Origin of the sequence: Leclercia sp. LSNIH1, from assembly GCF_002902985.1 — a bacterium.
In the GTDB taxonomy this organism is placed as follows: domain Bacteria; phylum Pseudomonadota; class Gammaproteobacteria; order Enterobacterales; family Enterobacteriaceae; genus Enterobacter.
Map to the genome: position 1 here is coordinate 508943 of NZ_CP026167.1, position 114332 is coordinate 623274.

Sequence of the window (114332 nt, forward strand, 5' to 3'; positions counted from 1 at the left end):
GAGCATCGCTAACCCGTCCACTACCGCTTCGTAGGATTTCAGAATATCGAAATCGGTCTGATCGAAAGGACGTTGATCCAGCAAATCAAGTTCGCTGGTTTCGTTGGTTAAAAGCGACCTGGTCATGAAAAAAACACTCCTTTTCAGGAGCCTGTCGGTAGGTTTTCAGGGCAGGCTCATTATTTACACGGGCAATTAAGTTAATACAGCGTAGATAGCGCTTCCAGTGTTAATTATATCTATACCCCAATAAAAAAACCGCCGCTTCTGAGGCGGCGGTTTTAACCGGTTTACTTCTTGGTGGCTTCTGCCGGCGCTTCTGGCTTCGCGTCAGGCTTAGCATCCGCTTTCGGCGCTGGCTTGATGTCCAGCAACTCTACGTCGAATACCAGGGTGGAGTTAGCCGGGATACCCGGGACGCCCGTTTTGCCATAAGCCAGATCCGGTGGGATGACCAGCTTGATTTTACCGCCTTTCTTGATGTTCTTCAGGCCTTCAGTCCAGCCAGGGATAACACCATCAAGACGGAATGAGAGTGGCTCACCGCGGGTGTAAGAGTTATCGAACTCTTTACCGTCGGTCAGGGTACCTTTGTAGTTCACAACGACGGTATCGCTGTCTTTCGGTGCCTCGCCAGTCCCTTCTTTCTCTACTTTGTAGACCAGGCCAGTAGGAGAAGTTTTTGCGCCTTTCTCTTTAGCGAAAGCGTCACGGAAGGTTTTGCCTTTCGCTTCGTTCTCAGCCGCGTCTTTCTCCATCTTCTCCTGCGCTGCGCCTTTCACGCGCGCTTCGAAAGCCTGCAGAGTTTGCTCGATTTCCTGGTCAGACAGTTTGCTCTTGTCTGCAAAAGCATCCTGTACGCCCGCGATCAGCTGCGCCTGATCCAGCTTGATGCCCAGTTTTTCTTGCTCTTTCAGAGAGTTTTCCATGTAACGGCCCAGAGATGCGCCCAGTGCGTAGGCTGATTTCTGGTCGTCATTTTTGAACGCCGCATTGCTGTCAGCAGTCGCAGCAGGTTTCGCCGCGGTATCGGCAGCGAAAGTCAGCGGCGCATGCAAAGCGACAGCCATCGTGGTCGCCAGCAGCGTTACTTTAAACAGTGATTTCATCCATTTCTCCAGGGCCGGGGACTCTCACCCCGTGTTAAGCGTAAATGAGTAGCGTACTATAAAACGTTGAGGAACAAATCTACAGGTAGACACCCCTGATTAGCACCACATTTCAGACTATTTTTGTTTAAATTAGTTTCGCAGCAAGGGGATGTTTACTGCGCGCAAGGATAATCTCAGGTAAAATTCGCCGCCGCCAGCCCCGGACGGGTTTAACGAAACAAACGAGGTGAATCATGCAGAATAGAGAGATGGAAGCACGTCTGGCTGAGCTTGAAAGCCGCCTGGCTTTTCAGGAGATCACCATCGATGAGCTGAATCAGACCGTCACCGCCCACGAGCTGGAGATGGCAAAGCTGCGGGATCTGATGCGTCTGTTAACGGAAAAAGTAAAAGCCTCCCAGGCATCGCACATCGCGTCGCAGTCGGAAGAGACGCCGCCACCCCATTATTGAGACGTAAAAAAAGCGGGAATATCCCGCTTTTTTGTGCCTTAAGGCGTAACGCTTAGTGGCAACCGCAGCCGCCGTTACCGCCGCAGCCGCCTTTACCGTGCTCGTGGCCATGGTCGTGATCGTGGCCGTGACCACCGCAGCAGCCATCGTGACCGTGATCGTGGTCATGACCGTGCGCACCATGAACGTGGCCGTGAGCCAGCTCTTCTTCAGTGGCTTCGCGGATCGCAACCACTTCAACGTTGAACTTCAGGTTCTGGCCAGCCAGCATGTGGTTGCCGTCAACCACAACGTGGTCGTCTTCAACTTCGGTAATTTCTACTGGAACCGGACCCTGGTCAGTTTCAGCCAGGAAACGCATGCCAACCTGCAGCTCATCAACGCCCATGAAGACGTCTTTAGGAACACGCTGAACCAGGTTTTCATCGTACTGACCGTAAGCGTCGTTTGCGCCTACAGCAACGTCAAATTTGTCACCAACTTCATGACCGTCCAGCGCGTTTTCCAGGCCGGAGATCAGGGAACCGTGACCGTGCAGGTAGTCCAGCGGCGCACTCACCGGAGACTCATCAACCAACACACCGTCTTCTGTACGTACCTGATAGGCCAGGCTGACCACCAGGTCTTTTGCTACTTTCATGATATCTCCTGAGCGTGGGAAAATTGCTGGCGCAGATTGTAGCCGAATTCTGCACCCGTGTACCCTTTAGCTTAAAAAAACTCGGGGCATATCGCTAGTCCGGATGAAAAATGCCGATCACTTGTTCTTCTTTGCGAACGTGATCGCGCACTTCTTTATCGGCTTCACGCATCTGGTGACCGCACTTAACACACTCAACAATATCGATATTGTTCTCTCGCCACATGGCCAGTGAATCCTGAGCCTGGCAGGCCGGGCATTTCGCGCCGGCGATAAAACGTTTACGTACCGCCATTCTTTACCTCGTTATTCATATTCATCCCAGCCGTCCGGCTGCCGACGCTCCTGCTGCATCTCACGCTGGAAAATCTCTTCCAGCTCGCGACGCGCCTCCCGTACGCGGGAAATCTGCACCGTATCGGTGTGGACCGGCATCAACTCGCGCAGCATGCGCATATCAAGACGACGGAAATGTAACTGCGCGCGCTGGGCCTGATGAGGATGCATACCCAACGTCACTAATGCTTTACGCCCCAGCTCCAGCGCACTGGAGAAGGTCTCGCGGGTAAAATACTTTACCCCTGCCTGAAGCAGCTCATGTGCCTCAACACGCCCTCGCGCCCGGGCCAGGATATGCAGATGGGGAAAGTGCTGCTGGCAGATCTCCACCAGCTTCAGGGTGTCTTCCGGATCATTACAGGTGATAACAATCGACTCCGCCGCCTCTGCGCCTGCGGAGCGCAGCAGTTCGACCTGTGTAGCATCGCCGTAATAGACCTTATAACCGTACTTGCGCATCAGGTTTACCGCGCTGATGTCGCGCTCAAGCACCGTCACGCGCATTTTATTCGCCATCAGCAGACGCCCGATTACCTGCCCAAACCGCCCGAAGCCCACCACGATCACCTGCGGTTTATCGTCCTCCACAAAGGGCGCTTCATGCTCATCTTCCGGGGCATTCATCCGGCGAGACAGCTGCTTATCGATAAGCTTCATGAGCAGCGGCGTGGTCATCATCGACAGCGTCACGGTCACTAACAGCAGCGCCATCTGGTCATCCTGAAACAATCTCTGGGACGATGCTGTGGAGAAGAGCACAAAAGCGAATTCGCCCCCCTGGCTCAGCACCCCGGCAAGCTGCGCCTTTTCCGCCTGCCGCAGGCCGTAAACCCGCGCCAGCCCATACAGCACCGCCATTTTAACCGTGACCAGCACGGCAACGCTCATCACCACCCACAGGATATGGGTGTAGAGCACGCCGAGATTGAGCGCCATACCGACAGAGATAAAGAACAGCCCTAACAGCAGCCCTTTAAAGGGATCGATGGCAATTTCCAGTTCATGCCGGTACTCACTCTCCGCCAGCAGCACACCCGCGATAAAAGTACCGAGCGCCATCGACAGGCCCAGCGCATCCATAAACAGGGCCGATCCCAGCACCAGCAGCAGCGTCGCGGCGGTAAATACCTCGCGTACGCCGGAGGCGGCAATAAACCGGAACACCGGGCGGAGCAGATAGCGCCCTCCCACCAGCATGCCGGCAAAGGCCAACACCTTCATGCCGATCTTCATCCAGTCGAAATGCTCCTCTCCCGATCCTGCCAGCAGTGGAACCAGGGCCAGCGCGGGGATCACCGCCAGATCCTGAAACAGCAGGATCGAGAAGCCCAGCTGCCCCGCTTCGTTGCGGTTCATGCCCTTATCGCGCATCAGCTGTAACGCCATTGCCGTAGAGGACATCGCCAGACCAATCCCGCCAACCACCGCGGCCTGCCATGAGAACTGGGTCAGCATCAGGAGTCCACCGAGGATCACCGCGCTGCACAGCACCTGCGCGGCACCCACACCAAAGATCGAGCGCCGTAGTTGCCAGAGCTTCGTCGGGTTCAGCTCAAGGCCGATAATAAACATCAGAAAGACGACGCCCAGCTCCGAGAAGTGCAGGATTTCGTCCACATCGCTGATGAACCCCAGCCCCCACGGACCGATGGCGATGCCCGCCAGCAGATAGCCGAGCACCGCGCCAATCCCCAGACGCGATGCCAACGGCACCGCCACCACGGCGGCAAACAGGAACAACACGCCTGCCAGTAAAAGATCTGAGCCTTCCATCAGTGACCTCCCGTCAGATTTGGCCCCGCCAGCCACTCACCGTACGCGCGGGCATGGCTGGCCAGCTCATCCTGATGCTGCCGACGAGCCCAGTAGATAATGATCGGACTCAGCCAGTGCATGCGGCACATGGCCGCAGTCAGCTCGAACGGGCGTAAGATCTCGTTCATCGAGTAGCGGTTAAGCCCATCGTGGCGATACGCACTCTCCGGCTCGCCAGTGGTAATGACGCTCCGCCAGGACTTTCCCGCCAGCTGGTTTCCTCCCACCCCACTGGCAAATCCACGGCTCAGGACGCGATCCAGCCACTCTTTCAGCAGCGCGGGGCAGCTGTAGGTGTAGAGAGGATGCTGAAATACGATGACGTCGTGCTGACGCAGCAGCTCCTGCTCATAGGGAATATCGATAAAAAAATCGGGGTAGTGCGCGTAAAGATCGTGCACTGTCACATTACTTAGCTGTAATGCCGGTTGTAGCAAAACCCGGTTGGCGACCGAGTCCTGAGACTCCGGATGGGCATACAGCAGCAGCACTTTGGCTGTCTGGGACATCATTCCTCTCCCGGGTCGTCATCACTGTTGTTTTGGGCTACCATGGCACACCCACGCGGCGCGTGGCGGCACATTTAACCTGATTATAATGACAACTTAACATAGTCGGAACATACGGCGCTCTATGATTGTTTTCTCCTCATTACAAATTCGTCGCGGCGTACGTGTCCTGCTGGACAACGCTACAGCCACCATTAACCCGGGCCAGAAAGTCGGCCTGGTGGGCAAAAACGGCTGCGGTAAATCCACGTTACTGTCATTGCTGAAAAACGAAATCAGTGCCGACGGCGGTAATTTTACCTACCCCGGCAACTGGCAGCTGGCCTGGGTAAACCAGGAGACGCCAGCCCTGAGCGTACCGGCGATGGATTATGTTATCGACGGCGATCGGGAATACCGCAAGCTGGAAGCGGAGCTGCATGCCGCCAACGAACGCAACGACGGCCATGCGATTGCCACCGTGCATGGCAAACTCGACGCTATTGATGCCTGGACTATTCGCTCCCGCGCCGCCAGCCTGTTGCACGGCCTGGGATTCAGTAACGAGCAGCTGGAACGCCCGGTCAGCGATTTCTCCGGTGGCTGGCGCATGCGCCTTAACCTGGCCCAGGCGCTGATCTGCCGCTCTGACCTGCTACTGCTCGATGAACCGACTAACCACCTCGATCTGGATGCGGTGATCTGGCTGGAGAAGTGGCTGAAGAGCTATCAGGGCACGCTGATCCTGATCTCCCACGACCGTGACTTCCTTGACCCGGTGGTGGATAAAATTATTCATATCGAACAGGAAACGATGTTCGAGTACACCGGCAACTACAGTTCGTTTGAGCGCCAGCGCGCGGTACGCCTCTCCCAGCAGCAGGCGATGTACGAAAGCCAGCAGCAGCGCGTGGCGCACCTGCAGAGCTTTGTCGATCGCTTCAAGGCGAAAGCATCAAAAGCCAAACAGGCCCAGAGCCGCATTAAGATGCTGGAACGCATGGAGATGATCGCCCCGGCGCACGTCGACAACCCGTTCCACTTTAGCTTCCGCGCGCCGGAAAGCCTGCCCAACCCGCTGCTGAAAATGGAAAAGGTCAGCGCGGGCTATGGCGAGCGCATCATCCTGGACTCCATCAAACTCAACCTGGTGCCGGGTTCCCGCATCGGTCTGCTCGGGCGCAATGGCGCCGGTAAATCGACGCTGATTAAGCTGCTGGCGGGCGAGCTTACGCCGGTACGTGGCGATATTGGTCTGGCGAAGGGCATCAAGCTTGGCTACTTCGCTCAGCATCAGCTGGAATTTTTGCGCGCGGACGAATCGCCACTACAGCACCTGGCGCGTCTGGCCCCGCAGGAGATGGAGCAGAAGCTGCGGGATTATCTGGGCGGCTTCGGCTTCCAGGGCGATAAAGTGACCGAGAATACTGAGCGCTTCTCCGGCGGCGAAAAAGCGCGTCTGGTGCTGGCCCTCATCGTCTGGCAGCGCCCTAACCTGCTGCTGCTCGATGAACCGACTAACCACCTGGATCTGGACATGCGCCAGGCGCTGACCGAGGCGCTGATTGAGTTCGAAGGCGCGCTGGTGGTCGTTTCGCACGATCGTCACCTGATCCGCTCCACCACCGACGATCTCTACCTGGTGCACGACAGTAAAGTAGAGCCTTTCGACGGCGATCTGGAAGATTATCAGCAATGGCTGACGGACGTACAGAAGCAGGAAAACCAGCCGGAAGAAGCTGCGAAAGAGAACGCCAACAGCGCCCAGGCCCGTAAGGATCAGAAGCGTCGCGAAGCTGAACTGCGCACCCAAACCCAGCCGCTGCGTAAAGAGATCACCCGTCTGGAAAAAGAGATGGAGAAGCTCAACGCCACGCTGGCCACCGTGGAAGAGAAGCTGGGCGACAGCGGCCTGTATGACCAGACTCGTAAAACCGAGCTAACCGAGTGCCTGCAGGTGCAGGCTAAAACCAAATCCAGCCTTGAGGAGTGCGAAATGGCCTGGCTGGAGGCGCAGGAGCAGCTCGAAGAGATGCTGCAGGCGGACTAATCCTTCCTGGCTTAGCAGGCGGCAACTCAACCGCCTGATAAGCCGCGATTAAACAAATGTAAAAAGTATCAGGCTGTATAGTAAAAGCAGACCACACAAATACTTCACAACCCTATGACACAAACAATCCCATCTGAGTTTAACTTTACGCCTGACGAGAGTGCGACGTTTGTCCCCATGCGGGGCCTGTCGAATCGACACCTGCAGACCATGCTGCCGCGTCTTATCCGTCGTAAAGTGCGTTTTACCCCTTTCTGGCAGCGCCTTGACCTGCCGGATGATGACTTCGTTGACTTAGCCTGGAGCGAAGATCCGCTTCAGGCACAGCACAAACCCCGGCTGGTGGTCTTTCACGGTCTGGAGGGCAGCCTGCACAGCCCCTATGCTCATGGTCTGATTGAGGCGGCGAAAGCGCGCGGTTGGCTGGGCGTGGTAATGCATTTCAGAGGCTGTAGCGGCGAACCCAATCGCCAGAAACGCATCTATCACTCTGGCGAAACAGAAGATGGCACCTGGTTCCTGCGCTGGCTGGCAGAGACTCACGGCCCTGCCCCCACCGCTGCGGTAGGCTATTCGCTGGGGGGAAACATGCTGGCCTGCCTGCTGGCAAAAGAGGGGGACGCTATTCCGCTGGACGCCGCCGTTATCGTTTCTGCTCCGTTTATGCTGGAACAGTGCAGCTATCATATGGATAAGGGCTTTTCGCGCGTGTATCAGCACTACCTGCTTAACCTGCTGAAAGGCAACGCCTCACGTAAACTGAAAGCCTATCCGGGCTCGCTGCCGGTCAACCTGGAGCAGCTCAAGCGCATGCGACGCATTCGTGAATTTGACGATCTGATCACCGCGAAAATCCATGGCTTTGCCGATGCGATTGACTACTATCGCCAGTGCAGCGCCATGCCGTTGCTGAATCAAATCACCCGGCCTACGCTGATTATTCACGCGAAAGACGATCCGTTTATGGATCATCACTCGATTCCGGCGCCGGAACATTTACCGGCAAACGTAGAGTATCAACTGACCGAACATGGTGGGCACGTGGGCTTTATCAGCGGAACGCTGCGTCGACCGCAGATGTGGCTGGAGACACGTATCCCGGACTGGCTAACCCCCTATCTGGAAAAATAGACATGATCATTCCCTGGCAGGATCTGGCTCCCGAAACGCTGGATAATCTGATTGAAAGCTTTGTGTTACGCGAAGGCACCGATTATGGTGAAGAGGAACGTTCGCTTGAGCAGAAGGTCGCTGATATCAGGCGCCAGCTGCAAAGCGGTGAGGTGCTGGTCGTATGGTCCGAGTTGCACGAAACTGTCAACATCATGCCTCGCAATCAATTTCGCGGTTAACCGCGACATCTTTCCACTCAGGGAGTTGCTATGTCCGCCAGACATCCGGTTATCGCCGTCACAGGGTCGAGTGGTGCAGGTACCACCACCACCAGCCTCGCCTTTCGTAAGATCTTCTCGCAACTGCATCTGCGTGCCGCGGAGGTCGAAGGCGACAGCTTTCACCGCTACACCCGCCCTGAGATGGATATGGCCATCCGCAAGGCCCGTGATTTAGGCAAACATATCAGCTACTTTGGCCCCGATGCTAACGACTTTGGCCTGCTGGAGCAGACCTTCGCAGAGTACGGGCGAAGCGGCACGGGCCAGTCGCGCAAATACCTGCATACCTATGACGAAGCGGTACCGTGGAACCAGGTTCCGGGCACCTTTACGCCCTGGCAGCCGCTGCCAGAACCCACCGACGTGCTGTTTTATGAAGGTCTGCACGGCGGGGTCGTCACGCCGCACCATGACGTGGCGCGCCATGTCGATCTGCTGGTGGGCGTCGTACCCATTGTAAACCTGGAGTGGATCCAGAAGCTGACGCGGGATACCAGCGAACGCGGCCATTCACGAGAAGCGGTGATGGATTCGGTGGTTCGCTCCATGGAAGATTACATTAACTTCCTCACGCCGCAGTTTTCCCGCACCCATATTAACTTCCAGCGCGTCCCGACCGTGGACACCTCTAACCCCTTTGCCGCAAAAGCGATCCCGTCGCTGGATGAGAGCTTTGTGGTGATCCATTTCCGCAATCTGGACAATATCGATTACCCCTGGCTGCTGGCGATGCTGCAGGGCTCGTTTATCTCGCACATGAATACGCTGGTGGTCCCGGGCGGGAAGATGGGACTGGCGATGGAGTTGATCATGACGCCGCTGGTGCAGCGGTTAATGGAAGGGAAGAAGATCGATTGAGGCTTGTAGGCCGGGGAAACGAAGTGCCGCCCGGCGTTTGATCCAGGACTTACGCCTCGATCACTTCATACGAATGGGTAATATTGACCGCTTTTTCCAGCATCAGCGCCACGGAGCAGTACTTCTCCGCAGAGAGATCCACCGCGCGGGAGACCGCAGCCTCTTTTAGCGCTTTGCCGGTTACCACGAAATGAAGGTTGATATGGGTAAAGAGACGCGGCGCTTCATCCCGGCGCTCTGAGGTCAGTTTCACTTCGCAATCGGTCACATCGTGACGCCCTTTTTGCAGAATCGAGACCACGTCGATAGCGCTGCATCCCCCTGCCGCCATCAGAACCACTTCCATCGGGCTGGGTGCTTTATCACCGGAGTTGCCATCCATCAGAATCTGGTGCCCCGAGGCGGACTCACCGAGGAACGTTAACCCTTCAACCCATTTCACACGTGCTTGCATTTTAACTCACTCCAGGCTTGCATTTTTTCTGTCAGATTACGCGCCAGTAACAATTCTGGCAAAGGAAGTCGACCTGCATCAAGCTGAAGCGAGACACCAGGAGACACGCGGCAAAACCTATGCTAAAACAGTCGTGATGCTACAGTAATACATTGACGTTGCACATGTATGCAGAGGACATCACACATTACAGGCTGCTAATTATTGTGACAGCCAGATCCCCAGGTAAGGGGAAGAATTCGATTGCAACCCCAGAGCGAAGGTAGAAAGCCTGACTCTGGAGACAGCTTATAACAGAGGATAACAGCGCATGGTGCTTGGCAAACCGCAAACAGACCCGACTCTCGAATGGTTCTTGTCTCATTGCCACATTCATAAGTACCCATCGAAGAGCACGCTGATTCACCAGGGTGAAAAAGCGGAAACGTTGTATTACATCGTCAAAGGCTCAGTGGCAGTGCTGATCAAAGATGAAGAAGGCAAAGAGATGATCCTCTCTTACCTGAATCAGGGAGACTTTATCGGTGAACTGGGCCTGTTTGAAGAAGGTCAGGAGCGTAGCGCCTGGGTCCGGGCAAAAACTGCGTGTGAAGTGGCTGAGATCTCTTATAAGAAATTCCGCCAGCTGATCCAGGTTAACCCGGATATCCTGATGCGCCTCTCTTCGCAGATGGCTCGCCGTCTGCAGGTCACCTCTGAGAAAGTGGGTAACCTCGCCTTCCTGGACGTGACGGGCCGTATCGCTCAGACGCTGCTGAACCTGGCGAAACAGCCAGACGCCATGACCCACCCGGACGGTATGCAAATTAAAATTACCCGTCAGGAGATCGGTCAGATCGTCGGTTGTTCCCGTGAGACAGTGGGTCGTATTCTGAAAATGCTGGAAGATCAGAACCTGATTTCCGCCCACGGTAAAACCATCGTGGTTTACGGAACACGTTAATTCCGCTCAGACGGCGTGGCATCGCATGATGACACGCCGTTTTTGTCTCTCTCACCCATGTGGCGCAGGCTCATTTATCACCCGGAAGTTAACTACGCACTACGGCAAACCCTGGTGTTGTGTCTCCCTGTGGCTGTGGGGTTAGTACTCGGTTATCTGCAATACGGCCTTCTGTTTTCTCTTGTTCCCGCCTGCTGCAACATTGCGGGTCTCGACACGCCCCATAAACGCTTTTTTAAACGCCTGATAATTGGCGGCTGCCTGTTTGCTGGCTGTAGTCTGGCGGTACAATTGCTGCTGGCGCGTGATATTCCGCTGCCCCTCATTCTGACCGCACTGGCGATGACGTTAGGGGTCACGGCGGAGATCAGCGCCCTCCACGCCCGCCTGCTGCCCGCCTCGCTGATTGCGGCCATCTTTACCCTGAGCCTGGCGGGGAATTTACCGATCTGGGCGCCGCTGCTGATCTACGCCCTGGGGACACTCTGGTACGGGCTGTTTAACTGGTTCTGGTTCTGGCTGTGGCGGGAGCAGCCGCTGCGTGAATCCCTGAGCGTACTCTACCGCCAGCTGGCTGATTACTGTGAAGCCAAATATACCCTGCTGACCCAGCACACCGACCCGGAAAAATCGCTGCCGCCGCTGCTGGCGCGCCAGCAGAAGGTGGTGGACCTGATTAGTCAGTGTTACCAGCAACTGCATATGCTGGCGGCGAACAGGAATCATGAATACAAGCGGCTGCTGCGTATCTTCCAGGTGGGGCTGGATCTGCAGGAGCATATCTCCGTTAGCCTGCATCATCCGCAAGAGGTGCAAAAGTTGGTCGAGCGCAGCCACGCTGAAGCGGTGATCCGCTGGAACGCGCAGACCGTCGCCGCCCGGCTGCGGGTACTGGCCGACGATATTCTCTATCACCGCTATCCCACCCGCTTTAACATGGACAAACAGCTCGGCGCGCTGGAGAAAATTGCCCGCCAGCATGCGGATAACCCGGTCGGCCAGTTCGCCGCCTGGCACTTCAGCCGTATTGCCCGCGTGCTTCGCACCCAACGCCCGCTCTACCCGCGTGACCTGATGGCGGATAAGCAGAAGCGCCTGCCGCTGATCCCCGCCCTGAGAAGCTATCTGTCGCTAAAGTCTGCCGCCCTGCGTAATGCGGCACGTATCAGCGTCATGCTGAGTATCGCCAGCCTGATGGGTATGGCGCTGCACCTGCCTAAGCCTTACTGGATCTTAATGACCGTTCTGCTGGTGACGCAAAACGGCTACAGCGCCACGCGGGTGCGCATCCTCCACCGGGCAGGCGGCACGATGGCGGGGCTGATTATTGCGGGGATCACCCTGCACCTTCACGTCCCGGAAGGCTATACCCTGACGGGTATGCTGCTGGTAACGCTGGTGAGTTACCTCATCATCCGTAAGAACTACGGCTGGGCGACGGTGGGCTTTACGCTGACCGCGGTCTACACCCTGCAACTGATTACGCTCAATGGTGAGCAGTTTATTATCGCCCGGCTGGCAGATACGCTGATTGGCTGCCTGATTGCCTTTGGCGGCATGGTGTGGCTGTGGCCGCAGTGGCAGAGCGGATTGCTGCGACAGAACGCCCACGACGCGCTGGAGGCCGACCAGGAGGCCATCCGCCTGATCCTCAGCGACGATCCGCAACCCACGCCGCTGGCCTGGCAGCGCATGAAGGTCAACCAGGCGCACAATGCCCTGTTCAACTCCCTCAACCAGGCGATGCAGGAGCCGGGCTTCAATTCGGCCTATCTGGCGGATATGAAACTGTGGGTGACGCACAGCCAGTTTATCGTCGAGCATATCAACGCGATGACAACCCTGGCGCGGGAGCATACGATGCTGACGCCAGACCTGGCGCAGCGTTATTTGCAGTCGTGTGAAATCGGCCTTCAGCGCTGCCAGCAGCGCCTGGAGTATGACGCGCCGGGTGAGAGCGGAGACAGCAATATTCTGGAAGCGCCAGAGACCCTGACGCAAGGCCCCATGAGTACGCTGGAACAACATCTGCAGCGCATTCTGGGGCATCTGAATACTATGCACACCATTTCGTCGGTGGCCTGGCGCCAGCGTCCACATCATGGCATCTGGTTGATCCGGCGTTTGAAACGCACACCGTATTAAACGCCGGGTGGCGCTGCGCTTACCCGGCCTACGGTCTTGTAGGCCCGTGCAAGCGTAGCGCCGCCGGGCTACACAGCTACTGCTGAACCACCCGCTTCACCGCCTGCGCAAAGCGGGTCATCCCCTCTTCGATATCCTGGCTTTCCACCAGCAGCGACGGCGCAAAGCGCATCACGTCCGGCCCGGCGTTGAGCACCATCGCCCCTTCGCTGGCGGCGGCGTAGAGAAAATCGCGCGCCCGGCCTTTGTACTGCGGCTTCAGTTCGGCACCAATCAACAGTCCCATGCCGCGGATATCACTGAAGACATCGTACTGCGCATCGATCTGCTGAAGATGCTTCACAAACTGCTCGCGCTTTGTATTGACGCCGCTCAGCACTTCCGGGGTATTGATGATATCGAACGCCGCTCCGGCAACCGCGCACGCCAGCGGGTTGCCGCCATAGGTCGAGCCGTGAGAGCCCACGTGGAATGCCGATGCGATATCCTGCGTGGTGAGCACGGCGCTCACCGGGAAGCCACCCCCGAGCGCTTTGGCGCTGGTCAGGATGTCCGGCGTCACGCCGTAGTGCATATAAGCAAAGAGATCCCCGGTACGGCCCATGCCGCTCTGCACTTCGTCAAAGACCAGCAGGGCCTGGTGCTGATCGCACAGATCGCGTAGCCCCTGCAGGAATTCTGGCGTTGCCGCCATCACGCCGCCTTCACCCTGGATCGGCTCAACCACCACCGCGCAGGTGTGATCGTCCATCACCGCTTTTACCGCATGCAGATCGTTAAACGGCACGTGGATGATGTCGGCCGGTTTCGGGCCAAAACCATCGGAATATTTTGGCTGACCGCCCACGGTCACGGTAAACAGCGAACGGCCATGAAACGCATTGTGGAAGGCGATGATTTTGGTTTTAAACGGGCTGTGGCGGGTGGAGGCGTAATAACGGGCCAGCTTGAAAGCGGTTTCGTTGGCTTCGGTGCCGGAGTTCATAAACAGCACACGCTCGGCAAAGGTAGCCTCGATGATTTTGCGCCCGAGACGTAGCGCAGGTTCGTTGGTAAAGACGTTGCTGGTGTGCCACAGGGTTTCGCCCTGGGTTTTCAGCGCCTCGACCAGCGCCGGGTGGCAGTGACCTAACGCCGTCACCGCAATGCCGCCCGCAAAATCAATGTACTCTTTGCCCTGCTGATCCCAGACGCGGCTGCCTTTCCCCTTCACCGGGATAAACTCAGCCGGTGCATAAACTGGCAGTATCACTTCATCGAATGTTGCGCGCGTAATTGCAGATTGTTCAGTTGCCATGTAATCCCACCCTTTTTTAAGCACAAAGCAGAAGTGAAAATATAATCACGAAATATGCTTAAAAAATCACTTTATGGCAACTAAAAATCAACGATTGAGGAAATTAGCCAGCAGCTGGTGGCCCTGTTCGCTGAGAATGCTTTCGGGGTGGAACTGCACCCCCTCCAGATCCCATTCACGGTGACGGATACCCATGATCTCCTGCGTTTCGCTCCAGGCGGTGACCTCAAAGCAGTCGGGTAAGGTGGGCGGATCGATAATCAGTGAGTGATAGCGGGTAACGGTAAGGGGGTTATTCAGGCCGCAGAAGACCCCGACGCCGTTGTGCGTCACCGGGGAGGTTTTGCCATGCATCACTTTCGCGGCCCGCACAATGGTGGCGCCAAAGACCTGGGCGATGGCCTGATGCCCGAGGCAGACGCCCAGAATCGGCACTTTACCGGCATAGCGCTGGATCACCGCCAGCGAGATGCCAGACTCATCCGGCGTGCAGGGGCCGGGGGAGATAACGATTTTTTGCGGATTGAGCGTGGCGACATCCTCCAGCGAGAGTGCGTCGTTGCGCCGGACCACCACCTCCGCCCCCAGCTCGCAAAAATACTGGTACAGGTTCCAGGTGAAGGAATCGTAGTTATCAATCAGCAGAATCATGGCGGCTCCTGAAAAAATGGCCGCCCTATTCTACTCAGTTTCCCCGGCTTCGCTTACCACTTTACTGAAGATTGCGTTCAACGCGCTCAGATCCCCCATCGCACCGCTCTGGTTGGCCTGCGCCCACTCTTCCGGATCGATATCGCGCCAGTCAAGCTGGTAGCCCGCATGGATCGCCAGCTGCTCAAAGAAGATGCGCTGAACAATACCGTTGCCGATGCGGAACGGATGCAGAACGTTGATCTCGCAATAGTAGTGGCTGAGGCGGTTAATGAACTCCTCTCTCTCCAGCCCAACGAGATAGCCCTCCTCCTCCAGATCCTGCATCAGGGCGTTGCCCTCTTTTTCGATGTAGGCGAAGTGGCAGAAGCGGGTATCGCCCTGGTAAATATCCATCTCACGAATATCACCCGCCCAGTCAAAGATATCCTGATAGATATGCTGATGAATGGCGCACAGATGTGGGAGGCCGCGCAGCAGCGGCCCCAGCCCCAGGGTTGCCGCTCGCAGTGCGGTAAATTGATACGCCGCCTGCGCCAGACGCTCCGCCTGGCGGATGCCCAGCCGGTTACGCATGACATTCAGGCCGGGATAGAGATAGGGATCGCGATCGTTGCCGTATTTATCGCTCATACTGCCTCCTGAGCTCCTCAAGACGCAGTTCTGCCTCGTCGGCATTGAGCGTGACTAAGGGACTATCGACGCCTTCAAGACGGCGACTGGCCTGAAAATTCGCGTTTCGCTGTTGTTCCCAAAGACGGGATTTTTGCTTATCAGTGAGTTTTTTCACCCTTTTCCTCCCTGCTTGTGCCCGTGTTGCCACAAGTATAAGCAGCAAACTGCGGTTTCGCAGGGAGGTAAAGGCAACGCGGGCAAAACCTGCCCGCGCCATTACGGATTAAGGCAGGACTTTCGCAGAGAGGATAACTATCGGTTTTGACGGCACATTCTGGTAAGGGCCGACGTCGTGCGTCTGTACCTGAGAGATTTTATCGGCCACGTCCATGCCTTTCACAACTTTACCAAATACCGCATAGCCAAAGTCACGCTGGCCGTGGTCAAGGAAGGCGTTGTCCGCCACGTTGAGGAAGAACTGGCTGGTTGCGCTGTCTTTATCGGCGGTACGCGCCATAGAGATGGTGCCGCGGGTGTTACGCAGGCCGTTATCCGCTTCGTTCTTGATTGGCGGGTTTGGCTGCTTCTGCTGCATCTGATCGTTGAAGCCGCCGCCCTGCACCATAAAGCCCGGGATCACACGGTGGAACGTAGTGCCGTTATAAAAACCGCTGTTGACATAATCGAGGAAGTTTTTCACAGAAACGGGAGCTTTCTGACTGTTCAGTTCCAGCTCAATGTTGCCGGCAGAGGTGGTCAACAGAACGTGCGGGTCTCCTTTCGCTGCCAGCGCAGCAGGAGAGAGGGCTGAAAGAGCGAATACAGCCGCGACAGCCGCCAGAGTTGATTTGAGCATGAGAATTCCTTAACAAAGCGCAGTAAAGAAAGCGAATGGCTTGATTCTAAAGAGCAGTATGAATCCAGGCCAGCCCTTTACCTAATTTTACCTATTTGAAACAGATGTAACCGCCCGGCAAAGTCGTGCCAGCACCATTAACGTGATTAATATCACTATTTATCATGCAATGAATGATTAATTTGACCTAAAAGATTTAATTAGATCACATTCACGATTAAAATCTGGCCGCTCGCAGCGCAGCCAATGCGCTTTACACTTCTCTTCACAGGCCAGTCATGACTAACAGCAATCGTATCAAGCTCACATGGATCAGCTTCTTCTCCTACGCCCTCACCGGTGCGTTGGTAATTGTCACCGGGATGGTGATGGGAAATATCGCAGACTATTTCAACCTGCCCGTTTCCAGCATGAGTAACACCTTCACCTTTCTTAACGCCGGGATCCTGATCTCCATTTTTCTCAATGCCTGGCTGATGGAAATCGTCCCACTGAAAACCCAGCTGCGTTTTGGCTTTGTGCTGATGGTGCTTGCCGTGGCGGGTCTGATGCTCAGCCATAGCATCGCATTGTTCTCCGCCGCCATGTTTGTGCTGGGTCTGGTCAGCGGCATCACCATGTCGATTGGTACCTTCCTCATTACCCACATGTATGAAGGCCGTCAGCGCGGCGCGCGACTGCTCTTCACCGACTCCTTCTTCAGCATGGCAGGGATGATCTTCCCGATTGTGGCCGCCGCGCTGCTGGCCCGCAGCATTGAGTGGTACTGGGTTTACGCCTGCATTGGTCTGGTCTACGTGGCGATCTTTATTCTGACCTTCGGCTGTGACTTCCCGGTCCTGGGCAAAAAAGCGCAGACCACCAGCGAGCCGGTGGTGAAAGAAAAATGGGGGATTGGTGTCCTGTTCCTCTCCATCGCCGCCCTCTGCTACATCCTGGGTCAACTGGGCTTTATCTCCTGGGTGCCGGAGTATGCCAAAGGTCTGGGGATGAGCCTGAACGATGCCGGTAAGCTGGTGAGTGACTTCTGGATGTCCTACATGTTCGGCATGTGGGCGTTCAGCTTTATCCTGCGCTTCTTCGATCTGCAGCGGATCCTCACCGTGCTGGCGGGCGCCGCCACCGTGCTGATGTACCTGTTTATCAACGGCTCTCCGGAGCAGATGCCGTGGTTTATCCTGACGCTCGGCTTCTTCTCCAGCGCCATTTACACCTCGATCATCACTCTGGGCTCCCTGCAGACCAAAGTGGCTTCGCCGAAGCTGGTTAACTTCGTGCTGACCTGCGGCACCATCGGCACCATGCTGACCTTCGTGGTAACCGGCCCGATTGTGGCGCACAGCGGCCCGCTGGCAGCGTTACACACCGCCAATGGTCTTTATGCCGTGGTATTTGTAATGTGCCTGGTGCTGGGCTTCGTCACCCGCCACCGCCAGCATAACGCGGCGGCAGCGACGCACTAATCCTTATGCCCCTTTGCGCTCAGTAAAGGGGCTGTTTTTGGTAAAGCATACCTCTTCCCCACCGCTGTCCATCTGAACCCATGTCTGGGCTAACTGCGTGGCGGCAATGACCCTGCCCTGACGAATCGACCAGCGCACAGGCACCTGACAACGCACCGCCTCAAAGCCACTTTCCGCGGGCAGAATCACCAGATTCGCCGGATTCCCCGTCTCAATACCGTAATCGCTCAGCCCAAACGTTCTGGCGCTGTTATGGGTGATCAAGTTAAGTCCGCTATCAATTTGCTGATACCCCATCATCTGACAGACATGCAGCCCCATATGCAGCACCTGCAACATATTGCCGGTGCCCAGCGGATACCACGGATCAAACACGTCGTCATGGCCGAAGCAGACGTTGACGCCCGCCTCAAGCAGCTCCTTCACGCGGGTAATGCCGCGCCGCTTCGGATAATCATCAAAGCGCCCCTGCAGATGGATATTCACCAGCGGATTGGCCACAAAGTTAATCCCGGAGAGCTTCAGCAGACGAAACAGCCGCGAAGTGTAAGCCCCGTTATAAGAGTGCATGGCGGTGGTATGGCTGGCAGTGACGCGCGGGCCGATCCCGGCCTCATACGCCAGCGTCGCCACCGTTTCGACAAACCGTGACTGTTCATCGTCGATCTCATCGCAGTGAATATCCAGCGGCCGGTCGTACTTCTTCGCCAGTTCAAAGGCGATATGCAGGGACTGAACGCCATACTCCCGGGTGAATTCGAAGTGCGGGATGGCGCCCACCACATCCGCCCCCAGCTTTAAGGCCTCTTCCAGCAGCGCCGCGCCATTCGGGTAAGAGAGAATCCCTTCCTGCGGGAAGGCCACAATCTGCAGCGTCACCCACGGGGCGACCTCCTGCTTCACCTCCAGCATCGCTTTCAGGGCGGTCAGCGTCGGGTCGGAGACATCCACATGGGTGCGTACAAACTGGATGCCGTTGGCGATCTGCCACTTCAGGGTTTTCCAGGCACGGGCTTTAACATCCTCATGGCTGAGCAGCGCTTTGCGCTCTGCCCAACGCTCTATGCCTTCAAACAGCGTCCCGGACTGGTTCCAGTTCGGCTCACCTGCGGTCTGGGTGGTATCCAGGTGGATATGCGGTTCGATAAAAGGCGGGATGGCTAACCCTCCGCGGGCATTCAACACTTCATAGCTCTCAACCTGCTTTTCGCCCGTCGGGGTGATTTCGCCAAAACGACCGTTCTCAATAGTCAGTTGCCAAAAGCCGTCACGGCCCGGTAAACGGACGTTCTGAATAAGCCAAAGCGGTGCTGTAGACATCATATTCTCCCTAAGATGGGGGCTGAAATTCAGGAGTAGCTGAAATTAAAAATTAGCCTCCTGATTTGTACACATAATCATCGATTATGAAAAGCCTGCGATTTCCACGACTTATAAAAAACCTGACAAATCAGGCATCTACCCACTAAGGAGTAGTTGAAGGCGTATTTGATTTGCATCAATAAGCGCCGTTGCTGAATCGTTAAGGTAGGCAGTAATAGAAAAGAAATCGAGGCAAAAATGAGCAAAGTCAGACTCGCTATTATCGGTAACGGCATGGTCGGTCACCGCTTTATTGAGGATCTACTCGATAAAGCCGATGCCGCCCAGTTCGACATTACCGTGTTCTGTGAAGAACCCCGTAAGGCGTACGACCGCGTGCACCTCTCCTCCTATTTCTCTCACCACACCGCCGAGGAGCTCTCTCTGGTGCGCGAAGGTTTTTACGAGAAACATGGCGTGAAGGTGCTGGTGGGCGAGCGCGCTATCACCATCAACCGTCAGGAAAAAGTGATTCATTCCAGTGCGGGACGCACGGTTTTTTACGACAAGCTGATCATGGCGACTGGCTCCTATCCGTGGATCCCGCCGATCAAAGGCTCGGAAACCCAGGACTGCTTCGTCTATCGCACCATTGAAGATCTCAACGCCATCGAATCCTGCGCCCGTCGCAGTAAACGCGGCGCGGTGGTCGGCGGCGGCCTGCTCGGCCTCGAAGCCGCTGGTGCACTGAAGAACTTAGGCGTTGAAACCCACGTCATCGAATTTGCCCCGATGCTGATGGCAGAGCAGCTTGACCACATGGGTGGCGAGCAGCTCAAACGCAAAATTGAGAGCATGGGTGTGAAGGTTCACACCAGCAAAAATACCAAAGAGATCGTGCAGGAAGGCACCGAGGCGCGTAAAACCATGCGCTTCGCCGACGGCAGCGAGCTGGAAGTCGACTTTATCGTCTTCTCCACCGGTATTCGCCCGCGCGACAAGCTGGCCACCCAGTGCGGCCTGGCGGTTGCCCAGCGTGGCGGCATCATGATCAACTCAACCTGCCAGACCTCCGATCCGGATATCTACGCCATCGGCGAGTGCGCCAGCTGGGAAAACCACGTCTACGGTCTGGTCGCCCCTGGCTACAAAATGGCGCAGGTCGCCGTTGACCATATCCTCGGCAATGAAAACGCCTTCGAAGGCGCGGACATGAGCGCCAAGCTGAAACTGCTGGGCGTGGACGTAGGCGGTATCGGCGATGCGCATGGCCGTACGCCAAACTCCCGCAGCTACGTCTATCTCGACGAAAGCAAAGAGGTCTATAAACGTCTTATCGTCAGCGAAGATAACAAAACCCTGCTCGGCGCGGTGCTGGTGGGCGACACCAGCGATTTCGGCAACCTGCTGCAGCTGGTGCTGAACGCTATCGAACTGCCGGAGAACCCGGATGCGCTGATCCTGCCTGCTCATGCGGCCAGCGGTAAACCCTCTATCGGTGTCGATAAGCTGCCCGACAGCGCGCAAATTTGCTCCTGCTTCGATGTCACCAAAGGCATGCTGATTTCTGCCATCAACAAAGGCTGCCACACCGTGGCGGCGCTGAAAGCGGAAACCAAAGCCGGTACCGGCTGCGGCGGCTGTATCCCACTGGTGACCCAGGTGCTCAACGCCGAGCTGGCGAAACAGGGTATCGAAGTGAACAACAACCTGTGCGAGCACTTCGCTTACTCTCGCCAGGAGCTGTACCACCTGATCCGCGTGGAAGGCATCAAATCCTTCGACGAGCTGCTGCAAAAACATGGCCAGGGTTATGGCTGTGAAGTGTGTAAACCGACCGTCGGTTCTCTGCTGGCCTCCTGCTGGAATGAGTATGTGCTCAAACCACAGCACACGCCGCTGCAGGACACCAACGACAACTTCCTGGCGAACATCCAGAAAGATGGCACCTACTCGGTGATCCCACGCTCTGCCGGCGGCGAAATCACCCCGGAAGGGCTGGTGGCGGTCGGCCGCATCGCCCGCGAATTTAACCTCTACACCAAAATCACCGGCTCCCAGCGTATCGGCCTGTTCGGTGCGCAGAAAGATGACCTGCCGGAAATCTGGCGTCAGCTGATTGAAGCGGGCTTCGAAACCGGTCACGCCTATGCCAAAGCGCTGCGTATGGCGAAAACCTGCGTCGGCAGCACCTGGTGCCGTTACGGCGTGGGCGACAGCGTCGGCTTCGGCGTCGAGCTGGAAAACCGCTACAAAGGTATTCGTACCCCGCACAAAATGAAGTTCGGCGTCTCCGGCTGTACCCGTGAATGTGCCGAAGCGCAGGGTAAAGATGTGGGTATCATCGCCACTGAGAAAGGCTGGAACCTGTACGTCTGCGGTAACGGCGGGATGAAACCACGCCATGCAGATCTGCTGGCGGCGGATATCGACCGTGAAACGCTGATCAAATACCTCGACCGTTTCATGATGTTCTACATCCGTACCGCGGACAAACTGACCCGTACCGCGCCGTGGCTGGATAACCTGGAAGGCGGCATCGACTACCTGAAGTCCGTCATCATCGACGACAAGCTCGGCCTGAACGCGACGCTGGAAGAAGAGATGGCTCGCCTTCGCGACGCCGTGATTTGCGAATGGACAGAAACCGTCAACACCCCGTCGGCGCAGGTTCGCTTCAAGCACTTTATCAACAGCAACCAGCGCGATCCGAGCGTGCAGGTCGTGCCTGAGCGCGAACAACATCGCCCGGCAACGCCGTATGAACGTATTCCGGTGATGCTGGTGGAGGAAAACGTATGAGCCAGTGGGTAAACATCTGCAACATCGACGAGATCCTGCCTGCCACCGGCGTATGCGCGCTGTTAGGTCATGAGCAGGTTGCCATTTTCCGTCCGCGCCACGACGAACAGGTTTTTGCCATCAGCAATATCGACCCGTTCTTTGAGGCCAGCGTGCTTTCCCGTGGGATTATCGCTGAGCATCAGGGGGAGCTGTGGGTTGCCAGCCCGCTGAAAAAGCAGCGCTTCCGCCTGAGCGACGGCCACTGTATGGAAGACGAAACCCGCTCCGTTAAACACTATGACGTTCGCGTGAAGGACGGCAAGGTGCAGCTGAGAGGCTGATTGAAACGGGGGCGCAATGCCCCCGCTATTTGTTTTGATTTTGATGTTGTAGGCCCGGCAAGCGCTGCGCCGCCGGGCAGTTGCCGGGTGGCGGAGCAGGCTCCTTATCCGGCCTACAACGTATTTATTCTTTCTTTCATTACTATTCTGGATAATCAAATGTTTACAGACACCATCAATAAGTGTGCGGCTAACGCTGCCCGGATTGCACGCCTCAGTAAAAACAGTCCTCTCGGCTTCTGGATCAGCTCCGCCATGGCGGGCGCCTATGTCGGCCTGGGGATCATTTTAATTTTCACTCTTGGTAACCTCGTCGACCCGTCTGTGCGTCCGCTGGTGATGGGCGCCACCTTCGGGATCGCTTTAACCCTGGTCATCATCGCCGGTTCTGAACTGTTCACCGGTCACACCATGTTCCTGACGCTGGGTGTCAAAGCGGGCACCATCACTCAGGGCCAGATGTGGGGCATTCTGCCGCAGACCTGGCTCGGTAACCTGGTGGGCTCGGTGTTTGTCGCGCTGCTGTATAGCTGGGGCGGCGGAAGCCTGTTGCCGGTCGATACCAGCCTCGTGCACACCGTCGCGCTGGCAAAAACTACCGCCCCGGCGATGGTGCTCTTCTTTAAAGGCGCGCTCTGTAACTGGCTGGTTTGCCTGGCTATCTGGATGGCAATCCGTACTGACGGCGCCGCGAAGTTCATCGCTATCTGGTGGTGTCTGCTGGCCTTTATCGCCTCTGGCTACGAACACTCCATCGCCAACATGACGCTGTTTGCCCTCTCCTGGTTCGGTCACCACAGCGAAGCGTATACCCTGTCAGGTATCGGCCATAACCTGTTGTGGGTAACGCTTGGCAATACCCTTTCCGGGGTTGTATTTATGGGTTGGGGTTACTGGTATGCTACCCCTAAAGCGGAGCGTCCGACTCCTGCAACCATCGCAACCGTTCAGGCGAAAGCCAACCAGTAAGAGGTAATGTCGTGGATCACCTGCCAATATTCTGTCAATTACGCAATCGTGACTGCCTGCTCGTAGGTGGTGGCGATGTGGCTGAACGCAAAGCCCGCCTGCTGTTAGACGCAGGTGCCCGACTTACCGTCAACGCTCTCGACTTCGCCCCGCAATTCACCGTGTGGGCGCAGGAAGGGATGCTCACCCTCGTTGAGGGTGAGTTCAACGAAACGCTGCTCGATACCTGCTGGCTGACCATCGCCGCCACCGACGACGATGCGGTTAACCAGCGCGTCAGCGACGCCTGTGAAGCGCGGCGGATCTTCTGCAACGTGGTGGATGCGCCGAAAGAGGCGAGCTTTATCATGCCGTCGATTATCGACCGCTCGCCGTTGATGGTCGCTGTCTCCTCCGGTGGCACCTCGCCGGTACTGGCGCGCCTGCTGCGTGAAAAGCTGGAAGCCATTCTGCCGCAGCATTTAGGCCAGGTGGCCCAGTATGCGGGGCAGCTGCGAAGCCGTGTGAAAAAGCAGTTTGCCACCGTGGGCGAACGCCGTCGTTTCTGGGAAAAATTCTTTGTGAACGACCGGCTGGCGCAGTCGCTGGCGAATCAGGATCAAAAGGCCGTGGATGAAACCACCGAGCAACTGATCAATGCCCCGCTCGATCACCGGGGCGAAGTGGTGCTGGTGGGTGCCGGTCCGGGTGATGCCGGCCTGTTAACCCTGAAAGGGCTACAGCAGATCCAGCAGGCGGATATCGTGGTCTATGACCGCCTGGTCTCTGACGACATTATGAACCTGGTGCGCCGGGATGCCGACCGGGTGTTTGTCGGCAAGCGCGCAGGTTATCACTGCGTTCCGCAGGAAGAGATTAACCAGATCCTGCTGCGTGAAGCCCAGAAGGGTAAACGCGTGGTGCGGCTGAAAGGCGGCGATCCGTTTATCTTCGGGCGCGGCGGCGAGGAGCTGGAGACGCTATGCGAAGCGGGCATTCCCTTCTCGGTGGTGCCGGGCATTACCGCAGCCTCCGGTTGCTCCGCCTATTCCGGCATTCCGCTGACCCATCGCGATTACGCCCAGAGCGTACGTCTGGTTACCGGCCATCTGAAAACCGGCAGCGAGCTGGACTGGCATAACCTGGCCGCAGAAAAACAGACTCTGGTCTTCTATATGGGGCTGAACCAGGCGGCGACGATACAGGCGAAACTGCTTGAACATGGCATGGATGCAGAAATGCCGGTTGCGCTGGTAGAGAACGGCACATCGATTAAACAGCGCGTGGTCAGCGGCGTGTTAACCCAGTTGGGCGAGCTGGCGCAGCAGGTTGAAAGCCCGGCGCTGATCGTGGTGGGTCGCGTGGTGGCGCTGCGTGACAAACTCAACTGGTTTTCAAACCACTAGGTCAGGCTGAACATATTCCCCGCCAAATGAGTAGTCCTGTTATGGACTACTCCTGTCTTAGCGCTGTCGATAACATACCTTCCGCGAAAGCACATTTTCTATATATTCCCTCACGTTACAGACAAGGAAGCGTTATGTTCAAACTGGCAAAGATTGCCCTGGTTGCAGGCATCTTAACAACCCTGACGGCGTGCACTGGCCATGTGCAAAACACCAAAAATAACTGCAGCTACGATTACCTGCTCCACCCGGCGATCTCCATCTCTAAGATCATCGGTGGCTGCGGCCCGGCAGCAAATCAGTAATCGTTTCACAGGCAATAAAAAAACCGGGAAATTCCCGGTTTTTTTATATCCCGTAGGCCGGGTAAGGCGAAGCCGCCACCCGGCAAACAAGCTTAAGGCTTCGCCACAAACCCAATCGCTTCGTAGACCGCTTTCAGGGTTTCTGAGGCGCGTGCGCTGGCCTTCTCGGCGCCCTCTTTCATCACCTTCTGCAGGTAAGCTTCGTCATTGCGGAACTGGTGATAGCGCGCCTGCAGCTCGGTGAGCATGCCGGAAACCGCTTCAGCCACTTCACCTTTCAGATGGCCATACATCTTACCTTCGAAGTGCTGCTCCAGCTCCGGAATGGTACGGCCCGTCACGCCAGAGAGAATATCCAGCAGGTTAGAGACGCCCGCTTTGTTCTGCACGTCGTAACGCACCACAGGCGGCTCGTCCGAATCGGTCACCGCACGCTTGAGCTTTTTCACCACCGCTTTCGGATCTTCCAGCAGGCCGATAACGTTGTTGCGGTTATCGTCCGACTTGGACATCTTTTTGGTCGGCTCCAGCAGGGACATCACGCGGGCGCCGGACTTCGGAATAAACGGCTCCGGCACTTTGAAGACATCACCATACAGCGCGTTAAAGCGCTGGGCGATATCGCGGCTCAGCTCCAGATGCTGCTTCTGATCTTCACCCACCGGCACCTGGTTGGTCTGGTAGAGCAGAATGTCAGCGGCCATCAGCACCGGGTAATCAAACAGACCGGCGTTGATGTTTTCCGAATAGCGGGCCGATTTGTCCTTGAACTGGGTCATGCGGCTCAGTTCGCCAAAGTAGGTGTAGCAGTTCAGCGCCCAGCCCAGCTGCGCATGCTCCGGCACGTGAGACTGAACGAAAATGGTGCTTTTCTCCGGGTCGATACCACAGGCCAGATAGAGCGCAAGCGTATCCAGCGTGGCCTTACGCAGTTTCTCAGGATCCTGACGCGCGGTGATAGCGTGCAAATCCACGATGCAATAAATGCAGTGGTAATCATCCTGCATGCCAACCCACTGACGCAGCGCACCCATATAGTTGCCAATGGTCAGTTCACCTGAGGGCTGTGCGCCACTAAATACGATGGGCTTAGTCATTTTTCAATTCCTGATTTTCACTGTGCGAAAGCCCGAGAACGGGCAACAAATCTTTGAAGTGGTCGAAGACAAAATCCGGCTCACTCAGCGTAATGGATTCACCGTAGTTATAGCCATAAGTCAGGCCAACGGACGGGCAGCCTGCGGCCCTGGCAGCCAGAATATCATTGCGCGAATCACCCACAAAGAGCAGCGCTTCAGGCGGTAAGGATAATTTTCCTGCCACCAGCAGTAGCGGTTCGGGATGCGGCTTCTTGTTCTGCACATCGTCGCCGCCGACAATAACCGAGAAATAGTGAGCGATATCGAGCGCTTCCAGCAGCGGGGCGACGAACGCCGTCGGCTTGTTGGTCACCAGCCCTAGCGGCAGACCCTGAGCATGCAGCGCGCTCAGCGTAGCGGCCACATCCGGGAACAGGAAGCTACCCTCTTCCACCGTCTCTTCATAAAAACGGTTAAACAGCTTACGCAGGATACGCACCTGCTCTTCCTGAGGGATGTCTGCATGATCGACACCCGGCTTGCCCTGCGCCGCACGTTGAACAGCACGCTCCTGGCGCGCCCAGGTCAGCGCGCGCTCCATCAGCACGTCAGCCCCGTTACCGATCCACGTCACCACACGTTCTTCGCCCGCCACCGGCAGCTCCAGCGCGTACAGCGCCTGATCGACCGCCGCGGTTAAACCCGGTGCGCTGTCCACCAGCGTACCGTCGAGGTCAAATGCAACACCCCGAATTGCCTGCAAATTATCCATGACTTACCTTCGCCAGTTCACTGCGCATTTCATCAATGACTTTTTTGTAGTCCGGCTGATCGAAAATAGCCGAACCCGCGACAAACATATCTGCCCCCGCCGCCGCGATTTCGCCGATGTTGCTGACCTTCACGCCGCCATCCACTTCGAGGCGGATATCAAAGCCAGACTCGTCGATACGGCGACGTACTTCCCGCAGTTTATCCAGCGTATGCGGAATGAAAGACTGCCCGCCAAAGCCCGGGTTAACGGACATCAGCAGGATCACGTCCAGCTTGTTCATGACGTAATCCAGGTAGCTCAGCGGCGTGGCCGGATTGAAGACCAGGCCCGCCTTACAGCCGTGCTCTTTGATCAGCTGTAGCGTACGGTCAACGTGTTCGGAGGCTTCAGGATGGAAGGTGATGATGCTGGCACCCGCGGCGGCAAAATCTGGCACGATGCGATCGACCGGTTTTACCATCAGGTGCACGTCAATCGGTGCGGTCACGCCATAATTGCGCAGCGCCTTCAGGACCATCGGGCCGATGGTCAGGTTAGGCACGTAGTGGTTATCCATAACGTCGAAATGAACGACATCCGCACCGGCAGCCAGTGCTTTCGCGGTATCTTCGCCCAGCCGGGCAAAATCAGCCGAAAGAATTGAGGGTGCAATCAAATACTGTTTCATCCGCATCTCCTTGAACTTTGTTTAACGGCGGGCGAAACGGCTCAGGGCAGATAGAGTGCCAGCAGTTCGTCCACCTTTTTACGTGTGCCGCCGTTGCTGCTGATGCTGCGCCGGACTTTGACCTGAAAATGCTCCGCGGCCTTGTACCATTCGCGCGTATCGGGCGTATCGTGATTCGAAATTAACACCGGGATACTTTTGCTGACCAGCTTTTCCGCCATCCCCGCCAGATGCGCCTGCTCGGCAGGGCTAAAGCTGTTGGTGTGATAAGCGGTAAAGTTCGCCGTAGCAGACAGCGGTGCGTACGGGGGGTCACAGTAAACCACCGAATTGACGTCAGCAAGGTTCATACACTCTTCATACGAGAGGCAATAAAACTCTGCATTCTGCGCTTTTTCAGCAAAGTGATACAGCTCGGCCTGAGGGAAATAGGGACGCTTGTAGCGGCCAAACGGCACGTTGAATTCACCACGCAGATTATACCGGCACAGGCCGTTGTAACCGTGGCGATTAAGATAGAGGAACAGCAGCGCACGGCGGAACTTATCCTGGCACTGATTAAACTCAGCGCGGTGCTGATAGTAAACGTCCGGGGTGTTGTTCTCTGGCGTAAACAGCTTGCGCGCCTCATCGACGTACTCATCGGTACGCTCTTTTACGATGTTGTAAAGACTGATCAGGTCGCTGTTGATATCCGCAAGGATATAGCGGGAGTAGTTGGTATTGAGAAATACCGAGCCCGCACCAACAAAGGGTTCGACAAGACACTCGCCGTCTGGCAGGTGTTTTTGAATATCATCGAGCAGGGGGTATTTCCCCCCTGCCCATTTCAAAAAAGCGCGATTTTTTTTCATGCTGACTAACTGATTACACCTTCTCCGGCTGTGGAGAAAGCTCCGACAGCATCCTGCGCTTCACAGATTACTTCAAATCGGACTGAACCTGACGGATCGGCTTCGCCCACGGATTTTTCGCCTGAACGTCGGCTGGCAGTGTGGCAACCGCGCGTTTTGCTTCGTCTTTCGATGAGTACACACCGCTTACCAGCACATACCATGGCTGACCGTTACGGGTGGTCTCATAGACAACAAAGTTTTTCAGGTTCGATTTTTTCGCCCAGCCGTTGAGGTTGTCATAGCTGGAAGAGCTGCTCAGCTGCAACGTGTAGTTGGTGGACGGCGCAGACTTCAGTGAACTCACGTTCCCTGTCGATTTACCGGTGCTGGCAGAAGCCGCCGGGGCGCTCGCCGCTGGCGTCGATGCTGTTGCGGTCGGCGCTGGCGTTGCTTTCGGTGCCGTCGCGGTTGTCGCAGGCGCTTTCGCCGGGGCGCTGGTTGCCGTCTCAGTGTGCTTCGGCTGCGCGGCTGCTTTAGGCGCTTCTGCTTTCGCAACAGGCTGCGGCTTCGCTTCACGCTTCGGCTCAATTACCGCCTGCTTACGCTCCTGATGCTGCGCAGGTTTAGTCTGACGTGGCGCAGATTCTGCCGCCGCCGTCTGCTGTTGCCCGGTAGCACCACGGATTGGCGCTACGGTCGCAGGCTCGGTCGGCAGGGTGGAGTTCACCACTACATTGTTAACCTGCTGCTCGCTCTGCGGCTGCGTCAGGGCGTTATTCAGATTGCCCTGAACCTCAACGCGCTGCTGGCCTTCAGGAGTAGCCGGAGACTGGCCCTGAGTCGGCGTGGAGGCAACAGGCGGCAGAGAGATCTCCTGCTGCGTATTCTCTGCGGAGGTAGCGCCTGGCGCTGGCTGCGAGCCATTTGCCTGGTCGGCAGCGCTGCCGGAAAGATCGATACTCTTCTCGCCGGAAGCAGTTTGTTCAGCAGGCGAGGTGGACGGGGCTTTCAGTGCGGAGCCGACGCCGATAATCAGCAGCAGCAGGACCAGCACCCCCAGGCCCATCATAATATACTGGCGGGAAGCGGGTTTCGCCGCAGCGGCCTTACGCTTGCGCGGGCGACGCTGTACGGGCGCTTCGTCCATTGAATCATCTTCGGACTCATAATCCTCTTCTTCACGCTCCTCGCGGGCGGCGCGGCCACGCGAAGGACGAGGATCGTCATTGTCCAGATCGACCTCATCAAAGTTGATTTGCGGCTCGTTATCGCGTTCTGAAGATTGGCGAGTACGACCAGTACGACGATCGCTGGGATCGGGTTTCAGCTCGTCTTCTGGTTTGAATTCATCCATTTAACACCCCACTAAAAGGCTTATGCCTACGACTTTGCACATCACCTGAAGCAAAATGGCTACGTATTACCGCAGCCGGACCTTTCTAATAGTTACGCTTGCTGGCAATCAGCAATAGCGCCAAGAACGACATCGTGCGGCACACCGCCACGAACTTCACTCTTTCCGATTGCAAGCGGGAGTACCAGACGCATCTCGCCTGCTAATACTTTTTTATCACGCATCATGTGCGGCAAGTAGGCCTGCGCTGACATTTCGCGCGGTCCCGTCACCGGTAACCCGGCACGCTCAAGCAACGTGATAATGCGTTGTGTATCCGCCTTGCTGAACTGACCCAGACGCTCTGAGGTGCGAGCGGCCATCACCATCCCTGCCGCCACGGCCTCGCCATGCAGCCAGTTACCGTAGCCCATTTCGGCTTCGATAGCATGGCCATAGGTGTGCCCCAGATTCAGTAAAGCACGTAAGCCTGTTTCGCGCTCGTCTGCGGCAACCACTTCTGCTTTCAGCTCACAACAACGGCGAATACAGTACGCCATCGCCTGACCATCCAGGCGCAATAAGGCGTCCATATTCTCTTCAAGCCAGCTAAAGAACTCGCCATCCAGAATAATGCCGTACTTGATCACTTCCGCCAGGCCAGATGCCAGCTCGCGCTTCGGCAGCGTTTGCAGGCAGTCGAGATCCACCACCACCGACGCGGGCTGATAGAACGCGCCAATCATGTTTTTGCCAAGCGGATGGTTTACGGCGGTTTTGCCGCCAACAGAAGAGTCAACCTGCGACAACAGCGTGGTCGGGATCTGAATAAAACGAACGCCACGCTGATAGCTTGCTGCCGCAAACCCGGTCAGATCGCCAACAACACCGCCGCCTAATGCCAGCAGTGTTGTGTCGCGACCGTGCGGTTTTTGCAGTAATGCGGTGAAGACGGTATCAAGTACCGTCAGGCTTTTATACTGTTCGCCATCAGGCAGAATCACACTGTCGACCTTCACGCCAGCCTGTTCAAGCAGCTGACGTACGCGGTCGAGATAAAGCGGAGCCAGTGTCTCATTGGTGACCAGCATTGCCTGATCACCCGCTTTCAGTGGTAAGAAGGAAGCTGGGTCGTTAAACAAACCAGCCGCGATAGTGATAGGGTAACTCCGTTCACCGAGCGTGACTGTAATCCTCTCCATAGCGCGACATCCACCTTAAATACTTTTTACCCGCAGGCGAGTATATATAAAGCCAGAATCAGTTGCTTTCCAGCATATGAATAATCTGGTTTGCGACCACTTTAGCGCTCTGATCGTCTGTGCGAATGGTGACGTCAGCAATCTCTTCGTACAGGGGATTGCGTTCATCTGCCAGCGCTTCCAGAACTTCACGTGGAGGCGTCTCAACCTGCAGCAACGGGCGTTTTTTATCACGCTGCGTACGCGCCAGTTGTTTTTCGATGGTCGTTTCGAGATAGACCACGACACCGCGGGCGGAGAGACGGTTGCGAGTTTCGCGAGATTTTACAGAGCCGCCGCCAGTAGCCAGCACAATGCCCTGTTTTTCCGTAAGTTCATTGATGACTTTTTCTTCTCGGTCACGGAAACCCTCTTCGCCTTCTACATCGAAGACCCAGCCCACATCAGCTCCGGTTCGTTTCTCAATCTCTTGATCAGAATCGTAAAATTCCATATTGAGTTGTTGAGCTAACTGGCGCCCAATAGTGCTTTTGCCGGCACCCATAGGCCCAACCAGAAAGATATTGCGTTTCTCTGCCATTTTTTCGGTACTACTAAGACTATTCGTTAATGGTAAACCCGCTTCGCCGATACCTGGCGTAACAGGACATGAACTGAAACCTCATATGCGATAGAGCGAGAGTCAGACTAAAAATTATCTCAATACTCCAGCTTGTTTGGCAACAGAATAAATCACCCTGCCTGCCGCTTAAGTTGTTAAGGTGTGAGATTGAGTAGGCTGATTCTCAAATCGGTACTCCTTGTATGCTAATTAATGCCCCACGTCAAACATCTGCAACAAACAGAATGCAAAATCAGGTGGGGCGTTACCGCTTATCAGGGTGTCGCAACCAGACGAGGGGTAATAAAAACCACTAATTCCCGGCGCTCGTTGTCTTTACCCTGATGGCGAAAAAACTGCCCCAGGATGGGGATACGGCTCAAGCCTGGCACATTTTCACTCCCGCTTTTATGTCTCTGAGAAAAAATTCCACCTAAGGCCAGCGTTTCACCACTTTTGACCTCTACCTGGGTTTCGATCTCCTGCTTGTCTATCGTCATGGTTTCACTGTCGGCCTGCTTCAGCACCTGGCCCGGGCTGTTCTCGCTGATGCGCAGCTTCAGGCGTACACGTCCATTGGCCAGCACCACCGGGGTCACCTCCATGCCCAGTACCGCCTCTTTAAATTCCACCGACGTCGCGCCGCTCTCTCCGCTGGAGACCTGATAGGGAATTTCACTCCCCTGTTTAATGCTGGCAGGCTGCATGTGCGACGCCAGCAGACGCGGGCTGGCGATAATATCCACCTGCTGTTTTTGTTCCAGGGCGGAGAGCTCAATGTCCAGCAACCGGCCATTAATCCGGCCGATAGTGAAACCCACCTGCGTCGTGGCGTTGGTCACCGCAAGATCGCTGTTGAGTATCGTCAGCTCTCCGGGCTTACCGGGCTGCTGCGCCTGCGCCAGACTCCACTTTACGCCCAGCTCCCGCAGGCTTTTTTCACTCATGCTGACAATGTGTGCCGCCAACTCGACCTGGGCTACCGGCAGATCCATCTGCCCCACCCAGTGCTGTAACGCATCCAGCGCAGCCCGGCTGTCGCGCACCAGCAGACGGTTGGTGCGTTTGTCCACCGCAAGGCTGCCTTTTGGGCTGAGGAGCTTTTCGGCAGCCTGCCTGAGATCGCCCGCATCCGCATAGGAGAGAGAAAAACTGCGCGCCTCCAGCGGCACACTGAGCTGACGCTTAGCGCGCTCCGCCTCTTTTCTGGCCTGCTGCTGTTGTTGCCAGGCGGCGCTGTGGATATAAAAGATGCCCTCCTGCTGGCGCATCACCAGCCCGGCGCTGGTCACCACCGTCTGTATCGCCTGTAACCAGGGAACCTTTTGCAGACGCAGAGAGACATTGCCGCTCACGTCCGGTGCGATAATCATATTGCGGTTCTCCTGCTCCGCCAGGGCCTGCAGAAGCTGGGCGACCGGCACATCATCCACGACCAGATTCACGGCCAACGGTTCCGCTGCCAGCGTCTGGCCGCCGATCAGCAGCAATGCCACCATCCCTCTTTTCATCCTGTTTCGTTCCTTGTCGTTGCCATCGCCATAACGGCGGTTCACACGCCTCAGACGTGTCGATGACCAACTCCTTTTCATCCAGCACCCTTACCCGCCAGCCCTGAGGCAACGTGTCGCCGCGACGCACCCGCAACCAGCGGGACTTTTCATCCCTGACGATGCCCACCGGCACCGCGCCGGATACCAGCCCGGCATAATGCCACTGGCTCAGGGCTGCATCGGGGCAGCGTGACACCGGAGCCTGAAACGGATCGCGCATGCCGAGAAGAAGCGGCAGCAGAAGCAGTACGCCACCGCTAACCCGCATTCTGGCGCTCCAGGTGCAGGGTGAGGCGCAGCTTTTGCTGTTCTGGCTGGAGCGTAAAACGCGCCACCGCCACGTCGCGTTGGGCGAGAGTGGCAAACAGCCCGGGGATCTGCCCCCAGACCGCCTCGACCACCAGTTCGCCTCCAGCACTGACGGGTTGCCAGCGCACCATGCGTAGCTCACCGGTATCGAACTCCAGCGGCGAAAAGGGCCGTGACGCCACGGACGATGGCGCCTCCTCAACGGGCGAGAGCTTACGCACCGCGGTCCATAAGCGGCCGTTGATCGCCGCGTCACGCGCGTGCTGAGCCTGATGCGTGGCAAGCTGTTGCTGCTGCATGCCTAGCTGCCCCCCGATCACGCAGAGCAGCATCAACCCTGAGCTGAGGCCCCAGCACAGCCAGCGCCAGCGCGGGGACAACGCGTACCAGATGTCAGGAGGGATCCGCATCAGCCTGCTCCTTGCGGGTCAGCGCCCAGCTAAATTGCCAGCGCCCCTGCGCGTCCTGGCGCATCTCGCCGGGCGCGGCGGGGGTAAACCCCGGCAGCTGGCGTAGCGCTCTCTCCAGCGCCGCAAGCGCCGGTAACGTGGCGGCGTAGCCACTCAGGGAGAGGGTAGAGTGCTGGAAACGGAGCTGCGCCAGCCATGCCTGCTCCGGCAGGGCGCGGGCCAGGGCGATGAGGATCGTCTGCCATGCCTCCGTCTGCGCTTTTTTTTGCGCCCAGCGCTGCTGTTGCTGGCGCTGAACAATACGCGCCGTCCACTGCGTTTGCCGCTGCGCCAGCGCCTGCCTCAGCGCCACATCGCTGGCCTGTCGCTGCGCGAAAACCTGCGCTTGCAGCGGGGCGTCGGCCCGCCGGGCGGTCCAGAGCCCCAGCGTTACCAGCAGCGAGCCGGTGAACAGCAAGCCCCAGAAGCGCAGGCAGTGGCGTTTTTGTTGCTGACGCCACGGCAGCAGATTGGCCGCGCTCATCGCGCATAGCCTCCCGTCGCCAGCGCTAACGCCAGTGCGACGCTAAAATCCGCGCCATTTTCAGGCAGCGGCGGTTGCCGGTGGGACAACACGTTCCAGGGGTCGAAACTGCGCATATCGCAGCAGGCGATCTCCTCAACCCTTAGCGCCAGCAGGGCTGCAAGGCTTTCAACATCGGGCGCCTCCGCCAGCCCACGCCTGCCCCACTGGTGACGCATCGCCCATAGCCATTGATCCCGATCGCGCCAGGCAACGCACTGGGCAGGCGCGTCTACAAAAGGCAGAAAATGGGCCAGCGCCCCGGCATCGGGTGTGATCGCGGCCAGCCGCAGACGCAACACCCGGGCCAGCTCCAGCAGCGTGGCGATCTCTTTATTTTGTGCCGCGGTAACCTGATACCCCTGGCTGAACGTATCTTCCGCATAATCAAAACGCAGGGCATCGGGTGCCATCTCCAGCTCGCGGCTCAAGGCCGCGCCAATCCAGGCCGTCTCTTCGCTGTCGCGCAGGGTTATCGCCGGGCGCGGAAAGGTGCGTTGCAGGGTGCGGGCGGCCGGAAAGGCGAGAAGTACCTGATGCTGGTAAGGCAGCCACTGTCGCCACTCGCGCAGCGCTGCAGCCAGTTGTTCGGGCTGAAGAATTTGCCCGTCGCGGATAACACCCTCCGCGAGGGGGAGCTGCCACCAGCGGCGCAGCCCCCAGCCCGACTTTCTGCGTACCAGCGCGACGGCCAGCACCTTATCCTGTTGAATATGAACGCCTGTTCGCCATGTTTTAAATACCATGTTTCACGATCTCCTTATCGTCCGGGGGGATAACGGCTATATCAATGCTACAGGCTTGCCTTTATACTACCGCGCGATTGTTTAGAAACTGCCCAGTTCAAACTAAATGGGAAATCTCCAGTGAAGTTCGTAAAGTATTTATTGATCCTTGCAGTCTGTTGCATTCTGCTTGGAGCAGGCTCGATTTTTGGTTTGTACAAATATATTGAGCCGCAACTGCCTGATGTCGCTACGCTTCGTGACGTACGCCTTCAGATCCCGATGCAGGTTTATAGCGCCGATGGCGAGCTGATTGCCCAGTACGGCGAAAAGCGGCGTATCCCGCTGACGCTGAATCAAATTCCGCCAGAAATGGTGAAAGCCTTTATTGCCACAGAAGATAGCCGCTTTTATGAGCACCACGGCGTCGACCCGGTGGGGATTTTCCGTGCCGCAAGCGTGGCGCTCTTCTCCGGCCATGCTTCGCAGGGGGCGAGTACCATCACCCAGCAGCTGGCGCGTAACTTCTTCCTGAGTCCTGAAAAAACGCTGATGCGTAAGATTAAGGAAGTCTTCCTGGCGATCCGCATTGAGCAGCTGCTGAATAAAGATGAGATCCTTGAGCTTTACCTCAACAAGATCTATCTCGGCTACCGTGCCTATGGCGTGGGCGCGGCGGCGCAGGTCTATTTCGGTAAATCCATCGAACAGCTGACCCTGAGTGAAATGGCGACCATCGCCGGTTTGCCGAAGGCGCCTTCTACCTTCAACCCGCTCTACTCGCTGGATCGCGCGACAGCACGTCGCAATGTGGTGCTGTCGCGTATGCTGAGCGAGGGCTATATCAGCCAGACGCAGTACGATCAGGCGCGCAGTGAGGTGATTGATGCCAACTATCACGCGCCGGAAATTGCCTTCTCCGCTCCCTATCTGAGTGAAATGGTTCGTCAGGAGATGGTCTCCCGCTACGGCGAACAAGCCTACGAGGATGGCTACCGCGTCTACACCACCATCAGCCGCAACATCCAGCAGGGCGCGCAGCAGGCGGTGCGTAACAACGTCATTGATTACGATATGCGCCACGGCTACCGCGGCCCGTCAAACGTGCTGTGGAAGGTGGGTGAATCCGCCTGGAGCAGTAAAAAAATTACCGACACCCTGAAGCCGCTGCCGGGCTATGGGCCCTTCGTGGCGGCGGTAGTGACCCAGGCCAATCCGCAGGAAGCCACGGCGATGCTCGCCGACGGCACCTCCGTGTCGCTGCGGATGGAAGGGGTACGCTGGGCACGTCCGTATCGCTCTGATACACAGCAGGGCGCGACGCCACGCAAAGTGACCGACGTAGTACAGGTGGGCCAGCAAATCTGGGTCCGCCAGGTTAATGACGCCTGGTGGCTGGGACAGATCCCGGACGTTAACTCGGCGCTGGTCTCTATCGACCCGCATAACGGCGCGGTCCTGGCGCTGGTGGGCGGCTTCGACTTCAATCAGAGCAAGTTTAACCGTGCCACTCAGGCGCTGCGTCAGGTCGGTTCCAATATCAAGCCGTTCCTCTACACCGCGGCAATGGACAAGGGTCTAACCCTCGCCAGTATTCTCAATGACGTGCCGATCTCCCGCTGGGATGCCGGGGCCGGTTCCGACTGGCGGCCAAAAAACTCACCGGCAGAGTACGCGGGTCCGATTCGCCTGCGTCAGGGACTGGGGCAGTCGAAAAACGTAGTGATGGTGCGCGCCATGCGTGCCATGGGCGTCGATTATGCGGCGGAGTACCTGCAGCGCTTCGGCTTCCCGGCGCAGAATATTGTGCATACCGAGTCGCTGGCGCTGGGCTCCGCGTCGTTTACCCCGCTACAGGTCGCCCGCGGTTATGCGGTGATGGCCAACGGCGGCTTCCTGGTCGATCCGTTCTTCATCAGCAAAATCGAGAACGACCAGGGCGGCGTGCTGTTCGAGGCCAAGCCGAAGATCGCCTGCGCCGAGTGTGACATTCCCGTCATCTATGGCGATACGCCTAAGTCAGACGCACTGAACAACCAGGACATGGAGGATGTGGCGATTTCACAGGAGCGGCAAAATGCGGCGGTGCCGATGCCGCAGCTCCAGCAGGCGAACCAGGCGCTGGTCGCCCAGACCGGTGCTCAGGAGTACGCCCCGCACGTGATTAACACTCCGCTGGCGTTCCTGATCAAGAGCGCGCTGAACAGCAACATCTTTGGTGAACCGGGCTGGCAGGGTACAGGCTGGCGTGCCGGTCGTGATTTGCAGCGCAAGGATATCGGCGGCAAAACCGGCACCACCAACAGCTCCAAAGATGCCTGGTTCTCAGGTTATGGCCCGGGCGCGGTCACTTCGGTGTGGATCGGCTTTGACGATCACCGTCGCGATTTAGGTCGTACCACGGCTTCCGGGGCGATTAAAGATCAGATCTCCGGTTACGAGGGCGGAGCCAAAAGCGCGCAGCCCGCGTGGGATGCCTTTATGAAGATCGTTCTTGATGGCGTACCGGAAGAGCCGCTCACGCCACCGCCGGGCATCGTAACGGTCAATATCGATCGCAGCAGCGGTCAGCTGGCTAACGGGGGTAACAGTCGTGAGGAGTATTTCATCGAAGGTACGCAGCCAACGCATCAGGTGGTGCATGAGGTGGGTACAACGTTGATAGATAACGGCGAAACGCAAGAACTCTTCTGATCTATCTCCCCCTTCCCTGTGGAGGGGGGACTTTCCGCTACAGCCTTCCCTGCCCTTTCAGCCACTCCCGCACCAGAAACAGTGCGCTCACGTTTCGGGCTTCGTTAAAATCGGGCTCTTCAAGCAGATCCATCAGATGCGCCAGCGGCCAGCGTACCTGCGGCAGCGGTTCAGGTTCATCGCCTTCCAGCGATTCAGGATAGAGATCTTCCGCCAGCACGATATTCATCTTGCTGGAGAAATAGGAGGGCGCCATGCTGAGTTTTTTCAGGAAGGTAAGCTCCTTTGCGCCAAAACCTACCTCTTCTTTCAGTTCACGGTTCGCAGCTTCATAAACCGACTCGCCGGGATCGATAAGTCCTTTGGAGAAGCCCAGCTCATAAGATTCCGTTCCCACCGCGTATTCGCGGATCAGGATCAGATGCTCGTCGACAATAGGCACAATCATGACGGCTTCGCGCGTGGAGGGACGCATACGCTCGTAGACGCGGCGCACGCCGTTACTGAACTCCAGGTCCACGCTCTCAACGTTAAACAGCCGCGATTTGGCGACGGTCTCCACATTCAGGATAGTGGGCTTTTGTAAGGGTTTGCTCATTTTGACGGGTCTTTGCTGGGTGAACTGGCCTCATTGTGCGATACGCCGCACGGTTTCGGCAATGTCATTCGCGCTTTATTTACATTTGTGCAACCTAATCAGATTCATTACGCATTTCAACACAAAAGTCAATAGGTTGAAATTATTCCAGGAATTTGCTGATATTCCGCCACGGTTGCCTTTGCTATCATCAGCGAACACTGGGATGCGCTTCAAATTGCTCAAGTTCAACGCCTTACATGCCGATAGCCAACCACAGACACGCATTCACTGTTATAAGGTGCTACTGACTACACCTGTAAGAAAAGTAAGATGGGGAAAGCATGAGCACCATTTTAATAATTATCGCTGCTATGCTGGCCTGCGCATTGATTGCAGGGTGGTTGTTCAGACGTCGTTCGCAGCGTCGATATCGCCTGCCTTATCTCAACGCCTTTACCGGGGCGAGCACACGTAAACTCGCCGCCGAAGAGCGCAGCGCGATTGAGCAATATCTCGAGTCGTTTAACCGCATTCAGCAGATGCCTGCGACAGGTGCCAGCGCGGCCCCGGTCTCGTTAAGCCTGAACGCTGAGAGCAATACCGTGCTCTGCCTGACGCGCTCCATTACCCGCTATGGCATTACCACAGACGATCCCAATAAATGGCGCTACTACCTCGACTCCATCGAAGTGCACCTGCCGCCGTTCTGGGAGCAGTACATCAATGATGAAAACAGCGTTGAGCTGATCCACACCGACACTATCCCGCTGGTGATTGTCCTGAACGGCCACTCCATCGCCGAGTATGTCCAGGAAGCGCCGCATCTGGCGCTGGAACATGTCAGCTCAACCCAGGCGTCGATTCGTGGCGAAGAGACAGAGCAGATCGAGCTGCTGAACATTCGTCAGGAGACTCACGAAGAGTATGCCCTCAGCCGCCCGGATGGCATTCGTGAAGCGCTGCTGATTGTCGCCGCCTTCCTGCTGTTCTTCTTCTGCCTGCTGAGCCCGGATGTGTTTGCTCCGTGGCTTGCCGGCGGCGGCATGCTGCTGCTGGCGGCGGGCTTATGGGGATTATTTGCCCCGCCAGCGAAAAACGCGCTGCGTGAGATCCACTGCCTGCGCGGAACGCCAAAGCGCTGGGGTCTGTTTGGCGAAAACGATCAGGATCACGTCAACAACATCTCGATGGGCATTATTGACCTGATCTACCCGCGCCACTGGCAGCCGTGGCTGGCCCAGGATTTAGGGCAAAAGACCGATGTTGATATCTATCTGGACAGGCATGTGGTGCGCCAGGGACGTTACTTATCCCTGCATGACGAAGTGAAAAACTTCCCGCTGCAGCACTGGTTGCGCAGCACGGTGATTGCCTGTGGCGCAGCGCTGGTGCTGGCGATGCTGATTTTCCTCGTGCCGCTGGATATGCCGATTAAATTTACCCTGTCGTGGATCAAAGGCGCCCAGACCATCGAGGCCACCAGCGTCGAGCAGCTTGAAAACGCCGGCGTGCGTGTCGGCGATACGCTGAATCTGAAGGGAACGGGAATGTGTAATATCCACGCGCCGGGCAACTGGAACGCCCGCCAGAGTTCGCCTTTTGCGCCTTTTGACTGCTCGCAGCTGATCTGGAATGACGCGGCCCCGCTGCCGCTGCCGGAATCGGACACGGTTAACAAAGCCACGGCGCTGACCCAGGCCCTGAGCCGACAGCTCCATCCAAAACCGGAAGATATAACGCGAGTCAGCCCGGCGTTGCGCTCCGCCATTCAGAAATCGGGCATGATCCTGCTGGATGATTTTGGCGATATCGTACTGAAGACCCAGGATCTGTGCGCAGAGGCGGATGAGTGCATCCGGCTGAAGAACGCGCTGGTAAACCTCGGCAACAGCAAAGACTGGGAAGCGCTGGTGAAACGTGCCACGAATGGCCGTCTTGATGGTGTTAACGTCCTGCTGCGTCCGGTGAGCGCCGAGTCGCTGGAAAACCTGGTCGCCACCTCTACCGCGCCATTCGTTATGCGCGAAACTTCACGTGCCGCGCAGGCGCTTAACAGCCCGGCACCCGGCGGCTTTGTGATTGTCAGCGATGAAGGCAGCGATCTGGTCGATCAGCCCTACCCGCCGGTAGCGCTGTATGACTACCCTGCGCAGGAGCAGTGGGAAGAGTTTCAACGACTGGCGCAGATGCTGATGCGTACGCCGTTCAGCGCCGAAGGGATTGTCACCGGCATCTTTACCGATGCCAATGGCACCCGTCATATCGAGCTGCACCGGATACCGGATAGCGCCGTTTTATGGCGCTACATTGCCACTTCGCTGCTGATGCTGGCGATGGTGGTCTGCATTATCTGGAACGGCGTGATGGCGTTACGCCGCTACCAGCGCTCGCGCACCCGCCTGGCGGAGATCCAGCAGTACTACGAAAATTGCCTCAATCCGAAGCTTGTTCCTACCCCTGAGAGCCTGATCGGATAACCTCTGTGCGCGAGCAGATATGCTACCCTGTCGCGCACGATTCTTCTGGCTGGAGTATTCCCTATGCATCTTGATATCGCCTGGCAGGACGTTGATACCGTTCTGCTGGATATGGACGGCACGCTGCTGGACCTCGCGTTTGATAACTACTTCTGGCAAAAACTGGTGCCGGAAACCTACGGCGAGCAGCAAGGGATCACCCCGCTGGAGGCGCAGGAATTCATACGCCAGCAATATACCGCCGTACAACATACGCTAAACTGGTACTGTCTGGACTACTGGAGCGAACGCCTTGGTCTGGATATTTGTGCCATGACCACTGCTCAGGGCCCGCGCGCCGTTTTGCGTGAAGATACCGTCCCCTTTCTGGAGGCACTCAAAGCCAGCGGCAAGCGGCGCATTTTGCTGACCAACGCGCACCCGCATAATCTGGCGGTGAAGCTGGAACATACCGGGCTGGGTTCACACCTTGATTTATTACTTTCCACCCACACATTTGGTTATCCGAAAGAGGATCAGCGATTGTGGCAGGCGGTGGCAGAAGAGACCGGCCTGCAGCCAGAAAGAACGTTGTTCATTGATGACAGCGAACCCATTCTGGATGCGGCGGCAAAATTTGGCATTCGTTATTGCCTTGGCGTGACCAATCCTGATTCTGGCCTGGCTGAAAAAAGCTATCTGCGACATCCGGGGATGAACGACTATCGCCGGATGATCCCCTCACTCACCGTGAAGGAGACGCCATGAAAGAGAAACCCTCTGAAGGGGTAAGACTGGATAAATGGTTATGGGCTGCCCGCTTTTACAAAACGCGCGCCCTCGCCCGCGAAATGATTGAAGGCGGCAAGGTGCATTACAACGGGCAGCGCAGCAAGCCGAGCAAGCTCGTGGAGCTGAACGCCACCCTGACCCTGCGTCAGGGCAACGACGAGCGGACGGTGATCGTGAAGAACGTAACCGAACAACGTCGCCCGGCAGTGGAAGCCAGCACCCTGTACGAAGAGACGGCAGAAAGCGTGGAGAAGCGCGAAAAGATGGCGCAGGCGCGAAAGCTGAATGCCCTGACCATGCCGCATCCCGACAGACGCCCTGACAAGAAAGAACGTCGCGATCTGATTAAATTTAAAAATGGCGAGAATGAGTGATTCTTGCTGAACGAGAGATGACTATGGCCCAACACGACCAATTACACCGCTATCTGTTTGAACAATTTGCCGTTCGCGGCGAGCTGGTTACCGTATCCGAAACCTGGAAACAGATCCTGGAAAACCACAACTACCCGCTGCCGGTGAAAACCGTGCTGGGCGAGCTGCTGGTCGCGACCAGCCTGCTGACTGCGACCCTGAAATTTGCCGGTGACATCACCGTGCAGCTGCAGGGTGATGGCCCGATGAGCCTGGCGGTGATCAACGGCAACAACCAGCAGCAGATGCGCGGCGTGGCGCGCGTACAGGGCGATATCCCTGAAAACGCAGACCTGAAAACGCTGGTGGGCAATGGCTACCTGGTGATCACCATCTCCCCGGAAGAGGGCGAGCGCTATCAGGGGGTCGTCGGTCTGGAAGGCGATACGCTGGCAGCCTGCCTGGAAGACTACTTCCTGCGCTCCGAACAGCTGCCGACGCGCCTGTTTATCCGTACCGGCGAAGTCGACGGCCAGCCGTGTGCCGGCGGGATGCTGCTCCAGGTACTGCCAGCCCAGAACGCGCAGGCAGATGATTTCGATCACCTGGCCACCCTGACTGAAACCATCAAAGCCGAAGAGCTGTTCACCTTACCGGCGAACGAAGTACTGTGGCGTCTGTATCACGAAGAAGAGGTGACGCTCTACGATCCGCAGGATGTCGAGTTCAAGTGCACCTGTTCCCGTGAACGCTGCGCGGGTGCGCTGAAAACATTGCCGGATGAAGAGATTGACAGCATCCTGGCAGAAGATGGCGAAATCGACATGAACTGCGATTACTGCGGCTCTCACTACGTCTTTAACGCAATGGACATTGCCGAGATCCGCAACAACGCCTCCCCGGCCGATCCGCAGCTGCACTAAGTCCTGCCGTTAACTGCCCTCTTGAGGGGGCAGTTAACCTTTCCCCCTCCCCTACTCATTAATTTCATTCACTATTTACCCCAATCTGCTGAATCGTTATCAGTGATGTAAGACTTTCGTAATTTTCTTTCATGTATGCGCTTACATTCACATTCTCGCAGTTTAATTTATCGCTCATTAACCTTTTCGGAACATTTTCCCCAACCGAAAAGTGATTCCTGCCATAATCTGCACCGCAAAGTGACAGGAGTCACAGCGTTTTCCGTCATAAAGGGTTTTTGTCCAGATACGCAAATCTATGAGCCCGGTCGCGGTTAACATTCGAAGAAAACCCCTACAATTTCAGGCAGTATAAATTGGCTAAGGAGCAGTGATATGCGTGTTAATGGTTTAACCCCGCAAGATCTCAAGGCTTATGGTATCAACGACGCTCGCGATATCGTCTATAACCCTGATTACGATACGCTTTATCAGGAAGAGCTCAATCCAGCACTCGAAGGATACGAGCGCGGTATATTGACGACCACCGGCGCTATCGCTGTCGACACCGGTATCTTTACCGGCCGTTCGCCGAAAGATAAGTACATTGTTCGTGACGACACCACCCGCGACACCCTGTGGTGGGCCGATCACGGCAAAGGGAAGAACGACAACAAAGCGATCTCCCCTGAAATCTGGCAGCATCTGAAATCCCTCGTCACCCAACAACTTTCCGGTAAACGTCTGTTCATTATCGACGCTTACTGCGGTGCCAACGCCGATACCCGTCTTTCCGTTCGTTTTATCACTGAAGTCGCCTGGCAGGCCCATTTCGTGAAGAACATGTTCATTCGCCCGACCGAGGAAGAGTTACAGAGCTTCGAGCCTGACTTTGTGGTGATGAACGGTGCGAAATGCACCAACCCGCAGTGGAAAGAGCAGGGGCTGAACTCGGAAAACTTTGTCGCCTTTAACCTGACGGAGCGTATCCAGCTTATCGGCGGCACCTGGTACGGCGGCGAAATGAAGAAAGGGATGTTCTCGGTGATGAACTACCTGCTGCCGTTAAAAGGCATTGCCTCCATGCACTGCTCGGCGAACGTGGGCGAGAAAGGCGACGTGGCGGTCTTCTTTGGCCTCTCCGGCACCGGTAAAACTACCCTCTCCACCGATCCGAAACGCCGCCTGATTGGCGATGACGAGCACGGCTGGGATGACGACGGCGTGTTTAACTTCGAAGGCGGTTGCTACGCCAAGACCATTCGTCTGTCGGCTGAGGCGGAGCCGGATATCTTCCAGGCGATCCGTCGTGATGCGCTGCTGGAGAACGTGACGGTACGCGCTGACGGCACGGTCGATTTTGACGATGCGTCAAAAACGGAAAACACCCGCGTCAGTTACCCTATCTACCACATCGACAATATCGTTAAGCCTGTTTCAAAAGCGGGCCACGCGACCAAGGTGATCTTTCTCACCGCCGACGCGTTTGGTGTGCTGCCGCCGGTTTCACGTCTTACCGCCAGCCAGACGCAGTATCACTTCCTCTCCGGGTTTACCGCCAAGCTGGCCGGTACCGAACGGGGTGTGACTGAGCCGACGCCTACCTTCTCCGCCTGCTTTGGCGCAGCCTTCCTGTCGCTGCACCCGACGCAGTACGCCGAAGTGCTGGTGAAACGCATGCAGGCCTCGGGTGCCCAGGCGTATCTGGTCAACACCGGCTGGAACGGCACTGGCAAACGTATCTCCATCAAAGATACCCGCGCCATTATCGACGCCATTCTGAATGGTTCGCTGGATGATGCGGAAACCTTCACCCTGCCGATGTTCGATCTGGCAATCCCGACCGAACTGCCGGGCGTGGACAGCCATATCCTCGACCCACGCAACACCTACGCGTCGCCGGAGCAGTGGCAGGAAAAAGCCACCACGCTTGCGAAGCTGTTTGTGCAAAACTTTGAGAAGTACACCGATACGCCAGCGGGTGCGGCGTTGGTGAGTGCGGGACCGAAGCTGTAAAAATTGTGCCGGGTAGCGCTGCGCTTACCCGGCCTGCCCATAAAAAACGGTAACCTGCGGGTTACCGTTTTGCTGTTAACTCTCTTTCGCCTGCCCCGCGCGGAAACGGAACCGGCAGCCAGGCGCGGATACTCAACCCACCCCGTTCGCTGGTGCCAATCTCCAGCAGACCGTTATGGTTATCCACAATACGCTGCACAATCGCCAGACCTAAACCGGTGCCGCTGGTGCTGCGCGCGCTGTCGCCGCGCACAAACGGCTGGAACAGGTGTTTGCGCTGCTCCGGTTTGATCCCCGGACCGTCATCTTCCACCTGGAACCAGGCGCGGCTCAGCTCGGAGCCGCTGCTGACCTTGATCCAGCCGTTGCCGTACCGGGCGGCATTGACCACCATATTCGCCACGGCGCGCTTAATAGAGAGCGGGTGCATCCGCACGGTGATATCGCCCGGCTGCAGATCGGTTTCGATCTCACGCTCGTAGCCGCTTTCGGCCGCCACCACTTCACCCAGCACCGCGTTCAGATCCGCCATCTCCATCGGCATCTCCTGCCCGGTGCGCAGGTAGTCGATGAACTGCTCGATAATGGCGTTGCACTCTTCGATGTCCTTGTTGATGGACTCCGCCAGGTAGCCATCTTCCTCGCCCATCATTTCGGTCGCCAGACGGATACGCGTTAACGGGGTGCGCAGGTCATGGCTGACGCCAGCCATCAGCAGGGTACGGTCATCGGCCAGTTGTTTCACCCCCGCCGCCATATGGTTGAACGCGCGGGTAACGGAACGCACTTCCGACGCGCCATATTCGCGCAGCGGAGGAGGAATAATCCCTTTACCGACCTGGAGCGCCGCATGCTCCAGGTCGACCAGAGGTCGGTTCTGGATGCGGATAAACAGCCACGCGCCGCCTATCGCCAGCAGCATGATCGCCAGGGTGTAGCGGAACAGCGGCGAGAAGTCGCCCTGATGGATTTCGGTGAGGGGCACGCGTACCCAGATGTTGGGTGAGAGCCAGGTTTTTAGCCAGACCACCGGCGAGCTTTTGTTGACCTCAACGCGCACTTCCGTTGGGCCGCCCAGCTGCTGCGCCATCTGCTGGCTTAAAAATTCATAATGTTGCGCCCAACGCAGGCCTGCGTCTTCCGCCGCTTCGTTAGAGTAGAGCGATATCCCCAGCTCACGGTAGATTTCACGGCGAAACGCAGGGGGAACCACCAGCTGCGTGCCATCTTCCAGCTGCAGTTTATCGGTCATCAGCATACGTACTTCGTAGGCCAGGACCTTATTAAACTGCTGAAGGCTCGGTAGGATCGCAAAGTTCAGCACCACCAGATAGGTCGTCACCAGGCTGACAAACAGCAGGGTGACGATCAGTAACAGGGTGCGGGCAAACGAGCTTCGCGGCGAAAAACGCATTCGCCTCATGCTTTAGAGCCGTCCGGGACAAACACGTAGCCCAGACCCCAGACGGTTTGGATATAGCGCGGATGCGCCGGGTCCTCTTCCACCATGCGGCGCAGGCGGGAGATCTGTACGTCGATGGAACGCTCCATCGCGGAGTACTCACGGCCACGGGCCAGGTTCATCAGCTTATCGCGCGACAGCGGCTCGCGCGGGTGGCTGACCAGCGCTTTCAGGACCGCGAATTCGCCGCTGGTGAGCGGCATCGGCTCATCTTCGCGGAACATCTCGCGGGTGCCCAGATTCAGCTTGAACTTACCGAAGGCAATTACCGCCTCTTCCTGCGACGGTGCGCCAGGCAGTTCGTTCGCCTGACGGCGCAGTACGGCACGGATACGCGCCAGCAGCTCACGCGGGTTAAACGGTTTTGGAATGTAGTCGTCGGCGCCAATTTCCAGCCCCACGATACGGTCAACCTCTTCCCCTTTCGCCGTCACCATAATGATCGGCATTGGGTTGCTTTGGCTGCGCAGACGGCGGCAGATAGAGAGGCCATCTTCGCCCGGCAGCATCAGATCCAGCACCATCAGGTGGAAGGATTCGCGGGTCAGCAGGCGATCCATCTGTTCGGCGTTAGCCACGCTACGAACCTGGAAGCCCTGCTCGGTCAGATAACGCTCAAGGAGCGCACGCAGGCGCATGTCGTCATCCACCACCAGAATCTTATAATTCTCTTGCATTGTCAGTACTCCCAAAGGTTCGGATAATCTTGCAGATGCGTATTCTAAAAAAGTGCGCGTCTACGACCAGCTAATTCTGGTATAAATTCTAGTCGAAATTGTTACAAAGCATATTTAACAGCAGCTTATATATACATTCCATCACATAACTCATTATTAATCCTGTCTGTTAAGATAAGTGATACGTAATGTGCGCAAGGTAAGCAACCTCGTCGTAAGGCAAAAGAATGAAAACGCCCCTGATCACCCGCGAAGGGTATGAAAACCTGAAGAAAGAGCTGGACACCCTGTGGCGGGAAGAGCGCCCGGAAGTGACGAAAAAAGTGACCTGGGCAGCAAGTCTCGGCGACCGCAGTGAGAATGCCGACTACCAGTACAACAAAAAGCGGCTGCGCGAAATCGACCGCCGGGTGCGTTATCTGACCAAATGCCTTGAGAACCTGAAAATCGTCGACTATTCCCCGCAGCAGGAGGGCAAAGTCTTCTTCGGCGCATGGGTCGAAATTGAAAACGACGATGGCGATCTCAAGCGCTTTCGTATCGTCGGTTACGATGAAATTTTTGGTCGTAAGGATTACATTTCTATCGATTCGCCAATGGCCCGCGCGCTGCTGAAAAAAGAGGTGGGCGATCTGGCTATCGTCCAGACCCCGGCGGGAGAAGCCAGCTGGTATGTAAATGAAATCGAGTACGTAAAATAGTCCTGGAGCGCCCCCCGCGACTGGCATTTTGCTGTGCCAGTCCGTATAACTATCCCCTGATTTTTTGACCCACAAGATGAAATAGCCATGATGAAAGATTCGCTCTGCCGCATTATTGCGGGTGAACTTCAGGCAAGGGCTGAACAGGTAGAAGCTGCCGTTCGCCTGCTTGATGAAGGGAACACCGTGCCGTTTATTGCACGTTATCGTAAGGAAGTCACCGGCGGTCTGGATGATACGCAGCTGCGTAACCTGGAGACCCGCCTTGGCTATCTCCGTGAGCTGGAAGAGAGGCGCCAGGCGATTCTGAAATCCATCGGCGAACAGGGCAAGCTGACCAGCGATCTGGAAAAAGCCATTAATGGCACCCTGAGCAAAACCGAGCTGGAAGACCTCTATCTTCCCTATAAACCCAAGCGCCGTACCCGCGGGCAGATTGCCATCGAAGCCGGCCTGGAGCCGCTGGCCGATCTGCTGTGGAACGAACCCGCACACGACCCGGAAACCGAAGCCGCGAAATTTATCGATGCCGATAAAGGCGTGGCCGACACCAAAGCCGCCCTTGATGGCGCTCGCTACATCCTGATGGAGCGCTTCGCCGAAGATGCAGCCCTGCTGGCAAAAGTGCGTGATTACCTGTGGAAGAACGCCCATATCGTCTCCACCGTGGTCAGCGGCAAAGAGGAAGAAGGGGCGAAGTTCCGCGACTACTTCGATCACCATGAACCGATTTCAACCGTGCCCTCTCACCGTGCGCTGGCGATGTTCCGCGGTCGCAACGAGGGCATTTTGCAGCTCTCCCTGAACGCCGACCCGCAGTTCGACGAGCCGCCGAAAGAGAGCCACGGCGAGCAGATCATCACCGATCATCTCGGTCTGCGCCTGAACAACGCCCCGGCAGACAGCTGGCGCAAAGGGGTGGTGAGCTGGACCTGGCGTATCAAGGTGCTGATGCATCTCGAAACCGAACTGATGGGCACCGTGCGCGAGCGCGCCGAGGACGAAGCGATCAACGTCTTTGCCCGTAACCTGCACGACCTGCTGATGGCGGCCCCTGCCGGCCTGCGCGCCACCATGGGCCTCGATCCGGGTCTGCGTACCGGCGTGAAGGTCGCCGTGGTGGATGGCACCGGCAAGTTGGTGGCCACCGATACCATTTATCCGCATACCGGCCAGGCGGCAAAAGCTGCGGTCGCGGTTGCGGCGCTGTGCGAAAAGCACAACGTCGAGCTGGTGGCGATCGGTAACGGCACCGCCTCCCGCGAAACCGAGCGTTTCTTCCTCGATCTGCAAAAGCAGTTCCCGAAAGTGACCGCCCAGAAGGTGATTGTCAGCGAAGCGGGGGCCTCGGTCTACTCGGCGTCCGAACTGGCTGCGCAGGAGTTCCCGGATCTCGATGTTTCCCTGCGCGGCGCGGTCTCTATCGCCCGCCGTCTGCAGGATCCGCTGGCGGAGCTGGTGAAGATCGACCCGAAATCCATCGGCGTGGGCCAGTACCAGCATGACGTCAGCCAGACCCAGCTGGCGCGTAAGCTGGACGCGGTGGTGGAAGACTGCGTGAACGCCGTGGGCGTTGACCTGAATACCGCCTCCGTTCCCCTGCTGACCCGCGTGGCGGGCTTAACCCGCATGATGGCGCAGAACATCGTCGCCTGGCGTGATGAGAACGGTCAGTTCCAGAACCGCCAGCAGCTGCTGAAGGTAAGCCGTCTCGGGCCAAAAGCGTTTGAGCAGTGCGCGGGCTTCCTGCGCATCAACCACGGCGATAACCCGCTGGACGCCTCCACCGTTCACCCGGAAGCCTACCCGGTGGTCGAGCGCATTCTGGCCGCTACCCAGCAGGCGCTGAAGACGCTGATGGGCAACAGCAGCGAGCTGCGTAACCTGAAAGCCGTTGACTTCACCGACGAGAAATTCGGTGTGCCGACCGTGACCGACATCATCAAAGAGCTGGAAAAACCTGGCCGCGACCCGCGTCCGGAGTTCAAAACCGCGCAGTTTGCGGAAGGCGTCGAGACGATGAACGACCTGCTGCCGGGTATGGTGCTGGAAGGCGCGGTCACTAACGTCACCAACTTTGGCGCGTTTGTGGATATCGGCGTGCATCAGGATGGCCTGGTGCATATCTCCTCTCTGGCCGACAAGTTCGTGGAAGATCCACATACCGTGGTGAAAGCTGGCGACATCGTAAAAGTGAAAGTGCTGGAGGTGGATCTGCAGCGCAAGCGTATCGCCCTCACCATGCGTCTGGACGAGCAGCCTGGCGAGACCAACGCCCGTCGTGGCGGCGGTAACAGCGAGGCACGTCAGCAGCGTCCGGCGGCGAAACCGCGCGGGCGTGAAGCACAACCCGCCGGCAACAGCGCGATGATGGATGCGCTGGCGGCGGCGATGGGTAAGAAACGCTAGCTTACGTAATGCCCGGTGGCGCTTCGCTTACCGGGCCTACGGTTTTGTCGCCCAACGCACGAATTACATTAAAATGTACTCACTCATTTCTTTATCAATATGTAACCTATTGCACATCCATATTTAAACCGATAATTATCACTCCGTTAACAATAAATCTTTTTATCTCTTCCCTTCAGCGCCGTAAATATTGAGCAAGGTCAACCAGGCTGCAAATTAATAGCGCCATGCACATTCCGTCACATATTTAATATTGATGATAGAAACCATTCTCATTACCATTGTGTCTGTTGATTATTTAACCTTCCGTTAAGTAGGCACTATGCAATTTACTCCAGACAGCGCGTGGAAGATCACCGGCTTCACCCGCGAAATCAGCCCGGCCTATCGCCAGAAGCTGCTCTCTTTGGGGATGCTTCCCGGCTCCTCATTCCACGTTGTACGTGTGGCCCCGCTGGGCGATCCGGTCCATATCGAAACCCGACGTGTGAATCTGGTTCTGCGTAAGAAAGATCTCGCCTTAATAGAAGTTGAAGCTCTGTCACAATAAAACGCCAGCTCTCGTAGCGAGTCTGAAAAAATGAAAAAATTAACCATTGGCTTAATTGGCAACCCCAATTCCGGCAAGACAACGTTATTTAACCAGCTTACCGGCGCCCGTCAGCGCGTCGGTAACTGGGCGGGCGTCACGGTCGAGCGTAAAGAGGGCCAGTTTACGACCACCGACAATCAGGTCACCCTCGTCGATCTGCCCGGCACCTACTCGTTAACCACCATCTCCTCCCAGACCTCGCTCGATGAGCAGATCGCCTGCCACTATATTCTGAGCGGCGACGCCGACCTGCTGATCAATGTGGTGGACGCCTCAAACCTTGAGCGAAACCTCTACCTCACGTTGCAGCTTCTGGAGCTGGGTATCCCCTGCGTGGTGGCGCTGAACATGCTCGATATTGCGGAAAAACAGCAGATCCGCATCGATGTCGACGCGCTTTCCGCCCGTCTCGGTTGCCCGGTGGTGCCGCTGGTCTCAACCCGCGCCCGCGGTATCGACGCCCTGAAGCTTGCCATTGACCGCCACAGCCGCAATGCTGAGGTGGAGCTGGTGCACTATGCCCAGCCCCTGCTGAGTGAAGCCGGGATCCTCGCAAAGGCAATGGCGCACAGCATGCCGTTCAGACAGCGCCACTGGCTCGGCCTGCAAATGCTGGAAGGCGATATCTACAGTCGTGCCTATGCCGGTGATGCCGCCCACCAGCTGGATGCCTCCCTTGCGCGGCTGAATGACGAGCTGGACGACCCTGCCCTGCACATTGCCGATGCCCGCTATCAAAGCATCGCTGCCATTTGCGACGTGGTCAGCAATGCCCTTACCGCCGAGCCGAGCCGTTTTACCCAGGCGATGGACACGGTCATCCTCAACCGTTTCCTCGGTCTGCCGGTCTTTCTGCTGGTGATGTACGTGATGTTCCTGCTGGCCATCAACATTGGCGGCGCGCTGCAGCCGCTGTTTGACGTCGGCTCTGTCGCCCTCTTTATTCACGGCATTCAGTGGCTGGGTTATACGCTGCATCTGCCGGAATGGCTGACTATCTTCCTCGCCCAGGGGCTGGGCGGCGGGATCAACACCGTCCTGCCGCTGGTGCCGCAGATCGGCATGATGTATCTGTTCCTCTCTTTCCTGGAGGACTCCGGCTACATGGCCCGCGCCGCCTTCGTGATGGATCGTCTGATGCAGGCCCTCGGCCTGCCGGGCAAATCGTTCGTGCCGCTGATTGTCGGCTTCGGCTGCAACGTGCCGTCGGTGATGGGGGCGCGGACGCTGGATGCGCCCCGCGAGCGCCTGATGACCATCATGATGGCGCCGTTTATGTCCTGCGGCGCACGGCTGGCGATCTTCGCGGTGTTTGCCGCCGCCTTCTTTGGCCAGGAGGGGGCCCTGGCGGTCTTCTCGCTCTACGTGCTGGGGATCGTGATGGCGATCCTTACCGGTCTGATGCTCAAGCACACCATCATGCGTGGTGAGGCGACCCCGTTTGTGATGGAGCTGCCGGTTTACCACGTTCCACACCTGAAAAGCCTGCTGATCCAGACCTGGCAGCGGCTTAAAGGCTTTGTGCTGCGGGCGGGTAAAGTGATTGTGGTGGTCAGCATCTTCCTCAGCGCGCTCAACAGCTTCTCCCTGAACGGCAAGGCGGTAGACAACATTGACGACTCCGCCCTGGCCTCCGTCAGCCGCGTTATCACCCCGCTGTTCAAACCCATTGGCGTGCATGAAGACAACTGGCAGGCTACCGTCGGGCTGTTCACCGGCGCAATGGCGAAAGAGGTGGTGGTGGGTACGCTTAACACCCTCTATACCGCCGAGAATATTCAGGAAGCCGCGTTTAACCCGGCCGATTTCCACCTCGGCGACGAGCTGGTCAGCGCCGTGGATGAAACCTGGCAGAGCCTGAAAGCGACCTTCAGCCTGAGCGTTCTTGCAAACCCGATTGAAGCCAGCAAAGGCGACGGCGAGATGGCGACGGGCGCAATGGGCGTGATGAGCGAGAAGTTTGGCAGCGCCTCAGCGGCCTACAGCTACCTGATCTTCGTTCTGCTCTACATTCCCTGCATCTCGGTCATGGGAGCCATCGCCCGCGAATCGAGCCGCGGCTGGATGGGCTTTTCGGTGCTGTGGGGGCTGAACATCGCCTACTCGCTGGCGACGGTCTACTACCAGACGGTCAATTTTACTCAGCATCCGCAGTACAGCCTGGTCTGCATCCTGGCAGTGGTACTGTTTAACGTGGTGGTGATCGGGCTGTTACGCCGGGCCCGCAGCCGTGTGGACGTTAATCTGCTGGCGAAAGGCAGAACCGCGGCGGCCTGCTGTGAAAGTCCGGTAAGCGACTGTCATTAGGAGGCGGCATGGCATCGTTAATTGAAGTACGTGATTTACTGGCGCTACAGGGAAGAATGGAGGCCACCCAGCTTAGCCAGATGCTGCATACCCCGCAGGCGATGATCGAGGCCATGCTGCAACGTCTTGAGGCGATGGGCAAAGCGAAGCGGATTCAGGAAGATGCCGACGGCTGCTTAACCGGCAGCTGTAAAAGCTGCCCCGAAGGAAAAGCCTGCCTCAGGGAGTGGTGGGCGCTGCGTTAAGTGTGAATAAAGCCGGGCAACTCTGCCCGGCTTTGTGCAATTATTTGTAGACTTCTGCGGTCGCGCGGATGTCTTTCGAATCTTTGTTGGCGCTGGTGACGACAAAGTACTTACCGCCCATCTCATCAGCTTTCTGTGAAAGCTCTTTTCGCGCATCCATTGGCGCGGTGGTGTCAGACGTAGAGATATGGCCAACTTTCGTCAAATTCATCTCTTTCACTTTGTCTTTCTGGATCTCTTCCGCCGCCATAACACCGAAAGAGAGTGATCCAATAACCAGAGAAGCAACAATACCTGTGACAAGTTTCATAGTCATGACTCCCAAAGATGATTGTAATTTTGATTATCGAACGCGGGATAACCGCAACGATATATTGAGTATTGTTGCGGTACGTCACTTTTTCCAGCTGAAATGAAAAATAATCAGTTTAAACGACGACTTAAGGCGATCAACGCCGCGCAAAATTCGTCGGAGTGAGAGATAAAGGGCGCATGCGCCGCTTTAGCGATGATCAGGGCTTCACTCTGCGGCCATTGCTCATCCAGCAGCGGCACGATTTTGCGCGGCACCAGCCCGTCGAGATAGCCATAAATTCGCAGATGCGGCAGCGAAAGCGTCGCCAGCGGCGCGCGGAGATCGACCGTTTTCAGGATCTCCAGCCCGCCATTCAGCACCGCCACCTCCGGCATCGGCAATGACAGCACCGTGGTTTTCAGCGTGCGGGCATCCTGGCGCGCCGTTTCTGTGCCCATGGTTTGCAGGGCGAGGAAGCGCTCCACCGTGCGCTGGAAGTCATTGCTCAGCTGCTGCTGGAAGCCGGCCAGCACCTCAGGTTTGATCCCCGGCCACTCCTCCTGGGCGCTAAAACAGGGGGAAGAGGCGACGGTCACCAGAGCATGCACCCGCTCAGGGTGCGTCAGGGCAATCTGGCTCGCCACCAGCCCGCCCAGGCTCCAGCCCACCCAGATCGCCCGATCCGGAGCCTGAGCCAGCACCTGCTCCGCCATCTCCTCAAGCGTCATTGCGCCAAAATCCCGGCTGCGGCCAAAGCCCGGCAGATCCACCAGGTGCAGCGTAAAATGCGAGGCCAGTTCCTCACTGACGCAACGCCATACTTCGGCATTCAGCCCCCATCCGTGCAGCAGCACAAGATGACAATTTCCTGTCCCGACGGTCTGCCACCAAAGGTTGTTCATCGATTACTGTTCTCTTTTTTCACAAGGAGGTTGTCTATGCTAACAGTGCCCGGCTTGTGCTGGCTATGCCGGATGCCGCTGACCCTCGGCCATTGGGGAGTCTGTTCCGTATGTGAAAGGGGAATTGCCCCGCGGGGGAGCCGTTGTCCCCGGTGCGGCTTGCCGGCCATTCACCCTCACCTGCCCTGTGGGCGCTGCCTGCGTAAACCGCCGCCGTGGCAGGCACTGGTGGCGGTGTGCGGTTACAGGCCGCCGGTGAGCCTGCTTGTCCATCAGCTAAAATTTTCCCGCCGCAGCCAGCTGGCCCAGCCGCTGGCGAGGCTGTTACTGTTGGCGCTGTTGCGGGCCAGGCGCAGCCACGGTTTACCGCGTGTCGATATGATGGTCAGCGTGCCGCTCTGGTCCCGGCGGCACTGGCGGCGCGGTTTTAACCAGAGTGACCTGCTCTGTCGCCCGCTGGCCCGCTGGCTAAACTGCCGCTATGTTCCCGACGCGCTTCGCCGCATCCGCGCGACCCCGGCCCAGCATCGGCTCAGCGCGCGGCTGCGTAAACGCAACCTGCGGCACGCCTTTGCGCTTGAATTTCCGGTGGCAGGGCGCCATATCGCTCTGGTGGATGATGTCGTGACAACAGGTGCTACCGTTGCGGAGCTCTCCCGCCTGCTTTTGCGAAGCGGCGCGGCGTCGGTTCAGGTATGGTGTCTGTGTCGAACCTTGTAGCGCCCTCAGGTTGGGCGTATTATACCCAGGTAATTTAGTCAACTATTAGGCCAATTCTATGATCCGTATTTCCGATGCTGCACAAGCGCACTTTGCCAAACTGCTGGCAAATCAGGAAGAAGGGACCCAGATCCGCGTTTTCGTGATCAACCCTGGCACCCCGAATGCAGAATGCGGCGTCTCTTATTGCCCACCGGATGCTGTGGAAGCAACTGACACCGCCCTGAAATTTGAGCAGCTCACTGCCTATGTCGATGAGCTGAGCGCCCCGTATCTGGAAGATGCGGAAATCGATTTTGTCACCGACCAGCTGGGCTCGCAGTTAACGCTGAAAGCGCCAAACGCCAAAATGCGTAAAGTAGGCGATGACGCTCCGCTGATGGAGCGCGTGGAGTATCTGCTGCAGTCCCAGATCAACCCGCAGCTGGCGGGCCACGGCGGTCGTGTTTCCCTGATGGAGATCACCGACGAAGGCTTCGCCATTCTGCAGTTTGGCGGCGGCTGTAACGGCTGTTCAATGGTCGACGTCACCCTGAAAGAGGGGATCGAGAAGCAGCTGCTGAACGAGTTCCCGGAGCTGAAAGGCGTACGCGATCTTACCGAACACCAGCGCGGCGAACACTCTTACTACTGATTGCCCGTTTGCTTGCCCGGTGGCGCTACGCTTACCGGGCCTACAAACGCACATCCCCTCTTCCCTTGCCTCATAACATGACCTGCGTCTCAGAATTCACATTTTGACCGCGGGGGTCATTCTCAAGCCGCACATGTTACCCGTATCATTCTCACGGGCACTAAAACAGCTTTACGCCGACCGACTAAACTAAAGATTTAGAAGGCAGCCTCTCTGTGTGCCATCAGTTAGCCGTTCCCAGTTGGGGCAACATTAGTATGTCGTTGAAATAATGACGTTACCCATAACAATTTTTAAGGCCAGATAATCATGCCATTAGTCATTGTCGCTATCGGTGTAATCCTGTTACTGCTCTTGATGATCCGTTTCAAAATGAACGGTTTTATCGCCCTTGTTCTGGTGGCACTTGCTGTCGGCCTGATGCAGGGTATGCCGCTGGTAAAAGTTATCAGCTCCATTAAAGCTGGCGTGGGCGGTACGCTCGGTAGCCTCGCGCTGATCATGGGCTTCGGTGCCATGCTCGGTAAAATGCTGGCTGACTGCGGTGGCGCACAGCGCATCGCAACCACGCTGATTGCTAAATTCGGCAAAAACAACATTCAGTGGGCGGTGGTTTTAACCGGCTTCACCGTTGGTTTCGCGCTGTTCTACGAAGTGGGCTTCGTGCTGATGCTGCCGCTGGTGTTCACCATCGCCGCTTCTGCCAGCATCCCGCTGCTCTATGTCGGTGTGCCGATGGCTGCTGCACTGTCAGTGACACACGGCTTCCTGCCGCCGCACCCGGGCCCGACCGCTATCGCCACCATCTTCCATGCGGATATGGGTAAAACCCTGCTGTTCGGTACTATCCTTGCGATCCCGACCGTCATTCTGGCAGGCCCGGTGTTTGCGCGCTGCCTGAAAGGAATCGACAAGCCGATCCCGGAAGGGTTGTATAACGCCAAAACCTTTACTGAAGCCGAAATGCCAAGCTTTGCCGTCAGCGTCTGGACCTCTCTGGTACCGGTTGTGCTGATGGCCCTGCGCGCCGTCTGTGAAATGGTGCTGCCGAAAGGCCATCCGGTTCTGGGCGTGGCGGAGTTCCTGGGCGACCCGGTAATGGCGACGCTGATCGCGGTTCTGATTGCGCTCTTCACCTTTGGTCTGAACCGTGGCCGCTCCATGGATCAGATTAACGACACCCTGGGCTCCTCGATCAAAATCATCGCCATGATGCTGCTGATCATCGGTGGTGGCGGTGCGTTCAAACAGGTTCTGGTGGATAGCGGCGTGGACAAGTACATCGCCTCCATGATGCATGAAACCAACATCTCTCCTATCCTGATGGCCTGGTCTATCGCGGCGGTTCTGCGTATCGCGCTGGGTTCTGCCACCGTGGCCGCTATCACTGCGGGCGGTATCGTGGCGCCACTGATTGCGACGACGGGTGTCAGCCCTGAGCTGATGGTTATCGCGGTGGGTTCCGGTAGCGTGATCTTCTCTCACGTCAACGATCCGGGCTTCTGGCTGTTCAAGGAGTACTTCAACCTGACCATCGGTGAGACCATCAAGTCCTGGTCGATGCTGGAGACCATCATCTCCGTCTGCGGCCTGATTGGGTGTCTGCTGCTGGGTATGGTGGTGTGATGTGATAGTGCCGGGTGGCGGCTGCGCCTTTCCCGGCCTACATAAACAGAACATGCACATTCCGTAGGCCCGGATCGCTACGCGTCACCGGGCAATAAAAAACCCGCCATCCGGCGGGTTTTTTTATCACTTCTTCGCAGCCGCTTTTCGCCGCTTATCCAAATCCTTAATCAGCTTGTTCACGCCGTCATCGGCAAACATCGCCTCAAGGGAGGTGGAGAGCTTGCGACGCCAGTTCTTGTACTGGTAGCTGGTGCCCGGGATGTTAACCGGCTCCGCCATACCCAGCCAGTCTTCCGGCTGCAATCCCAGCAGCGCACTGTTGCTGTCGGCAATGTAGCGCTGCAAACCGCGGTTGAGCGTGGCGGTCATCGACATCAACGACGCCTTATGCCCGGTGCGTTTTGGCAGGCAGCCGTGCTCATGCAACGCATCCAGCAGCCCCTGCTTCGACAGCTCACGATCCTGATAGAGCCCGTGGAGCATCACTTCGTCAGGGTAGAGACCCAGCGTCTTGCCCAGGGTAAGGTCGCCGCTGTCCCACCAGCCACGAAGCGTAGGAAGGTCATGCGTCGTCGCGACTGCCATTGATTGTTCTGGATACGCCTCCGGCGCGCGGAAGTTCTTTTCAAGGTCGTTTTCAAAATAGAGCACCTTGTAGGAGTACACGCCGCTGTCACGCAGCTTGCTGACAATTTCTACCGGTACGGTACCGAGATCTTCGCCGATCACCATACAGTTATGGCGCTTACTCTCCAGCGCAAGGATAGAGAGCAGATCGTCCACCGGATAGTGAACGTAGGCGCCGTGGTCGGCGGTTTCGCCGTAGGGGATCCACCACAGACGCAACACCGACATCACATGGTCGATACGCAGCGCACCGCAGTTCTGCATGTTGGCGCGCAATAGTTCGATAAAGGGCTCATAGGCGCGAGCCGCAATCACGTGCGGGTCCATCGGCGGCAGACCCCAGTTCTGACCGAGCGGGCCCAGAATATCCGGTGGCGCGCCGACCGAGGCTTTCAGGCAGTAGAGCTCGCGATCGCACCAGGTTTCCGCCCCGCCTTCAGCCACGCCAACCGCCAGGTCACGGTAGAGACCAATCGGCATGTCGTAACCCTGGCTCTCCTGCCAGCAGGCTGCGAACTGGCTGTAGGCGAGCCACTGCAGCCAGAGGTAAAAATCGACCTCGTCGGCATGTTCGTCGCAAAACGCTTTCACCGCCGGGGACTCGACGGACTGATACTGCTCAGGCCAGACCGGCCAGCCCCAGCGCATTTCATCCTCTTGCACCTGATGCGCATGCAGGGCGTCGAACGCCGCCTGCCAGTAGAGGCTCTCCCCTTCGCGGGCAACAAACGCCCGGAAGGCCGCCATCTGGTCGTCGTCACGCTGCGCAAAGCCTTTCCACGCCATACGCAGCGCGGCCATCTTCAGCGCGGTGACGGAGGCATAATCGACCCACTCGGCATCGCGGGCGCGTTGCAGCGTCTGCCGGGTAGTCTCCATCTTCCACCACGCCTGCGCCTCGTCGCTGTTGCGAAAATCCTCCACGGCGTTCACGTCGATATAAATCACGTTCAGCCAGCGACGGGACGACGGGCTGTACGGGCTGGCGCTCTCCGGGTTGGCCGGATAGAGCGCATGGATCGGGTTAAGGCCGATAAAGGCCCCGCCGCGCTTGCCAACGTCCGCCAGCATCTTTTTCAGATCGCCAAAATCGCCGATCCCCCAGTTAGCCTCCGAGCGCAGCGTGTAGAGCTGCACACAGGCGCCCCACAGCTTTTTGCCCTCTTTCAGCGCCTGCGGCTCGTAGCAGCGTTTTGGCGCCACAATCACCCGGCAGTGCCAGCGCTGGCCGTCCTGGGTGAGCGTCAGCGTGTGGTAGCCCTCCGGCAGTTTTGCCGGAAGGTTGAGGTTTTTGCCGCCCGTGGCGTGGCCCTTGTGCTGATGTCCCTCTTCGGTGGTCAGTAGCCAGCTAAAGTCGCCGCTGCCTTCGATCGTCAGCGGCATCTTTTTCCCGGCGGTGTAGACCATCACGTTCGGGACGGGGGTGACCGCCGCTTTCGCGACGGGTTTGGCTTTATGCATGGCATCCAGCAAACGCCTCTTGGTTTCAGCACCAATAGACTGCGGTTTACCATGAGCATTGATGTAGCTGGGGCTGATGCCCGCCGCCAGTGCGGCATTATCGAGACGTTTACTTTCCATCGCGCTTCCTTAGCGTTTTGCCTGCCAGATGCGGGCCTGGTAGTCGCGGATTGAACGGTCAGAGCTGAACATGCCACAGCGCGCGGTGTTCAGAATGCACGCCCGGGTCCAGGCTTCCTGGTCGCGGTACAGAACATCGACCTGTTTCTGCGCCTCAACGTAGCCGGCAAAGTCCGCCATCAGCAGGTACGGGTCGCCGCCCTCTTTACCGATGCTGTGCAGCATCTGGTCGAACGCATGCTTGTCGCCATCGCTGTATTTGCCGCTCTCCAGCTCTTTCAGTACCGCATCCAGCAGTTTGTCTTTTTTACGCCATTTCACCGGGTCGTAACCTTTGGCTTTAATGGCTTTCACCTCTTCCACAGTATGGCCGAAGATAAAGATGTTCTCGTCGCCCACCTGCTCGGCAATCTCAACGTTCGCCCCGTCCAGAGTACCCACCGTCAGCGCGCCGTTCAGGGCCAGCTTCATGTTGCCGGTGCCGGAGGCCTCTTTACCGGCAGTAGAAATCTGCTCAGAAACGTCCGCTGCCGGGATTAACAGCTCGGCCGCCGAGACGCAGTAATCCGGCAGGAAGACCACTTTCAGCTTGTCGCCCACTTTCGGATCGTTGTTCACCGCGTCGGCCACTTTATTGATAGCGAAGATGATGTTTTTTGCCAGGTAGTAGCCCGGCGCCGCTTTCGCGCCAAACAGGAACACGCGCGGCACGCGATCGGCCTGCGGGTTCTCGCGGATCTCTTTGTACAGCGCCAGAATGTGCAGCAGGTTCAGGTGCTGACGCTTGTACTCGTGCAGACGTTTAATCTGAATATCAAACAGCGCGTTCGGGTTGATCTCAATCCCGGTACGGGCTTTGACGTACGCCGCCAGGCGCACTTTGTTGTCCTGCTTGATGGTGCGGTAAGACTCGCGGAATGCCGCATCGTCGGCATATTTCTCCAGGTTGATCAGCTGATCGAGATCGTTGGCCCACTCTTTATCCAGCGAAGAATCCAGCAGCGCGGAGAGTGCCGGGTTGCACTGCTTGATCCAGCGACGCGGGGTGATGCCGTTGGTCACGTTGTGGAACTTGTTCGGCCACAGCTGGTGATATTCCGGGAACAGATCTTTCACCACCAGGTCGGAGTGCAGCGCAGCCACGCCGTTTACCGCAAAACCGCTCACCACGCAGAGGTTAGCCATGCGCACCTGTTTGTCGAACACCACTGCCAGCTTCGCCCATACCGCTTTATCGCCCGGCCAGGTTTTCTCGACCCGCTTTTTGAAGCGGTTGTTGATCTCGGTGATGATCTGCATATGGCGAGGCAGCAGGGTTTTAATCAGCTTCTCGTCCCAGCACTCCAGCGCCTCTGGCATCAGGGTGTGGTTGGTGTAGGCGAAGGTCTTGCTGGTGATCGCCCAGGCGTCATCCCAGCTCAGCTGATGCTCGTCGATCAGCACGCGCAGCAGTTCCGGAATGGCGATGGTTGGGTGGGTGTCGTTCAGCTGGATCACTTCGTAATCCGCCAGCTCCGCCAGTTTGCGGCCCGCCTGGTGGTGGCGACGGAGAATGTCGGCCACGGAGCAGGCGCACTGGAAGTACTGCTGCATCAGGCGCAGCTTTTTGCCCGCCAGATGGTTGTCGTTCGGGTAGAGAACCTTGGTCAGCTTGTCGGCGTCGATCCCCTGCTGCTCGGCACGCAGGAAATCGCCGTCGTTGAATTTGGTCAGGTTGAACGGATGGGCATGGGTCGCCTGCCACAGACGCAGCGGCTGCGCCACGCCGTTACGGTAACCCAGCACCGGCAGATCCCAGGCCTGGCCGGTGATGGTGAAGCCCGGCTCCCACTGGCCCGCTTTGGTCACTTTACCGCCAATACCCACCTGTACATCCAGCGCTTCGTTGTGGCGGAACCACGGGTAGCTGCCACGATGCCAGTCATCCGGGGCTTCCATCTGCTGGCCGTCGGCAAAGGACTGACGGAACAGGCCGTACTGATAGTTCAAACCATAGCCGATCGCCGACTGGCCTACCGTCGCCATGGAGTCCAGGAAGCAGGCCGCCAGACGCCCCAGGCCGCCGTTGCCGAGCGCCGGGTCGATCTCCTCTTCCAGCAGGTCGGTCAGGTTAACGTTGTGCGCGTTCAGCACATCGCTCACCTCCTGATACCAGCCCAGGTTAAGCAGATTGTTACCGGTCAGACGGCCAATCAGGAATTCCATTGAGATGTAGTTAACGTGGCGCTGATCTTTCGCCGGTTCTACTGCGGGTTGGGCGCTCAGTAACTCGGCGAGCGCTCCACTGACGGCCTGCCACCACTGGCGGGAGGTCATCTCTTCAGCGGCATGTAAACCAAAACGCTGCCACTGACGCGTCAGGGCAGCCTGGAATTGAGCTTTGTTGAAAGTAGGCTGTGACATAGGGAATCTGCATCCTGTAGAGAGAAAATAAAACGTTGGCGCTAGTGTGCCTGGCTACTTATGGCTCTTCCTCCTCCTGCCGGGGATTAGGCGGGGAGGAGTAGCGGGGATGAGCGATAAAGTGTGATCGCGGCCACTTTCCACAGCCAGAGTGTGGGGCATTGCAGACGAGATTACCGGGAAGAGTGTCAAAAAATGAAACAGGTTTTCAGAAGAAATATATGAGCGCAGTAATAATTACTTACCTGAAATAATAACTGTAGGATTTTACTGTATCGCAGAGGGTTATTTTACCAGGGTAACCATCCCGAGACTTTATTAACTTTTCACAGCCTTTACGATTCTATATTCCTTTTTATGCTTAACCTTCCGCATGCTCGCCAAACCAGTATCCATGCGCTTTCGAGGCCCATCGGAAAAGTTCCCGCACCCCAGCATATATTTTTGTGACCGAGTGCAAATTAAGGGATATAAAACCCGGACATAACTTGCAATAAAGAGGTTTCTGACCGACCTTATATGCATTAATTACGAAGCGCAAAAAAATCAAAAATCTCGATTTCCACACAGTGAAGTGAAAACTATGTTGATTCCGTCCAAATTAAGTCGCCCGGTTCGTCTTGACCATACTGTGGTCCGCGAACGCTTGCTGGCGAAACTTTCCGGCGCGAACAATTTTCGACTGGCGCTGGTAACGAGCCCTGCCGGCTACGGCAAAACCACGCTCATTTCGCAGTGGGCATCCGGCAAGACCGATCTTGGCTGGTACTCCCTTGATGAGGGCGATAACCAGCAGGAGCGCTTCGCCAGTTATCTGATCGCCGCCATTCAGCAGGCGACCAACGGACACTGCGTAACCAGCGAAAGCATGGTGCAAAAGCGGCAGTACGCCAGCCTCTCCTCACTGTTTTCCCAACTGTTTATCGAGCTGGCCGAATGGCATCGCCCGCTCTATCTGGTCATTGACGATTATCATCTGATCACCAACCCGGTGATCCATGAGTCGATGCGCTTCTTCCTGCGCCATCAGCCGGAAAACCTGACCCTGGTGGTACTGTCGCGCAACCTGCCGCAGCTGGGCATTGCTAACCTGCGCGTGCGCGATCAGCTGCTGGAAATCGGCAGCCAGCAGCTCTCCTTTACCCATCAGGAGGCGAAGCAGTTCTTTGACTGCCGCCTGAAATCCCCTATCGAGGTGGCGGAAAGCAGCCGCCTGTGCGACGACGTAGCAGGCTGGGCGACCGCCCTGCAGCTTATTGCGCTGTCGGCGCGGCATAACAATAGCCCGACGCAGCAGTCCGCCCGTCGTCTGTCGGGGATCAATGCCAGCCACCTCTCCGATTACCTGGTGGATGAAGTGCTCAACAGCGTCGATCAAACCACCCGTCAGTTCCTGCTGAAAAGCTCCCTGCTGCGCTCGATGAACGATGCCCTGATTGTGCGCGTCACCGGCGAAGACAACGGCCAGATGCGCCTGGAAGAGATTGAGCGTCAGGGGTTGTTCCTGCAGCGTATGGACGACTCCGGCGAATGGTTCAGCTACCATCCGCTGTTTGGCAGCTTCCTGCGCCAGCGCTGTCAGTGGGAGCTGGCGACCGAACTGCCGGAAATCCACCGCGCCGCGGCAGAAAGCTGGATGGCGCAGGGGTTCCCGAGCGAGGCGATTCATCACGCGCTGGCAGCGGGCGATGCCCATATGCTGCGCGATATCCTGCTCAACCACGCCTGGAGCCTGTTTAATCACAGCGAGCTGGCCCTGCTGGAAGAGTCGCTGCGCGCCCTGCCGTGGGAGAGCCTGCTGGAAAATCCACGCCTGGTGCTGCTCCAGGCCTGGCTGATGCAAAGCCAGCATCGCTACAGCGAAGTAAACACCCTGCTGGCCCGCGCCGAGCAGGAGATGAAGGGCGAGATGGATGCCGCCCTGCACGGCGAGTTTAACGCCCTGCGCGCGCAGGTGGCGATCAATGACGGCGACCAGGAAGAGGCCCAGCGCCTGTCGATGGTCGCGCTGGAAGAGCTGCCCCTGGCGAACTTCTACAGCCGTATCGTTGCCACCTCGGTGCATGGGGAAGTGCTGCACTGTAAAGGCGATCTCACCCGCTCCCTGTCGCTGATGCAGCAGACCGAACAGATGGCGCGCCGTCACGATGTCTGGCACTACGCGCTGTGGAGCCTGATCCAGCAGAGCGAAATTTTGTTTGCCCAGGGCTTCCTGCAGGCCGCCTGGGAGACGCAGGAAAAAGCATTCAACCTGATCCGCGATCAGCATCTGGAACAGCTGCCAATGCACGAGTTCCTGCTGCGCATTCGCGCCCAGCTTCTGTGGGCGTGGGCACGTCTGGACGAAGCCGAAAGCACCGCCCGTCTTGGGGTCAATGTGCTCTCCACCTATCAGCCGCAGCAGCAGTTGCAGTGTCTGGGCCTGCTGGTGCAGTGCTCCCTGGCGCGCGGCGATCTCGACAACGCCCGGAACCATCTCAACCGCCTGGAAAACCTGCTCGGCAACGGTCAGTACCACAGCGACTGGGTATCGAACGCCGATAAGGTGCGGGTGATCTACTGGCAGATGACCGGCGACAAGAAATCGGCGGCCAACTGGCTGCGCCAGACGCCGAAGCCGGCGTTCGCCAATAACCACTTCCTGCAGAGCCAGTGGCGCAACATTGCCCGGGCGCAGATCCTGTTAGGCGAATTTGAACCGGCCGAGATGGTGCTGGAAGAGCTGAACGAAAATGCCCGCAGCCTGCGTCTGATGAGCGATCTCAACCGCAACCTGCTGCTGCAAAACCAGCTTTACTGGCAGTCAGGCCGTAAGAATGACGCCCAACGCGTGCTGCTGGAAGCGTTGCAGCTGGCGAACCGCACCGGCTTTATCAGCCACTTTGTGATTGAAGGCGAGACTATGGCGCAGCAGCTGCGCCAGTTGATTCAGCTCAACACGCTGCCGGAGCTGGATCAGCACCGTGCCCAGCGCATTCTGCGTGAGATTAACCAGCATCATCGCCACAAGTTTGCCCACTTCGACGAGACCTTTGTGGAGCGTCTGCTGAATCACCCGGAAGTGCCGGAGCTGATCCGCACCAGTCCGCTGACCCAGCGCGAGTGGCAGGTTCTGGGGCTGATTTACTCAGGCTACAGCAACGAGCAGATTGCCGGTGAGCTGGCGGTGGCGGCCACCACCATTAAAACGCATATCCGTAACCTGTATCAGAAGCTGGGCGTCGCCCACCGTCAGGATGCGGTGCAGCATGCGCAGCAGCTGTTGAAGATGATGGGGTACGGCGTGTAGGGCATTGCCCGGCGGCGCTGCGCTTGCGCGGGTCTACGGTTTTGTTGCCATTTATTGCCCGGCGACGCTACGCTTGCACGGGCCTACGGTTTTGTAGGCCGGGTAAGGCGAAGCCGCCACCCGGCACAAACTCAGCACAGTTCTAACTGCAACTTATGATCGCGAATCACTTTTAACACCCCTTCCGGCGGCATCACATCCGTATAGACCGCATTCACCATACTTATGCTGCCCATATTCACCATCGCGTTACGGCCAAACTTGGAGTGATCCACCACCAGCATGACATGGCGCGAGTTCTCAATGATCGCCCGTTTGGTGCGCACTTCGTGGTAGTCAAACTCCAGCAGCGAGCCGTCCGTATCGATACCGCTGATGCCGAGAATGCCAAAGTCGAGGCGGAACTGGGAGATGAAGTCGAGGGTCGCCTCGCCAATAATGCCGCCGTCACGGCTGCGCAGCTCGCCGCCCGCCAGAATGATGCGAAAGTCCTCTTTCTGCATCAGGGTGGTGGCGACGTTGAGGTTGTTGGTCACGATACGCAGGTTTTCATGGCCGAGCAGGGCATGCGCCACCGCCTCCGGCGTGGTGCCGATGTCGATAAACAGCGTCGCGCCGTTGGGGATCTGACTGGCGACCTTACGGGCGATACGCTCCTTTTCCGAGGTCTGCGTCGCCTTGCGGTCATGCCAGGGGGTGTTGACCGAACTGGAGGGCAGCGCCGCGCCGCCGTGGTGGCGCAGGATACGGTTCTGATCGGCCAGGTCGTTGAGGTCGCGGCGGATGGTCTGCGGGCTGACGGCAAACTGCTCCACCAGCTCTTCGGTACTGACGTATCCCTGCTTTTTCACCAGGTCAATAATGGCATCATGACGTTGTGTTTGTTTCATCGGAGTTCCCTGCCAGATTTATGTTCGTTTTCGCGCATTGAGCGTATCGGCAAACGCCATCGCCAGCCCGACCGCCAGCCCGGCAACGTGAGCACCGTTGGCAATCGCCATACCAAACAGATCAAACCATCCGGCAATAATCCAGATTAACGCGAAAGTCATTAACCCGCGCTGCAGGTAGATACCGCTCTCTGGATCGCGCTCGCCGCGCAGCCAGACATAGCCCATCAGCGCGTAGACCACGCCAGAAAGCCCGCCAAACCACGGGCCGCTGAATTTATGCTGAATAAAGCCGCTAAGCAGCGCGCTGATGAGGGTGAGCACGATGAGCTTGCCGCTGCCGAGCCGTTTCTCCACCGCCCCGCCGAGATACCACCACCACAGCAGGTTAAAGAGGATATGCAGGAACGAGAAGTGCATCAGCGCGTGGGTGAAGTAGCGCCAGAATTCGAACTCTAACGAGGCGTCATAGGGCCAAGCCAGCAGCAGCATGATCTGCTGATCGCCCACCACGCTCATCATAATGAAGACCAGAATGCAGGCCGCCATTAACCCCAGGGTAAACGGCCCCGCGCGTTCGCGCACGGTCGCAAGGAAAGGAAAGCGCTGATAACGCAGGCCGCTACCGGTATGGCCGGACTGCCAGCTCGCCGCCAGATAGCGCGCATCGCCGGGATTTTCCAGAAAACGCGCCAGCTCTGCCTCAACCCGGGCAGCCTGGCTCTCATCCGCCAGCCAGACGTCGGTTTGCGTATGTTGTTGAATGGTAAGAATGACACCCTGCGTCGCCATGTAGTCGACAAACGCCTGGGCGACGCGCGGGTTGTTAAAAGAGGTGATCAGTAGCATCGGCGGCAGTCGCTTATTCCACACAAAAGGGGACAGTATATACCCTAAATGCCCGCGTGCTCGACTTCTGCCGGGAAATGACGGTGCCAGGCATCGAAGCCGCCGTCCACGCTGTAAACCGAGTCATAGCCCTGTTGCAGCAGATATTGCGCCGCCCCCTTACTGCTGTTGCCGTGATAGCACATCACCATCACCGGGGTGTCGAAATCGTTGTCACGCATAAACTCGGCGAGCGAGGCATTGGTCAGATGGAATGCGCCCGGGGTGTGGCCCATCGCAAAACTTTGCGGATCGCGAATATCCACCAGCACTGCGGTGCCCTGGTGCATCTTCTGATGGGCTTCTTCTACGTTAATACATTCAAATTGTTCCATGGTGCTCTCTGTTGTCTGTTCACGTGCCGTGCGGCCTGGGACCGCACTATTTTAACGGTTAGTGTACGTCGTGGCGGCGGGTAAACGCCATTATGTTAGCTCTATCACTCAAAAATGTTTTTTTGATGTTACTAAAATCCATTTCCTTTGCTAATATGAGCGATATCGAACATTTTTGAGCTTTAACGAAAGTGCTGAGGGTACAATGGAAACTAAAGATCTGATTGTAATAGGTGGCGGTATCAACGGTGCAGGCATTGCGGCTGATGCGGCCGGGCGCGGGTTATCTGTCCTGATGCTGGAAGCGCAGGATCTCGCCTGTGCCACCTCCTCCGCCAGCTCCAAACTGATCCACGGTGGCCTGCGTTACCTGGAACACTACGAGTTCCGCCTGGTGAGTGAAGCCCTGGCGGAACGTGAAGTGCTGCTGAAAATGGCTCCCCATATCGCCACGCCGATGCGTTTTCGTCTGCCGCACCGCCCGCATCTGCGCCCGGCATGGATGATCCGCATTGGTCTGTTTATGTACGATCACCTGGGCAAACGCACCAGCCTGCCCGCCTCTGCCGGTGTGCGTTTTGGCGCAGACTCGGTGCTGAAGCCTGAGATTGTGCGCGGATTCGAATATTCCGACTGCTGGGTGGACGATGCCCGCCTGGTACTGGCCAACGCGCAAATGGTTGAACGTAAAGGCGGCGAGGTGAAAACCCGCACCCGCGCGGTCTCGGCGCGCCGGGAAAAAGGGCTGTGGATCGTCGAAGCGGAAGATATCGATACCGGCGAGCGCTTCAGCTGGCAGGCACGCGGGCTGGTGAACGCAACCGGCCCCTGGGTGAAGCAGTTCTTTGACCAGGGGATGCAGCTGCCGTCGCCGTATGGCATCCGCCTGATCAAAGGCAGTCACATTGTAGTGCCGCGCGTCCATACCCAGAAGCAGGCCTATATTCTGCAAAACGAAGACAAGCGCATCGTGTTTGTCATCCCGTGGATGGATGAGTTCTCCATCATCGGCACCACCGACGTGGAGTACAAAGGCGATCCGAAGAACGTTGAGATCGACGAGAGCGAAGTCAGCTATCTGCTGGAGGTCTATAACGCGCACTTTAAAAAGACGCTGGCGCGCGAGGATGTGGTCTGGAGTTACTCTGGCGTACGTCCGCTGTGCGACGACGAATCCGATTCACCGCAGGCTATTACTCGCGACTACACGCTCGATATTCACGACGATCACGGCAAAGCGCCGCTGCTGTCGGTGTTTGGCGGCAAGCTCACCACCTACCGTAAGCTGGCGGAACATGCGATGGAAAAACTGGCCCCCTTCTACCAGGGTATCGGCCCGGCATGGACCAAAGGCGCGGTGCTGCCCGGCGGTGATATCGGCGGCAACCGCGATGACTATGCGGCAAAACTGCGCCGTCGCTATCCGTTTATCAGCGAATCCATGGCCCGCCACTTTGCCCGCACCTACGGCAGCAATAGCGAGCTGATCCTGAACGGGGCGAAGGATCTGACCGATCTGGGCGAACATTTTGGCCATGAGTTTTACGAGGCGGAACTGCGCTACTTAGCCGACCACGAGTGGGTACGCCGCGCGGACGATGCGCTCTGGCGTCGCACCAAAGAGGGGATGTGGCTTAATGCGGAACAACAGTCGCGCGTGGCGCTGTGGCTGGCGCAGCGTATGGGAAAGCGTGAGCTGTCGTTAGCATCATAAAAAATGCCCGGTGGCGCTAACGCTTACCGGGCCTACAGGTTTCATGCGGGCTTCGTGCCCGGTGGCGCTGGCGCTTACCGGGCCTACAAAAGACAAATGAACGTAGGCCGGGTAAGGCGCAGCCGCCACCCGGCGTTTTTTTTACAACCGCACCGGTTTGATATGCCAGATGTTCTCGGCATACTCCTGAATGGTGCGATCCGACGAGAAGTAGCCCATATTGGCGATGTTGTGCATCGCTTTGGTGGCCCACTCTTCCGGCTTACGGTACAGCTCGTCCACCCGGTCCTGACAATCCACATAGCTGCGGTAGTCCGCCAGCACCTGGTAGTGGTCACCGAAGTTAATCAGCGAATCCACCAGGTCGCGATAGCGGCCAGGCTCATCCGGGTTAAATACCCCGGTGCCGATCTGGGTCAGCACCTGACGCAGCTCTTCATCCTGCTCGTAATAATCACGCGGTGAGTAGCCCTTAGCACGCAGCGCCTCCACCTCTTCTGTGGTGTTACCGAAGATAAAGATGTTCTCTTCACCCACGTGCTCCAGCATCTCAACATTGGCGCCATCCAGCGTGCCGATGGTCAGCGCGCCATTGAGGGCAAACTTCATGTTACTGGTGCCCGACGCCTCGGTGCCTGCGGTGGAGATCTGCTCCGAGAGATCGGCGGCCGGAATGATCAGCTGGGCCAGACTCACGCTGTAGTTCGGGATGAAGACGACCTTCAGCTTGTCGCCAATCTGCGGATCGTTATTGATCACCTTCGCCACATCGTTGATCAGATGAATAATGTGCTTCGCCATGTAGTAGGCCGACGCCGCTTTCCCGGCGAAAATGTTCACGCGTGGCACCCAGTCCGCATCAGGGTCGGCCTTGATGCGGTTGTAGCGGGTGATCACGTGCAGCACGTTCATCAGCTGACGCTTGTACTCGTGGATACGTTTGATCTGGACGTCGAACAGCGCTTTCGGGTTAGCGACTACGTTCAGATGCAGCGCCATCCACACCGCCAGCCGCTTTTTATTGAGCAGCTTGGCATCACGCACCGCTTTATTCACCGTCGGGAAGTCAGCATGCTGCTCAAGCTCGCTCAGCTGGCTTAAATCGGTCCGCCAGGTGCGACCGATGTTCTCGTCGAGCACATCGGAGAGCGGCTGGTTCGCCAGCGCCAGCCAGCGGCGCGGCGTTACCCCGTTGGTGACGTTGCAGAAACGCATCGGGAAAATTTTCGCAAAGTCTGCGAACAGCGACTGCACCATCAGGTTCGAGTGCAGCTCAGACACGCCATTGACCTTGTGGCTGATCACCACCGCCAGCCACGCCATGCGCACCCGGCGGCCATTGGATTCATCAATGATCGAGGTGCGGCTCAGCAGGCCGGTGTCGTGCGGATACTGCTCCTGCAACGTTCTCAGGAAGAAGTCGTTAATCTCAAAGATAATCTGCAGGTGGCGCGGCAGGATTTTGCCCAGCATATCCACCGGCCAGGTTTCCAGCGCTTCGCTCATCAACGTGTGGTTGGTGTAGGAGAAGACCTGGCAGGTCACCTCAAACGCCTCGTCCCAGCTGAACTTATGCTCGTCAATCAGCAGGCGCATCAGCTCAGGGATCGACAACACCGGGTGGGTATCATTCAGGTGAATCGCGATCTTATCCGCCAGATTGGCGTAGGTTTTGTGCAGCTGGTAGTGACGGCTCAGGATATCCTGAATGGTCGCGGAGACCAGGAAGTACTCCTGACGCAGGCGCAGCTCGCGCCCGGAGTAGGTGGAATCATCCGGATAGAGCACCCGGGAGACGTTCTCGGAGTGGTTTTTATCTTCCACCGCCGCGAAGTAGTCGCCCTGGTTGAACTTACCGAGGTTAATCTCGCTACTGGCCTGGGCGTTCCACAGGCGCAGCGTGTTGGTGGCGTCAGTGTCGTAGCCGGGAATGATCTGATCGTAAGCCACGGCCAGGATCTCTTCGGTCTCGACCCAGCGGCTCTTCTTGCCTTCCTGCTGAATACGGCCACCGAAGCGGACTTTATAACGGGTATTGTGGCGCTTGAACTCCCACGGGTTGCCGTACTCCAGCCAGTAGTCCGGAGACTCTTTCTGTCGGCCATCGACAATGTTCTGTTTGAACATGCCGTAATCGTAGCGGATACCGTAGCCACGCCCTGGCAGGGCGAGGGTCGCCAGCGAATCGAGGAAGCAGGCTGCCAGACGACCCAGACCACCGTTGCCGAGGCCAGGGTCGTTCTCTTCGTCAATCAGCTCTTCTAAATCTAACCCCATCTCTTCCAGCGCGGTTTTGACGTCGTCATAGATACCCAGCGACAGCAGCGCGTTGGAAAGGGTGCGGCCAATCAAAAACTCCATCGACAGATAGTAAACCTGGCGAGTCTCCTGTGAGAGCTGAGCGCGGTTGGAGCGCAGCCAGCGCTCAACCAGCCGGTCACGCACCGCAAACAGGGTGGCGTTGAGCCATTCATGTTTGTTGGCGATGACCGGGTCTTTGCCAATGGTGAACATCAGCTTGTAAGCAATGGAGTGCTTTAACGCCTCAATGCTTACCGTGGGAGACGCATAGGAAAAGGGTGCATTCATATCTCTGATTCCAGCATTGTTACATCAAGCGTTGATAAAGATCGCGGTAGGACTGCGCCGCAACTTGCCAGCTAAAATCCATGGCCATCGCCTGACGTTGAACAAAACGCCATAAAGAAGGACGTGACCACAACACGAAAGCACGACGAATCGCGCGTAACAGCGACCAGGCATTACTGTCTTCAAAGACAAATCCGGTGGCGATCCCATCCGCCAGATTCTCCAGCGAGGTGTCGGATACGGTATCCGCCAGCCCGCCAGTACGCCGCACCAGTGGCAGTGTGCCGTACTTCAGACCATACAGCTGGGTTAAGCCGCAGGGCTCAAAACGGCTCGGCACCAGAATAACGTCTGCGCCCGCCATGATGCGGTGCGAAAACGCTTCGTGATAGCCAATCTGCACACCCACCTGTCCCGGATGTTCGGCGGCGGCGGCGAGGAAGCCCTCCTGCAGTACCGGATCGCCCGCCCCTAGCAGCGCCAGTTGCCCGCCCTGCTCCAGCAGACCCGGCAGCGCCTCGAGCACCAGATCGAGTCCTTTCTGGCTGGTCAGACGGCTTACCACCGCAAACAGCGGCACCTTGTCGTTGACCTTCAGTCCCATGGCAACCTGCAGCTGACGTTTGTTCTCGGCCTTATCTTCCACGGAGTCGCGGTTATAGCGCGCGCCCAGCAGCAGATCGGTTTCCGGACTCCAGATTTTTTCATCCACGCCGTTGAGAATGCCCGACAGTCGGCCTTCGCGATGACGCTGACTGAGCAGCCCCTCCATCCCATAGCCAAACTGCGCTTCGGTGATCTCCCGCGCGTAGGTTGGACTGACGGCGGTAATGTGATCGGCGTAGTAAAGCCCGGCCTTGAGGAAGGAGATCTGCCCCTTAAACTCCAGCCCGTGCATATTAAAGAATGACCATGGCAAATCGATGTCATCCATATGTTTGGCGAAATACATGCCCTGGTATGCCAGGTTATGCACGGTAAAGACCGACTTCGCCGGATGGCCGCGTGCCGCCAGATAGGCTGGCGCTAACCCGGCGTGCCAGTCGTGGGCATGCACCACGTCCGGACGCCAGAACGGATCCAGCCCACAGGCCATCTCCGCCCCTACCCAGCCGAGCAGCGCGAAACGCAGCACGTTATCGGTATAGGCAAACAGGTTAGTGTCGTGGTACGGGCTCCCTGGGCGGTCATAAAGATGCGGCGCGTCAATCAGGTAGATGCCCACGCCGTTGTAATGGCCAAACAGTAATGTGATGCGCCCGGCAAAGGTCTCGCGGCGGCTGACGATCTGCGCGTCAGGCACGCCGCGACGAATATCTGGAAAAGCGGGTAACAGCACGCGGGTATCAACCCCACCTGCAATTTGCGCCGCCGGTAACGCCCCTATCACATCCGCCAACCCGCCGGTTTTGAGCAACGGGAACATTTCAGAACAAACGTGTAAAACCTGCATCATCGCTCCTGTTTGATCTGCAGTTTACGCAGCATTTCACGCGTAACCAGCACGATACCTTCTTCTGAGCGGTAGAAACGGCGCGCGTCCTCTTCCGCATTTTCTCCAATTACCATGCCTTCCGGAATCACGCAGGCACGGTCGATAACGCAACGACGCAGGCGGCACGAGCGGCCCACCCAGACGTCGGGTAACAGCACTGATGAATCAATATTGCAGAAGGAGTTCACCCGCACGCGCGGGAACAACACCGACTGCACCACCACCGAGCCGGAGATAATGCACCCGCCGGAAACCAGCGAGTTCAGGGTCATGCCGTGGCTGCCCGAACGGTCCTGGACAAATTTTGCCGGCGGCAGAGACTCCATATGAGTACGAATCGGCCAGTTATGGTCGTACATATCCAGTTCCGGCGTGACAGAGGCCAGATCGAGGTTAGCCTTCCAGTACGCCTCCAGGGTTCCTACATCGCGCCAGTACGGTTCTGAATTCGGATCGGACTGCACGCAGGAGAGCGGGAAAGGATGTGCATAGGCCATGCCAGATTTGGTGATTTTCGGGATGATGTCTTTGCCGAAGTCGTGGCTGGATTTTTCATCCTTGTCGTCCTCTTCCAGCAGCTGGTAAAGGTAATCTGCATCAAAGACATAGATACCCATGCTGGCAAGCGCTTTAGTGTCATCGCCCGGCATTGAAGGTGGGTTTGCCGGTTTTTCTACGAAATCGATCACCTTGTCGTTTTCGTCCACCGCCATGACGCCAAACGCCGTCGCCTCGGCAACGGGCACCGGCAAACAGGCTACGGTGCAGCGCGCCCCTTTTTCGACATGGTCGATAAGCATGCGCGAGTAGTCCTGCTTGTAGATATGGTCCCCGGCAAGGATCACCACATACTCGGCATTATAACGGCGGATGATATCGAGGTTCTGCGTGACCGCATCGGCGGTGCCGCGGTACCAGTTTTCGCCATGTACGCGCTGTTGGGCAGGCAACAGATCGACAAACTCGTTCATCTCCTCACTGAAGAACGACCAGCCGCGCTGAATGTGCTGCACCAGAGTGTGTGACTGATACTGGGTAATGACGCCAATACGGCGAATGCCTGAGTTGAGGCAATTGGACAGAGCAAAATCGATAATACGGAATTTACCGCCGAAGTGGACGGCGGGTTTGGCGCGCTTGATCGTTAAATCTTTTAATCGGGTACCGCGGCCGCCAGCAAGAATCAGGGCAACAGACTTCAATGGCAGCTGACGCGCCAACATTAGAGGGTCGTTCTTATCTAACCTAACCATGATCAACTCCTTTTATTATCATCTCTGGAATACACATACACCGTGCGCAGGCCCATGCCAGACAGTCATAACGACCGGATTATCCTCTCCGGCAAATGGGGGGATAGCCCGCCACTCCCCTTCAGGTAAAATAATTTCTGCGACCTCATCTGTGGCATTGAGGGTGATGAGCCAGCAATCCGAAAGCAGGATTTGCAGGCGCGGCACACCGTTCTGCCACTCGTGCGCACCTAACGGTTGCGCCATTTTATTTAACCAGCGAACGTTGCCGTCGCCCTCTTCCCACCACCGATCCTCGGTGAGCGCCGGGATCTGCTTACGCAGATGGACCAACGCGGCAGTAAAGGCGACGAGTCCCTCGTTTGCCTGCTGCCAGTCAAGCCAGGTTAACGCGTTATCCTGGCAATAAGCATTGTTGTTGCCGTGCTGACTGTGGCCATGTTCATCGCCCGCCAGCAGCATCGGCGTACCCTGTGACAGTAAAAGCGTCGTCAGCAGCGCATGCACGCTGGCGCGGCGCCGCTCGATCACATCCAGATTGCCACTTAACCCTTCAACGCCATGGTTAAAACTGTGGTTACTGGAGGTGCCGTCACGGTTCTCTTCACCGTTTGCTTCATTGTGTTTCTGATTGAAACAAACGCAGTCGCGCAAGGTGAAACCGTCGTGCGCCGTCAACAGGTTGATCGACGCGGAAGGCAAGCGCCCGTTGCGTTTAAACAGATCGCTGGAAGCGGCGAAACGTCCGGCAAATGTTCCCAAAGAGAGATCGCGCGCCAACCAGAAGCGGCGCGCCGCATCACGATAGTGATCGTTCCACTCCGCAAACGGCGGCGGGAAATTTCCCACCTGGTAGCCGCCCGGGCCGATATCCCAGGGTTCTGCAATCAGCTTCACACCTGAGAGCAGCGGGCAGTTTTTTATCGCCTCAAACAGCGGCGACTGCTGGCTGAATTCCGGCGTGCGTCCCATCACCGACGCAAGATCAAAACGAAAACCGTCGACATGGAAGGTTTCAACCCAGTACTTCAGGCAGGCATACGCATAGTCTGTCACTGCCGGATGGCTGAGATTGAGAGTGTTACCGCAACCGGTCCAGTTGTGATAATCACCATCCTCTCTTAACCAATAATAGCTAGGGTTATCAATTCCGCGCAGGGAGAACGTCGGCCCCTCAAGATCCAGCTCGGCGCTGTGATTGAGGACGATATCCAGAATGACCTCGATACCCGCTTCGTGCAGCGCCTTCACCGCGTCACGAAACTCATCTCTTGCCCGGTCGGGATGCGAGGCATAGCGCGGTTCAAGGGCGAACATCGCCATTGGGTTATAGCCCCAGTAGTTACTGAGACCGAGGCGTTGCAGGCGCGGCTCGCTGGCGAAATGGGCCACCGGCAATAATTCCAGCGCAGTGATGCCGAGGTGCTTAAAATAAGCAATCATCACCGGGTGGCTGAGCGCTTTGTAGGTGCCGCGGATATCTTCGGGGAGGTCAGGGTGCAGCCAGGTCAGCCCTTTGACATGGGCTTCATAGATAACCGTTTTGCCCCACGGTATGTTGGGCGGGGCGTCCTCTTCCCAGTCGTAGTGATCGCTGACCACGACGCTTTTTGGCGCAACGGCCGCACTGTCACGGTGATCCGGGGTATCTTTGCCGCTGTGCAGCAGGGGATCATCATTCAGCGTGCCTTCGACCTGATACGCGCGCGGGTCAAGCAGCAGTTTTGCCGGGTTAAAGCGCAGCCCCTTTGCCGGATCCCACGGGCCATAAACCCGAAAGCCATAGCGCATGCCGGGGCGGGCATGTTCCAGATAGCCATGCCAGATATCGCCGCTGCGCGCCACCATATCGTACCGATGTTCAATGCCTTTGCCGTCAAACACGCAGAGTTCAACCCGATCAGCGTGGGCGGAAAAGAGAGTGAAATTCACTCCTTTTCCGTCATAGCATGCGCCAAGCGGAGCGGGTTTACCTGCGGCGAGTTGCGTCATTCCCCCTCCCGGACCAGCCAGATAGTGGCTAACGGCGGCAACGTAATGCTCAGGGATTGTGGACGACCGTGGCTCTCCTGCTCATCGCTCTGTACCAGCCCCCCGTTACCCGCGTTGCTGCCGTGATAGTGCATGGAGTCGGTATTCAGCACTTCACGCCATTTGCCTGGCTGATTGATGCCGAAACGGTAGTGATGGCGCGTCACCGGGGTGAAGTTACTGGCGACGATAATTTCGTTACCCGCCTTGTCGCGACGGACAAAGATCAGCACCGAGCGCTCGTGGTCATCCACCACCAGCCACTCAAAGCCGTAATCATCAAAGTCGAGTTCGTGCAGGGCTTTGTGGTGACGGTAGGTATGGTTGAGGTCGCGCACCAGGCGCTGAACGCCGTGGTGCCAGTTGTCGCCCCCTTCCAGCAGATGCCAGTCGAGGCTCGCATCGTGGTTCCACTCGCGGCCCTGGGCGAACTCGTTGCCCATAAACAGCAGCTTTTTCCCCGGGAAGGCGAACATCCAGCCGTAGTAAGCGCGCAGATTGGCAAATTTCTGCCACGCGTCTCCTGGCATACGGTCGAGAATCGATTTTTTGCCGTGCACCACTTCATCGTGGGAGAGCGGCAGGACAAAGTTCTCGGTGCCGTTATAGAGCATGCCGAAGGTCAGTTTGTCGTGATGATACTGACGATGCACCGGATCCAGCTTCATGTAATCCAGGGTGTCATGCATCCAGCCCAGGTTCCACTTGTACCAGAAGCCCAGCCCGCCCATTGACGGCGGACGGGAGACGCCCGGGAAGTCGGTGGACTCTTCAGCCATCGTGACCGCCCCTGGCGCCTGTTCGCCAAGAATGCGGTTGGTGCTGCGCAGAAACTCAATCGCTTCCAGGTTTTCACGGCCCCCGAACTCGTTCGGGATCCACTCGCCCTCTTTGCGGCTGTAGTCGCGGTAGATCATCGAGGCGACGGCGTCCACGCGCAGGGCATCAATGCCGAAACGCTCGATCCAGTAGAGGGCGTTGCCCACCAGGTAGTTGGTCACTTCCCGACGGCCATAGTTATAGATCAGGGTATTCCAGTCCTGGTGATAGCCTTCCCGCGGGTCGCTGTGCTCATACAGGCTGGTGCCGTCAAATTGCGCGAGGCCAAAATCATCGGACGGGAAGTGGCCTGGCACCCAGTCGAGGATCACGTTCAGCCCGGCGGCGTGCGCGGCGTTGATAAAATAGCGGAAGTCGTCGCGGGTGCCGAAACGGCGGGTCGGGGCATACATCCCGGTTGGCTGGTAGCCCCAGCTGCCGTCAAACGGATGCTCGTTAATGGGCAGCAGTTCCAGATGGGTAAAGCCCATCCACTTCACATAGGGGATCAGTTGGTCGGCCAGCTCCCGGTAGCTGAGCCAGAAGTTGTTGTCGGTATGACGACGCCAGGAGCCAAGATGGACTTCATAAATAGAGATCGGCATATCGAACTGGTTCGCCCGAATACGCTCTTCGCTCTGGGCGACTTTCTCCGGCAGGCCGCAAATGAGTGACGCCGTTTCCGGGCGCATCTGCGCTTCGAAGGCATACGGATCAGCCTTGATGCGCAGCTTGCCCTGCGCATCGATCAGCTCATATTTGTAGAGCTGGCCGTTCAGGGCTCCGGGGATAAATAGCTCCCAGATGCCGGTTTCACGCCGCAGACGCATCGGATGGCGACGGCCATCCCAGTAGTTGAACTGCCCCACCACGGAGACGCGCTGGGCATTCGGCGCCCAGACGGTAAAACGGGTGCCGGTGACGCCATCCATGGTGTCGGCATGGGCGCCAAGCGTTTCATAAGGACGCAGGTGCGTACCTTCAGACAGTAGCCAGGCATCCATCTCCTGCAACAGTGGACCAAAGCGATAGGGATCGTCGATCAGATTCTGTTGTCCATGCCAGATCACAGCGAGCTGGTAGCGGAAGAAATTTTTACGGCGGGCCATCACGCCAGCGAAAAAGCCGCGTGAATCGAGACATTCGAGTTTCCCGACCTTGCGGCCGGTTTTAGGTTCAATCACCCACACTTCCGTTGCGTCAGGTAACAGTGCCCGGACTTCCAGGCCGGCATCAGTGCGGTGCATGCCAAGTACAGAAAACGGATCCGCAAAGTGACCCGTAATAAGCGCATTAATCACGTCTCTATCAATACGAACGGACATGGTATTCATCCTGTTTTTTTAGTTGCCGCCCCTTTCGCGCGCCGGGTACGACCTTGATGTGACCTGAACGGAACCGCACATTGTGCATCCTCTCTGTTCCGTTCAACCTCCAGGCGGAATATGTGACATCCCGCATAAAGCATAGCCAACGCTTTATATGACTCCTGAAAAATTATGGACCATTTGGCGTTTACTCCATGTAGTACGCAAAAAAAGGGGTGATAAATCACCCCTTAGTATTAAGTATTTATTACGCGAGCTGGCGCAGCATTCTGCGCAGCGGTTCGGCAGCACCCCACAACAGCTGGTCGCCGACGGTAAAGGCGGAGAGGTACTCCGGCCCCATATTTAGTTTACGCAGACGGCCTACCGGGGTAGATAATGTGCCGGTGACGGCCGCAGGGGTCAGTTCGCGCATGGTGATGTCGCGGTCGTTTGGCACCACTTTCGCCCACGCATTGTGTGATGCGAGCAGTTCTTCCACGGTTGGGATAGACACATCTTTTTTCAGTTTAATGGTGAATGCCTGGCTGTGGCAGCGCAGTGCACCGATGCGCACGCACAGGCCATCAACTGGGATCGCGGAAGCGGTACGCAGGATTTTGTTGGTCTCAGCCTGGCCTTTCCACTCTTCGCGGGTCTGGCCATTATCCAACTGTTTGTCGATCCACGGGATCAGGCCACCGGCCAGCGGTACGCCGAAGTTATCCACCGGCAGCTCGCCGCTGCGGGTCAGCTGAGTCACTCTGCGTTCGATATCGAGGATAGCGGACGCCGGGTTTGCCAGCTCATCAGCAACACTGTGGTGCAGTTGGCCCATCTGGGTCAGCAGTTCGCGCATATGGCGCGCGCCGCCGCCGGAGGCCGCCTGGTAGGTCGCCACAGAGACCCACTCCACCAGATCCTGAGCAAACAGGCCACCCAGCGACATCAGCATCAGGCTGACGGTGCAGTTGCCGCCCACGAAGGTCTTCACGCCCTTGTTCAGGCCGTCGGTAATGACATCCTGGTTAACCGGGTCAAGAATAATGATGGCGTCGTCTTTCATGCGCAGCGAAGAGGCCGCGTCAATCCAGTAGCCCTGCCAGCCGCTTTCACGAAGCTTTGGATAAATTTCGTTGGTATAATCGCCGCCCTGGCAGGTGACAATAATATCCAGCGCCTTCAACGCTTCCAGATCGTAAGCATCCTGCAATGTGCCTGTGGTACCTCCAAAGGACGGTGCAGCCTGGCCGAGCTGGGAAGTGGAGAAGAAGACCGGACGGATAGCGTCGAAATCGCGCTCTTCAACCATGCGTTGCATGAGTACAGAGCCGACCATACCGCGCCAGCCGATAAAACCAACGTTTTTCATAGCATTTTTTTCCTGCAGAGGGTGTGTGCTGTTTGTGCAAGCCAGTATTGAACTGGGATATGCTTCACATTACAAAATGCTGCCAAAGTCGCAAGCGAAATTAATCGATGATTGCCCGGCTATCAGAAAAAGAGCTAATCATCGGGGAAACCATACAAGTATCAGGGATAATTTACGATGAGTGAAATCATTTCCGCAGCTGTTTTATTGATCCTAATTATGGATCCACTCGGAAACTTGCCTATTTTCATGTCGGTGTTGAAGCACACCGAGCCGAAGCGCCGTCGGGCCATCATGATCCGCGAGCTGCTCATCGCTCTGCTGGTGATGTTTATCTTCCTGTTTGCCGGCGAGAAAATTCTCGCATTCCTGAACTTACGCGCTGAAACGGTCTCCATTTCCGGCGGGATCATTCTGTTCCTGATTGCCATCAAAATGATTTTCCCGAGCACCGAAGGCAACAGCAGCGGCCTGCCTGCGGGTGAAGAGCCGTTTATTGTGCCGCTGGCGATCCCGCTGGTCGCCGGGCCGACCATCCTGGCGACGCTGATGCTGCTGTCGCATCAGTATCCGAACCAGATGAGCCATCTGGTGATTGCCCTGCTGATTGCCTGGGGCGGAACGTTCATCATTCTGCTGCAGTCGTCGCTGTTTTTGCGCCTGCTGGGGGAGAAAGGGGTAAATGCGCTGGAGCGGCTGATGGGGCTGATTCTGGTGATGATGGCGACACAGATGTTCCTGGATGGGATTCGGGCGTGGATGAAGGGGTGAGGGTTTATGGGGTGATGGGGTGAGAATATGCGGCGGGGGTGGTAGTTCCGTTCACTTTACTGCCAGTACTTCTCTGTTACACCCGCGCCGGTGAACGTGCCAGGGTGGCTCAGTCGCCACCACCCTGGCAACCCGGGCTACCGGCAAGAAAATCGCCGCTTCGCGGATTGTTCGCCCCATCTCTGGGGCTCACCCCTTCGGGGCCAGCGCAAGCGCTGTCCAAAATTGCTCCCGGCAATTTTGTCTTCGTCTTTTTCCCTCCGGCTATCGGGTCGGGCACCAGCCTGCATCCATGCAGGCTATGCCCTCTCGGCGCGTCCATGCGCCTCGCCCCGGCCTGCGGGAAACGACTCAGCGATTTTCAGCCGGACCTGGGTGCCGCTGTAGCTTTTTTACTTTCCTGTAATTTGGCCATCGCGTTAAGAAATGTAGGCCGGGTAAGCACAAGCGCCACCCGGCGTTTTACAGCAGCACGACACCTTCATCTGTGCGCAGCCAGCGCGGTGCTTTTAGCGTATCGCTATAAAAACTGACCAGTTCCTGGAGTAAATCTCCTGCCACTCTTTCATCACTTTTTGACAGGGATTGACTGAGAAGTAGCTGTGTTAATAGCTGGCAGTAACGCCCAAGCTGATCTGCTTCCGGCTCAAAGACCGGCACGTCCAGCGGCAAGTCATCCACCGTCAGGCTCGCTTTTAAATGCTCGGGTACAGGTTCAAGCAGGGTTGGCTGAAGCAGAGCAAGACAAGCTGAAAGCCGCCCGCACAGCGCCATCTTTTGCGCCGGATCGTCGCACTCGGCCAGTACATCAACAAAGCGCGCACAGTTATCCGCCAGCGCAGTGAAATCCGTGTTGTGATCGAAGGGTGTGGTGAATAAAGAGTGAGAAAAGCTAAGGGTAGTAGTCATAAGACAGCCTCTGATGAGTTAATTTGACCACCACAGAAGGGACCAACCTTACTGGTGATGGACTGAACGGAGTTGGTCCTACCGGCCTCATCAGCTACCGGCGCACCTTGCGGTGCCACCGTCCAGCCCACCATTGAGGTGTAACGGGCTGCGCGATAAAAACGAGCTTTATCACGGATGAGAATAACAGGGGACCAACCCTGACGCCCGATTTTGCAGGCGTGGCGAGAAGATACCGCTTTGCTGAGGGTGTATCAAGCGAGGCTCTGGAAGGCTGCTCGCATAACCCGAAATTAAATCTCCAGCGGCAAAAGTAGTCAGATAAGCACAACACCCGCAGCGGCTCCCTGTTCCGGCTGAAAATCGCCGAAGCGTTGACGGGAGGCCGGGGCGAGGCGCAGGGATGCGCCGAGAGGGGGCGACCTACAGGGATGTAGGATCGCCCCCGACCCGATAGCCGGAAGGAATAAGCTGAGGGCACCGCGAAGCGGCGATTTTCCTGGCCGGGAGCCGGGGTGGTCAGGGGGGCGGCGGCGAGCCCCCCTGACACGTTCACGGGTTCTGGCGCCCCAGAGAAGCATTGAACGTAAAGTGAACGGAACCGCCAACAGAGCCGCATGTTCTCCTGCACGCACAAAAAAGCCGGGTGGCGGCTACGCCTTACCCGGCCTACGTCCCTCCGCATAACCCGAAATTAAATCTCCAGCAGCGAAAAGGGCCAGGTAAGCACAACACCCGCAGCGGCTCCCTGGTCCGGCTGAAAATCGCCGAAGCGTTGACGGGAGGCCGGGGCGAGGCGCAGGGACGCGCCGAGAGGGGGCGACCTACAGGGATGTAGGATCGCCCCCGACCCGATAGCCGGAAGGAATAAGCTGAGGGCACCGCGAAGCGGCGATTTTCCTGGCCGGGAGCCGGGGTGGTCAGGGGGGCGGCGGCGAGCCCCCCTGACACGTTCACGGGTTCTGGCGCCCCAGAGAAGCATTGAACGTAAAGTGAACGGAACCGCCAACGGAGCCGCATGTTCCCCTGTACACACAAAAAAGCCGGGTGGCGGCTACGCCTTACCCGGCCTACGGTTTACGGTAGCCGCTAGCTCAACAACGTAAACGCAATCATCCCGACAATCGCCCCGGTCGTCCCGAGGATAGTTTCCATCATCGTCCAGGTCTTCAGCGTCTGCGCTTCCGTCGCCCCGGTAAATTTACCGAACAACCAGAATCCCGCGTCGTTCACATGAGAGACCACAATAGATCCCCCCGCGATACAGATAGAGAGCGCCGCCATCTGCGCGCCGGAGTAGTTCAGCTGTTCAATCACCGGCATCACCAGCCCGACGGCGGTCAAACAGGCCACGGTAGCGGAGCCCTGAATGATACGCACCGCCGCAGCCAGCACGAAGCAGGTCACCGCAATCGGCAGACCCATACCGGTAAGCGCCCCACCTAACGCCGGGCCAACGCCGGAATCCACCAGCACCTGCTTGAACACGCCGCCCGCACCGATCACCAGCAGAATAATACCCGCCGGCTGCAGCGCTGCACCGCAGATCTCCATCACGCGGTCTTTTGCCATGCCCTGGCGCATTGCCAGACCATAAATCGCCACCAGACAGGCCACCAGGATCGCCGTGAACGGGTGACCGATAAACTCAAACCATTCGTAGGCGGTAGAGCCTTCCGGCACAAAGCGCGCGGCGATGGTTTTGAGCCCGACCAGCACCAGCGGCAGCAGGATCAGGGCAAGGCTAAAGCCGAAGGAGGGCATTTTGTTTTCGCCCAGATGCGGCTCGGTGATCTCGTCAGGAATGTGCAACTCAACGTAACGGCTGATAAAGTTACCCCACAGCGGACCGGCAATGAGCATGCCCGGGATTGCCGCGCACAGGCCGATGAGGATCATCCAGCCAAAATCAGCGTGCATCTGCGAGGCCAGCAGCATCGGCGCGGGGCCAGGCAGCAGGAACGCGGCGGCGGCGGCGACACCGGCAAACAGCGGAATAACAAGCTTCACAAGGTTGGTGCCGGTGTGGCGCGCCATCGAAAACGCCACGCTAATCAGCAGCACTACCGCCACTTCAAAAAACAGCGGCAGGGCGCAAATCAGACCGGCCAGACCGATGGCGTAATGCGCCCGGCTGTGACCGAAAGATTTCAGCATCTTGACGGCGATCTGATCGACCGCGCCGGTTTCATGCAGGATTTTGCCAAACATCGCGCCAAGCGCGACCACAATCGCCAGGAAGCCCAGCGTGCCTCCCATCCCTTTTTCCATGGTCGCAGCGATTTTGTCGAGCGGCATGCCGGAAAAGAGACCTGCACCAATAGAGACCACCATCAAAGCCACGAAGGCGTGCATACGGGCCTTCATGACCAAAAACAGCAGTAGCAGCACGGAGCCTACTGCTGTTAAAACAAGCGTTAACGTACTCAAAACTTACTGCCTTTTGTTGATGACCTCAATGGTGCTTGCCACAACACCGTCTAACGGTTGATCGATATCGACCACCAGCACATCGCTTTCATCTGCGCCCGGCTCTTGCAGGGTTTCAAACTGCGTCACCAGCATCTGGGTCTTAAAGAAGTGCCCTTTGCGCGCTTTCAGACGGCTTTCGATCACCTCAAAGTCGCCCTTCAGGTAGATGAAAGAGAGGTTGGCGTTACCTTCGCGAAGCTGGTCGCGGTAGGCTTTTTTCAACGCAGAGCAGACGATCAGCGAGACTTTGTTGGTGCGCTGCATGGCAAACGCCGCATCGTTCAGGGCCTGCAGCCATGGTTTACGATCGTCGTCGTTCAGCGGCTCACCTGAGGCCATTTTGTTGATGTTGCTGCGCGGATGGAGAAAATCACCATCAAGAAACGCAGCATGGATTTGATGTGCCACTTCGCTGGCAACGGCGGACTTACCGCTACCGGAAACGCCCATCAGGACATAAACGTGGTGATCTGGATTTGTGGTGCTCAAAGTATGTCCCTCAGTCGATTGTTACGGGTAACAGTTATCGGTAACATTGTCCTGCCGGGGCTGAAGAGAAGCAATATCCAAACGTGCGCGAAGTGAATAAGTGTGAGCTAGTTCAAACTTGTCACGCTAAATAGATCCGCCTGGTGACAGGGTGAAACCTAAATCTAACATTTTAGGCGACACCGCTTCACCACGAATGCGCGCCAGCAGGCGTTCCGCACCGATACGGCCCATGCGTTCACGCGGCGTCAGGACGCTCGCCAGACGCGGCTCCATGACCTGGCCGATGTCGTGACCGTGGAAACCGGCAATCGCCATATCCTGCGGGATTTTCAGGCCCAGACGCTGGCATTCAAAAGCGGCGCCCACCGCGAGGTCATCGTTAGTACAGAAGATGCCATCAAGCTGCGGATATTCACGACGCGCCTGACGCATCAGCTCAATGCCGGAGGTGTAGGAAGAGGACTGCTCTACCATCACACTGTAGGGCGTTAAGTTCGCGTCGAGCATCGCCTGCTCGTACCCCTTCTGTTTGATGATAGTACGTTCGTCCAGACGTGCGCCAAGATAGGCGACATGGCGATGGCCGCGGGCGATGATCGCCGCCGTCATCTGCCGGGCCGCTTCAAAGTTATCGAACCCGACCGCGATATCCAGGCACGGCGACTGGCTGTCCATCAGCTCCACCACCGGAATACCCGCCACTTCGATCATCTTCAGCGTGCGTGGGGTGTGGGTGCGTTCGGTCAGGATCAGGCCGTCAATGTTCCAGGAAAGCATAGATTCGAGACGCTCCTCTTCCAGCTCCGGCTTGTAGCCGTAGTGGGCGAGCATGGTCTGATAGCCAAAGGCGTCGGTGACGCTTTCGATGCCGCGAAGCACCTCGGCGAAAACCTGGTTGGTTAAGGAGGGAAGCAGGACGCCCACCGCACGGCTGGTCGCATTCGAGAGAATGTCGGGTGCACGGTTGGGGATATAACCCAGTTCATCGAGAGCAGCAGCAATCTTGCCACGTAAGGCCACGGAAACCTGTTCCGGGTTACGTAAAAAACGGCTGACCGTCATTTTGGTCACACCGACGCGATCGGCGACATCCTGAAGTACGGGGCGTTTCTTTTTCATCGTCCTGAGAAATCATGAGTGAGAGATTTTCTCAGTTTATCACGGACAAAGCGCAACCTTCCCCGTTTAAAGGGAAGGTTGCGTAATTATTTAGACCGGCGGCAGGTCGAACAGCAGGATTTCAGCGGCGCTGTCAGCATGGACAGAGATCGCCTGCTCATCCCAGATGGCCAGACCGTCGCTGGTGGTCGCTTTAGTGCCGTTGATGGTCACGTCGCCTTTCACCACCTGGATCCACACTTTACGGTTGGCGGCAATCTGGTGCACAGACTGCTCATCTTTCGCCAGCGCCCAACGGTACAGCTCCATATCCTGATGCACTTTCAGCGAACCTTCACGCGCATCCGGTGACAGGACCAGCTGTTTACCCTGCTGCGCGTCAAAGCGGCGTTGCTCGTAGCGCGGGGTGATGCCTTTCGCTTCTGGAATGATCCAGATTTGATAGAGGTGCAGTTTTTCCGTTTTGCTCGGGTTGTATTCAGAGTGACGCACTCCGGTACCCGCACTCATAATCTGGAACTCACCCGCTGGCACCTGCTCTTTATTACCCATGCTGTCCTGGTGCTCCACCGCCCCTTCCAGCACGTAAGTCAGGATTTCCATATCTTTGTGCGGGTGGGTACCGAAGCCCTGGCCTGCGTCAATCACGTCATCGTTGATCACGCGCAGTGCCGAGAAGCCCATAAAATTCGGGTCGTAATAATCGGCGAACGAGAAGCTGTGCCATGAGTCCAGCCAGCCATGATTTGCGTGTCCACGGTCGTTTGCTTTGCGTAAGAAGATCATTGTTTTTACCCTCAGTTCGTTTCGATGGAGTAAGTGTGGACGCAATCGACCTGGGATCATAGAGGGTGAAAATTGACTCCTCTGTTCAAAATATCTGAACAAGCACAGAGGAGTCATTCAGGCTTATCGGGCAAGGGTTATCGTGGCAGGTGATGCCTGTTCGAAGGCGCGTTCAAGGATTTCCAGGTTGGTCATCACTTCAATTTCCTTGACGTAATTTGGCGCGCCGCAGGTGAGGGTCTGGTACAGCGCATCGTAGACCTGGCCATAGTCGCCGGTGCCCGGTTTGATCTCCTCTTTCACCGTCACACCCGCGTCGTTAACGTACTCCAGCACGCCCACGGAATCGTCCGCCGCAAACCCTGGTTCACCCGGCATGATATTAGCCTTCAGGCTGGTCTCCTGCTGGTCGATACCGTATTTGATAAACGAGCCTTTGGTGCCGTGAACGATAAATTTCGGGTAATCGGTCTTTACCAGATGGCTGGTTTTGACAATCGCTTTCAGGTCGCCGTAGAAGAGCTGTGCTTCAAAGGTATCGTCCGGGTTGACTTTATTACGCAGGCTGCGGATGTCATAGGCCACGTGATCCGGGCGGCCAAACAGGCTGATTATCTGGTCCATGGTATGGACGCCAAGGCCATAGAAGGAGCCATCCTGCGGCAGGCCGGGTTTGGTCTCCGCCACCGGGCGGTAGTAATCGAAGTGGCTTTCGATTTCGACAATCTCGCCCAGCTTGCCGCTCTCAATCGCCTGCTTCGCGGTAAGGAAGCAGGTGTCAAAGCGACGGTTCTGATAGGGCGTGACGGTCAGCCCTTTGCTGGGCGCCAGCTCGAACAGCGTTTTCGCCTCGGCCATCGTCGGGGTAAATGGCTTCTCCACCAGCACGTTTTTACCCGCTTCCAGCGCGCGTTTCGCATACTCAAAATGGCTGTCGGCATGGGTACAGACGATCACCAGCTTCACCTCGGGATCGTTCAATACCTCGTCGAGATCGCTGGTGAAGTGAATATGGGAGTACTGCGGAGACTGCTCTTCCGGTTTCGGGTGGCGGCGGAAGATATGCGCCACATGCCAGCTGGCTTTACGGGTAAGTACATAGGGAAGGTGATAGCGGGTGGTGCTTTTGCCAAATCCAATAAATGCGCAGTGTAGTGTCATGATGTTGTTCCTGGCTAAGGTCTCTGCCTTCAACCATAGCGCAACCTGCTGGCGAATTTAACCCCATCAATCTTTTAGGCTTATTCCGGGGGGAAAACCGCGCGGTGAATATATTGCTATATCGAATCCGAAAATAAGGGGCATAACCTTGACCCTGCTGCTGAATCCCAGGATAAGAAGGCAGTCAAATTAACATGCTCGCGAAAGGAGTCGCGCTCATTTTCTATGGACAGAAAATACCTCGCGTTAAATAGCGCACTTCTCTTCTGGCTGCTCGCCCTGGTCGCCTGGGGCTTCAACGCCCGCTCCCTGACGTGGCTGTTCGCGGCATTAACCCTAATGGCTTTTAGTCTCCCTCTCCTATCTAATCAGGTTAACCTCATGTTTAAAAAACAAAAAAAGATCGAAACTGACAAGCAAGAAATCCTCCCTCAGGCACCGGTCATTGAAAAAGAACCTACTGCGGTGGAGAAGTACGGCACCACCGTCATAGCCAGCGATGTGCAATTTGAAGGCAATATCGTTTCCGGCGGGCACGTCTATGTTCACGGCACACTGAACGGCAATATCGACTCTAAAGAGAGCCTGATAAAAATTATGCGTGGCGGCCAGGTGGAGGGAAACATCACCTGCCGGGAGCTGATCGTGGACGGTAAGGTCATCGGTCAGTGCAGCAGCGATACTATTGAAATCTGCGAAAATGGTCAGATTACCGGCACCCTGCTCTACCGGACCCTGGCGATCAAAAAAGGCGGCGTCTTTTCCGGGCAGGCGGAGGTCTTACCGACTGTGACGGAGAAGAACAACGTGGTGGGTATGATAAAAGAGAACCTGTCTGATATGCCGGATCGCCTGCATTCACAAAAGCTTTAAACAAAAAAAAGCCAGCGAGACGCTGGCTAAAATAATACTGGAAGCAATGTGAGCAATGTCGTGCTTTCAGGTTTCCGTCGTGGACTCCCTGAACGCAAGACAATAATAATCATTCTCATTCGCACTTGTCCAATACTTTTTTGCAAAAAATGGCGGTTGACGCACATTTCAAACTCATGGATGTTGGAAAGGAACCTAACTGACTGAGGAAGAAGGAATGAATGAGATAGTGATACGCCACGTTGAAGCCGCCGATGCCGAAGCTTTACGCCTGCTTAATACCCATCCGGGGGTGTATCACCAGACACTACAGCTTCCTCATCCGTCGATGGAGATGTGGCAGGAACGGGTAATGAAAAAGCCGGGCAGACGCCATCTGGTGGCCTGCCTGGACGATAAGGTTGTCGGTCATCTGGCGCTGGACGTGATGGAAAACCCCCGACGCAGCCACGTGGCGACCTTTGGCATCAGTGTCTCTGCCGAGGTGCAGGGGCGCGGGGCGGGCAGCGCATTGATGCGGGAGATGATCAACCTGTGCGATAACTGGCTGCGCATCGAGCGCATTGAATTGACGGTGTTTGCCGACAACGCGCCTGCCATTGCCTTGTACCGCAAGTATGGATTTGAGGTGGAAGGCACCGGGAAGAGATTCGCCCTGCGTGACGGCGAATTTGTGGATGCGCTCTATATGGCGCGGGTTAAGTGAGTATTGCCCGGTGACGCGTAGCGATCCGGGCCTACGAAACCTTGTAGGCCGGGTAAGGCGGAGCCGCCACCCGGCAAACCGTTTAATACCCCGCCGTCAAATCCCCTGGCGAGCGCGGATCCGATGCCCCATACAGCGCGCCATCGGGCCCGACCATAATGCTTTGGGTGCTGCCCATCGCCTCTTTCACCGCCACTTTTTGTCCGCGCTGCTCCAGCAGCTTCAGCGTATCCGGGCTAAAGCCCTTCTCCACCCGCAATTCATCCGGCAGCCACTGGTGATGGAAGCGCGGGGCGTTGGTCGCCTCGGCCACGTTCATCCCGAAATCGATGCTGTTTACCACCATCTGCAGTACGGTGGTGATAATCCGGCTGCCGCCCGGGCTGCCGGTCACCAGCCAGGTTTTGCCATCTTTCACCACAATCGTCGGCGACATTGACGACAGCGGACGCTTCTTCGGCCCCACGGCGTTGGCATCCCCGCCCACCAGCCCGTAGACGTTCGGCACGCCCGGCTTGGCAGAGAAGTCATCCATCTCGTTGTTGAGCAGAATGCCGCTGTTGCCCGCCACGATCCCGGTCCCAAAGGTGGTATTGAGGGTATAGGTCACCGCCACCGCGTTACCATCTTTATCCACCACCGAGAAGTGGGTGGTCTGGTTGCTCTCATACGGCGCCAGCTTGCCGGGGCGGATCTCGCTCGACGGTCTGGCCTTGTTGATATCAATCTGATCGGCCAGGGTTTTGGCGTAGGCTTTATTGGTCAACGCCTGCCACGGCACCTTAACGAAGTCCGGGTCGCCCAGATACTCCGAGCGGTCGGCATAGGCATATTTCTCCGCCTCGGCCATCACCTGCAATGTGTCGGCACTGCCGAAGCCAAACTTATGCAGATCAAAGTTTTCGAGGATGTTGAGGATCTGCACGATGTGGATCCCGCCGGATGACGGTGGCGGCATGGAGTAGACCTGATACCCGCGGTAGTCGCCGCTAATCGGCGTGCGCTCCACCGCCTTGTACTCCGCCAGATCCGCTTTGGTGATCAGCCCGCCGTTCTTACTCATCTCTTCGGCAATCTGGTCGGCAATCGCCCCTTTATAGAAGGCGTCCGGGCCGTTCTCCGCGATCATCTCCAGGCTTTTGGCGAGGTTCTTCTGCACCAGCTTATCGCCCTTCTTCAGCGGCTCGCCCTCCTTCCAGAAGATCGCTTTGCTGTTCTCATGGCTGGGGATCACTTCGCTGCCGTAGGTTTTCAGGTCGTCGGCCAGCGCGTCGTTGACCTCAAAGCCGTCCCGCGCCAGTTTGATGGCGGGCTGCACCACCTTGTTCAGCGGCAGGGTGCCATATTTATCCAGCGCCAGCGAGAAGCCCGCTACGGTGCCCGGCGTACCGGTCGCCAGATGGGAGGTAAGCGATTTTTTACTGTCGGCATTGCCCTGGTCATCGAGGAACATGTCCCGCGTGGCCTGGTTCGGCGCCATTTCGCGGAAGTCGATCGCCGTGGTGGTGCCATCTTTGGTACGCAGCATCATAAAGCCGCCACCGCCGAGGTTGCCCGCCTGCGGGTGGGTCACCGCCAGCGCATAGCCCACCGCCACCGCCGCATCCACCGCATTACCGCCCTGTTTGAGGATATCCACCCCCACCTGAGTAGCGAGGGCGTCTACTGAGGAGACCATCCCCTTCTGCGCCCGCACGGGATGGAACACATCCTCTTCCACACCATAGGAGACCGGCGGTGCCGCCGGCGGATTCGCTGCCACGCAAAACGTACCGCCTGCCGTCAGGGCAGCAATCGCCACCCAGCGTAAAAACGTTGGTTTCATCATTGTTATTCTCCAGGTACAGGGACTCATGCTCCCGCTTAAGCCTGGTTCATAACTCTTAAAAAATCATCGTAATGGCGGATTCGAGATAAACTTACAGAAGGCTTCAGATGGAGGGAATGACCATGAAACGTCTCATTCTTGTGGCGGCATTACTGCCGTTTGCCGTATTCGCGCAGCCTATCAACACCCTGAATAACCCCAATCAGCCGGGCTATCAGAACCCCAGCCAGCAGCGAATGCAAAATCAGATGATGATGCAGCAGCAACAGCAAACAGGGATGCTAAACCAGCAGCTGCAAACGCAAACCCGCGTTCAGCAGCAGCACCTGCAAACGCAGATGGATAACAACACCCAGCGGATTCAGCAGAGCCAGCCGGGGGGGCAGGTACTGCCTAATACCAGCGGCGGGATGCTCAGCGGCGGCAGTGTCGACTCTGGCGGCGTGCAGCAGCAACATATGCTGCCGCAGCGGCAGAATGGCGACATGCTCAATAACCCTTAGGGCTGAAAGTCCGGGCCGATAAGGGCAATCGCATCGGTACAGATACAATCGACGCCCCAGCGCAGCAGTTCCGCTGCTCGCTGGGGCTGATTGACGGTGTAAACCAGGATATGTAATCCGGCGTTTTTCAGTGTGCTTACCCGCGCTTCATCCAGCAGGCGATGGTTCAGGTGAATGGATACGCACGCCAGTCGAGTGGTCAGCTCGCGCCAGTCATCACGCCAGGCATCCAGCAGTAACCCACGCGGCAATTCAGGCGCAGCAGCCTGCGCGGCTTCCAGCGCGTCAATCTCAAACGACGACAGCAGCGGTGGAGTCATTCCTGCCCATAGCTCACGCGCCGCCAGCGCAATCACCTTGCCGGTTAACGGCCCCGTACCGGTGGTCGGTTTAATTTCGATGTTGGCCATCATCCCGTGTTGACGACAGCGGTCGGCCACCTCAGTCAGCAGCGGCAGCGGCTCGCCTTTAAACTCGCCGCTAAACCAGCTTCCGGCGTCCACCTTCAGCAGATCGCACCACGGCAGGTGACCCGCCACGCCCCAGCCGTTGCTGGTGCGCTCAAGATTGTCGTCATGCAGGAGGAAAATCTCCCCGTCTTTCGACAGCTTGGCATCGAACTCAATCATGGTATGACCGTAACGCGCGCCAACGTCGATGGCCGCCAGGGTATTTTCCGGTGCCAGTTTACCGCCGCCCCGGTGGGCGACGATGCGGGGATAAGGCCAGTTACTCATATGCGTTGTCCTGTTTCACCATCAAATAAGTGCAGATGATTTTCCGGCAGATGCAGCCATAGCGTGCTGCCCGCTTTCGGGCGCTCCTCGTGCGACATACGCACCACCAGCTTCTGTTCGCCCCAGCGTCCGTGCGCCAGGTTATCGGCCCCCAGCATCTCCAGGGTGTCCATCACCAGCGGTACGCCGCCTTCCGCCTGCGAGCTTAGCGCAATATGTTCCGGGCGGATACCCAGGGTCATCTTACGCCCGGCGTAGCCGCGATAGTACCAGTTGATCGGCAGCGCCATGCCGCTCTCCAGTTCGAAATGGGTGCCCGCAGTGCTGATGCGCCCTTCCAGCAGGTTCATCGCCGGGCTGCCGATAAAGCTCGCCACAAAGCGGCTGGCGGGCTTTTCATACACCTCCACCGGGGTGCCAATCTGCTCGGCCACCCCTTTGTTCATCACCATCACCCGCTGGGCGAGGGTCATCGCCTCCACCTGATCGTGGGTAACGTACAGAGAGGTGGTGTTCAGTCGTCGGTGCAGCTGCTGTAACTCAAGGCGCATCTGCACGCGCAGCTTGGCATCGAGGTTGGAGAGCGGTTCATCGAACAGGAATACCGCCGGGTCACGCACGATAGCGCGGCCCATCGCCACGCGCTGGCGCTGGCCGCCGGAGAGCTCGCGCGGGCGGCGCTTCAGCAGGCCATCCAGCTCCAGAATGCGCGCCGCCTCTTTGACGCGCTCGTCGATGTGGCTTTTACCCATCCCACGAATTTTCAGCCCCCAGGCCATGTTCTCTTCCACGCTCATGTGCGGATAGAGGGCATAGTTCTGAAACACCATCGCGATGCCGCGATCTTTGGGTTCCATCTCGGTCACGCGCTGGCGGTCAATCCAGATATCGCCCGAGGTGACGCGCTCGAGCCCCGCCACCATGCGCAGCAGGGTGGATTTGCCGCAGCCCGACGGGCCAACCATCACAATAAATTCGCCGTCCGCCACGTCGAGGGTCAGCGGCTGAATCACCTGGGTCTTGCCATCCCAGCTTTTGGTTACTGCCTGTAATTTAAGTCCTGCCATCTTATTTCTCGCTATCGACCAGGCCGCGGATAAAGGCACGCTGCATGGCTAAAACAATGACTACGGGTGGGATAAGGGTGAGCAGCATCGCCGCCATCACCTGGTTCCAGAGGGTGGTGCCTTCGCCGGTTGAAATCATGCCCTTGATGCCCGCCACGGCGGTGCCGAGGTTGACGTCCTGGATAATCAGCAGCGGCCACAGGTACTGGTTCCAGCCGTAGATAAAGGTGATGACAAAGAGCGCCGCGAGGTTGGTTCTCGACAGCGGCAGCACGATGTCGCGGAAAAAGCGCATCGGCGAGGCGCCGTCGATCCGCGCGGCCTCAATCAGCTCGTCCGGCAGGGTCATAAAGAACTGGCGGAACAGGAAGGTGGCGGTGGCCGAGGCCATCAGCGGCAGGGTTAAGCCCGCATAGCTGTCGAGCATGCCGAGATTGGCGATCACCTCCACCGTCGGGAAGATACGCACTTCCACCGGCAGCATCAGGGTGATGAAGATCATCCAGAAGAAGAGGTTACGCAGCGGAAAGCGGAACCAGACGATGGCGAAGGCCGAGAGCATCGACACCGTAATTTTGCCCACTGTAATACCGAACGCCATGATGAAGCTGTTGAGCATCATCAGCCAGAACGGGGCACTGTTAACCCCCACACCCTGGGTCCAGATGGTCGCCATGTTTTCGAAGAGATGCGAACCCGGCACCAGGGTCATTGGGGTTTCAAAGATGGCGTTTCTGTCCTGCGTGGCGGCGACAAAGGCGACGTACAGCGGGAACAGGATAACGACGATCCCCAGGATCAGCATGGTATGGCTGAAAATCGTCAGCCCGCGACGGTTCTCAATCATTGGTAGCGCACCTTACTTTCAACATAGCGGAACTGCACCACCGTGAGGATGATGACGAGGAACATCAGCACCACCGACTGGGCGGCAGAGGCCGAGAGATCCAGACCGGCAAAGCCTTCGCGGTAGATCTTATAGATCAGCGTGGTGGTGGCCTGCACCGGGCCGCCTGCGGTGGCGGCGTCGATCACCGGGAAGGTGTCGAAGAAGGCGTAGACCAGGTTGACCACCAGCAGGAAAAAACTCACCGGGGCGATCAGCGGCAGCGACAGCCGGAAGAAGCGGCGGATCGGGCCTGCGCCGTCAATCGCCGCAGCTTCTACCAGCGAACGCGGAATGGACTGTAGCGCGGCAAAGAAGAAGAGGAAGTTGTAGCTGATCTGCTTCCACACCGAGGCGAAAACCACCAGGAACATCGCCTGGCCGCTGTGCTGGGCGTGGTTCCAGTCATAGCCCAGCTCGGCCAGGAAGTGGGTAATCAACCCGCGCCCGGGGTTAAAGAGGAAGATCCACAGCACCGCGGCGACGGCGGGGGCCACGGCATAAGGCAGCAGCATCAGGGTCTGGTAAAGACGGCTGCCGCGCACCACGTAATCCACCAGCGCGGCAAAGAAGAGCGAGGCGAGAAGACCGCTCACCGTCACCAGGGTGCTGAATTTGATCGTCGTCCAGAAGGCGTCGATGTAGTAGCTGTCGTGCCACAGGGCAGCGAAGTTATCCAGGCCAACAAACTGGCTGGAGAGCCCGAACGGATCGACGCTTTGCACCGAGTACCACAGCGCTTCGCCCGCAGGCCAGATAAAGAAGATAACGGTGATGACCAGTTGCGGCGCGACCAGCAGGTACGGCAGCCAACGGGAGCGAAACACCGGACGGGATGAGGACATGAGGGTTGTGTTCCTGAACAGCGCCGGGTGGCGGCTACGCCTTACCCGGCCTACGGTCTTCCAGGCCCGGATCGCTACGCGTCACCGGGCATTTCACATTACGATTTGGTCGACTGCTCAAAGCGGCGCAGCAGCTGGTTTCCGCGCTCGACTGCCGCATCCAGCGCCTGCTGAGGGGTTTTCTTGCCGGTCCAGACGCTTTCCAGCTCTTCATCCACGACGGTACGGATCTGCGGCATGTTGCCCAGACGCAGCCCTTTGGTGTACGGCAACGGTGGTTTGTTCAGCATCTGACGCGTGGCGATGTCTGCCCCCGGGTTCTTGTCATAGAAGCCCTGTTCGCGGGTCAGGTCATAAGCGGCTTTGGTGATCGGCAGGTAGCCAGTCTTCTGGTGCCATTCGGCGGCGTTTTCCGGCTTCGCCAGGAAGTCGAGGAACTCCGCCACGCCCTTGTAAGTGTCCTTGTCTTTACCCTGCATTACCCACAGGCTGGCCCCGCCGATGATGGCGTTCTGCGGCGCGCCTTTTGAGTCGGCGTCGTATGGCATCATCCCCACGCCGTAGTTAAATTTGGCGTAGTGACGGATATCCGCCAGCGAGCCGGACGAGGCGGTGGTGATGGCGCAGTCGCCGCTGTAGAACTTCTCGGTGGATTCGTCTTTACGTCCGAAGTAGCTGAAATCGCCCTTCTTGTTCAGATCGGCCAGCAGGGCAATGTGCTTCACCTGCTCCGGCTTGTTGAACTCCAGGACCGCGTTGGTGCCGTTGAAACCGTTGTTCTCGGTGGCTACCGGCTGGCCGTGCCAGGCGCTGAAGTTTTCGATCTGGATCCAGCCCTGCCAGCCGCTGGCGTAGCCGCACTTCATGCCGGCCGCTTTTAGTTTGGCGGTGTACTCCGCCAGATCCTGCCAGGTTTTCGGCGGCTGCTCCGGATCTAAACCGGCTTTCTTAAAGGCGTCTTTGTTGTAGTACAGCACCGGGGTGGAGCTGTTAAACGGCTGGGAGAGCAGATGGCCGGATTTGGAATCGGTGTAATAGCCTGCGACGGTTGGCACGAACTGCGATTCGTCGAAGTTAATGCCCGCCTCGTTAAACACCTCATAGACCGGCTTGATGGCTTTGGAGGCCATCATGGTGGCCGTACCCACTTCATAGACCTGCAACAGCGCCGGGGCGTTACCGGTACGGAACGCGGCAATGCCCGCGCTCAGGCTCTGCTCGTAGTTGCCTTTGTACACCGGCACAATTTTATAATCCGGGTGGCTGTCGTTGAAACGCTGCGCCAGGGAGTCAACCTCTTTACCCAACTCCCCTTCCATGGAATGCCAGAACGGAATAGTGGTGACGGCCATTGCGTTAGCCGCAAAAGCCAGACCCATTGCCAGACCCAAAGCTGTGTGTCGTAACGATGTCATTGTCATCTCTCTTATTGTGCCGGATGCGCGATATCACGCGTTTTGTGCTCGCGAGGTAACATGACATGCTCGAATGACAGAAAAATAACCGTTTGTTTACAGAGATATGACAACAGGGCGTCAGGGGGATGATGGTTGTGTGAAGGGGTTTATGTGAAAAAGCCGGGTGGCGGCTTCGCCTTACCCGGCCTGGGCGATCCCGTAGGCCCGGTAAGCGTAAGCGCCACCGGGCAATAGAGACGGCTCAGCCGCCTAAATACGCGCTCCGCACCGCCTCGTTCGCCAGCAGCGCGTCGCCGGTGTCTTCCAGCACCACCCGACCATTCTCCAGCACGTAGCCGCGATCCGCGAGCTTCAGCGCCTGGTTGGCGTTCTGCTCCACGAGGAAGATGGTCATCCCCTCGCTGCGCAACTGCTCGATGGTGTCGAAGATCTGCTGAATGATGATCGGTGCCAGCCCGAGCGAGGGTTCGTCGAGCAGCAGCAGGCGCGGCTGGCTCATCAGCGCACGGCCAATCGCCAGCATCTGCTGTTCCCCGCCGGACATGGTGCCCGCCCGCTGAATACGGCGTTCAAACAGGCGCGGGAAGAGGTCATACACGCGCTTGATGCGGGTCTGGAACTGTTCGCGCTCGGCAAAGAAGCCGCCCATCGCCAGGTTCTCTTCTACCGTCATGCGGGAGAAGACGCGCCGTCCTTCCGGGACAATCGCCACCGCTTCACGCATGATTTTTGCGGTCTGCCAGTCGGTGATGTCTTTACCGTCAAAGACGATACGCCCGCTGGTGGCGCGCGGGTCGCCGCACAGGGTGCCGAGCAGGGTGGTTTTCCCCGCGCCGTTGGCGCCAATCAGGGTGACGATTTCGCCCTGATTGATGTGCAGACTGACGTCGTGCAGGGCCTGGATCTTGCCGTAGTGGGCATTAACCTTGTCAAAAGATAACATCGCTTTTTCCATCTTATGCCTCACCCAGGTAAGCGCGGATCACGTCCGGATTGTTGCGGATCTCTTCCGGCGTGCCGTTCGCCAGCGGCGTCCCCTGGTTCACCACGTAAATACGATCCGAAATGCCCATCACCAGCTTCATATCGTGCTCAATCAGCAGGATGGTGGTGTCGTGATGGTTACGCAGCTCGACAATCAGTTCGTCCAGCTCTTTGGTCTCTTTCGGGTTAAGCCCTGCCGCCGGTTCGTCGAGCATCAGGATCTCCGGCTGGGTCACCATGCAGCGGATAATCTCCAGACGACGCTGATCGCCGTAAGCGAGGTTGCTCGCCTGGCGGTTGGCATGCTGAAGCAGGCCGATACGATCGAGCCAGGTGGCGGCGCGATCTAATGCTTCGTCCTGGGCACGGCGAAACGCCGGGGTTTTCAGCAGGCCGGAGAAGAGCCCGGTTTTCAGCTGCTGATGCTGGGCTACCAGCAGGTTTTCAATTACCGTCATCTCGCGGAACAGACGCACGTGCTGGAAGGTACGCACCACGCCCATGCGGGCAATCTGCTGGCCCGGCAGCCCTTCCAGGTGCTGGTCGCGCAGCATGATAGTGCCACCCGTCGGCTTGTAGAAACCGGTCAGGCAGTTAAAGACCGTGGTCTTACCGGCACCGTTCGGGCCGATCAGCGACACAATCTCTTTTTGATGCAGATCCAAAGAGACATTGTTGACCGCCAGCAGGCCGCCAAAACGCATCATCAGGCCGTTAGCGGATAATAATGGCTGACTCATGCCTGCTCTCCTTTTGTCTGCCCGTTCTTCAGCTTCAGCTGCGGACGGGTCATCGGCAGCAGACCCTGCGGACGCCAGATCATCATCAGCACCATCAAACCACCCAGCATCAGCATGCTGTATTCGTTAAAGTCGCGCATCAATTCACGGGAGACCACCAGCAGGATCGCCGCAAGAATAACCGCGAACTGCGAGCCCATCCCACCCAGCACCACAATCGCCAGCACGAAGGCGGATTCCGCAAAGGTGAACGACTCCGGGCTGACGAAGCCCTGACGCGCGGCAAACAGCGTTCCGGCAAAACCGGCAAACGCGGCGCTGATGGTAAAGGCAGTCAGCTTGATGCGGGTCGGGTTCAGGCCCAGGGAGCGGCAGGCGATCTCATCTTCACGCAGCGCTTCCCATGCACGCCCCAGCGGCATACGCAGCAGGCGGTTAATCACGAACAGGGTGAGAACCACCAGCAGCAGCGCCACCAGATAGAGCCAGATCACGCGGTCGGACGGGTCGTACTTCACGCCGAAGAAGTTGCTGAAGGTGTCCCAGCCGCCTTCACGGGCGGAACGGCTGAACTCCAGGCCGAAGAAGGTCGGTTTCGGGATCTGGCTAATGCCGTTCGGGCCGCCGGTCACTTCGGTATTGTTGAGCAGCAGGATACGGACGATTTCGCCGAAGCCTAAGGTCACAATCGCCAGATAGTCACCGCGCAGGCGTAGCACCGGGAAGCCGAGCAGGAAACCGGCGGCAGCAGAGACCAGCCCCGCCAGCGGCAGACAGGTCCAGAAGCCAAGACCGTAATAGTGGTTCAGCAGGGCGAAGGTGTAGGCGCCGATGGCATAGAAACCGCCGTAGCCCAATACCAGCAGGCCAGAGAGCCCCACCACTACGTTCAGGCCGAGGCCGAGGATCACGTAAATCATGGTCAGGGTGGCGATATCCACCGTCCCACGCGAAACCACGAAGGGCCACGCCACGGCCGCCACCAGCAGCGCCACGAGGAACAGCTTCTGTTTAACGGTTGAGCCGTCGATAGCCGGCAGAACGAACTTCGGCCCGGAGACGCTTTTCAACGTCTTCTGGAAAACCGGACGCAGCAGCTGGAAGAAGAAGACCACTGCGGTGCCAACAAAGACCCACTGCCAGCGGATATCCGACGCGGAATCCACCACCAGCTTAGTGCCGCTCAGCTCCAGCTGAACGCCCATAAAGACCGCCGCCAGCACGAAGAACATCGCCGCAGAGAGCAGTGCCATAGCAAAATGCATCGGTTTCATACTTTCTCTACCTCCGGACGACCCAGAATACCGGTAGGCATGACCAGCAGAACCAGAATCAGCAGGGCAAACGACACCACATCTTTATATTCGGTACTCAGATAGGCCGAGGAGAGCGCTTCGGCCACGCCCAGAATCAGGCCGCCGATCATCGCGCCCGGAATACTGCCGATACCGCCCAGTACCGCCGCGGTGAAGGCTTTCATCCCGGCCATAAAGCCGATGTACGGGTTAATCACGCCGTAGAACTGACCGAGCAGAACACCGGCAACCGCCGCCATCGCCGCACCAATCACGAAGGTCAGGGCAATCACGCGGTCGGTGTTGATACCGAGCAGGCTCGCCATTTTCAGATCTTCTGCACAGGCGCGGCAGGCGCGACCCATGCGGGAGTAGCGGATAAACAGCGTCAGGGCCAGCATCGCAATAAAGGTCACAACCCAAATCACCAGCTGCATGGTGGTGATGGAGGCGGAGAAGTTCTCGCTGGCACCGACAATCCACTGGCCGTTAAACAGGCTTGGCAGCGCCACGTCGCGCGACCCTTCGGTGAGGCTGACGTAGTTTTGCAGGAAGATGGACATACCAATCGCGGAGATCAGCGCAATCAGACGCTTGGAGCTACGCACCGGGCGGTAGGCCACCCGTTCGATACTCCAGCCGTAGGCGCTGGCAATGACAATCGCCCCGACAAATCCGGCGGCCACCAGCAGCCAGCTACTGTCGATGCCCATCATCATCAGCGCGGCGATAATCATAAAGGAGACATAGCTGCCGATCATATAGACCTCGCCGTGGGCGAAGTTGATCATGCCGATAATGCCGTACACCATCGTGTAACCGATGGCGATCAGTGCATAGGTGCTTCCCAGCGTGACGCCGTTAAACATCTGCTGCAGAAAATAGAGAAACTGCTCGGACATAAGGTAACCTTTCTATTCCCGCCCGGTCCTGCCGGGCGGTGGGATAATTATTTGGCGGCCGAGGATGAACCGTCGGCGTGCCACTTAAAGACACCAAACTCAAATCCCTTCAGATCGCCTTTCTCATCCCAGTTCAGCGGCCCAATCACGGTGTTAGCCCCGTGTGCTTTTAAATCTTTAATCAGATCCTGCGGCGCTTTGCTGCCGGTACGATCCATGGCGGTAGCCAGAGACTGTACGGCGGCATAGGTGATCCAGACGTACGGACCACTCGCATCTTTCTTCTCGGCTTTCAGGGCGTTAACGATAGCGCTGTTCGCCGGATCCTGGTCATAGCGTTTTGGCATCGTCACCAGCATGCCTTCGCCCGCATCGCCTGCAATGTTCGACAGGGAGGCGTTACCTACCCCTTCCGGCCCCATAAACTGGGTTTTCAGGCCGATAGCGCGCGCCTGGCGCAGCATCTGCCCCATTTCCGGGTAGTAGCCGCCGTAGTAGACGAAATCGATGTTCTCTTTTTGCAGACGCGCCAGCAGTGCGGAGAAGTCTTTTTCGCCTGCAGTGATGCCGTCGAAGAAGACCACATTGGCGCCGCCTTTTTTCAGGCCATCCTGTACAGAGCGGGCCAGCCCTTCGCCGTACTGCTGCTTATCATGAATGATGGCAATACGCTGCGGCTTCACGCTCTCGAGAATGTACTTCGCCGCAGTCGGCCCCTGTGAAGAGTCGAGCCCTGCGGTACGCATGATGTACTGATAGCCGCGCTGGGTCAGCTCAGGGTTAGTGGCGCCCGGCGTGATCATCAGAATGCCTTCATCCTCGTAGATATCGGAGGCAGGCTGGGTGGAGGAAGAGCAGAGATGGCCAATCACATACTGAATGCCATCGTTCACAATTTTGTTGGCAACGGCCACGGCCTGTTTCGGGTCGCAGGCATCGTCATATTCCACACCGACCAGTTTGTCGCCTTTTATGCCGCCTTTGGCGTTGATGTCTTTAATTGCCTGGCGCGCGCCGTTGAACTCCATATCACCCCACTGGGCAACCGGACCGGACAACGCACCTACCACAGCAACTTTAATATCCTCCGCCATGGCCGCCTGCGAAACTGCCAGTGCAACCATTCCCGCGATCAATGTCTTCGCGTTCCTTTTCATTGGTGAATCCCCATTCGTGACGTGATGTATATATTTTGTTTTATTATGGTTAAAAAGCATTCTGTACTTTTATTAAACAACGCAACTTTTGCTATTGCCTTTAATGGTTTAGCACAGTTTTTTCACAAAAATCAGAGTAAAATCTCTATATTTCAGGTGATTAAGCAAAGATAATATTCTGAAATCAGGCAGAGATAAACAACTAAAAGTACAAATTGCAGCATAAAATAACGGTACAAAGAGCGGAATAAAACGCTGCCTTTTAGGTTAATATTCTGCTTATTTTTCGATCCCTGCGTTTTCTGGCTGCACATTTGGCTGCTAAAAAAGTAATCACCTGGAGAATGGATTGAAAAAGGAGAAGCCGCCAGCAGGATAAATTGAGTACACTGCCTGTACTTTTTTTACGTGGATAAGCTGCTAATGAAACTGACTATCGTTCGTCTGGTGACCTTTAGCGACCAGGATCTTATCGATCTTGGCAAAATCTGGCCGGAATACTCCCCCGCCTCCCTCACCGTTGATGATACCCATCGAATTTATGCTGCGCGCTTTAACGAGCGGCTGTTAGGCGCGGTGCGCGTCACGCTGAGCGGGACGGAAGGCGCGCTGGACTCCCTGCGCGTGCGTGAAGTCACGCGTCGTCGCGGCGTAGGGCAATATCTGGTTGAAGAGGTGGTGCGCGATAACCCGAGCGTAGCCTCGTGGTGGATGGCGGACGTGGGCGTCGAAGACCGCGGCGTGATGGCGGCCTTTATGCAGGCGCTGGGGTTCGTGGCGCAGCAGGATGGATGGGTCCATCACGGGCAGGAATAAACCCGGCCTTAATTGTATTTAATAAACTCGGTGGCGAATTTAAACCGGTTATAGCGGTGAGTGGCGACCGAGTATTCAAACAGCTTACCGTTATCTAAATAGGCGGTCTGCTCAACGTGAATAACCACCTCCGGCTCTGCCAGCTGCAATAGCTGGCTTTGCTGCTCATCAGCTATGGAGGCGGTGATCATCATATGGCTGCTGTGGATCTGATAACCCAGCGCGTCGGTAATATAGCTATATATGGAGTCCGCCACGTTGGCATAGTTGAGGCCTGGAATAACGTTCACCGGCATAAAGGTTTTTTCGATAATGGCCGGCACGTCGTTAATAACCCTGACGCGAAGGATCGAATAGACCATCTCATCGCCGCCAAGCTGGAGCTTTTCCTGCACGTCGGCCGGGGCGGGAATGGCGGAAAAAGCAATTACTCGCGTTGTTATTGTCTCGCCTGATTCATCACAGCGCGCTTTCGTGCCCTTCAGATGGCTATTAATTGACGAGGTATTAAACGGTAATTTAACAAAAGAGCCGAGACCTCTTTTTCTGACGACCAGCCCCTCTTTAACCAGAATATCCAGCGCCTTGGTAATAGTCAGTTCGCTGCAATCAAAAAGCAGTGCGAATTTCTTTCCTTCCGGCAGCTGGCTATTCTGTGCGTAATAGCCAGAAAGTATTCTTTTTTTAATCTCTTTATATATTGCAAGATACTTCGGCATTCTGACCACAATACAGACCTATAAACATAGGCCTGTTATACTATAAATACAGGTAGATAGAAATCTCAACGCCTTATAGATGAGGCCATTCGAACCCAGGTGTGCCTCTTTCCTCTTACGGCAATCGACAGGCGGTAAATCGCTTCCGGGTCGGCTATTCCCGCGCAGCCAGCATCCCCAAAGCTATGGATGTCGCTGCCGCAGCGCTTGCTGGCAAGACCAATCTGGCTCACCGTTGCGCCGTCTGCCCCCTCCTGACTGGTACTGATGGTGGTGATAGCCAGCGCACCCGCCAGGTGTACGGCATCAACGATCGCGCTCACCTCCCCCTCACGGCTCCCCTGACAGGTTCCTGGTGCGGGGATCACTACCGCGTGGGCGCCCGCCGCCGCGTACTCCGCATATTCCGCCGCCGCCATCAGCCCCCGGGCGCTGAACTTTGCCACCATGATAAAGCCAGGGAAGTGCGCCTTCGCAAGGCTTATCGCCTGAAGCATGCTGTGCCGATCCACCCCCGGCTTGTCGTAGCCGGTCAGGCAGAGGAAATCCGCACCCTGCACCTGTTCAAGCGCGTGCCGCGACAGGCTGCGCGGGTTATCGGCGTCGTTTTCGGGCGTCACCTCAAGGCTGACGCCCACCAGCCTGCCGGTAAGGGCTTTGACCTGCTCAATTCCCCCCGCCACGGGCGCTCCGGCGACCACATGGGTGGCGGTATTGTATCCCTTGAGCAGAACCATATCGGCACCAAACGCCGCCACCAGCTCGGCATTGGTGACGTCCGGGTAGAGTGGCGGGGTTTCCGCCGCCACTTCGGCGAGCACGACCCGCCCCTCAGAGGCGCGAATAGCCGCCACTAACTCTTCTGCTTCAGACTGACGCTGAAAATCGGATGCCCGACAATTTAATATCCGTTTCATAGTATTAATCCAAATCGATAACGAAAGGCGTGGCGCGACTAAAACCGCCCTCAAGTATTTCCAGGTTGGTCAACATATCCTGCTCGCTGACGTAATTGGCGGCACCGTTCATTATGGTGTCGTAGAGCGCGTCATACACCCGGCCATAATCGCCGCGCACCGCAGGCACCTCGCGCTTAACCGTCTGCTGCTCCTCATTCAGATATTCAATAATGCCCGGCTGGTTATTGGCACAAAATGTCGGGTGGTCCGGCATGATATTCTCTTTCAGGTAACTCTCCTGCTGGTCGATCTGCATCTGAATAAAGGAGCCGCGGGTGCCGTGAACGATAAATCGCGGATAGGGCGTCATCACCAGATGGCTGGTTTTAATGATCGCCTTCAGGTCGTCGTAATAGAGCTGGGCTTCAAAGGTATCGTCGGGATTTTGCTTCAGCCGCAGGCTACGGATGTCATAGGCTACCTGGCGCGGCCGGCCAAACAGCGCCAGCATCTGGTCAAGGGTGTGGATCCCAAGGCCATAAAATGCGCCGTTGAAGGGGTGGTTAACCTGCGGCTGCGCCTCGGGGCGGAAATAGTCGAAGTGGCTCTCAATTTCCACGATATCCCCGAGCAGGCCGCTCTTAATTACCTGCTGCACGGTCAGGAAACAGGAGTCGAAGCGGCGGTTCTGAAACGGCGTGACGGTGACGCCGTGCTGCTTCGCCAGCGCCAGCAGCGTCTTCGCCTCGTCCAGCGTGGTGGTGAACGGCTTCTCGACCATGACGTTTTTGCCGTGCTCGATACAGGCCTTTGCCCAGGAATAGTGGCTGTCCGGGTGGGTGCAGATAACCACCAGGCGGATGGTGTCATCCGTAAGGATCTCGTTAACGTCACGGGTAAAAGTAATTCCGCGGTATTGCGGCCGGGACTCAATCTCCGGCTTAGCGACAATATCGTAAATCGTTTTCACACGATATTTATCGTTGCGGATCAGGACGTAGGGCAAATGGTAGCGGGTAGCACTTTTACCAAAGCCAATAAATGCGCAATTAATCATATAACTTCCTTATTTTAACAACGTGACGGCATGCTCAATGAGCGCCTGACCATCCATATTTGAAAAATGCTGCGGGTTAACCCGCGCCACGAGGCAGCGATCTCCTGCCGTTTCCCGAACGTTGCTTTCCATATAGGTAAGCTGCGGCGAGAGGAGTATCAGGTCAGCTTTTTGCACGGTTTCTTCGAGGTTGCCGATATGGGTGGCGCTAATCGACGCGGTACAGTGGATGCTCTCTGCATATTGCCGCATCTTTTTTGCCACCAGCGAGGTGGACATGCCCTCGTTACACACCAGCACGATGGTTTTATTGTCCAGCGGGTGGGCCTCGCCCTCGCGCAGCGGCTGCGCGATTGCCGGTTCTGGCTGAGGATCTGCTGGCGGCGTCGTGGCGATGGTCTCGATGACCTGCTGCGCTTTTTTCGCGCTGATTGAGCGCTCATAGGCCAGCAGGAAGGGAAGGTAAATCACGACCCCAACCCCAATCAGGATAATTTGCAGCACCACGTTGCGCAGATCGCCCCCCGATCCCAGCCAGCCGGAAAGCAAAGGCGGTACCGACCAGGGCACGTAGGCGACAATATGCGATACCCAGCCCCAGGCGGTGGCGTAATAGGCGATGATAAAGTTTATCTGCGGGTAGAAAATAAACGGGATCATCATCAGCGGGTTGAGGATCACCGGTAGGCCAAAAATCACCGGCTCGTTGATATTAAACACCCCAGGGGCAATCACCGTTCTGGCGAACTTTTTATGGCTGCTCATGCGGCTGCGCAGCAGGATCGCCAGCAACAGCGCCAGCGTTGAACCCGTTCCGCCCATGTGACCATACAGGTCGCGAAACGGCAGCACGATAATGTGCGGCGGCGGCAGGCCAGCGGCGAAGGCGGCCATGTTCTCCTGCATGGCGACCAGCAGCGGCGGCTCCAGTACCGGGTTGATAATACCTGAGGGATGAATACCCAGCGAAAACAGCAAGTTCGTCAGGGTGGTTAAGGTAATAAAGCCCGGCAGGCTGGTGGTCAGATGGACCAGCGGCTTTTGCACCAGGGTCTGGATCAGCGCAAACAGCTCGGTATGCGTCAGGCTGGTAATGGCAAAGGTGGCGACGGAGAAGAAAGCCACGGTGATCATGATGGCAGACAGGGCGTTAAACGACTGCTGCACCATAGGAGGCACCTCCTCTCCCAGCGAGATCCGCAGCGCCGGGGAGCCGGAGATCTTCAGAAAAATGCTGGTAGAGAGAAAGGCGCACAGAATCGCCAGAAATACCCCACCCGCGTTGGTCTGCGCGTAGGGCACCACGCCCGTCACACTCACCGTCTCGCCGGTGGCAGCGGTAACGGAGGCGGTGACCGGCATCAGCACAAAAAAGCAGGCCAGCGAAACCATCGCGGCAATGATCGGGCTTTCGAACTTACGCTTGCTGGCCAGCGAATAGGCCACCAGCACCGCCAGCATAATGGACAAAATGTTCATGGTGCCGTTCAGCGCCCGCTCGCCGATCCCCCGCCACTGCACCATGGTGTCGGCAGAGAGCACGTGACGCATAAAGCCGTTGGTATCAAGAAAGACGTAGTTGACCATAATAAAAAGCCCGGCCAACACTAAAAACGGGATAGCGATAATAAAGCTGTCGCGCAGGCTGCGCAGATGCACCTGGCCAGCCAGTTTTTGCGAAAAACCGGCTATCGTATCTAAAACCGTCATGATCTGCCTTCCGCTCTGTTCTGGTGGACCTTTTTCGCCCCGGCTAACAGACGCTGCACCTGATCATGATCCTGTCGTTTCGCCCCCTGAAGCGCAGCGAAAGCCAGGCTGTTGCAGCTGCCGGCATGGGTAATCAGCCCCGTAATCATTCCTTCGTAATTTTCTGGCATAGGTATTCTCCCTTTATGCAAAACCCCTGTTTTTGTGCAGAGCGGCAATAAGTTATTCGCGGATAAATGCCATTTGGGCGCAGGCGGGCCAAACGCTATCGGCAAAGCGATATTGTCTATTATCCTCAGCAATTATTTATTGTCGTAATAAGCGGCAAATATAAGACTTTAACAGAAAAATATTTAAAGCGCAGTTGCACGCCGTAGCGGTCGTCGGAATCATTGCCGTCGCGCTGCAAGTTATATACATCCGATTGTATTAACGAGCTGTATATATCAAAATAAATTTTTAAAGTTATCCATATATAAAACGTTATCCATCAGCCTGCAATAGCGACATATTAAAACTATATAGTTTTAAAAAATAAGGTATATGATCACATTTTATGAGATTAGAAAGAGGGAATAGCAGCGAGCACTAAGCGGCGGGGATGATGCCAGAGGAGAGAATTCGAGAAGATAAGAAAAGGGCGAGCGTTTCATCGCTCGCCCTGAGGATTATTTGGCGTCGGTCGCCGTACCGTTGGCATGCCAGTCAAACACGCCGAATTCAAAGCCTTTCAGGTCGCCTTTCTCATCCCAGGAGAGCGGCCCCATTACGGTTTCAACGGAGTTCGCTTTCAGCCAGGTAGCGATGTCAGCCGGTTCAGCGGACTGATTCAGGCCCGCCTGCAGGGTTTGCAGCGCCGCGTAGGTGGTCCAGACGAAGGCACCGCTTGGATCCTGTTTCTTCGCCTTGATGGCGTCTACGATCGGTTTGTTGGCAGGAACCTGGTCGTAGTTCTTCGGCTTGGTCACCAGCAGGCCTTCAGCAGATTCACCGGCGATGTTAGACAGGGAGACGTTCGCCACCCCTTCCGGACCCATGAACTGCGTTTTCAGACCGGCAGCGCGAGACTGACGCAGGATCTGGCCCATCTCCGGGTGATAACCCCCGTAGTAAACGAAATCGATGTTCTCTTTCTTCAGGCGCGCCACCAGAGTAGAGAAATCTTTCTCACCGGCAGTGATACCGTCGAAGAAGACCACGTTAGCGTTCGCTTTTTTCAGGTTGTCCTGCACGGAACGCGCCAGGCCTTCACCGTACTGCTGCTTGTCATGGACAATGGCGATACGCTTCGGCTTCACTTTCTCAACGATATATTTCGCTGCGGTTGGGCCCTGGTCAGAGTCCAGCCCGGTGGTACGCATGACCATCTTATAGCCACGGGAGGTCAGCTCCGGCGCGGTAGCCGCTGGGGTGATCATCAGAATGCCTTCGTCTTCGTAGATGTCAGACGCGGGCTGCGTGGAAGAGGAGCAGAGGTGGCCGATAACGTATTTGATGCCGTCATTCACCACTTTGTTGGCAATCGCAACCGCTTGTTTCGGGTCGCAGGCATCATCATATTTTACGATCTGCAGTTTTTCGCCTTTGATGCCGCCCTTGGCATTAATGTCGGCAACTGCCTGCTCTGCACCAGTGAATTCCTGGTCGCCGTACTGGGCTACCGGACCGGACATTGCGCCGACAACGGCCACTTTGATATCAGCCTGAGCGGTGCCGAAAGCCAACGCGATACATCCTGCCAGTAAGGCTTTACCCTTCATATTCATCCTGAGAATCCCCATTGTGATGGTTATTGTGTTTGTTGTGATGTTGTTTTTTGGCGCTTTATTTCAATTATGCGTCTGCCGTGCGCGCCTTTTCAGCATACTCTGCTAAAACATACCCCATTTTTATCGAATTGGAATAGCTATTTTGTAATGTATATAAGGTAAGCGAGGCTTTAACGAGTCAGCACACGGCATCAGGTAACTGTTTGCCAGGAGGGGAGTATTTGCCAGTACGGGCGCTAAAAAAACAAAACCCCCGAATTTGCATTCGAGGGTTATCGGGTAACTTCGCGAGGATTACGCTTCGATAGCGGCGCGAAGTTTTTTCATGGCGTTCTTTTCCAGCTGACGCACACGTTCAGCGGAGACACCATAGCGGTCGGCCAGCTCCTGCAGGGTGGACTTGTTGTCTTCGTCCAGCCAGCGGGCACGGATGATATCCTGGCTACGCTCGTCAAGGCCTTCCATTGCATAGGTCAGCTTGTTGGCGGCCTGCTCCTCCCAGTTATCATCTTCAATGCCGTCGGCAAAGTTAGATGACTTATCCTGCAGATAGAGGACCGGGGCCATCGGCTGGCTGTCGGAGGCATCGTCGTCAGAGGACATATCAAAGGTCATGTCCTGCGCGGCCATCCGCGATTCCATCTCACGCACGTCTTTGCTGGAGACGCCCAGCTCGCGGGCAACCATTTCCACTTCGTCCTGGTTGAACCAGCCCAGACGCTGCTTGGTTTTACGCAGGTTAAAGAACAGTTTACGCTGTGCTTTGGTGGTGGCGACCTTCACGATACGCCAGTTACGCAGCACGTATTCGTGGATTTCCGCTTTGATCCAGTGCACAGCAAAGGAGACCAGACGCACACCCACTTCCGGGTTGAAGCGACGCACCGCCTTCATCAGGCCAATGTTACCTTCCTGGATCAGGTCTGCCTGCGGCAGGCCGTAGCCCGCGTAATTACGAGCAACGTGAACAACAAAGCGCAGGTGAGACAGGATCAGCGTCTTAGCTGCTTCCAGATCGCCCTGGTAATGCAGCTTTTCAGCAAGCTCCTTTTCTTCCTCGGCCGTCAACATCGGCCAGGTGTTAGCGGCCCGGATGTAAGATTCCAGGTTACCAACAGGGGCTAAAGCTAAAGTTTGCATTTCTTTGGTCATTCATTCCTCTCAATCAATTTTTCTGGCGGCGGTTAGTCCCCATCAGGCAACGAACATGCCAGAATTAATGAGCAACGAGAATATCACTCACTCTTTTATCAGACAGTGATTTTATCCACAAGTTCCGAGTGAAACTGTGAATAAATTACGCACAAAATGTGACGTGAAGATGATGATGCGGGTCAGAGTCAACGAAAGGCTCTTTCCCTGCACGGTGATTCTCAATGCAGGGAAAGATTATACCAGAGATTTTTTAGTCAGGGGTAAAGTGACGTAAATGTTGCACGGTTGCTAACCAGGCCGCTATCCAGCCGATCATCGAGCAAACCAGCAGCAATAAGAGGCACTCGTCAAAGGATAAACCGCTGATATTAAACTTAGTTCCAAAAACCTGCGCCACTTCGGTTACCGCGGCGGAAAGTCGCATCACCAAAATTTCTGACAAAATCAGTGAAAGAAATGCACCGGCAAAACCGAGCAGTGCGCCGCCATACAGGAACGGACGCAGGATGAAGCCATCGGTGGCGCCGATCAGCTTCTGTACGTTAATGGTGTCGCGACGGGCAAAGATGCTCAGGCGCACGCTGTTGCCGATAACGAGGAACACCGCCGCTACCATCAGCACGCCGATCATCGCCGCAACGCGCCCCACAAGGCCCGTCAGCGCCGTCAGACGGGCGAACCAGCTGTCGTCCATCCGCACCTCATCAATGCCGTGAATACGGGAGACGCGATCGCGCAGGGTGTTTAGCGACTCGGTGCCCTGGAAATCGAGTTTTGGGATCACCACCGCCACCGCAGGCAGAGGGTTCTCTTCCAGCATATCCAGCGCGCCGCCAAACCCGGACCAGTTACGGAACTCGCCCAGCGCGTCTTCCCGCGACAGGTAGTTCACCTTCTCAACCCCCTGCTCGGCCTGTAGCTGACCCACAACCTGGGCAGCGGCGTTATCGTCGAGGGATTTATCGAGATAAACGGTGATCTGCGGAGAAGGATAGTACTGCGACGCCGCCTGATTAACGTTTTTATAGACCATGTAGCAGACGCTGGGCAGGGTCAGGGAGATGGCGATCACCATGACCGTCAGGAAGGTGGCGAACGGTTTGCTTTTCAGATCCTGCAGTGCGCCCTGGAAGGCGTAACGCACCTGCTCGTTAAACACGTTGGTTTTGCGCGAGTTGGGTCTTGGCGCGGATTTGCTGCGCTTCGGCGCATTGCGGTTGCCCTCTCCCGGGCCGCCTGCCGATTTACGAAAACGGTCAAGTTTGCTGCCAAACTGCCGCATCTGGTTCATTGCGTCACGCTTATTCACCGAGGCCTCCGTGCAAATGACCGTCGCTGAGCGTCAGCATGCGGTACGAACGACGAGCAATCAGCCCCATGTCGTGCGTCGCCATCAGTACTGTCACCCCCACGCGGTTAAACTCCTCAAACAGACGCAGGATCCCTTCGGAAAGGGCGTCGTCCAGGTTACCGGTCGGTTCATCCGCCAGCAGCACCGCCGGTTTGTTCACCACCGCGCGGGCAATGCCCACGCGCTGCTGTTCACCGCCGGAAAGCTGGATAGGGAAGTTCTTCGCTTTGTCCAGCAGCCCGACCTTATCCAGCGCCGCCGATACGCGACGACGAATATCATCCCCGCTGGCGCCCGCGATAATCAGCGGGATCGCCACGTTGTCGAAGACCGTGCGGTCCATCAGCAGATGGTGATCCTGGAAAATCATACCGATCTGCCGACGCAGAAACGGCACTTCGCGGTTTTTCAGGCGGCTGATGTCGTGGCCACTGAACCAGATTTTCCCGGCGCTTGGCCGTTCGATCCCACAGATAAGCTTGAGCAGGGTACTTTTCCCCGCGCCGGAGTGGCCGGTCAGAAATGCCATCTCGCCCGGCTGCAGGTGGAATGTCACTCCCTGCAGCGCTTGTCTCCCACCGAGATAGGCCTTGCTGACGTGTTCAAAGCGAATCATTGTTAATCCTCTCGGGCAAAAAGTGCCTCAATAAAGTCGCCCGATTTAAACGGACGTAAATCTTCGATACGTTCGCCAACACCAATGTAGCGGATAGGAATACCAAACTGATCCGCTACCGAGAAGATCACCCCGCCTTTCGCGGTGCCATCCAGCTTGGTCAGCGTGATCCCGGTCAGCCCTACCGCTTCATGGAACAGCTTCGCCTGGCTGATGGCGTTCTGTCCGGTGCTGGCATCAATAGTCAGCATAATTTCATGCGGTGCATCTTCGTCCAGCTTTTTCATCACGCGGACGATCTTCTTCAGCTCTTCCATCAGGTGCGATTTATTCTGCAGACGCCCTGCGGTATCGGCAATCAGGACATCAACATTGCGCGCTTTCGCCGCCTGAATCGCATCGAAAATTACCGATGCGGAGTCTGCGCCGGTGTGCTGGGCAATCACCGGAATATTGTTGCGCTGGCCCCACACCTGCAGCTGCTCAACGGCGGCGGCACGGAAGGTATCCCCCGCGGCCAGCATCACCGATTTACCTTGCTGTTCAAACTGACGCGCCAGCTTGCCGATAGTGGTGGTTTTACCCACGCCGTTAACGCCCACCATCAGAATAACAAAAGGCATTTTGCCTTCAATATTAAGCGGTTCGTCAACTTTTGCGAGGATTTCACCCATCTCTTCTTTCAGCAGGCCGTAGAGCGCTTCGGCATCGCGCAGCTGTTTACGGCTGGCGCTCTCCGTCAGGCTGCTGATGATTTTGCGGGTGGTTTCCACGCCAACATCGGCAATCAGGAGCTGTTCTTCCAGCTCTTCAAAGAGATCATCATCGATTTTCTTGCCGCGGAACAGACTGATAAATCCGGAACCGAGGTTCTCTTTGGTTTTGATCAGGCTGCGTTTCAGGCGCGCAAAGAAACCTTCTTTGGTCGGCTTTTCCTGCTCCTGAACAATCTCTTCAACCGGCTCGTTCTCGTCGGCGACCGGGACAACCATCACCGCCTCTTCTGCCGCCTCAGCCGCCAGCGCCTGCGCTTCAAGCTCTTCGTCGCTGATCGTCTCTTCTTCGGTTTCTGGCAAATACTCTTCCGGGATCGCCTCTTTACTCTCTTCAGCGATCTCTTCCGGCAGCGGTAATTCTTCATGCTCGACAGCCTGCGGCGGGACCGCCTCCGCGACCGGCTCGACAATCTCCTCGACCGCGACAGGTTCTGGCTCAACGGCGACAGGCTCCGGTTCAACCGGCTGCGGTTTTTCACGCTCCTGAACCTGCTCTGTGACCTCAACCACCTCTTCAGCAAAGGCTTCAGTCTCTTGCGGGCTGTGGGTGCGCGCTTCTGCTTCTACGTCAGCGACGGTTTCAACAGGGGTTTCAGGCTGCGGCTGTTCTGCGCTCTGTTGTTCTTCGTTCTGCTGCTCGGTTTCCTGCTCTTTTTGACCAAATCCCAGCCAGGAAAAGAAGCCACGTTTTTTCTCTTTTGCCATCTGCGACTACACCCCTCGCGGTTAATTACTGGCGCTATATACATGGAAGCTAAAAAAATGATGAAATAGTTTATCACTTAACTTAACGCACATCACCGCCTGCAAACGCAGGCCGTACGAGTGACCTGAGCAACAATATGAAGAAACCCAACCGTGCTGCCGCGGGCCAAATTCGCATTATCGGTGGTCAGTGGCGTGGCCGTAAACTTCCCGTCCCGGACAGCCCCGGCCTGCGCCCGACCACCGACCGCGTCCGTGAGACGCTGTTTAACTGGCTGGCACCTTCAATGGTAGATGCCCGTTGCCTGGACTGCTTCGCCGGAAGCGGCGCGCTCGGCCTTGAAGCCCTTTCACGCTACGCCGCCAGCGCCACGCTGCTGGAGATGGATCGCAGCGTCGCCCAGCAGTTGCAGCAAAACCTGGTGACGCTGAAAGCGGCGCACGCCCGCGTCGTTAACACCAACACCCTCGCGTTTCTGGCCCAGGCGGGCACCCCGCACGATGTAGTATTTGTCGATCCGCCGTTTCGCAAAGGGCTGCTGGAAGAGACGCTGTCGCTGCTGGAAAACAACGGCTGGCTGGCGGATGATGCGCTAATCTACGTCGAGAGCGAGGTAGAAAACGGTTTACCGCCGGTGCCCGCCCACTGGGATCTGCACCGGGAGAAAGTAGCCGGACAGGTCGCCTATCGTCTTTATCACCGTCAATCACAAGGAGAGACTGATGCCGGTACTGATTAATCTGGGTCGTTTGCTGATGCTGGGGGTCTGGGCATTTTTGCTCCTCAACCTCGTCCACCCGTTCCCACGCCCGATGAACATTTTTGTTAACGTGGCGCTGATTTTTACCTCGTTTATGCATGCCCTGCAGATGGTGATGCTAAAAAACGGCTTACCGAAAGACGGTCCGCAGATGACCGGCTGGCAGCAGGCCCGCGTCTTTATCTTCGGCGTGTTTGAGCTGCTGGTGTGGATGAAGAAATTTAAAGCGCAGGCGAAGAAGTAACCTGCGGCCTTCTGCCCGGTGGCGCTGCGCTTACCGGGCCTACGTTTCGTGCGGGCTGGCTGACTACGGCGCCGGATCAAACCCCTCAAACCGTGACCCCTTGTAACGCAACGTTCCTTTATCCCCCACCGTCAGCTGATGGTACTGCTTCTCGTCGAGGCGAAAGGTCATCTCCAGACCGCCGCTTTCCGGCTTAAAGCTCGCTTCATAGCGCATGCTGGTGCCGGCAGGCGTAACCTGCTGCTGACGCGATCGACGATCGTTTAGCGCTTTTTCCCGTTTATTGCTCACCACCACCCGCTTTTGCAGCAGCGGCGCGGCGTCGTTATCGGCCTTTTCCCGACGCTGCTGCACAAAGCGAAATGACGCGGCAACGACGATAATTGCCAGAACGATAATAAAAAAGAGCGGCATCTTGCTCATTAGACAATCCT

General features: G+C 57.0%; 105 protein-coding genes (1 of these 105 cut by a window edge). 36 read left to right on the top strand and 69 right to left on the bottom strand.

All coding sequences use genetic code 11. The annotated features are described in order from the left end of the window. Together C2U54_RS02760 and fkpA are read right to left on the bottom strand one after the other, a co-directional pair. Nucleotides 1–126, bottom strand: partial view of a helix-turn-helix transcriptional regulator gene (locus tag C2U54_RS02760; protein ID WP_103177273.1) — the beginning only. The gene continues 597 nt to the left of window position 1, outside the view; the window shows 126 of its 723 coding nt (coding positions 1–126); its start codon is at nt 124–126; its stop codon lies off the left edge, out of view. A 164-nt stretch (nt 127–290) separates the two neighbouring features. Continuing rightward, a complete protein-coding gene (gene fkpA, locus C2U54_RS02765) occupies nt 291–1109 on the bottom strand; it encodes an FKBP-type peptidyl-prolyl cis-trans isomerase (protein ID WP_103177274.1) in 819 nt (272 codons plus the stop codon). A gap of 236 nt (nt 1110–1345) precedes the next feature. Here fkpA and C2U54_RS02770 point away from each other — a divergent pair, with 236 nt between their 5' ends. Continuing rightward, a complete protein-coding gene (locus tag C2U54_RS02770; RefSeq protein ID WP_103177275.1) occupies nt 1346–1564 on the top strand; it encodes a protein SlyX in 219 nt (72 codons plus the stop codon). 52 nt (nt 1565–1616) lie between these two features. On the opposite strand, the gene slyD is transcribed toward C2U54_RS02770, so the two are convergent. The 4 genes from slyD to kefG all read right to left on the bottom strand — a co-directional run bounded on the left by slyD (nt 1617) and on the right by kefG (nt 4870). Next, the gene (gene slyD, locus C2U54_RS02775; protein ID WP_103177276.1) at nt 1617–2204 is read right to left on the bottom strand and encodes a peptidylprolyl isomerase; all 588 of its coding nucleotides are present in this window, start codon (nt 2202–2204) and stop codon (nt 1617–1619) included. 94 nt (nt 2205–2298) lie between these two features. Beyond that, nucleotides 2299–2499 (bottom strand): YheV family putative zinc ribbon protein, encoded by a 201-nt coding sequence (locus C2U54_RS02780; RefSeq protein WP_103177277.1) that lies wholly within the window; start codon nt 2497–2499, stop codon nt 2299–2301. Between the two features lie 11 nt (nt 2500–2510). Then, on the bottom strand, nt 2511–4316 hold the full coding sequence (gene kefB / locus C2U54_RS02785; RefSeq protein ID WP_103177278.1) for a glutathione-regulated potassium-efflux system protein KefB: 1806 nt from the start codon (nt 4314–4316) through the stop codon (nt 2511–2513). Then, complete coding sequence (kefG, locus tag C2U54_RS02790; protein ID WP_103177279.1) at nt 4316–4870, bottom strand: glutathione-regulated potassium-efflux system ancillary protein KefG; 555 nt, start codon at nt 4868–4870, stop codon at nt 4316–4318. The genes kefB and kefG overlap by 1 nt, the downstream gene beginning before the upstream one ends. Nucleotides 4871–4991: 121 nt before the next feature. On the opposite strand from kefG, the gene C2U54_RS02795 reads away from it, so the two are divergent. The 4 genes from C2U54_RS02795 (at nt 4992) to C2U54_RS02810 (ending at nt 9148) form a co-directional block, all read left to right on the top strand. Continuing rightward, nucleotides 4992–6896, top strand: coding sequence for an ABC transporter ATP-binding protein (locus tag C2U54_RS02795; protein WP_103177280.1), 1905 nt, complete (start codon nt 4992–4994; stop codon nt 6894–6896). A gap of 114 nt (nt 6897–7010) precedes the next feature. Then, nucleotides 7011–8027 carry a hydrolase gene (locus tag C2U54_RS02800; protein ID WP_103177281.1) on the top strand — a complete coding sequence of 339 codons (1017 nt, stop codon included), beginning with the start codon at nt 7011–7013 and terminating at the stop codon, nt 8025–8027. A 2-nt stretch (nt 8028–8029) separates the two neighbouring features. Next, nucleotides 8030–8248, top strand: coding sequence for a YheU family protein (locus C2U54_RS02805; protein WP_103177282.1), 219 nt, complete (start codon nt 8030–8032; stop codon nt 8246–8248). A 30-nt stretch (nt 8249–8278) separates the two neighbouring features. Further along, nucleotides 8279–9148 carry a phosphoribulokinase gene (locus C2U54_RS02810; protein ID WP_103177283.1) on the top strand — a complete coding sequence of 290 codons (870 nt, stop codon included), beginning with the start codon at nt 8279–8281 and terminating at the stop codon, nt 9146–9148. A 49-nt stretch (nt 9149–9197) separates the two neighbouring features. Here C2U54_RS02810 and C2U54_RS02815 read toward each other — a convergent pair whose 3' ends face one another. Beyond that, nucleotides 9198–9602 carry an OsmC family protein gene (locus C2U54_RS02815; RefSeq protein ID WP_103177284.1) on the bottom strand — a complete coding sequence of 135 codons (405 nt, stop codon included), beginning with the start codon at nt 9600–9602 and terminating at the stop codon, nt 9198–9200. 310 nt (nt 9603–9912) lie between these two features. Between C2U54_RS02815 and crp the strand changes: the two genes are divergently transcribed. Continuing rightward, complete coding sequence (gene crp, locus C2U54_RS02820; RefSeq protein WP_000242758.1) at nt 9913–10545, top strand: cAMP-activated global transcriptional regulator CRP; 633 nt, start codon at nt 9913–9915, stop codon at nt 10543–10545. A 57-nt stretch (nt 10546–10602) separates the two neighbouring features. Continuing rightward, the gene (locus C2U54_RS02825; protein WP_103177285.1) at nt 10603–12690 is read left to right on the top strand and encodes a YccS/YhfK family putative transporter; all 2088 of its coding nucleotides are present in this window, start codon (nt 10603–10605) and stop codon (nt 12688–12690) included. Between the two features lie 76 nt (nt 12691–12766). Here the strand turns inward: C2U54_RS02825 and argD are convergent, their stop codons facing one another. The 5 genes from argD to ppiA form a co-directional block, all read right to left on the bottom strand. Beyond that, nucleotides 12767–13987: a bifunctional acetylornithine/succinyldiaminopimelate transaminase gene (argD, locus tag C2U54_RS02830; RefSeq protein WP_103177286.1), complete on the bottom strand. Its 1221-nt coding sequence runs from the start codon at nt 13985–13987 to the stop codon at nt 12767–12769. 87 nt (nt 13988–14074) lie between these two features. After that, on the bottom strand, nt 14075–14638 hold the full coding sequence (gene pabA / locus C2U54_RS02835) for an aminodeoxychorismate synthase component 2 (RefSeq protein WP_103177287.1): 564 nt from the start codon (nt 14636–14638) through the stop codon (nt 14075–14077). Between the two features lie 30 nt (nt 14639–14668). Continuing rightward, on the bottom strand, nt 14669–15271 hold the full coding sequence (locus C2U54_RS02840) for a putative adenosine monophosphate-protein transferase Fic (protein ID WP_103177288.1): 603 nt from the start codon (nt 15269–15271) through the stop codon (nt 14669–14671). Continuing rightward, a complete protein-coding gene (locus tag C2U54_RS02845) occupies nt 15261–15428 on the bottom strand; it encodes a YhfG family protein (RefSeq protein WP_103177289.1) in 168 nt (55 codons plus the stop codon). Before C2U54_RS02845 ends, C2U54_RS02840 begins: the two co-directional genes overlap by 11 nt. A 108-nt stretch (nt 15429–15536) precedes the next feature. Further along, nucleotides 15537–16109, bottom strand: coding sequence for a peptidylprolyl isomerase A (ppiA, locus tag C2U54_RS02850; protein WP_103177290.1), 573 nt, complete (start codon nt 16107–16109; stop codon nt 15537–15539). A gap of 278 nt (nt 16110–16387) precedes the next feature. On the opposite strand from ppiA, the gene tsgA reads away from it, so the two are divergent. After that, a complete protein-coding gene (gene tsgA / locus C2U54_RS02855) occupies nt 16388–17572 on the top strand; it encodes an MFS transporter TsgA (protein ID WP_103177291.1) in 1185 nt (394 codons plus the stop codon). 3 nt (nt 17573–17575) lie between these two features. Here the strand turns inward: tsgA and C2U54_RS02860 are convergent, their stop codons facing one another. Next, nucleotides 17576–18892, bottom strand: coding sequence for a cytosine deaminase (locus tag C2U54_RS02860; protein WP_103177292.1), 1317 nt, complete (start codon nt 18890–18892; stop codon nt 17576–17578). 240 nt (nt 18893–19132) lie between these two features. Between C2U54_RS02860 and nirB the strand changes: the two genes are divergently transcribed. The 5 genes from nirB (at nt 19133) to C2U54_RS02885 (ending at nt 24658) form a co-directional block, all read left to right on the top strand. Further along, on the top strand, nt 19133–21676 hold the full coding sequence (gene nirB / locus C2U54_RS02865) for a nitrite reductase large subunit NirB (protein WP_103177293.1): 2544 nt from the start codon (nt 19133–19135) through the stop codon (nt 21674–21676). Continuing rightward, nucleotides 21673–21999 carry a nitrite reductase small subunit NirD gene (nirD, locus tag C2U54_RS02870; RefSeq protein ID WP_103177294.1) on the top strand — a complete coding sequence of 109 codons (327 nt, stop codon included), beginning with the start codon at nt 21673–21675 and terminating at the stop codon, nt 21997–21999. The genes nirB and nirD overlap by 4 nt, the downstream gene beginning before the upstream one ends. Nucleotides 22000–22158: 159 nt before the next feature. Next, entirely contained in the window at nt 22159–22968 is an 810-nt protein-coding gene (nirC, locus tag C2U54_RS02875) for a nitrite transporter NirC (protein ID WP_103177295.1), read from the top strand. Nucleotides 22969–22979: 11 nt separating this feature from the next. Next, nucleotides 22980–24353 (top strand): siroheme synthase CysG, encoded by a 1374-nt coding sequence (gene cysG, locus C2U54_RS02880; protein WP_103177296.1) that lies wholly within the window; start codon nt 22980–22982, stop codon nt 24351–24353. Nucleotides 24354–24487: 134 nt separating this feature from the next. Next, complete coding sequence (locus C2U54_RS02885; RefSeq protein WP_032614785.1) at nt 24488–24658, top strand: YhfL family protein; 171 nt, start codon at nt 24488–24490, stop codon at nt 24656–24658. A 92-nt stretch (nt 24659–24750) separates the two neighbouring features. On the opposite strand, the gene trpS is transcribed toward C2U54_RS02885, so the two are convergent. From trpS to C2U54_RS02950, 12 genes are all read right to left on the bottom strand, one after another. After that, entirely contained in the window at nt 24751–25755 is a 1005-nt protein-coding gene (gene trpS / locus C2U54_RS02890) for a tryptophan--tRNA ligase (RefSeq protein ID WP_103177297.1), read from the bottom strand. Next, nucleotides 25748–26509: a phosphoglycolate phosphatase gene (gene gph, locus C2U54_RS02895; protein ID WP_103177298.1), complete on the bottom strand. Its 762-nt coding sequence runs from the start codon at nt 26507–26509 to the stop codon at nt 25748–25750. Before gph ends, trpS begins: the two co-directional genes overlap by 8 nt. Continuing rightward, nucleotides 26502–27179: a ribulose-phosphate 3-epimerase gene (rpe, locus tag C2U54_RS02900; RefSeq protein ID WP_103177299.1), complete on the bottom strand. Its 678-nt coding sequence runs from the start codon at nt 27177–27179 to the stop codon at nt 26502–26504. The genes gph and rpe overlap by 8 nt, the downstream gene beginning before the upstream one ends. Nucleotides 27180–27220: 41 nt before the next feature. Further along, nucleotides 27221–28033, bottom strand: a complete 813-nt coding sequence (gene dam, locus C2U54_RS02905; RefSeq protein ID WP_103177300.1) for an adenine-specific DNA-methyltransferase — start codon at nt 28031–28033, stop codon at nt 27221–27223. Nucleotides 28034–28100: 67 nt separating this feature from the next. Beyond that, nucleotides 28101–29369, bottom strand: coding sequence for a cell division protein DamX (gene damX / locus C2U54_RS02910; protein ID WP_103177301.1), 1269 nt, complete (start codon nt 29367–29369; stop codon nt 28101–28103). A gap of 92 nt (nt 29370–29461) precedes the next feature. Next, complete coding sequence (gene aroB / locus C2U54_RS02915) at nt 29462–30550, bottom strand: 3-dehydroquinate synthase (RefSeq protein ID WP_103177302.1); 1089 nt, start codon at nt 30548–30550, stop codon at nt 29462–29464. Between the two features lie 58 nt (nt 30551–30608). Beyond that, nucleotides 30609–31130: a shikimate kinase AroK gene (gene aroK, locus C2U54_RS02920; protein ID WP_003861630.1), complete on the bottom strand. Its 522-nt coding sequence runs from the start codon at nt 31128–31130 to the stop codon at nt 30609–30611. A gap of 296 nt (nt 31131–31426) precedes the next feature. Further along, a complete protein-coding gene (gene hofQ, locus C2U54_RS02930) occupies nt 31427–32662 on the bottom strand; it encodes a DNA uptake porin HofQ (RefSeq protein WP_103177303.1) in 1236 nt (411 codons plus the stop codon). Beyond that, nucleotides 32577–32972 carry a HofP DNA utilization family protein gene (locus tag C2U54_RS02935; RefSeq protein WP_103177304.1) on the bottom strand — a complete coding sequence of 132 codons (396 nt, stop codon included), beginning with the start codon at nt 32970–32972 and terminating at the stop codon, nt 32577–32579. Before C2U54_RS02935 ends, hofQ begins: the two co-directional genes overlap by 86 nt. Next, nucleotides 32962–33423 (bottom strand): HofO family protein, encoded by a 462-nt coding sequence (locus C2U54_RS02940; RefSeq protein WP_103177305.1) that lies wholly within the window; start codon nt 33421–33423, stop codon nt 32962–32964. The genes C2U54_RS02935 and C2U54_RS02940 overlap by 11 nt, the downstream gene beginning before the upstream one ends. Then, the gene (locus tag C2U54_RS02945; protein WP_103177306.1) at nt 33407–33946 is read right to left on the bottom strand and encodes a PilN domain-containing protein; all 540 of its coding nucleotides are present in this window, start codon (nt 33944–33946) and stop codon (nt 33407–33409) included. Before C2U54_RS02945 ends, C2U54_RS02940 begins: the two co-directional genes overlap by 17 nt. Further along, nucleotides 33943–34731, bottom strand: a complete 789-nt coding sequence (locus tag C2U54_RS02950; RefSeq protein ID WP_103177307.1) for a DNA utilization protein HofM — start codon at nt 34729–34731, stop codon at nt 33943–33945. The genes C2U54_RS02945 and C2U54_RS02950 overlap by 4 nt, the downstream gene beginning before the upstream one ends. Nucleotides 34732–34851: 120 nt before the next feature. Here C2U54_RS02950 and mrcA point away from each other — a divergent pair, with 120 nt between their 5' ends. Continuing rightward, nucleotides 34852–37404 (top strand): peptidoglycan glycosyltransferase/peptidoglycan DD-transpeptidase MrcA, encoded by a 2553-nt coding sequence (mrcA, locus tag C2U54_RS02955; protein ID WP_103177308.1) that lies wholly within the window; start codon nt 34852–34854, stop codon nt 37402–37404. A gap of 37 nt (nt 37405–37441) precedes the next feature. Here mrcA and nudE read toward each other — a convergent pair whose 3' ends face one another. Continuing rightward, nucleotides 37442–38002 carry an ADP compounds hydrolase NudE gene (gene nudE / locus C2U54_RS02960; RefSeq protein ID WP_039031517.1) on the bottom strand — a complete coding sequence of 187 codons (561 nt, stop codon included), beginning with the start codon at nt 38000–38002 and terminating at the stop codon, nt 37442–37444. Nucleotides 38003–38325: 323 nt separating this feature from the next. Between nudE and C2U54_RS02970 the strand changes: the two genes are divergently transcribed. From C2U54_RS02970 to pckA, 5 genes are all read left to right on the top strand, one after another. Further along, a complete protein-coding gene (locus C2U54_RS02970; protein ID WP_103177309.1) occupies nt 38326–40461 on the top strand; it encodes an intracellular growth attenuator family protein in 2136 nt (711 codons plus the stop codon). Nucleotides 40462–40524: 63 nt separating this feature from the next. Further along, a complete protein-coding gene (yrfG, locus tag C2U54_RS02975; protein WP_103177310.1) occupies nt 40525–41208 on the top strand; it encodes a GMP/IMP nucleotidase in 684 nt (227 codons plus the stop codon). Then, a complete protein-coding gene (hslR, locus tag C2U54_RS02980; protein WP_103177311.1) occupies nt 41205–41606 on the top strand; it encodes a ribosome-associated heat shock protein Hsp15 in 402 nt (133 codons plus the stop codon). Before yrfG ends, hslR begins: the two co-directional genes overlap by 4 nt. A 23-nt stretch (nt 41607–41629) precedes the next feature. Further along, a complete protein-coding gene (hslO, locus tag C2U54_RS02985; protein WP_103177312.1) occupies nt 41630–42508 on the top strand; it encodes an Hsp33 family molecular chaperone HslO in 879 nt (292 codons plus the stop codon). A gap of 375 nt (nt 42509–42883) precedes the next feature. Next, the gene (gene pckA, locus C2U54_RS02990) at nt 42884–44503 is read left to right on the top strand and encodes a phosphoenolpyruvate carboxykinase (ATP) (protein ID WP_103177313.1); all 1620 of its coding nucleotides are present in this window, start codon (nt 42884–42886) and stop codon (nt 44501–44503) included. A 61-nt stretch (nt 44504–44564) separates the two neighbouring features. On the opposite strand, the gene envZ is transcribed toward pckA, so the two are convergent. Next, nucleotides 44565–45926 carry a two-component system sensor histidine kinase EnvZ gene (envZ, locus tag C2U54_RS02995; protein ID WP_103177314.1) on the bottom strand — a complete coding sequence of 454 codons (1362 nt, stop codon included), beginning with the start codon at nt 45924–45926 and terminating at the stop codon, nt 44565–44567. Beyond that, entirely contained in the window at nt 45923–46642 is a 720-nt protein-coding gene (ompR, locus tag C2U54_RS03000) for an osmolarity response regulator transcription factor OmpR (RefSeq protein WP_001157751.1), read from the bottom strand. Before ompR ends, envZ begins: the two co-directional genes overlap by 4 nt. 227 nt (nt 46643–46869) lie before the next feature. Here ompR and greB point away from each other — a divergent pair, with 227 nt between their 5' ends. From greB to feoC, 5 genes are all read left to right on the top strand, one after another. After that, entirely contained in the window at nt 46870–47343 is a 474-nt protein-coding gene (gene greB, locus C2U54_RS03005) for a transcription elongation factor GreB (RefSeq protein ID WP_103177315.1), read from the top strand. An 87-nt stretch (nt 47344–47430) separates the two neighbouring features. After that, complete coding sequence (locus C2U54_RS03010) at nt 47431–49752, top strand: Tex family protein (protein ID WP_103177316.1); 2322 nt, start codon at nt 47431–47433, stop codon at nt 49750–49752. Nucleotides 49753–50074: 322 nt separating this feature from the next. Beyond that, nucleotides 50075–50302 (top strand): ferrous iron transporter A, encoded by a 228-nt coding sequence (gene feoA, locus C2U54_RS03015; RefSeq protein WP_103177317.1) that lies wholly within the window; start codon nt 50075–50077, stop codon nt 50300–50302. Between the two features lie 30 nt (nt 50303–50332). Beyond that, nucleotides 50333–52651 (top strand): Fe(2+) transporter permease subunit FeoB, encoded by a 2319-nt coding sequence (feoB, locus tag C2U54_RS03020; RefSeq protein ID WP_103177318.1) that lies wholly within the window; start codon nt 50333–50335, stop codon nt 52649–52651. Nucleotides 52652–52659: 8 nt separating this feature from the next. Further along, nucleotides 52660–52896, top strand: a complete 237-nt coding sequence (gene feoC, locus C2U54_RS03025) for a [Fe-S]-dependent transcriptional repressor FeoC (protein WP_103177319.1) — start codon at nt 52660–52662, stop codon at nt 52894–52896. 40 nt (nt 52897–52936) lie between these two features. Here the strand turns inward: feoC and C2U54_RS03030 are convergent, their stop codons facing one another. Together C2U54_RS03030 and bioH are read right to left on the bottom strand one after the other, a co-directional pair. Next, nucleotides 52937–53206, bottom strand: a complete 270-nt coding sequence (locus C2U54_RS03030) for a YdgH/BhsA/McbA-like domain containing protein (protein ID WP_103177320.1) — start codon at nt 53204–53206, stop codon at nt 52937–52939. A 113-nt stretch (nt 53207–53319) separates the two neighbouring features. Then, nucleotides 53320–54093 (bottom strand): pimeloyl-ACP methyl ester esterase BioH, encoded by a 774-nt coding sequence (bioH, locus tag C2U54_RS03035; protein WP_103177321.1) that lies wholly within the window; start codon nt 54091–54093, stop codon nt 53320–53322. A gap of 36 nt (nt 54094–54129) precedes the next feature. Between bioH and gntX the strand changes: the two genes are divergently transcribed. The 3 genes from gntX (at nt 54130) to gntT (ending at nt 57073) form a co-directional block, all read left to right on the top strand. Next, the gene (gene gntX / locus C2U54_RS03040) at nt 54130–54813 is read left to right on the top strand and encodes a DNA utilization protein GntX (RefSeq protein ID WP_103177322.1); all 684 of its coding nucleotides are present in this window, start codon (nt 54130–54132) and stop codon (nt 54811–54813) included. 58 nt (nt 54814–54871) lie between these two features. Continuing rightward, nucleotides 54872–55447, top strand: a complete 576-nt coding sequence (gene nfuA, locus C2U54_RS03045; RefSeq protein ID WP_103177323.1) for a Fe-S biogenesis protein NfuA — start codon at nt 54872–54874, stop codon at nt 55445–55447. A gap of 309 nt (nt 55448–55756) precedes the next feature. After that, nucleotides 55757–57073, top strand: coding sequence for a gluconate transporter (gntT, locus tag C2U54_RS03050; RefSeq protein WP_103177324.1), 1317 nt, complete (start codon nt 55757–55759; stop codon nt 57071–57073). 126 nt (nt 57074–57199) lie between these two features. Here gntT and malQ read toward each other — a convergent pair whose 3' ends face one another. After that, nucleotides 57200–59284, bottom strand: coding sequence for a 4-alpha-glucanotransferase (gene malQ, locus C2U54_RS03055; RefSeq protein WP_103177325.1), 2085 nt, complete (start codon nt 59282–59284; stop codon nt 57200–57202). Between the two features lie 9 nt (nt 59285–59293). After that, the gene (malP, locus tag C2U54_RS03060; RefSeq protein WP_103177326.1) at nt 59294–61687 is read right to left on the bottom strand and encodes a maltodextrin phosphorylase; all 2394 of its coding nucleotides are present in this window, start codon (nt 61685–61687) and stop codon (nt 59294–59296) included. Nucleotides 61688–62270: 583 nt separating this feature from the next. Here malP and malT point away from each other — a divergent pair. Beyond that, nucleotides 62271–64976, top strand: coding sequence for an HTH-type transcriptional regulator MalT (malT, locus tag C2U54_RS03065; RefSeq protein WP_103177327.1), 2706 nt, complete (start codon nt 62271–62273; stop codon nt 64974–64976). A 131-nt stretch (nt 64977–65107) separates the two neighbouring features. Here the strand turns inward: malT and C2U54_RS03070 are convergent, their stop codons facing one another. Genes C2U54_RS03070 through glpE form a run of 3 tightly spaced genes read right to left on the bottom strand, consistent with a single transcriptional unit; the run spans nt 65108 to nt 67089 of the window. Further along, nucleotides 65108–65866 (bottom strand): DeoR/GlpR family transcriptional regulator, encoded by a 759-nt coding sequence (locus C2U54_RS03070; protein WP_103177328.1) that lies wholly within the window; start codon nt 65864–65866, stop codon nt 65108–65110. An 18-nt stretch (nt 65867–65884) separates the two neighbouring features. Next, nucleotides 65885–66715 carry a rhomboid family intramembrane serine protease GlpG gene (gene glpG / locus C2U54_RS03075; RefSeq protein WP_103177329.1) on the bottom strand — a complete coding sequence of 277 codons (831 nt, stop codon included), beginning with the start codon at nt 66713–66715 and terminating at the stop codon, nt 65885–65887. A 44-nt stretch (nt 66716–66759) separates the two neighbouring features. After that, the gene (gene glpE, locus C2U54_RS03080) at nt 66760–67089 is read right to left on the bottom strand and encodes a thiosulfate sulfurtransferase GlpE (RefSeq protein ID WP_103177330.1); all 330 of its coding nucleotides are present in this window, start codon (nt 67087–67089) and stop codon (nt 66760–66762) included. A 205-nt stretch (nt 67090–67294) separates the two neighbouring features. Here glpE and glpD point away from each other — a divergent pair, with 205 nt between their 5' ends. Then, nucleotides 67295–68803: a glycerol-3-phosphate dehydrogenase gene (gene glpD, locus C2U54_RS03085; protein ID WP_103177331.1), complete on the top strand. Its 1509-nt coding sequence runs from the start codon at nt 67295–67297 to the stop codon at nt 68801–68803. Between the two features lie 141 nt (nt 68804–68944). Here glpD and glgP read toward each other — a convergent pair whose 3' ends face one another. The 6 genes from glgP to asd all read right to left on the bottom strand — a co-directional run bounded on the left by glgP (nt 68945) and on the right by asd (nt 79669). After that, nucleotides 68945–71392 carry a glycogen phosphorylase gene (gene glgP, locus C2U54_RS03090; protein ID WP_103177332.1) on the bottom strand — a complete coding sequence of 816 codons (2448 nt, stop codon included), beginning with the start codon at nt 71390–71392 and terminating at the stop codon, nt 68945–68947. Between the two features lie 19 nt (nt 71393–71411). Beyond that, nucleotides 71412–72845 carry a glycogen synthase GlgA gene (gene glgA, locus C2U54_RS03095; RefSeq protein WP_103177333.1) on the bottom strand — a complete coding sequence of 478 codons (1434 nt, stop codon included), beginning with the start codon at nt 72843–72845 and terminating at the stop codon, nt 71412–71414. Next, the gene (gene glgC, locus C2U54_RS03100) at nt 72845–74140 is read right to left on the bottom strand and encodes a glucose-1-phosphate adenylyltransferase (protein WP_103177334.1); all 1296 of its coding nucleotides are present in this window, start codon (nt 74138–74140) and stop codon (nt 72845–72847) included. The genes glgA and glgC overlap by 1 nt, the downstream gene beginning before the upstream one ends. Before the next feature lie 18 nt (nt 74141–74158). Continuing rightward, nucleotides 74159–76132 (bottom strand): glycogen debranching protein GlgX, encoded by a 1974-nt coding sequence (gene glgX / locus C2U54_RS03105; RefSeq protein WP_103177335.1) that lies wholly within the window; start codon nt 76130–76132, stop codon nt 74159–74161. After that, nucleotides 76129–78315, bottom strand: a complete 2187-nt coding sequence (glgB, locus tag C2U54_RS03110) for a 1,4-alpha-glucan branching enzyme (RefSeq protein ID WP_103177336.1) — start codon at nt 78313–78315, stop codon at nt 76129–76131. The genes glgX and glgB overlap by 4 nt, the downstream gene beginning before the upstream one ends. Before the next feature lie 250 nt (nt 78316–78565). Next, nucleotides 78566–79669 (bottom strand): aspartate-semialdehyde dehydrogenase, encoded by a 1104-nt coding sequence (gene asd / locus C2U54_RS03115; protein WP_103177337.1) that lies wholly within the window; start codon nt 79667–79669, stop codon nt 78566–78568. A gap of 177 nt (nt 79670–79846) precedes the next feature. Between asd and yhgN the strand changes: the two genes are divergently transcribed. Further along, the gene (yhgN, locus tag C2U54_RS03120) at nt 79847–80440 is read left to right on the top strand and encodes an NAAT family transporter YhgN (protein WP_103177338.1); all 594 of its coding nucleotides are present in this window, start codon (nt 79847–79849) and stop codon (nt 80438–80440) included. 462 nt (nt 80441–80902) lie between these two features. On the opposite strand, the gene C2U54_RS03130 is transcribed toward yhgN, so the two are convergent. The 6 genes from C2U54_RS03130 to C2U54_RS03160 all read right to left on the bottom strand — a co-directional run bounded on the left by C2U54_RS03130 (nt 80903) and on the right by C2U54_RS03160 (nt 87379). After that, on the bottom strand, nt 80903–81349 hold the full coding sequence (locus tag C2U54_RS03130; protein ID WP_103177339.1) for a hypothetical protein: 447 nt from the start codon (nt 81347–81349) through the stop codon (nt 80903–80905). A 1089-nt stretch (nt 81350–82438) separates the two neighbouring features. Next, complete coding sequence (gene gntU / locus C2U54_RS03140; RefSeq protein WP_103177340.1) at nt 82439–83779, bottom strand: gluconate transporter; 1341 nt, start codon at nt 83777–83779, stop codon at nt 82439–82441. Between the two features lie 3 nt (nt 83780–83782). Beyond that, complete coding sequence (gene gntK, locus C2U54_RS03145; protein WP_103177341.1) at nt 83783–84310, bottom strand: gluconokinase; 528 nt, start codon at nt 84308–84310, stop codon at nt 83783–83785. Nucleotides 84311–84436: 126 nt separating this feature from the next. Beyond that, on the bottom strand, nt 84437–85432 hold the full coding sequence (gntR, locus tag C2U54_RS03150; RefSeq protein WP_103177342.1) for a gluconate operon transcriptional repressor GntR: 996 nt from the start codon (nt 85430–85432) through the stop codon (nt 84437–84439). 90 nt (nt 85433–85522) lie between these two features. After that, a complete protein-coding gene (locus C2U54_RS03155; RefSeq protein WP_103177343.1) occupies nt 85523–86218 on the bottom strand; it encodes a pirin family protein in 696 nt (231 codons plus the stop codon). Nucleotides 86219–86341: 123 nt separating this feature from the next. Then, nucleotides 86342–87379 carry an oxidoreductase gene (locus tag C2U54_RS03160; protein WP_103177344.1) on the bottom strand — a complete coding sequence of 346 codons (1038 nt, stop codon included), beginning with the start codon at nt 87377–87379 and terminating at the stop codon, nt 86342–86344. Nucleotides 87380–87604: 225 nt separating this feature from the next. Between C2U54_RS03160 and C2U54_RS03165 the strand changes: the two genes are divergently transcribed. Together C2U54_RS03165 and yhhY are read left to right on the top strand one after the other, a co-directional pair. Further along, nucleotides 87605–88252: a bactofilin family protein gene (locus C2U54_RS03165; protein ID WP_103177345.1), complete on the top strand. Its 648-nt coding sequence runs from the start codon at nt 87605–87607 to the stop codon at nt 88250–88252. 217 nt (nt 88253–88469) lie between these two features. Next, the gene (gene yhhY / locus C2U54_RS03170) at nt 88470–88958 is read left to right on the top strand and encodes an N-acetyltransferase (protein ID WP_103177346.1); all 489 of its coding nucleotides are present in this window, start codon (nt 88470–88472) and stop codon (nt 88956–88958) included. Between the two features lie 82 nt (nt 88959–89040). Here the strand turns inward: yhhY and ggt are convergent, their stop codons facing one another. Further along, nucleotides 89041–90786: a gamma-glutamyltransferase gene (gene ggt, locus C2U54_RS03175; RefSeq protein WP_168191993.1), complete on the bottom strand. Its 1746-nt coding sequence runs from the start codon at nt 90784–90786 to the stop codon at nt 89041–89043. A gap of 122 nt (nt 90787–90908) precedes the next feature. On the opposite strand from ggt, the gene C2U54_RS03180 reads away from it, so the two are divergent. Further along, the gene (locus C2U54_RS03180) at nt 90909–91289 is read left to right on the top strand and encodes a DUF2756 family protein (protein WP_103180999.1); all 381 of its coding nucleotides are present in this window, start codon (nt 90909–90911) and stop codon (nt 91287–91289) included. On the opposite strand, the gene ugpQ is transcribed toward C2U54_RS03180, so the two are convergent. From ugpQ to livK, 10 genes are all read right to left on the bottom strand, one after another. Next, nucleotides 91286–92026, bottom strand: a complete 741-nt coding sequence (gene ugpQ, locus C2U54_RS03185; protein ID WP_103177347.1) for a glycerophosphodiester phosphodiesterase — start codon at nt 92024–92026, stop codon at nt 91286–91288. The two genes, C2U54_RS03180 and ugpQ, sit on opposite strands and share 4 nt — an antisense overlap. Next, on the bottom strand, nt 92023–93093 hold the full coding sequence (locus tag C2U54_RS03190) for a sn-glycerol-3-phosphate import ATP-binding protein UgpC (RefSeq protein ID WP_103177348.1): 1071 nt from the start codon (nt 93091–93093) through the stop codon (nt 92023–92025). Before C2U54_RS03190 ends, ugpQ begins: the two co-directional genes overlap by 4 nt. Before the next feature lies 1 nt (nt 93094). Next, the gene (ugpE, locus tag C2U54_RS03195) at nt 93095–93940 is read right to left on the bottom strand and encodes a sn-glycerol-3-phosphate ABC transporter permease UgpE (protein WP_103177349.1); all 846 of its coding nucleotides are present in this window, start codon (nt 93938–93940) and stop codon (nt 93095–93097) included. Next, nucleotides 93937–94824 carry a sn-glycerol-3-phosphate ABC transporter permease UgpA gene (gene ugpA, locus C2U54_RS03200; protein WP_103177350.1) on the bottom strand — a complete coding sequence of 296 codons (888 nt, stop codon included), beginning with the start codon at nt 94822–94824 and terminating at the stop codon, nt 93937–93939. Before ugpA ends, ugpE begins: the two co-directional genes overlap by 4 nt. A gap of 98 nt (nt 94825–94922) precedes the next feature. Further along, on the bottom strand, nt 94923–96239 hold the full coding sequence (gene ugpB / locus C2U54_RS03205) for a sn-glycerol-3-phosphate ABC transporter substrate-binding protein UgpB (RefSeq protein ID WP_103177351.1): 1317 nt from the start codon (nt 96237–96239) through the stop codon (nt 94923–94925). Between the two features lie 244 nt (nt 96240–96483). Next, nucleotides 96484–97197, bottom strand: coding sequence for a high-affinity branched-chain amino acid ABC transporter ATP-binding protein LivF (gene livF, locus C2U54_RS03210; protein ID WP_103177352.1), 714 nt, complete (start codon nt 97195–97197; stop codon nt 96484–96486). A 1-nt stretch (nt 97198) separates the two neighbouring features. Continuing rightward, complete coding sequence (gene livG, locus C2U54_RS03215) at nt 97199–97966, bottom strand: high-affinity branched-chain amino acid ABC transporter ATP-binding protein LivG (RefSeq protein WP_103177353.1); 768 nt, start codon at nt 97964–97966, stop codon at nt 97199–97201. Continuing rightward, a complete protein-coding gene (gene livM, locus C2U54_RS03220) occupies nt 97963–99240 on the bottom strand; it encodes a branched chain amino acid ABC transporter permease LivM (protein ID WP_103177354.1) in 1278 nt (425 codons plus the stop codon). The genes livG and livM overlap by 4 nt, the downstream gene beginning before the upstream one ends. Then, nucleotides 99237–100163: a high-affinity branched-chain amino acid ABC transporter permease LivH gene (livH, locus tag C2U54_RS03225; RefSeq protein WP_013099131.1), complete on the bottom strand. Its 927-nt coding sequence runs from the start codon at nt 100161–100163 to the stop codon at nt 99237–99239. The genes livM and livH overlap by 4 nt, the downstream gene beginning before the upstream one ends. 47 nt (nt 100164–100210) lie before the next feature. Then, nucleotides 100211–101320 carry a high-affinity branched-chain amino acid ABC transporter substrate-binding protein LivK gene (gene livK, locus C2U54_RS03230; protein WP_103177355.1) on the bottom strand — a complete coding sequence of 370 codons (1110 nt, stop codon included), beginning with the start codon at nt 101318–101320 and terminating at the stop codon, nt 100211–100213. Nucleotides 101321–101743: 423 nt separating this feature from the next. On the opposite strand from livK, the gene panM reads away from it, so the two are divergent. After that, on the top strand, nt 101744–102136 hold the full coding sequence (panM, locus tag C2U54_RS03235; protein WP_103177356.1) for an aspartate 1-decarboxylase autocleavage activator PanM: 393 nt from the start codon (nt 101744–101746) through the stop codon (nt 102134–102136). An 8-nt stretch (nt 102137–102144) separates the two neighbouring features. Here panM and C2U54_RS03240 read toward each other — a convergent pair whose 3' ends face one another. The 10 genes from C2U54_RS03240 to ftsY all read right to left on the bottom strand — a co-directional run bounded on the left by C2U54_RS03240 (nt 102145) and on the right by ftsY (nt 112893). After that, nucleotides 102145–102855, bottom strand: a complete 711-nt coding sequence (locus C2U54_RS03240) for a GntR family transcriptional regulator (protein ID WP_103177357.1) — start codon at nt 102853–102855, stop codon at nt 102145–102147. Between the two features lie 65 nt (nt 102856–102920). Further along, nucleotides 102921–103772: a DUF7916 family protein gene (locus C2U54_RS03245; RefSeq protein WP_103177358.1), complete on the bottom strand. Its 852-nt coding sequence runs from the start codon at nt 103770–103772 to the stop codon at nt 102921–102923. Nucleotides 103773–103776: 4 nt separating this feature from the next. After that, complete coding sequence (locus C2U54_RS03250; RefSeq protein WP_103177359.1) at nt 103777–104811, bottom strand: oxidoreductase; 1035 nt, start codon at nt 104809–104811, stop codon at nt 103777–103779. A gap of 9 nt (nt 104812–104820) precedes the next feature. Next, complete coding sequence (locus C2U54_RS03255) at nt 104821–106521, bottom strand: PTS transporter subunit EIIC (protein ID WP_103177360.1); 1701 nt, start codon at nt 106519–106521, stop codon at nt 104821–104823. Next, nucleotides 106518–106691 carry a PTS lactose/cellobiose transporter subunit IIA gene (locus C2U54_RS27145; protein ID WP_139156308.1) on the bottom strand — a complete coding sequence of 58 codons (174 nt, stop codon included), beginning with the start codon at nt 106689–106691 and terminating at the stop codon, nt 106518–106520. The genes C2U54_RS03255 and C2U54_RS27145 overlap by 4 nt, the downstream gene beginning before the upstream one ends. Nucleotides 106692–107189: 498 nt before the next feature. Then, a complete protein-coding gene (locus tag C2U54_RS03260) occupies nt 107190–108287 on the bottom strand; it encodes a branched-chain amino acid ABC transporter substrate-binding protein (RefSeq protein ID WP_103177361.1) in 1098 nt (365 codons plus the stop codon). Nucleotides 108288–108584: 297 nt separating this feature from the next. Then, nucleotides 108585–109442: an RNA polymerase sigma factor RpoH gene (gene rpoH / locus C2U54_RS03265; protein ID WP_032614938.1), complete on the bottom strand. Its 858-nt coding sequence runs from the start codon at nt 109440–109442 to the stop codon at nt 108585–108587. 253 nt (nt 109443–109695) lie between these two features. Beyond that, nucleotides 109696–110754: a permease-like cell division protein FtsX gene (gene ftsX / locus C2U54_RS03270; RefSeq protein WP_103177362.1), complete on the bottom strand. Its 1059-nt coding sequence runs from the start codon at nt 110752–110754 to the stop codon at nt 109696–109698. Then, nucleotides 110747–111412 (bottom strand): cell division ATP-binding protein FtsE, encoded by a 666-nt coding sequence (ftsE, locus tag C2U54_RS03275; RefSeq protein ID WP_103177363.1) that lies wholly within the window; start codon nt 111410–111412, stop codon nt 110747–110749. Before ftsE ends, ftsX begins: the two co-directional genes overlap by 8 nt. A 2-nt stretch (nt 111413–111414) precedes the next feature. Further along, nucleotides 111415–112893, bottom strand: a complete 1479-nt coding sequence (ftsY, locus tag C2U54_RS03280; RefSeq protein WP_103177364.1) for a signal recognition particle-docking protein FtsY — start codon at nt 112891–112893, stop codon at nt 111415–111417. A 137-nt stretch (nt 112894–113030) separates the two neighbouring features. Between ftsY and rsmD the strand changes: the two genes are divergently transcribed. After that, on the top strand, nt 113031–113633 hold the full coding sequence (gene rsmD, locus C2U54_RS03285) for a 16S rRNA (guanine(966)-N(2))-methyltransferase (RefSeq protein ID WP_103177365.1): 603 nt from the start codon (nt 113031–113033) through the stop codon (nt 113631–113633). After that, nucleotides 113617–113898: a DUF1145 family protein gene (locus C2U54_RS03290; RefSeq protein ID WP_103177366.1), complete on the top strand. Its 282-nt coding sequence runs from the start codon at nt 113617–113619 to the stop codon at nt 113896–113898. The genes rsmD and C2U54_RS03290 overlap by 17 nt, the downstream gene beginning before the upstream one ends. A gap of 63 nt (nt 113899–113961) precedes the next feature. Here C2U54_RS03290 and C2U54_RS03295 read toward each other — a convergent pair whose 3' ends face one another. Next, nucleotides 113962–114321: a DUF2500 domain-containing protein gene (locus C2U54_RS03295; RefSeq protein WP_103177367.1), complete on the bottom strand. Its 360-nt coding sequence runs from the start codon at nt 114319–114321 to the stop codon at nt 113962–113964. Between the last annotated feature and the right edge of the window lie 11 nt (nt 114322–114332).

What these genes read in the sequence shown, in the direction of transcription:
- fkpA (WP_103177274.1), bottom strand. Translation starts at nt 1,109, where the DNA reads ATGAAATCACTGTTTAAAGTAACGCTGCTGGCGACCACGATGGCTGTC.
- C2U54_RS02770 (WP_103177275.1), top strand. Translation starts at nt 1,346, where the DNA reads ATGCAGAATAGAGAGATGGAAGCACGTCTGGCTGAGCTTGAAAGCCGC.
- slyD (WP_103177276.1), bottom strand. Translation starts at nt 2,204, where the DNA reads ATGAAAGTAGCAAAAGACCTGGTGGTCAGCCTGGCCTATCAGGTACGT.
- C2U54_RS02780 (WP_103177277.1), bottom strand. Translation starts at nt 2,499, where the DNA reads ATGGCGGTACGTAAACGTTTTATCGCCGGCGCGAAATGCCCGGCCTGC.
- kefB (WP_103177278.1), bottom strand. Translation starts at nt 4,316, where the DNA reads ATGGAAGGCTCAGATCTTTTACTGGCAGGCGTGTTGTTCCTGTTTGCC.
- kefG (WP_103177279.1), bottom strand. Translation starts at nt 4,870, where the DNA reads ATGATGTCCCAGACAGCCAAAGTGCTGCTGCTGTATGCCCATCCGGAG.
- C2U54_RS02795 (WP_103177280.1), top strand. Translation starts at nt 4,992, where the DNA reads ATGATTGTTTTCTCCTCATTACAAATTCGTCGCGGCGTACGTGTCCTG.
- C2U54_RS02800 (WP_103177281.1), top strand. Translation starts at nt 7,011, where the DNA reads ATGACACAAACAATCCCATCTGAGTTTAACTTTACGCCTGACGAGAGT.
- C2U54_RS02805 (WP_103177282.1), top strand. Translation starts at nt 8,030, where the DNA reads ATGATCATTCCCTGGCAGGATCTGGCTCCCGAAACGCTGGATAATCTG.
- C2U54_RS02810 (WP_103177283.1), top strand. Translation starts at nt 8,279, where the DNA reads ATGTCCGCCAGACATCCGGTTATCGCCGTCACAGGGTCGAGTGGTGCA.
- C2U54_RS02815 (WP_103177284.1), bottom strand. Translation starts at nt 9,602, where the DNA reads ATGCAAGCACGTGTGAAATGGGTTGAAGGGTTAACGTTCCTCGGTGAG.
- crp (WP_000242758.1), top strand. Translation starts at nt 9,913, where the DNA reads ATGGTGCTTGGCAAACCGCAAACAGACCCGACTCTCGAATGGTTCTTG.
- C2U54_RS02825 (WP_103177285.1), top strand. Translation starts at nt 10,603, where the DNA reads ATGTGGCGCAGGCTCATTTATCACCCGGAAGTTAACTACGCACTACGG.
- argD (WP_103177286.1), bottom strand. Translation starts at nt 13,987, where the DNA reads ATGGCAACTGAACAATCTGCAATTACGCGCGCAACATTCGATGAAGTG.
- pabA (WP_103177287.1), bottom strand. Translation starts at nt 14,638, where the DNA reads ATGATTCTGCTGATTGATAACTACGATTCCTTCACCTGGAACCTGTAC.
- C2U54_RS02840 (WP_103177288.1), bottom strand. Translation starts at nt 15,271, where the DNA reads ATGAGCGATAAATACGGCAACGATCGCGATCCCTATCTCTATCCCGGC.
- ppiA (WP_103177290.1), bottom strand. Translation starts at nt 16,109, where the DNA reads ATGCTCAAATCAACTCTGGCGGCTGTCGCGGCTGTATTCGCTCTTTCA.
- tsgA (WP_103177291.1), top strand. Translation starts at nt 16,388, where the DNA reads ATGACTAACAGCAATCGTATCAAGCTCACATGGATCAGCTTCTTCTCC.
- C2U54_RS02860 (WP_103177292.1), bottom strand. Translation starts at nt 18,892, where the DNA reads ATGTCTACAGCACCGCTTTGGCTTATTCAGAACGTCCGTTTACCGGGC.
- nirB (WP_103177293.1), top strand. Translation starts at nt 19,133, where the DNA reads ATGAGCAAAGTCAGACTCGCTATTATCGGTAACGGCATGGTCGGTCAC.
- nirD (WP_103177294.1), top strand. Translation starts at nt 21,673, where the DNA reads ATGAGCCAGTGGGTAAACATCTGCAACATCGACGAGATCCTGCCTGCC.
- nirC (WP_103177295.1), top strand. Translation starts at nt 22,159, where the DNA reads ATGTTTACAGACACCATCAATAAGTGTGCGGCTAACGCTGCCCGGATT.
- C2U54_RS02885 (WP_032614785.1), top strand. Translation starts at nt 24,488, where the DNA reads ATGTTCAAACTGGCAAAGATTGCCCTGGTTGCAGGCATCTTAACAACC.
- trpS (WP_103177297.1), bottom strand. Translation starts at nt 25,755, where the DNA reads ATGACTAAGCCCATCGTATTTAGTGGCGCACAGCCCTCAGGTGAACTG.
- gph (WP_103177298.1), bottom strand. Translation starts at nt 26,509, where the DNA reads ATGGATAATTTGCAGGCAATTCGGGGTGTTGCATTTGACCTCGACGGT.
- rpe (WP_103177299.1), bottom strand. Translation starts at nt 27,179, where the DNA reads ATGAAACAGTATTTGATTGCACCCTCAATTCTTTCGGCTGATTTTGCC.
- dam (WP_103177300.1), bottom strand. Translation starts at nt 28,033, where the DNA reads ATGAAAAAAAATCGCGCTTTTTTGAAATGGGCAGGGGGGAAATACCCC.
- damX (WP_103177301.1), bottom strand. Translation starts at nt 29,369, where the DNA reads ATGGATGAATTCAAACCAGAAGACGAGCTGAAACCCGATCCCAGCGAT.
- aroB (WP_103177302.1), bottom strand. Translation starts at nt 30,550, where the DNA reads ATGGAGAGGATTACAGTCACGCTCGGTGAACGGAGTTACCCTATCACT.
- aroK (WP_003861630.1), bottom strand. Translation starts at nt 31,130, where the DNA reads ATGGCAGAGAAACGCAATATCTTTCTGGTTGGGCCTATGGGTGCCGGC.
- hofQ (WP_103177303.1), bottom strand. Translation starts at nt 32,662, where the DNA reads ATGAAAAGAGGGATGGTGGCATTGCTGCTGATCGGCGGCCAGACGCTG.
- C2U54_RS02935 (WP_103177304.1), bottom strand. Translation starts at nt 32,972, where the DNA reads ATGCGGGTTAGCGGTGGCGTACTGCTTCTGCTGCCGCTTCTTCTCGGC.
- C2U54_RS02940 (WP_103177305.1), bottom strand. Translation starts at nt 33,423, where the DNA reads ATGCGGATCCCTCCTGACATCTGGTACGCGTTGTCCCCGCGCTGGCGC.
- C2U54_RS02945 (WP_103177306.1), bottom strand. Translation starts at nt 33,946, where the DNA reads ATGAGCGCGGCCAATCTGCTGCCGTGGCGTCAGCAACAAAAACGCCAC.
- C2U54_RS02950 (WP_103177307.1), bottom strand. Translation starts at nt 34,731, where the DNA reads ATGGTATTTAAAACATGGCGAACAGGCGTTCATATTCAACAGGATAAG.
- nudE (WP_039031517.1), bottom strand. Translation starts at nt 38,002, where the DNA reads ATGAGCAAACCCTTACAAAAGCCCACTATCCTGAATGTGGAGACCGTC.
- C2U54_RS02970 (WP_103177309.1), top strand. Translation starts at nt 38,326, where the DNA reads ATGAGCACCATTTTAATAATTATCGCTGCTATGCTGGCCTGCGCATTG.
- yrfG (WP_103177310.1), top strand. Translation starts at nt 40,525, where the DNA reads ATGCATCTTGATATCGCCTGGCAGGACGTTGATACCGTTCTGCTGGAT.
- hslR (WP_103177311.1), top strand. Translation starts at nt 41,205, where the DNA reads ATGAAAGAGAAACCCTCTGAAGGGGTAAGACTGGATAAATGGTTATGG.
- hslO (WP_103177312.1), top strand. Translation starts at nt 41,630, where the DNA reads ATGGCCCAACACGACCAATTACACCGCTATCTGTTTGAACAATTTGCC.
- pckA (WP_103177313.1), top strand. Translation starts at nt 42,884, where the DNA reads ATGCGTGTTAATGGTTTAACCCCGCAAGATCTCAAGGCTTATGGTATC.
- envZ (WP_103177314.1), bottom strand. Translation starts at nt 45,926, where the DNA reads ATGAGGCGAATGCGTTTTTCGCCGCGAAGCTCGTTTGCCCGCACCCTG.
- ompR (WP_001157751.1), bottom strand. Translation starts at nt 46,642, where the DNA reads ATGCAAGAGAATTATAAGATTCTGGTGGTGGATGACGACATGCGCCTG.
- greB (WP_103177315.1), top strand. Translation starts at nt 46,870, where the DNA reads ATGAAAACGCCCCTGATCACCCGCGAAGGGTATGAAAACCTGAAGAAA.
- C2U54_RS03010 (WP_103177316.1), top strand. Translation starts at nt 47,431, where the DNA reads ATGATGAAAGATTCGCTCTGCCGCATTATTGCGGGTGAACTTCAGGCA.
- feoA (WP_103177317.1), top strand. Translation starts at nt 50,075, where the DNA reads ATGCAATTTACTCCAGACAGCGCGTGGAAGATCACCGGCTTCACCCGC.
- feoB (WP_103177318.1), top strand. Translation starts at nt 50,333, where the DNA reads ATGAAAAAATTAACCATTGGCTTAATTGGCAACCCCAATTCCGGCAAG.
- feoC (WP_103177319.1), top strand. Translation starts at nt 52,660, where the DNA reads ATGGCATCGTTAATTGAAGTACGTGATTTACTGGCGCTACAGGGAAGA.
- C2U54_RS03030 (WP_103177320.1), bottom strand. Translation starts at nt 53,206, where the DNA reads ATGAAACTTGTCACAGGTATTGTTGCTTCTCTGGTTATTGGATCACTC.
- bioH (WP_103177321.1), bottom strand. Translation starts at nt 54,093, where the DNA reads ATGAACAACCTTTGGTGGCAGACCGTCGGGACAGGAAATTGTCATCTT.
- gntX (WP_103177322.1), top strand. Translation starts at nt 54,130, where the DNA reads ATGCTAACAGTGCCCGGCTTGTGCTGGCTATGCCGGATGCCGCTGACC.
- nfuA (WP_103177323.1), top strand. Translation starts at nt 54,872, where the DNA reads ATGATCCGTATTTCCGATGCTGCACAAGCGCACTTTGCCAAACTGCTG.
- gntT (WP_103177324.1), top strand. Translation starts at nt 55,757, where the DNA reads ATGCCATTAGTCATTGTCGCTATCGGTGTAATCCTGTTACTGCTCTTG.
- malQ (WP_103177325.1), bottom strand. Translation starts at nt 59,284, where the DNA reads ATGGAAAGTAAACGTCTCGATAATGCCGCACTGGCGGCGGGCATCAGC.
- malP (WP_103177326.1), bottom strand. Translation starts at nt 61,687, where the DNA reads ATGTCACAGCCTACTTTCAACAAAGCTCAATTCCAGGCTGCCCTGACG.
- malT (WP_103177327.1), top strand. Translation starts at nt 62,271, where the DNA reads ATGTTGATTCCGTCCAAATTAAGTCGCCCGGTTCGTCTTGACCATACT.
- C2U54_RS03070 (WP_103177328.1), bottom strand. Translation starts at nt 65,866, where the DNA reads ATGAAACAAACACAACGTCATGATGCCATTATTGACCTGGTGAAAAAG.
- glpG (WP_103177329.1), bottom strand. Translation starts at nt 66,715, where the DNA reads ATGCTACTGATCACCTCTTTTAACAACCCGCGCGTCGCCCAGGCGTTT.
- glpE (WP_103177330.1), bottom strand. Translation starts at nt 67,089, where the DNA reads ATGGAACAATTTGAATGTATTAACGTAGAAGAAGCCCATCAGAAGATG.
- glpD (WP_103177331.1), top strand. Translation starts at nt 67,295, where the DNA reads ATGGAAACTAAAGATCTGATTGTAATAGGTGGCGGTATCAACGGTGCA.
- glgP (WP_103177332.1), bottom strand. Translation starts at nt 71,392, where the DNA reads ATGAATGCACCCTTTTCCTATGCGTCTCCCACGGTAAGCATTGAGGCG.
- glgA (WP_103177333.1), bottom strand. Translation starts at nt 72,845, where the DNA reads ATGCAGGTTTTACACGTTTGTTCTGAAATGTTCCCGTTGCTCAAAACC.
- glgC (WP_103177334.1), bottom strand. Translation starts at nt 74,140, where the DNA reads ATGGTTAGGTTAGATAAGAACGACCCTCTAATGTTGGCGCGTCAGCTG.
- glgX (WP_103177335.1), bottom strand. Translation starts at nt 76,132, where the DNA reads ATGACGCAACTCGCCGCAGGTAAACCCGCTCCGCTTGGCGCATGCTAT.
- glgB (WP_103177336.1), bottom strand. Translation starts at nt 78,315, where the DNA reads ATGTCCGTTCGTATTGATAGAGACGTGATTAATGCGCTTATTACGGGT.
- asd (WP_103177337.1), bottom strand. Translation starts at nt 79,669, where the DNA reads ATGAAAAACGTTGGTTTTATCGGCTGGCGCGGTATGGTCGGCTCTGTA.
- yhgN (WP_103177338.1), top strand. Translation starts at nt 79,847, where the DNA reads ATGAGTGAAATCATTTCCGCAGCTGTTTTATTGATCCTAATTATGGAT.
- C2U54_RS03130 (WP_103177339.1), bottom strand. Translation starts at nt 81,349, where the DNA reads ATGACTACTACCCTTAGCTTTTCTCACTCTTTATTCACCACACCCTTC.
- gntR (WP_103177342.1), bottom strand. Translation starts at nt 85,432, where the DNA reads ATGAAAAAGAAACGCCCCGTACTTCAGGATGTCGCCGATCGCGTCGGT.
- C2U54_RS03155 (WP_103177343.1), bottom strand. Translation starts at nt 86,218, where the DNA reads ATGATCTTCTTACGCAAAGCAAACGACCGTGGACACGCAAATCATGGC.
- C2U54_RS03160 (WP_103177344.1), bottom strand. Translation starts at nt 87,379, where the DNA reads ATGACACTACACTGCGCATTTATTGGATTTGGCAAAAGCACCACCCGC.
- C2U54_RS03165 (WP_103177345.1), top strand. Translation starts at nt 87,605, where the DNA reads ATGGACAGAAAATACCTCGCGTTAAATAGCGCACTTCTCTTCTGGCTG.
- yhhY (WP_103177346.1), top strand. Translation starts at nt 88,470, where the DNA reads ATGAATGAGATAGTGATACGCCACGTTGAAGCCGCCGATGCCGAAGCT.
- ggt (WP_168191993.1), bottom strand. Translation starts at nt 90,786, where the DNA reads ATGATGAAACCAACGTTTTTACGCTGGGTGGCGATTGCTGCCCTGACG.
- C2U54_RS03180 (WP_103180999.1), top strand. Translation starts at nt 90,909, where the DNA reads ATGAAACGTCTCATTCTTGTGGCGGCATTACTGCCGTTTGCCGTATTC.
- ugpQ (WP_103177347.1), bottom strand. Translation starts at nt 92,026, where the DNA reads ATGAGTAACTGGCCTTATCCCCGCATCGTCGCCCACCGGGGCGGCGGT.
- C2U54_RS03190 (WP_103177348.1), bottom strand. Translation starts at nt 93,093, where the DNA reads ATGGCAGGACTTAAATTACAGGCAGTAACCAAAAGCTGGGATGGCAAG.
- ugpE (WP_103177349.1), bottom strand. Translation starts at nt 93,940, where the DNA reads ATGATTGAGAACCGTCGCGGGCTGACGATTTTCAGCCATACCATGCTG.
- ugpA (WP_103177350.1), bottom strand. Translation starts at nt 94,824, where the DNA reads ATGTCCTCATCCCGTCCGGTGTTTCGCTCCCGTTGGCTGCCGTACCTG.
- ugpB (WP_103177351.1), bottom strand. Translation starts at nt 96,239, where the DNA reads ATGACATCGTTACGACACACAGCTTTGGGTCTGGCAATGGGTCTGGCT.
- livF (WP_103177352.1), bottom strand. Translation starts at nt 97,197, where the DNA reads ATGGAAAAAGCGATGTTATCTTTTGACAAGGTTAATGCCCACTACGGC.
- livG (WP_103177353.1), bottom strand. Translation starts at nt 97,966, where the DNA reads ATGAGTCAGCCATTATTATCCGCTAACGGCCTGATGATGCGTTTTGGC.
- livM (WP_103177354.1), bottom strand. Translation starts at nt 99,240, where the DNA reads ATGAAACCGATGCATTTTGCTATGGCACTGCTCTCTGCGGCGATGTTC.
- livH (WP_013099131.1), bottom strand. Translation starts at nt 100,163, where the DNA reads ATGTCCGAGCAGTTTCTCTATTTTCTGCAGCAGATGTTTAACGGCGTC.
- livK (WP_103177355.1), bottom strand. Translation starts at nt 101,320, where the DNA reads ATGAAAAGGAACGCGAAGACATTGATCGCGGGAATGGTTGCACTGGCA.
- panM (WP_103177356.1), top strand. Translation starts at nt 101,744, where the DNA reads ATGAAACTGACTATCGTTCGTCTGGTGACCTTTAGCGACCAGGATCTT.
- C2U54_RS03240 (WP_103177357.1), bottom strand. Translation starts at nt 102,855, where the DNA reads ATGCCGAAGTATCTTGCAATATATAAAGAGATTAAAAAAAGAATACTT.
- C2U54_RS03245 (WP_103177358.1), bottom strand. Translation starts at nt 103,772, where the DNA reads ATGAAACGGATATTAAATTGTCGGGCATCCGATTTTCAGCGTCAGTCT.
- C2U54_RS03250 (WP_103177359.1), bottom strand. Translation starts at nt 104,811, where the DNA reads ATGATTAATTGCGCATTTATTGGCTTTGGTAAAAGTGCTACCCGCTAC.
- C2U54_RS03255 (WP_103177360.1), bottom strand. Translation starts at nt 106,521, where the DNA reads ATGACGGTTTTAGATACGATAGCCGGTTTTTCGCAAAAACTGGCTGGC.
- C2U54_RS27145 (WP_139156308.1), bottom strand. Translation starts at nt 106,691, where the DNA reads ATGCCAGAAAATTACGAAGGAATGATTACGGGGCTGATTACCCATGCC.
- C2U54_RS03260 (WP_103177361.1), bottom strand. Translation starts at nt 108,287, where the DNA reads ATGAATATGAAGGGTAAAGCCTTACTGGCAGGATGTATCGCGTTGGCT.
- rpoH (WP_032614938.1), bottom strand. Translation starts at nt 109,442, where the DNA reads ATGACCAAAGAAATGCAAACTTTAGCTTTAGCCCCTGTTGGTAACCTG.
- ftsE (WP_103177363.1), bottom strand. Translation starts at nt 111,412, where the DNA reads ATGATTCGCTTTGAACACGTCAGCAAGGCCTATCTCGGTGGGAGACAA.
- ftsY (WP_103177364.1), bottom strand. Translation starts at nt 112,893, where the DNA reads ATGGCAAAAGAGAAAAAACGTGGCTTCTTTTCCTGGCTGGGATTTGGT.
- rsmD (WP_103177365.1), top strand. Translation starts at nt 113,031, where the DNA reads ATGAAGAAACCCAACCGTGCTGCCGCGGGCCAAATTCGCATTATCGGT.
- C2U54_RS03290 (WP_103177366.1), top strand. Translation starts at nt 113,617, where the DNA reads ATGCCGGTACTGATTAATCTGGGTCGTTTGCTGATGCTGGGGGTCTGG.
- C2U54_RS03295 (WP_103177367.1), bottom strand. Translation starts at nt 114,321, where the DNA reads ATGAGCAAGATGCCGCTCTTTTTTATTATCGTTCTGGCAATTATCGTC.